Raw genomic sequence first — 110,968 nt, forward strand, 5'->3', positions numbered from 1 at the left:
CCGACTGCGCGCTTTGACGCCGAACTGCTGCTGGCCGCTGCCTTGGGCAAGCCCCGCAGCTTTCTGCACACCTGGCCCGAGCGTATCGTCAGCACCGAAGCGGCGTTGACGTTCTCGGGCTATCTGCAACGTCGCCGCGCAGGTGAGCCTGTTGCCTATATCCTGGGCCAGCAAGGGTTCTGGAAACTGGACCTTGAAGTCGCTTCGCATACGCTCATCCCGCGCCCTGAAACCGAAATGCTGGTCGAGGCCGCGCTGGAGTTGGTGCCGACGTTCGCGCCCGCCGAGGTGCTGGACCTCGGAACCGGCACCGGGGCGATCGGTCTGGCGCTGGCCAGTGACCGTCGACAGTGGAAAATCACCGCCGTGGATCGTGTGCTGGAGGCCGTGGCACTCGCCGAGCGCAATCGCAGCCGTCTGCAACTGGACAACGCCGCAGTCCTTGAAAGCCACTGGTTCAGCGCGCTGCAAGGTCGACAGTTCGACCTGGTCATCAGTAACCCGCCTTACATCGCTGAGTCAGACCCACACCTGGCTGCCGGGGACGTGCGCTTCGAGCCGAGCAGTGCGTTGACCGCAGGCCCTGACGGTCTGGACGATCTGCGCACGATCATCAGCGAGGCGCCTGCCCATTTGCGTCCGGGTGGCTGGCTGCTGCTGGAGCATGGTTACGATCAGGGGCCTGCTGTGCGGGAACTGCTGATTCGTCATGGTTTCGAGCGCATACAAACCCGACGTGATCTGGGTGAGCATGAGCGCATTACGTTCGGATGCCTGCCGTGCTGAGTGATCAGGAACTGCTGCGCTATAGCCGCCAGATTCTGCTGCAACATGTCGACATCGAAGGGCAATTGCGTCTGCGCCAGAGCCGCGCCCTGGTGGTCGGCCTCGGCGGGCTCGGATCGCCTGTGGCGCTGTATCTGGCGGCTGCCGGGGTTGGAGAGCTGCACCTGGCAGACTTCGACCGCGTCGATCTGACCAACCTGCAACGCCAGATCATTCATGACACCCAAAGCGTCGGTCTGACCAAAGTGGACTCGGCCATTGCCCGTCTGCGTGCAATCAACCCTGAAGTGAAGCTGGTCGCCCACCGTGAAGCGCTGGATGCCGACTCATTGAGCGCAGCGGTGCAGGCCGTCGATCTGGTGCTCGACTGTTCCGATAATTTCTCGACCCGTGAGGCCGTCAATGCTGCGTGCGTGGCGGCGGGCAAACCATTGGTCAGCGGCGCCGCCATCCGTCTGGAAGGCCAGCTGTCGGTGTTCGATCCGCGTCGCGTGGAGAGCCCGTGTTATCACTGCCTGTATGGTCACGGCAGCGAGGCTGAATTGACCTGCAGCGAAGCGGGTGTCATCGGGCCGCTGGTGGGCCTGGTCGGCAGTCTTCAGGCGCTCGAAGCCTTGAAACTGCTCGCAGGGTTTGGCGAACCGATGGTGGGGCGTCTTTTGTTGATCGATGCGTTGGGCACCCGCTTTCGTGAGCTGAAGGTCAAGCGAGATCCGGGTTGTAGCGTATGCGGACCGGGGAGCGGGCAGGGCGGGCATGTCTGATATTTTCATGAGCTATGGCGGCGACTCGCCGGTGGGCGTGTTCGATTCGGGTGTCGGCGGGCTGTCGGTACTGAGCGAAATCCGCCAGCTGCTCCCGAGTGAGTCGCTGATGTATCTGGCCGACTGCGGGCATATCCCGTATGGCGAGAAAAGTCCCGAGTACATCGTTGATCGCTGTCTGGTTATCGCAGATTTCTTTCGTGAGCAGGGGGTCAAGGCGTTGGTCGTCGCCTGCAACACGGCCACGGCTGCGGGCGTTGCGCATATCCGTCAGCGTTACCCGGACTGGCCGATTGTGGGGATGGAGCCTGCGGTCAAACCGGCGGCAGAGGCGACCCGCAGTGGCGTCGTTGGCGTGCTGGCAACCACCGGGACATTGCAGAGCGCTCGGTTCGCGGCCTTGCTTGATCGATTTGCAGGCGACGTACGGGTCGTCACCCAGCCTTGCCCAGGGCTGGTCGAACTGATCGAGAGTGGCGATCTGCACAGCCAGGAGATTCGCCAGCTACTCAGCAGCTATGTCGAACCCTTATTGGCGGAGCGTTGCGACACTATCATTCTGGGTTGCACCCACTATCCCTTCCTTAAGCCGCTGTTGCAGCAGATGCTTCCCGAATCGGTCGCCCTGATCGATACCGGCGCTGCAGTGGCGCGTCAATTACAGCGTCTGTTGTCATCGTGCGGGCTGCTGGCGAGTGGCCCTGCTCGTGAGACGTTGTACTGGTCCAGTGACGATCCTGACAAATTCAGAAAAGTCCTACGCGACTTGTGGAAAACCTCCAATAATGTGAGAAGCTTCCGTTTGTAAAAAAAACGTGAAAAAAAGCGTTATGGGCTGAACTATCGCTTCGTTTGCGATTTCTATAAGCGCAGCTGATCAATATCAATACGGGCAACACTTCATATAATTTAGGGCGTTTCTCATGAAGAGATTCTTTTGCATGGCTGTTCTTTCAGCCATCCTCGCGGGGCAAGTTTCAATGGCGCAGGCTGATGGCGTCGAGTTTTCGGTCGGGCAGACCGGGGAATCGACCATGACCTATCGTCTGGGCGTTCAATTCGATTGGGACAAGAGCTGGCTGCAAAGCGACATTGGTCGTCTGACCGGTTACTGGGATGGTGCCTACACCTACTGGGACGGCAAAGACTACAAAGACAACCACAGCCTGTCGTTCTCTCCGGTTCTGGTTTATGAGTTCGGCGCCGGTAGCGTGAAGCCTTACATCGAGGCAGGCATCGGGGTTTCGGTGTTCTCGAACACCCAGGTTGAAGACCGCAAATTCGGTTCGGCCTTCAACTTCGAAGACCGCGTCGGTTTCGGCTTGCGCTTCGCAGGTGGGCATGAAGTCGGTATCCGCGCCACTCATTACTCCAACGCCGGCATCAAACAGCCGAACGATGGTATCGAGAGCTACGCGCTGCACTACAAGATGCCGTTCTGATTTCAGGGCTGATCGTAATAAGGTAAACCTGTGGGAGGCGGCTTGACGCCGATGGCGTCAGTCCGCTCCCACAGAACGTTCTCAGTCTGACAGAGACACTCCGGTGCATCAGAGATAAGCCGTCGCAATCCCTTTGCGTTCGTTGAGACAATCCTCCGCTCCCGCCTCGAATTCCCGACAGATCAACGGTCGTTTCTCATAGATCGTACACATCATCGTGTTGCGATCCAGTGCTGCGCACCAGCCGTCGTCCAGCCGCAACATAACCTCGCCGCCCCACTCATCGATATCGATGTAGCGCTCAGGCACGCCCGTGTCGGTGATCAGCATCACTTCCAGCTGGCAGCAGCAGGCCGCGCAGGTGGAGCAGGTGACTTGCGTCTCGCCAGCGATGGCGACGACTGGAATGAGGGTGTTGTTCAGAGGGGGGCTCCCGTATGTCTGGCAGAAGGTGCGACGGTTCGCGCTGCCAGCCACTGAAGCAGGGGAAATACGACCGCCCAGATCAATCCAAGCACTGCCATGCTTGGCCAGAATCCGAGCGGCAGGTGGACCTGCGCCAGCTGCGAGCCGGCATAGTAAGACATCGGGCCGCCAATAGCGCCCAGAACCGCCGCTCGCCAGACAGGAACTGCCGTCCACGCCAAACAATGATTGAGCGTGGTGCCCAGAATCGCCCACAGCAGGATCAGCCACAGCGGAATCAGATAACCGCCGGTACCGAAATCGAACACGCCCAGGTTCATCAGCACACTATCCAGCACCGTGCCCGCCAGAGTGACCATCAGCACCAGTCGACCATCCGCTGCCCATGAGCTGACCCACAGAAAGTGAATGAGCAGTGCGCCGACGGCGATCAACAGCCAGTAACTGTCGCTGCCCAGCACACAGGCAAACCAACCGGCCTGGAACAACAGCGCATTGGCCAATAATTTAAGCATTGAAACGACCGAGCAACGGTTCACGCAGGGCTTCAGGCTTGGCCAGTAGCAATTGGGCCGTGCCGATGGTGCGTTCCAGAAAGCCCCCCTCGCAGTAACACAGGTAGAACTCCCAAAGCCGCAGGAAATACTCGTCGTAACCCAGTTCCCCCAGTGTGCCGTGCGCTTGCCTGAAATTGTCGTACCACATCCGCAGCGTACGGGCGTAATGCAGGCCGAAGTCTTCCATGTGCAGCAGGTTCATGTCGGTATCATTGCCAACGATGTCCAGCATTTTCGCCACCGACGGCAGGGCTCCGCCGGGGAAAATGTAGCGCTGGATAAAGTCCACGTTACGTTTTGCCTGGGCATAGCGCTGTTCGCGGATGGTGATGGCTTGCAGCAGCATCAGGCCGTCGCTTTTGAGCAGGTTGGCGCATTGCTTAAAGTACGTCGGCAGGAATCGATGGCCCACCGCTTCGATCATTTCAATGGACACCAGCTTGTCGTACTCGCCCTTCAGGTCTCGGTAATCGGTCAGCAAAAGCGTGACACGATCCTTGAGGCCCAGCTCATTCAAACGACGTTCGGTGTAGGCAAACTGCTCGGCGGACAGCGTGGTGGTGGTCACCCGGCAGCCGTAGTGCTGGGCCGCATAAATCGCCATGCTGCCCCAGCCGGTGCCGATTTCCAGCAAATGATCGGTCGGTTTGAGGGCGAGTTTCTGGCAGATACGCTCCAGCTTGTTCAACTGCGCCTGCTCCAGCGTGTCGTCTTCGCTCAGAAACTGCGCAGCGGAGTACATCATCGTGGGGTCGAGAAACTGTTCGAACAGCGTATTGCCCAGATCGTAATGGGCCGCAATATTTTTCTGCGAGCCTTTGCGCGTGTTGCGGTTCAGCCAGTGCAGGCCATGAATCAATGGACGCGTCAGGCGTGCAAAGCCACCTTCCATCGCGTCCAGCACCTCCAGATTGCTGACGAAGATCCTGACCACGGCCGTCAAGTCCGGCGTGGTCCAATAACCGTGAATGAAGGCTTCGGCGGCACCGATCGAGCCGGTGCTGGCGATCATGCCCCAGGCGGCCGAATCCAGAACATGCACTTCACCCTGGATCAACGCACCGGCTTTGCCGAAGATGTGGCGCTCGCCACGCTCGATGACGACCAGTTGCCCGTTGCGCAGGCCTGCCAGTTGTCGAAGTACACCTCGACGCAGGATGCTAGCGGTCAGGCTGTTGGTACCCAGATTGGCAGAAAAACTACTGCTACTGCTTTTCATGGCGTGAATCCTTGGGTTGCGCGGCGGCAGCACGGTACTCGCCGTCGGCAGCCTGATGGGAAAAGATCGGAATGCGTTTGACCAACAGGCGCATGGCCTGCCAATAAATGGCCAGACAGGTTTTTGCGGTCATCCAGGGAAACGTGATCAGGTAGCGGTGCAGCGTGTGGCGGTCAAGACTCTGGCGGGTGAGATTGAGCGTGGCATCGAACATCTTCAGTTCACCCTGCCAGTCTGCCATGTGTACGCCGATGCGTTCGGCAGGCTGGCTGAAGCTCATGCGGTATTCGAGATCGCGTGGCAGAAACGGCGACACATGAAACGCTTTAGCCACTGCAAAATGCTGATGGCCGTCACCGTTGGCGGGCAGCACATAGCTGTAGCGCTCGCCCCACGGGGTGTTGGTCACTTCACACAGAATCGCGGCCAACGTGCCGTCGCTCTCGTGGCAATAGAAAAAACTGACTGGGTTGAACGACAGGCCCCAGCTGCGTGCCTGGGTCAACAGGCAGACAGCGCCAGTCGGTGTGCGACCCAAGGCCGCGCTGACACGCTCACGGACCGCTTCGATCAACGACAGGCCACGACCCGTGAGTTCCGGCAGGTAATCGCGCTCTCGAAACGAAAACGGCGCAAACCGTTTGCGTCCTGCCAGGGGCGACAAGCCGAGCACGCTGGCCTGTTCGTCCAGGTCCAGGTACAGCAAGCCTATCCGGTAGGTGAACTCATGCGATCGGGGAGCAAACCGCCGATGTGAGATCCAGCCGCTGTAGAGCGCGCTGTTCACAGCGCTTCCCCAAAGGCCTGGGCCACACGCAACCCACTGACCACACCGTCTTCATGAAAGCCGTTGGCCCAGTACGCGCCGCAGTACCAGGTGTTGTCGACGCCATTGATCTCTTGCCAGCGCGCCTGTGCGGCAATGGCCTCAAGGCTGTATTGCGGGTGGGCGTAGCGATAGCGGCCAATGATCTTTTCAGGATCGATGGCGGCGGTCTGGTTCAGGCTGACGCAGAACGTGGTATCGCTTTCGATGCCTTGCAGAATGTTCATGTCGTAGGTGACGGCAGCCAACTGCTGCTCACCGCCGCCCAGCCGGTAGTTCCAGCTCGCCCAGGTCAGACGGCGGTCGGGCAGCAGGCGTGTATCGGTGTGCAGCACCACGTCGTTTTCGGCATAGCGCAGTGCCCCGAGTACCGACTGTTCAGCACTGGAGGGCTCGGCGAGCATTGCCAGCGCCTGATCGCTGTGACAGGCGAAGACCACCTTGTCGAAGCGCTCGGTGCCCATCGCGCTGTGCAGGGTCACGCCGTCGGCATCGCGTTCGACACGGCTGACAGGGCATGACAGGCGAATCTTTTCGCGGAACGAGGCCGTCAACGGCTCGATATAGCCTCTGGAGCCGCCTTCGATCACGCACCACTGCGGTCGGTTGGTCACCGACAGCAAGCCATGATTCTTGAAGAACCGCACGAAGAACTGCAGGGGAAAGGCCAGCATGTCGGCAAGTGACATCGACCAGATCGCAGCCCCCATCGGCACGATGTAATGGTCGATGAAGCGCTGTCCATAGCCCCCGTTTTTCAGGTAGTCGCCCAGCGTGGTGTCGGCCGCGATGCGCTGGTTCTCCAGATCGTCGATGGACTGACGATTGAAGCGCAAGATGTCACGCAGCATGCCCCAGAATGTCGGTGACAACAGATTGCTGCGTTGGGCGAACAGACTGTTGAGGTTGTTACCGTTGTATTCGACGCCGGTGCGCGGATCGTGCACCGAAAAGCTCATTTCGGTGGGCTTGAACGACACACCCAACTGGCCGAGCAGCTTGATGAAGTTCGGGTAAGTCCAGTCGTTGAACACAATGAAACCGGTGTCGATGGCGTGATGATGTCCATCGACCTGCACGTCCACCGTGTGCGTGTGTCCGCCGATCCAGTCGGACGACTCGAACACCGTCACATCGTGGGAGCGGTTGAGCAGGTAGGCACTGGTCAGCCCGGCAATACCGCTGCCGACAACGGCGATTTTCATTGAATGTCCTTGGTCGACGTCGCGCTCTGTGCCGAAGAACGGGCCATGCGCCTGCCAATGGCAAGTCTGGCGCGTACCGGGAGCATCGCCAGCAGGCGCATGCTGAGAATGAACACCGCAGGGAAGGCGATCTCAAGCGCACGCTTGTCGCGTGCCAGATTTTGCGCAATGTGCCTGGCCGCTTTGGCGACGGGCCAGCGCATGGGCATCGGGAAATCATTTTTCTCAGTCAGCGGGGTGTCGACGAAGCCGGGGCTGACGATGGTCACGTCGATGTTTTCGCTGGCCAGGTCCAGTCGCAGCGCTTCGAACAGATAGCGCAGCCCGGCTTTCGACGCGCCATAGGCTTCGGCGCGAGGCAGGGCCAGAAAGGTCACAGCGCTGGCAACGCCGACCAGATGCGGACGACGCCCCTTGCGCAGCAGCGGTAATGCTTCCTGGATGCAGAAGCTACTGGCCAGCAGATTGGTGCGGACCACGCGTTCAACCATTGCCGCTTCAAAGTGTTGCGTGTCGATGTATTCACAGGTGCCCGCATTGAGAATCGCGGTGTCCAGCGCACCCCATTCCTGGGCGATAAGGTCGGCAATGGCAGTGACTTGCACCCCGTCCGTAATATCCCCTGTCGCCAGCAGCACCTGGGTCGGGTACTGGTTCGCCAGGTTCTGCAGCGGTTCCAGCGTGCGGGCGGTCAACGCCACGCGATGGCCTGCCTTGAGCAGTTCGATGGCAAGCGCAAGACCGATGCCACTGCTTGCGCCGGTCAGCCAGATACGTCGTGCGACAGGAGTGTTCATGCCAACCTCTTCTTGAGCCAATTGATCACCCGACCCATGACGGGCAAGTGCTCGTAGAGCAATGCGCCAGCGTCGAAGTAGTCCCGGTGCCGATAAACCTTGTCATCGCGCCACTTCACGTGTGAGCAGCCTTCGACATGGATGGTGCGGCCATTGGCCAGACGCGGATGTGAGTAGTGCATGGTCCAGATCAGGTAGCCTTCACCGGCCCTGACTTCGTCGAACGCGTGGAAGTCGAAACGCAGGTCGCTGACGTTGGCATACAGTTGCTCGAAATAACGTCGCATGGCCGCGATGCCCTGAATGTCGTGCATCGGGTCGCTGAAGGACACGTCCTGGCTGTACAGCTCTCCAACGCTCTCAAGGTTGTCCTTATTCAGCGCTGCGAAGCCCTCGGCAAACCGAGGCAGGAAATCAGTCATCAGCGCTCTCCGTCGCAGACACACGGCCGGGCAGTGACTTGAAGGCGGCCAGTGCGCGTGCGCGGCTCTTGCCCAGGTCGACGATGGGCGCTGGATAGTCCGCAACGCCAAACAGGCCGCCCGCAGATGCCGGATTGTGGACCTGCTTTTTATTCAGGTCGGCCAGTTCGGGCAGCCAGCGTTTGATAAACACGCCTTCGGGGTCGAATCGCTCCGACTGTGACAGCGGGTTGAAAATGCGGAAGTAGGGCACCGAGTCGGTCCCGGTGGACGAACTCCATTGCCAGCCACCATTGTTGGCAGCCAGGTCGCCGTCAATCAGGTGGCGCATGAAAAAGCGCTCGCCTTCCCGCCAGTCGATCAGCAGATTCTTGGTGAGGAACATCGCAACGACCATCCTTAGTCGGTTATGCATCCAGCCGGTTTCCAGCAGTTGGCGCATGGCCGCATCAATGATGGGCAGGCCGGTGCGCGCCTCTTGCCAGGCCAGCAGTTCTTCAGGGGCGTCACGCCATTGCAAGGCTTCGGTTTCCGGGCGGAACGCACGGTGGCGTGACACCCGAGGATAGCCGACCAGCGTGTGCTTGTAGAACTCTCGCCACAGCAGCTCGTTGATCCAGGTCACGCTTCCTTCATTACCGGTTTCGAACTCGCCGTGATTGCTGCTCAGGGCCGCATGCAGGCATTGACGCGGCGAAACCACGCCAGCGGCGAGGTACGCCGAAATCTGGCTGGTGCCTGGCTTTGCAGGCAGGTCGCGTTCGCTCTTGTAGTAACTGATCTGCTCGTCGGCGAAGGCCGTCAGACGACGATGCGCCTCGTCCTCACCCGCAGGCCACAAATCGCGAAGGGCTTGGGACGGTGTGGCAAAGCCTTTAACGTTCTCCGGGATCGGGTCGCTCTTGATCGCCACCGTGTCCTGAGGCTTTGGCGTGCGAATGGTGTGGGGCATCGCTTCTTGCAGTCGCGAGTAGCAGACTTTTTTGAACTGGCTGTAGACCTGAAAGTAGTTGCCGGTCTTGGTCAGCACGCTGCCCGGTTTGAACAGCAACTGATCCAGATGACTGTGGAAATGAACGCCGGCGTCTTCCAGTGTCTTCTGCACGGCCTCATCACGACGGGTTTCGTTGATGCCGTATTCCTGATTGACATGGAGGGCTTCGATCCGGTGCTCCGCGCAGAGTTTTTCCAGAACGTGCGGTGCCTTTTCCCAGGTGTCTGCTTCGCCAATCAGCAGCGGCACGTTGAGCTTGCCCAGTGCCTTTTGCAGTTCCACCAGATTGCGCAGCCAGAAATCGACTTTGCAGTCTGCATCGTCATGGCTCTGCCATTGCGCCGGGCTGATCAGATAGACCGCCAGCGTCGGGCCCCGCTCCATAGCAGCGCTCAGGGCAGTATTGTCATGAACGCGCAGGTCGCTGCGCAGCCAAAGCAGTTGCATGTTAAGTCCTTAGATAATGCCGAGCTTGCCGAGCTCGATCTGAGCACTGAGCGGGTCATCGACGAGGGTCAGACCTGCAACCTCGTTTGCACTTACGAGCAACTCGGCGTTGTGGATCTTTACCGTTGGTCCACCCAGTACGACGGGGCAGGTGATGTTGGCCAGCAATCGCGGAAGTTGCGCCACGTTCAAGGCCTTGCTCGAATACAGCACGATGCCTCGCGGTTGCAGGTATTCCGCCGCCAGTGCGAGCTCACCCACCGGTAGCGGCCAATCGAAGACTTCCACAGGGCAGTCAGCGCTGCTGATCAGCCAGGCCGTTAGCCATAGATGCGGCTCGAGCGGCAGGTCGGAGTGGTTCACCAGCAGCACCGGCTTGCCACTGAGCTGGCGATTGTTGTGATAGATGCGTGCACCGAACTTGCTGCGCAGCCAGGAGTAAAAGAACGTGCGCTCCAGTTGAGCACCGAACTTGCCTTGCCAACGCTGTTCCAGTTCCGCCAGCAGCGGCATCAGGAGCTGTTCGCACAACGTGCGAGGCGGGTACAGGGACATGGCCTGGTTGAACACATCATCGACTCGACGCTCCGCCAGTTCGCCGATGGCGATCAGCAGCGTCTGGCGCAGGGCATCCCAGTCACTCGAGGGCGGCGGCGCATCCTGTCGGTCGTCGTCGAGCAAGGCTTTGACCTGGCTGACGGACACGCCACGGTTGAGCCAGGTGAGGATCATCATCACGCGCTGGACGTGTTCCTGCGAATACAGACGATGACCCTTTTCGGTACGGTGCGGGACGATCAGGCCATAACGCCTTTCCCAAGCGCGCAGCGTGACGGCATTGACGCCGGTCTGGCGTGCAACCTCGCGGATCGGCAGCCAGTCGTCCGGGGCATCCTTATCCAACTCATTCATGTTCAAATCGCATTGCGCAGGCTCAGGTTTTCCGGATGGGGCTGCATGTACACCTGCAGCGCTACATACGGATCCGGGTGTTGGCGGAAGTGGTGTTTGAGCAGGGTCAACGGCACGATCAATGGCACAATGCCTTGATGGTACTGGCCGATGAGCGTTTGAATTTCCTGCTTGTCCTCGGCACTGATGGTCTGCTTGAGGTAGCCGGTCAAGTGCTGAAGCACGTTGGTATGGGTACGACGGGTCGCGCATTTTTTCAGGGCGGTCATGAGCTCGCTGAAATACTGCGGAGCAATGTCTTTCGGATCGCTGCGCCCCATGCTGCCGAGCATCTTGCCCAGTGCCTTGTATTGCACCGGATCGTTGGCCATCAGCTGATATTTGTAACGCGAGTGGAACTCGGTCAGGGCACGGCGCGTCACGCCTTCCTTCAGCAGTTGCTGCCAGGCGGAGTAAGCGAACACGCGCGTCACGAAGTTTTCCCGCAGCACAGCGTCGTTCAAGCGGCCGTCTTCTTCGACGGGCAGGTTGGGGTGCAGGTCGCAGAACGCCTTGGCATAAATCCCGCTGCCGCCACCGTCGACAGGGGCGCCGTTCTCGCGGTAGACCTTGACCCGCTCCAGGCCGCACGAAGGCGATTTCTGCATGAAGATGTAGCCGCAGATATCGCCCAGCTCGCTGGCCATTTGAACGCCGTACTCGGCCAGCGCTTCGGTCACATCAAGGTCGCGGTTGACAGTGCCCAGGGCTCGCGGGTTTTCCGCATCGCCAACCAGGCGGATAGGCTCGCGCGGGATGCCCATACCGATCGCGACTTCAGGGCAGGCCTGGACGAAATCGAAGTATTGGCTCAGCGCGCGCGTGCATAGATGCGATTCCTTGTGGCCGCCATTGAAGCGAACCTCAGCGCCCATGAGGCAAGCGCTGATCCCCAATTTGGGCTTTTCGGTTACGGGCGTTGACATCACCAACCTCTACAGAAGACTTGTACAGACAACATGCTCTGTACAACTTGTCCTCATCATAGGTGCATAGCTGTACAAGTCAAATTGTTTGTAGAGGATTTGGACGGGTGTTTGAAGTCGTTGTCACTGGGTGATGGAAAGCGTCGCCCTGCCTTCGGTGTAATGCTGCCGTGCAGCAAACACCGGACGACTGTGGGAGCGGACTTGTCCGCGAATGCATGACTTCAGCCACCGCATTTTCGCCGGATGTACCGGCCGTTTCTCGAACATGTGGAGCGCAGCTCGATCTGCGCCTACAACAGGCCGTCTTACTTCCAGCCCATCCGCCAGACGTCGGCTGCCTGCAACACTTGCCACGGCAGACGTTCGCTGCGCTGGGTCAGCACCGCCTGCAGTTCGATCTCCAGCACCGTGCCTTCTTCGTCCTTGAACAGCTCGGTCACCAGAAAGTGTTTTTCACGATTGACCGGGGTGGCTGCTGTCCATTTCGACAGCAGCAGTTTACGTGGATTGATCTGATTCATTGGGCGTGTTCCAGTAGGCGACGTGCGGCTTCCTGACCGCTGAGCCATGCACCTTCGACCCGGCCCGACAGGCACCAGTCGCCGCACACGTAAATGCCCAGATCGGCATCGGACAGCGCGCCCCACTCGTGGGAACCAGCCGGTCTGGCGTACAACCAGCGATGGGCGAGGCTGAACACTGGGTCGGGCATGGTGCAGTCGATCATTTCTGCAAATGCGCCTTTCAATTGTTCGACGACTTCTTCCTTGGGCATGTCCAGGTGCTGCCTGCTCCACTGGCTGGTGGCATGCAGAATCCAGGTATCCAGCGTGTCGTCGCGTTCAGGTTTGCTGCGATTGCGTGCCAGCCAGTCAATCGGGCTGTCCTGCACGAAGCATCCCTGCATAGGCGTTTGCAGCGGTGTGCTGAACGCCAGGGCGACGGCCCAGGTCGGGTCCATCTTGACGCCGGCCACGACGCTGGCCAGTTTCGGTGCGGCAGCCAACAGTGGGGTGGCCTGAGGAGCTGGGGTGGCGATGATGACGTGGCTGAACGGACCGTGGCTCTCGCCCTCGGCGTCCAGCAGGTTCCAGTGCTGTTCACCGCGAAACACGTCGGTGATGCGGCATGAGAACGACACCGGCAAATCGCCGCGCATGGCCCGGGTAATGGCGCTCATGCCCGGCTTGCCCACCCAGCGCACCTGTTCGTCGGGCGACGGGCTGAGCCTGTTGCCGTGGAAGTTGTAGAGCGAAGGGGTCCACTCGGCGACATGGCCTTGGGCTTGCCATTGCTTGACGGCCGCTGCGAAGCGGCGATCACGCGCCGTGAAATATTGCGCGCCCATGTCCAGCGACCCGGCGTCGCTGCGTTTGCTCGACATCCGACCGCCGCTGCCGCGGCTTTTGTCGAACAGATGTACCTCGTGCCCGGCCGCAGTGAGCGCCTGGGCTGCTGAAAGTCCGGCGATACCGGTACCGATGATTGCGATAGGGACAGTCATAGGGGCCTCGTTACCTTGTCTGCACAGACTACGCCGTAGTTAAAACCTGTACAATCTTCTTGTTTGGTATAACTTGCAGGGGTTCTCAATATTGTTGTGAGCCACTCTGCAACCTTGAAGGTCGAAGACGTTCAGTCTGCTGCCAATCGACAATGGGCCAACCACCCGAGCGGGCAGTAAAGCTCCAGTCCGTTCAGGTGTGGCCTATTGTTCAGTCAATGGTTTCGTTGTCTGGATAAGCGTCACCTTTAAAAAATAGACTACTCAACAGCCACGAACGCCACGCGAGGTAACCTGCCATGCACATATTGCTGACCGGCGGTACTGGTTTGATAGGACGAGCGCTTTGCCGACACTGGTCCGCTCAGGGCCATCAGTTGACCGTCTGGAGCCGACAGCCCGCTGACGTTGCCCAGTTGTGCGGATCATCGGTGAAGGGCATTGCCCGTCTCGACGAACTGGGCGATCAGCCTGTCGATGCGGTCGTCAACCTGGCAGGCGCGCCGATTGCCGACCGACCCTGGACGCGCAAGCGCCGGTTGATGCTGTGGGACAGCCGTATCGGCCTGACCGAGCAATTGCTGGCGTGGATGGACAAGCGCAGTCAAAAGCCTGCATTGATGATTTCCGGATCCGCAGTCGGCTGGTACGGCGACAGTGGTGAGCGTGAACTGAACGAAACGTCCAACCCCGCCAAGCAGGATTTTGCCAGTCAGTTGTGCGGCGCCTGGGAAGAGACCGCGCAGCGTGGCGAAGCGCTGGGTGTGCGTGTGGTCGTGATCCGCACCGGTCTGGTGTTGTCCGACCGGGGCGGTTTTCTGCAAAAACTGTTACCTCCGTTCAAGTTCGGCATGGGCGGTCCTATCGGCAATGGCCGTCAGTGGATGCCCTGGATCCACGTCGATGACCAAATCGCGGCCATTGATTTTCTGTTGAATCTCGATGACGCACGAGGCCCTTATAATCTTTGCGCCCCGGCGGCGGTGCGCAATCGCGACTTCGCCAAGACCCTTGCCGGGATTCTCCATCGCCCGGCGTTCATGCCAATGCCGGCGCTGGCCCTGAAAGTGTTACTGGGAGAGTTATCGGTGCTGCTGCTCGGTGGTCAGCGTGCGCAGCCTGATCGTTTGCAGCAAGCCGGTTTCACGTTCCGCTTCACCGATTTGAAAACCGCCCTGCAGGATTTGCTGGGTCGACACTGAAAGCCATTGAATTAGGATGTTGCATGACCGATCACGCGTTGTTGCTAGTCAACCTGGGTTCGCCTGCTTCCACCCAAGTGGCAGATGTGCGTAGCTACCTCAACCAGTTCCTGATGGACCCTTACGTCATCGACCTGCCGTGGCCGGTGCGCAGACTGTTGGTGTCGCTGATCCTGATCAAGCGTCCCGAACAATCTGCCCACGCCTATGCGTCGATCTGGTGGGACGAGGGCTCGCCGTTGGTGGTGCTGAGCAAGCGTTTGCAACAGGCGATGAAAAAGGAGTGGGTTCACGGCCCGGTCGAGCTGGCGATGCGTTACGGCGAGCCGTCCATTGAAACGGTGCTGACACGGCTGGCGGAGCAGGGCTTCAAGAAAGTCACGCTGGCGCCTTTGTACCCGCAGTTCGCCGACAGCACGGTGACCACCGTCATCGAAGAGGCCAAGCGCGTGGTGCGGGCCAAGTCGCTGAGGATGCAGTTTTCGTTGTTGCAGCCGTTCTTCGATCAACCGGAATACCTCAATGCATTGGTCGAAAACGTGCGCCCGCATCTGGAGCAGCCACACGATCACTTGCTGTTGAGCTTCCACGGTCTGCCGGAACGGCATCTGCACAAGCTCGACCCGACCGGCAAGCATTGCTTCAAGGAAGACTGCTGCATGACGGCTCCCGCAGAAGTGCTTGCCACCTGCTACCGTGCCCAATGCTTGCAATCGGCTGCGGCGTTTGCCAAGCGCATGGGCATCCCGGACGGCAAGTGGTCGGTGTCGTTCCAGTCGCGCCTGGGGCGCGCCAAGTGGATCGAACCCTACACCGAAGCGCGTCTCGAAGAGCTCGCGGCCCAGGGCGTGAAAAAGCTGCTGGTCATGTGCCCGGCGTTCGTTGCCGACTGCATCGAGACGCTGGAAGAGATTGGCGACCGCGGTGCCGAGCAGTTTAAGGAAGCGGGAGGGGAGGAGTTGGTACTGGTGCCTTGCCTGAACGACGACCCGAACTGGGCGAAAGAGCTGAACAAACTTTGCGAGCGTGCGCCGTTGATGCTGTGAGGTGCTCACCCAACCGGGACGCAGAGCGTCCCGGGCTGAATAGAACTCACCGTGAATGCATTTATCCCTGTGGGAGAGAGCTTGCTCACGAGGGCTTTAGTTCAAATGCCCCTGTCTTCAGGGCTGTACCGGCCTATTCGCGAGCAAGCTCGCGCCCACGGGATATCAGCAAGACTTGTGTACAACCGGACGCTCCGCGCCTGAGGTGACGCAGAGTGTGACGATCAAGGCGCTTACGGCAACTGATCATCCAGCTGTTTGTTCTTCCAGCTGTCATTCCCCGGCAGGATCAGGTTCAGCACAATGGCGGTCACGGCGCAGAGGGCGATGCCTTTCATGCCGAAGTCATCCGGGCCGGTGCCCGTACCGATCAACACGCCACCGATACCAAACACCAGCGTCACCGAAACGATCACCAGATTGCGCGCTTCCGACAGGTCGATCTTGTGGCGGATCAGCGTGTTCATGCCCACCGCCGCAATCGAGCCGAACAGCAGGCACAGAATTCCACCCATCACGGGCACCGGAATGCTCTGCAGCAGCGCGCCGAACTTGCCGATGAACGCCAGGGTGATTGCAAAGACCGAGGCCCAGGTCATGATTTTCGGGTTGTAGTTCTTGGTCAGCATCACCGCGCCCGTCACTTCGGCGTACGTGGTGTTGGGTGGTCCGCCGAACAGGCCGGCTGCCGTGGTGGCGATGCCGTCACCGAACAGCGTGCGGTGCAGCCCCGGCGTCTTCAGGTAATCGCGACCGGTGACACTGCCCACTGCAATCACGCCACCGATGTGTTCGATGGCAGGCGCCAGCGCAACCGGCACGATGAACAGGATCGCCTGCCAGTTGAATTCCGGCGCGGTGAAGTGCGGGATGGCCAGCCACGGAGCAGCGGCAATCTTCGCGGTGTCGACCACGCCAAAATAGAACGACAAGGCAAATCCGACCAGCACGCCCGAGATGATCGGCACCAGGCGGAAGATGCCCTTGCCGAACACCGCCACGATCAGCGTGGTCAGCAGCGCAGGCATCGAGATCAGCATGGCGGTCTGGTAGTGAATCAGCTCGGCGCCATCACCGGTTTTGCCCATCGCCATGTTGGCGGCAATCGGTGCCATTGCCAGGCCGATGGAAATGATCACCGGACCAATCACCACAGGCGGCAGCAGGCGGTCGATGAAACCGGTGCCTTTGATCTTCACGGCAAGGCCCAGGAAGGTGTAGACGAAACCTGCCGCCATCACGCCGCCCATCGTCGCTGCCAGACCGAACTGGCCCTTGGCGAGAATGATCGGGGTAATGAAGGCAAAGCTCGACGCCAGAAACACAGGCACCTGGCGACCGGTCACGATCTGGAACAGCAGCGTGCCCAGACCTGCGGTGAACAAGGCAACGTTGGGATCGAGTCCGGTGATCAGCGGCATCAAGACCAGCGCGCCAAAAGCCACGAACAGCATTTGCGCACCGGAAAGGACCGTACGCCACAGTGGATCGTTGAACTCGTGCTGCGTCATCGGGTTATGCGTCCTTCTGTTTGGTGCCGAAAATCTTGTCACCGGCATCGCCAAGGCCCGGGATGATGTAGCCGTGCTCGTTGAGGCGTTCGTCGATGGACGCGGTGTAGATCATCACGTCCGGGTGCGCGTGCTCCACGGCCGCGATCCCTTCCGGGGCGGCAACCAGCACCATTGCGCGGATTTCCTTGCAACCGGCTTTCTTGAGCAGGTCGATGGTCGCGACCATCGAGCTGCCGGTAGCGAGCATCGGGTCGATGATCATCGCCAGGCGCTCGTCGATTTCGGGCACCAGCTTTTCAAGGTAGGTGTGGGCTTGCAGGGTTTCTTCGTTGCGGGCCACGCCCACGGCGCTGACCTTGGCGCCCGGAATCAGGCTGAGCACGCCGTCGAGCATGCCGATGCCAGCGCGCAGGATGGGCACAACGGTGATTTTCTTGCCGGCGATTTTCTCGACCGACACGGTTCCGGCCCAGCCCTGAATGTCGTAGTTTTCCAGGGTCAGGTCAGCGGTGGCTTCATAAGTAAGCAGAGCACCCACTTCCTGAGCCAGCTCACGGAAATTCTTGGTGCTGATGTCTGCGCGGCGCATCAGGCCGAGCTTGTGGCGGATCAGCGGATGACGGATCTCACGAATGGGCATAAGGAAAGGCTCCAGCGGGGGCAAAAAAACGGCCTAGGTTAATCTATTCAGCCGATACTGTCTTACGATGTGTGCAGTATTGTTCTGCTACTTGGACGTTCGCAGCTTTTAGAAGACACTCGCAACGTTAGTCCAGAATCGCTTGCCCTGAGCCGAACGGATGCGTACCTTTGCCCGCTTTTCTTACACTGCCCCCACCTGGAGAGCGCTTCATGTCTGCTGATCTCGAGCATATCCGTCAAATCATGCGCGAGGCTGACTGCCTGTACACAGAGGCCGAAGTCGATGCTGCCATCGCTCGCGTCGGCGCGCAGATCAATGCCGAACTGGCAGAACGCAACCCGGTTGTGTTTTGCGTGATGAATGGCGGCCTGATCTTTTCGGGCAAGCTGTTGACGCATCTTAATTTCCCGCTGGAAGCGTCTTATCTGCACGCGACCCGCTATCGCAACGAAACCACCGGTGGCGACCTGTTCTGGAAAGCCAAGCCGGAAGTGTCGTTCATCGACCGTGACGTGCTGATCATCGACGACATTCTCGATGAAGGCCACACGCTGGGCGCGATCATCGATTTCTGTAAACACGCGGGTGCCCGTGCTGTGCATACCGCCGTGCTGATCGACAAGGACCACGACCGCAAGGCTCGCCCGGACCTTAAAGCCAACTACGTCGGCCTGCCGTGCATCGACCGTTACATCTTCGGTTTTGGCATGGACTACAAAGGCTACTGGCGCAACGCTGCCGGTATCTACGCCGTCAAAGGCATGTAAAACTGCCTGATCGCTGCTCTGGCAACAGCCCGGGGCAGCGTTCATCCGCACTGCTCAAGGACAATTCTGCATGAAGCTACTGATGTCGGGCGCCTTTGCGCTGTCGCTGTTGTCGGGTCTGACAGTTGTCGCACCGGTGTCGGCCAGCCCCATGCATGAGCAATACCTGCCACCCGACGAGTCAAGTCTGCGTGCCGGCGAACACGAACAGCAGCAATTGATGCGGGTCACCGAATACACCATCGTTGCGGGGAATCAGAGAACGTCGAGCCAGCAGCCGATTCCGGTCACCTCGCCGTTGCTGTTGCGCCTCAAGGGCAAGTCCTTGAACAAGGGCGCATCCATCTCGCAGGTTCTGGTCCACTTCGATGCGGGCGACAGCAAGAGCTTGAAGAAGCCCGCTTACGACGAGCCCTCGCGCACCCTGACGCTTTACTACCCGCTGGCCCAATACCGGGTGCTGGTGGACCTGTTGCGCAACGAAAAGGTGTATTGCCAGTTCATCAGCTACGCCAACGGCCATATCTGGGCCGATCTGCACACCACGCCTGCACGCGCGCGTTGAGCCGTATGCTCGCAGGGGGGTAAACTGCCCGCCCGTGAACGTGTGCGATTAGCTGGAGCCTGCAATGCGTAAAGACAAGAAACAGTTGATTGGCGATGAGATCGGTGACGAGCAGATCAAACTGTTCCTTAACTTCGAACCCTACGACGCCACGTCGCCGTCGCTGCACAAACTGATCAAGGCCTATCGTGGCCTGCGTATCAACGATTTCGAGCGCTTTCTGGTGTTCTTCAAGGAAGCCGGTCATGACTTCGACGGCAAGGACGAGCACGGCAACGACTTCATCGCCCTGATCAAGGATCAGCGCAACGCCGAGGAATACATCGAGCTGATTGAACAGGCGCGCGGCTAAGCGTTTTTCGGTTCAATGATCGTGCCCATGCTCTGCGCTCATCGTTATACACATATCCTCATGGAGGAATACGATGCCTGAACGTGGGAGCGGACTTGTCCGCGAATGCTGCGCTTCAGACGCTGGATCTTCGTCGGATGTACCAGCTTTCGCGGACAAGCGGAGCGTCGCCCGGCCCGCTTCTATGGGCGAAAAAGTGCCCGCTCCAGATGCGCATTACAATGGGCGCTCTGCGTGGTAGCGCCGCCCAGGACGCTCTCGAATGTGACGCGGAGCGTGGGCACGATCTGAAGCGACTCTGAGTTACTTGCGGGCCTTGTAAGCCTTGCCGTAATGCCGCTCAAGCCTGGACTGCAACAGCTCCAGGCCGATCGACATAATCCAGTACAGCACCGCTGCGGTGGTCAGCATTTCGATGTAGCGATAGCTGGACCGGCCGTAGGATTGCGCCAGAAACATCACTTCCCAGACGCCCATCACCGAAATCAGTGACGAATCCTTGAGCATCGAAATGAACTGGTTAGTCGTCGGCGGGATGATGGTGCGCATGGCCTGAGGCAGGGTGACGCGCCAGAATATCTGGGTGGGACGCAGCCCCAGCGCCAGTGCCGCCTCGCTCTGTCCCGCCGCCACCCCAATGATCCCGGCACGAAAAATCTCGCTCAGGTAGGCCCCGTAGTTCAGCGACAGGGCGATCACACCGGCCATGATCGCGCCTGGCACAATCCCCACCTGTGGCAAGCCCAAGTAGATCAGCAGAATCTGGATCAGCAGCGGTGTGCCGCGAAAGAACGAGGCGTAGAAACTGGCGATGCCAAAAGCCACGGCGCTGCTGGACAGTCGCGCCAGGGCGGTGACGAAGCCCAGCACCACCGAGACGATGATCGAGCACAACGAAACGAACAGCGTCAGTGCCGCACCCTGCAGAAAGCCATTGGGCGCAAGATGCAGCCCGATCAGGTTGGGCAGCTTGTCGAGAATGATCGACAGCTTCAGGTCGAAGCTCAGGAAAAACCCTGCAAACAGCACGAACATGACGAGCCAGGTCAGGTAAAGCCGGGTGCGGAAACCGAAGATTCGTTTGAGCAGGCTTTCATCGGCCTGCTCGGGTGGGCGTGGGAAAGAAGTCATTTACTGATATCGGCGCCGATCCACTTTTGCGACAACTTGCTCAGGGTGCCGTCCTTTTTCAGCTCGGCGAATACTTCGCGAACCTTGGCATCCCACTCCGGATCATTCTTCTCGATGGCGACGAAGTTGGGCTCTTCGTACAGCGACTCGCCCGCCAGCTTGAAGCGCTTGTCCTGATCCAGCCGCGGTTTGGCGGTCACCAGATTGGTCAGCACCGCATCCAGACGCACGCCAGCGCCGAGGCCCAAGTCCTGGAACGCCACGTTGTCGTTGTCGTACGGCGCGATCTGCACGTTCTCGAACGGGTATTGCAGCGGCTTGTCTTCGGCGCCTTCGATGACCAGGTTCTTGTTCAGGTAACTTTCATAGCTCGATGCACTGGTCAGGCCGACCTTTTTGGCGCTCAAGTCCTTGGCCGAGTGAATGCGGTCATCCTTGGCGTTGACCACGATCACTGCAGGCGACGCGTAATACTCGACCGGGAAGTTGAACACTTCAGCGCGGGCCTTGCTCGGGGTCATCGAGCAAACGCAGATGTCGTAACGACCGCTCCAGCGCCCGGCTGCGATCACGTCCCAGGACGGTGTTTCAAGGCGCAACTTGACGCCCAGCTTCTGGGCGACCGCCTTGGCGACATCGACGTCAAAGCCGTCCAGTTCGTTCTTGTCGTTAAGGAAAGAGAAGGGCGGGTAACTTTCCATGAGGACGTTCACCAGCTCTTTGTTCTTCTGAACGCGGTCCAGTGTGGCGCCGGCCAGGGCTTGAGTGGAGGCGGCCAGAGTAACCAGGCCAATGCCCAGCAAAGCGCTAAGTTTCACGGATGTCCCCTGAGAAAGTGTTTGTAGTTTGTCGAAAGTGCCGTATTAAATACGTTATACAAGACTGACTCATAATGAGTTTTTTTCATATACATATAAGTAGATCAGCTATGACCCAAGGCTCAACTGTAATTCTCGATGGCGGCATGGGCCGCGAACTACAGCGTCGCGGCGCGCCATTTCGCCAACCTGAGTGGTCCGCGCTGGCGTTGAGCGAAGCACCCGAAGCGGTCAGCGACGTGCACGCGGCTTACATCGAAAGTGGCGCTCAGGTGATTACCAGTAACAGTTACGCGGTAGTGCCGTTTCACATTGGCGAAAAGCGTTTTGCGAAGGAAGGCCAGGCGTTGGCGGCACTGGCCGGCAAACTGGCACGGGCATCGGCCGATGCGTCCGGGGGACGTGCGCGTGTCGCAGGCTCCATTCCGCCACTGTTCGGTTCTTACCGTCCTGACTTGTACAAACCGGAGCGTGCTGCCGAAATCCTGGAGCCTCTGGTCGCCGGTCTGACGCCTTATGTAGATTTGTGGCTGGCCGAAACCCAGAGCTGCATTCTTGAAGCGCAAACCATTCGCACAGGGCTGCCAGCCGACGGCAAACCGTTCTGGCTGTCCTTCACGTTGCAGGACGAAGACACCGACGAAGTACCGCGTCTGCGTTCCGGCGAGCCGGTGGCGGAGGCTGCCAAGGCAGCGGCTGAAATGGGTGTCGCGACGCTGCTGTTCAATTGCAGCCAGCCGGAAGTAATTGGCGGTGCCATCGATGCGGCACGCGATGTGTTCAAAGCGTTGAACGTCGATATCGCCATCGGTGCTTATGCCAATGCCTTCCCGCCGCAACCCAAGGACGCCAAGGCCAACGATGGCCTGGATGAGTTGCGTGAGGATTTAGATCCGCAGGGCTATCAGCAATGGGCATCTGACTGGGTTAAGCGTGGTGCCACCCACATTGGTGGTTGCTGCGGCATTGGTCCAGAGCATATCGCGGTACTGTCTCGCAGCCTGTAATCGATGGCTTCGGATAGCGCAAAGAAAAACCCCGTGGCTCCGAGAGTCCACGGGGTTTTCAGTTCAACAGCAGTCGAATCAGGCGAAGGTCTGTTCCTGACTGGTCTTTTCGGTCAGTTCCAGATTCTCGTCGTTCTGGCTGCTGACGCGTTCATACAGCGCTGCGTCGGTTTCCAGCGCCTTCTCCCGAGCCGGGAAAATCTCGTTGAGCTTGGCAGCCCACTCGGTGCGGGTTTTTTCCGGGAAGCAGCGTTCGAGCAACTCCAGCATGATCGATACGGTAACCGATGCACCTGGTGAGGCACCCAGCAGTGCGGCGAGCGAACCATCTTTGGCCGAAACCAGCTCGGTGCCGAATTGCAGCACGCCGCCTTTCTTGGCGTCTTTCTTGATGATCTGCACGCGCTGACCGGCCACTTCCAGGCGCCAGTCTTCAGCTTTCGCCTCAGGGTAGAAACGACGCAGGGACTCCAGGCGCTGCTCCATCGACTGCATCACTTCGCTGACCAGGTATTTGGTCAGGTCCATGTTGTCGCGGGCCACGGCCAGCATCGGCTTGATGTTAGCCACACGCACCGACAGCGGCAGATCGAGGAACGAGCCGTGCTTCAGGAACTTGGTGGTGAACCCGGCATAAGGTCCGAACAGCAGGGACTTCTTGCCATCGACCACGCGGGTATCAAGGTGCGGCACCGACATGGGCGGCGAACCGACCGCTGCCTGGCTGTAGACCTTGGCCTGGTGATGCTTGACCACTTCAGGGTTGTCGCAACGCAGCCACTGGCCGCTGACCGGAAAACCGCCGAAACCTTTGCTTTCTTCGATGCCGGACATCTGCAGCAACGGTAACGCCGCACCGCCAGCGCCCAGGAACACGAACTTGGCGTCGATCTGACGGGTGCCGCCGCTGTTCACGTCTTTGATGGTCACGGTCCAGCCATCGCCCTTGCGGGTCAGGTCGGTCACGCGCTTGCAGTATTTGACCTGCGCGTCCGGCGCGCTGGACAAATGCTTGAGCAACTGATTGGTCAGTGCACCGAAGTTGACGTCGGTGCCATTCATCATGCGGGTTGCCGCGATCTTTTCGTCGGCTGGGCGGCCCGGCATCATCAGCGGCATCCACTCGGCCAGCTTGGCCTTGTCTTCGGTGTACTCCATCGACGAGAACGCGTGATGTTTGCGCATGGCCTCAAAACGGGTCTTGAGGAACGAGATGCCGTTTTCGCCCTGAACGAAGCTCAGGTGCGGCACCGGATTGATGAACGACCTGGCAGAGCCGAAGGTGCCCTTGCGGGCCAGGTAGGCCCAGAATTGCTTCGAGACTTCGAACTGGGTGTTGATATGCACCGCTTTCTTGATGTCGATGGAACCATCGGCAGCGGGCGGGGTGTAATTGAGTTCGCACAGGCCGGCATGGCCGGTGCCTGCGTTGTTCCAGGGGTTGGAACTCTCAGCAGCACCGGAATCCATGAGCTCAACGACTTCCAGCTTGAGGCCGGGGTCGAGCTCTTTGAGCAGTACGGCCAGGGTGGCACTCATGATGCCGGCTCCGACCAGTACTACATCGACTGCTTCGTTATGCGCCATTAACGCGTCTCCAAAATCTGCAGCACCAAATTGACGGCATACGATCCTGAGGCTGTGTGCCGGAATGTCGGGGCAAGGGTCTGGGTTGTGCCCATCGCTTCCCGGCCAGGATCATCTGTCCGATTCTTCGCAATTTTTTGCATCTCAAGCGCAGGTCCCGGTCAGGCTCGTGAAAGGTTCATCAGTACGGCATGAACGCATTTTCAAGCCCGCTCGGCCATTCGACCATCGTCAAGGCATCGGTCACCTGAGTGACCCGTCCCCGTCGACAGTCTTCAGGCTCCGGTGATGGAGGCGCAGTCGCGGTCAGTCCTGTTCAAAAGGGCCGGTTCAGACGCTGATGGTGCATTTACAAACGCGTACCTATTCATTTGCTCGCCACACTCTTGTGAAGTAGTGAAACCGTTTTTCACGTTCTTTTGGAAACGTGAACCAAACCTCAAAAATGGCTGCGGTAGCAGCTCTGGCAGATCGATGCATACAGAGTGAGGCGCTGACAGACCAGAAAGGTTCGATAGGATTCGAGCGATTCTGCACCATTCATCGAGCACACCGGCGTGCAATGACCTGTGTGGGCGGCTCTCTGTGGGCAGAACGGAGGCGCTAATACGGTGATTAGCAATGCTGCGAGGCCCGATCAGGAGACGTCCTTATAATCGGGGGGTGATTATAACGATGAAACGACAGAAATTGATCGGTCTAAGTGACTTTTATTCTTGATCGGGTCAGGCGGTGATGAGCTGGCGACGCGTTCTCGGCATGTCACGCTGCGCAATACGTGCGCTGGCGGGCAAGGGCTGATTCAGCCAGCCCAGCTTCTGTTCGCTGACTTCGACCCACTCATGCCCTGAAGGAGGCTCGGCGCAGTGTTTGAATGCACGGCAGACACCCGCATGATCCACGCGAGCGTAATGACGATGCTGTGGGCGTGCGGTGAACAGGGACCAGAACAGATTCATGGCGCAGCTCCTATCATGGGTGAGCGTCGAGGCAGTGAAGGCAAGTCTGCCGCCTTGATATGACGCCCTGATTACACCTCGCAGGCCTGAACCATCGCAGATGTGTGGCGGTCCTAGCCTTACCCATTGGCGGACACTGGTTCGCAGGTGTCGCACGCCGCTATACTGCGGCACATTTAGTGTCTGGCCCACGGAGAGATGAGCATGCTGCGTCGCATTTTGTTCGGTTTGCTTGCTGTAAGCAGTTTGACCCTGGTGGGCTGTGCCCACAGCCCGCAACAACTCAGCCCCCAACCCAAGCTGAACGCACAGCTTGCGCCCGTCGGACGCGGCCAGCCGGTCATCGTGCGGGTAGTGGACGGCCGTCCCGGCCCGACGCTGGGCACACGTGGCGGTATGTACCCGGAAACCAGCTCCATCAGCGTCAGCGGCAACGACATCGTGCCCAAGCTGCAAGCCCAGGCTGAAGCGGCCGTACGTCTGTTGGGCTTCACGCCGACTCAGGGTGGCGGCAACGCACCTCAGTTGACCGTGACCCTGGCTGACCTCAAGTACCAGTCGCCTAAAGAAGGCCTGTACGTAACCGAAGCCACGATCAGTTCGACCTTCCGCGCCGACGTGCGCAACAATGGTCGTAACTACAGCGGCCGCTACGCTGCATCGCTGGACCAGCGTTTTGGCATGGCGCCGAATCAGGAAACCAACACCAAACTGGTGAGCGATGTTCTGAGCGATGCGCTGACCCGCGTGTTCCAGGACCCGACCATCGGTTCGACCCTGTCGCAGTAAATCACTGCGCATAAAAAGCCCGGCCCTCAATGAGAGGGCCGGGCTTTTTTACGTCTGCAGGATCGGGGCGGGTCAGGCTGCCTGCTGATAAAAGTCCAGAAAGCTTAAGCCGGTGTCCTGATCCATGTCGGGGAGGTCGTGATGAACATGGCCACCCAAGGCACAGTAGACCAGCCAGTGGCGGTCTTGAACATTGAAAGACCAGGCGTCGACCAGCTCCTGCTGTTCATCGCTCTGGGCAATCAAATAAAGGCGGTCCTGGTTTTTTGCGTGCAGCATGACAAGCTCCAAAAGGAAGGAAGTCCGTTTCTTGAGGAGCCACACAATGCCGGTGGTGCGTTACGGTTAGGTGACAGCGGCAGGGAAAGTTCTTACAGGATGATGCGAGCAGACTAATGCCCTGTGGTCCGGACTGGTCGCTATAAGCGTCTGGCCGTGAATGACAGGCCGCGTGGGAGTGAGCTCGCTCACGAAGGCTATGGTTCGGACGCCCTGTTTTAGGGGTACGGTAATCACACCTGCTCACATTGCGCTCAGCGGACGTTACGAATCGCGCAGCAGGTGTTTGGTGAGCATCGATACTGCTTGCACCGGCGAAGTAAAGGCAGTGTCTATGCGAAATGGAACTTCGGTCCACGCTTCGTATTCGTGATCCAGCACAGATTCCCAAGTGGGTGGAGTGAGCCCGGGAATATCACCCAGCCTCGTTTCTACGCGGCGCTGATGTTCACTTTTATCCGAGCAAATCACTTCAATATTCATTAGCCGGACGTCCGCCTTCGAGGCAACTTCACTCCAGCTCATTCGGCTTTCGGTCACCGGATTTACACAATCAACGATGACTGTACGGCCTAGATAAAGATTACTCAGCGCAAGCTCATTAGCGACCATGTAACCGCTGTGCCCGACGTCTTGGGCAAGTGCGCCGGAGTTTCGAATCGCTTGCTCAATCGTATCGATACGCAGGTAGAGAGCGGCTACCGTAGCGACGAGCTCCTTGGCAATAGTAGTTTTTCCGGTGCCAGGCAGGCCGCTGAATACGATAAGCATTGTGTGTCCTTCACATTGGGTGGCTTACTGTAAGCCTTGGCCAGTCCTGCGGTAACCGTTGCCCAGTCTCGCTCGCTCCCTGCGTCGCCAAGCGAGTTGCTAATCAAACTTGCAAAACGAAGCGCTTCAATACGTAAGATCAGTCAGACGCCTCTCAACGTCCGCCGAAGTCACTCGCCAAGCCGGAGTAGGTAGTTATGCAGGCTTCTCTGCTTGCTTAGCCATTTGCTAAGCAAGCACGAACTGCCTCATTGCCGCCATCATTGCGATGACCAAAACGGCTAGCCCAATCGCAGACGTCCATTGGGCTGAAGGGGTTATTGAAAACCAGGAGCCTTTAGCAGGATACTTCCCCAAGGTAAGGGCCTTCATAAAAGGCCAGCCGATAGGGAAGCAAATCGCTTGGAAAACAATCTCAGCCAGTACACTCAATATTTCACTCAACGGTCATGTCCCGCCTAATTACCAGTCCCTGAAGTTTAATCAGACTGCTACAGCCTGGCGATGACAAGGGGAGCCGAGGGGCAAACGATACCGAGCAAGCCGCTCGCCTATCAGTTGATATCGGTTGAAATCACGCAAGATGACTTGGCTGAACGCTTACTTCCGGGGCTGTACGGGCTCCTTCGCGGACAAGTCCGCTCCACGGGATATCGGGTTTTGCCGGTCAATAACGGTGTTGATCATGCCAACGCGGAGCATTGGCACGATCGCCCGCGATTTAAAGCGCCAACCCTGCCTTGACCCGATACTGGTTACGCACCGGCATCGCGTACTGCTGCACCAGATAAGGCCGATGCTCGGCAGGTGCGCCGGCCAGTCGGCTTTCCCATTCATCCCTGGTGCGATTGAGTTCGTCGGCAGGGAACAGGTCGGCCGCCAGCGGCACATTCAGGCTCGGGTCGGCATCGGCCCATTGCGCATACGCCAGGTAATGCACCGGGAACAGGCGATAGCCGCCGAGAATCTGCCGGTCCATTTCGATAGCCAGTTGCTTGGTGTCTTCGAAATGCTCGGTGATCGGCGGGGCGAAGTTGACGTGTACGCGGCCTTTATAGCCGGTGATGCCCAGCGCGATACTGACGTCATCCTCGCCCGGGGTTTTGGTGTAAACGCCCGTGGTTGCGCGGATATACAGCTCGCGAGCCTTGGCCTGGTCGCACGGATCGTATTCGTAGCTGATCGACACCGGGGTCAGATTCAGCGAGCGGATCACGTCACCAAAAGGCTCGTCCTTGCGGCTCATGTGGAACATTTTCAGGATCGCCGATTCGGTACGGTCATCTCCGTCCTTGGCGCGACCTTCGGCCTGGGCGATCCAGATGGACTGGCAATCCTTGGTGATCGAGTGGTTGATGTAGGCCGACAGCAGTTGATAAGCCGCCATCTTTTCGCGTCGCCCGATGATCGAACGGTGCACGATAAAGCTCTTGTTCAGGCGCATCAGATCGCTGACAAAGGGCTTCTGCAGCAGGTTGTCACCAATGGCAATGCGCGGCGTAGGCAGGCCTGCGTGATACACGGCATAGTTGACGAACGCGGGGTCCATCACGATATCGCGATGATTGGCCAGAAACAGATAGGCGCTGCCGGATTTGAGTTGCTCCACGCCTGTGTACGTCACGCCATCGGTAGCGCGCTCGATGGTGTGATCGACGTAGTACTCGACTTTATCCTGCAGCGTTGCGACCGAATCGATACCGGCGAACTCACGGCGCAGTTTGCGGGCCAGGGTCGGTTGCAGAAACCAGCCCAACGCAGGCGCCAGACGAGGGAAACGAAATTTGGTCAGAATCGCGAGAAAGGCTTTATCACTCAGCAGACGTGCCAGAACGGCTGGGACTTCTGAATCGTTGTAAGGTCGGATGGCATCGAATTCGCCCATCATGCTCTCTTGTTGGAATCGGATAGGGTAAAAAGAAGGCAGGTTTTTCACGACAACCTTCAAAGAATGGCGCAATTATACGCACAACTGATCCCGGAGACCGCGATGCAGGAATTACAGAGTTACGACTGCCCTTACTGCGGCGAGCCCGTGGAGGCGTTACTGGATCTGTCCGGCGGTGATCAACAGTATATTGAAGACTGTCAGGTTTGCTGCCGTCCGATCGTATTCGACCTCCAGACCGACGGCGAGCAATGGACGCTGGATGTACGCACCGAGAACGAGTAATGCAGAGAATCTACGAGCCGGAAAACCTCATGGAAGGCGAGCTGCTGCAAGGAATGCTGGCCAGTGAGGGAATCGACGCGGGCCTTACAGGGCGTGATCTTCTGGGTGGCATGGGCGAGCTGCCGGTGTTCGGCCTGTTGTGGATCACTGTCGAGGATGACAAGGTCGAGCGCGCACGCGAACTGATCACTGCGTACAATGCAGCTTCGCCATTGTCCGGTGGCGATGAGCCGGACAGTTTTCCCGATGTACTGGTGTGCTGAGCGCCTTCCTTTAAAGAGTCCGATTACCCCTCATGTGTGGACGTTATGCCCTGTTTCGCTGGACGCCCGCGTTTGCGGCCTTGCCCGGTTTTCCGGCTGACCAGCAGGCGCAATGGAATATTTCCCCGGCCGACTGGGTACTGATCATGCGTGCTGCCGAGGTCGACGGCGATGTAGAGCTGGTGCGTGCCCGCTGGGGCCTGACGCCGGCCTGGCTGACGGACCTGTCGAAAACCCCTGCGCATGCCCGTGCTGAAACCGTGGCTGAGCAGCCAATGTTTCGCGAGGCGTTCAGCAAGCGACGCTGCCTGCTTCCCGCCAACGGCTTCTACGAGTGGCGCGGCACCTCGCGCAAGCGCCCGTTCTGGCTGACGCCGGGCGAGGGCTCGGCACTGTTTTTTGCGGCGATTTGGGAGGCGTACCCGGTTCAAGGTCACACCTATCTAAGTGTTGCGGTGGTCACCCAGGCGGCCGCCACTCAGCGCCGTCCCTTGATTCTGGATGCCGAAGGTCAGAAAGCCTGGCTGGCGGCCGATACGCCACTGCCCAAATTGCAGGCCTTGCTGGCTGCCCCGCAGGCCGCATTGCGTGAGCGACCGCTGGCCAGTTTTGTGAACGACCCGAAACTCAATGCACCTGAGTGTCTGACGCCGTTGAGTTAATAATGGCTTACAAGCGGTTACCTGTCTGATACACACCTGACATCCATAAGGAACCATTCGGTCTTGCCATGTACCAATATGGCAATTGGCTGGTATCTGGCGCTGGGTGTGTTCACACCCTAGGATGACCGCCTCATGAACAAGGAGATTCACCATGCGTCAGTCATTTGCCCTGTGTGCCTTGAGCGCTGCGTTACTGCTCGGCGGGTGTCAATCCGTTAATACCACGACGGGTGATTCGGTGGGTGTCGAGCGCAAGCAATACATGTTCAGCATGCTCTCCACCGATGAAGTGAACAAAATGTACGCGCAGTCCTACCAGCAGACGGTGGGCGAGGCGAGCAGCAAGGGTGTGCTGGACACGACCAGTTCCGATGCCAAGCGCGTCAATGCGATTGCCAAGCGATTGATTGCTCAAGCGCCCAAGCTGCGGCCCGATTCGGCTCAGTGGCAGTGGGAAGTGAACCTGATCAAAAGCGACGACCTGAACGCCAACTGCGGGCCTGGCGGCAAAATAATTTTCTACACCGGGCTGATCGACACGCTGAAGCTGACCGACGACGAGATCGCGGCGGTCATGGGCCATGAAATCGCCCACGCCTTGCGCGAGCATGGTCGTGAAGCGATGTCTAAAGCGTACGGCGTGGCAATGGCCAAGCAGGGCGCGGGTGCTTTGCTCGGTCTGGGCCAGGACAGCATGGCGCTGGCCGACACAGTGGTTAACTACAGCCTGACCCTGCCCAACAGCCGCAGCAACGAAAACGAAGCGGATCTGCTGGGGCTGGAGCTGGCCGCACGCGCCGGTTACAACCCCAACGCGGCGATCACCCTCTGGCAGAAAATGACTCAAAACGCGGGTGGTTCGCAGCCTGAGTTCATGAGTACTCACCCGGCTTCGCAGAACCGTATCGCGTCCCTGGAGGCGGCCATTCCCAAGGTGATGCCGCTGTACCAGAGCGCGCCCAAGTCCTGATTGGCGCGCATGGCCGCTGCGTTTCGTGAACATTCGCAACGCAGTCCGGCCTCGATCATACCCAGCCACTGACCTGCATGGCTTTGTACACGGCCACCAGCGCCAGTACGAAGAAGGCACAGGCGGCCAGTCGACGAATCATCGTCAGCGGTAGCTTGTCTGCGGCGAAGTTGCCCGCCAGCACCACGGGCACGTTGGCGATCAGCATGCCGACTGTGGTGCCGATGATCACCAGCCACAGATGCGAATATTGCGCCGCGAGCATGACCGTGGCGATCTGTGTCTTGTCGCCGATTTCTGCGATGAAGAACGTGATGAGGGTGGTCATGAACGGACCGAATTTGCGTGCCGTGCTGGCTTCGTCGTCGTCCATCTTGTCCGGGACCAGGGTCCAGAGCGCGGTGGCGGTGAAGCTTGCGGCGAGAATCCAGTGCAGAACTGCATCGGAAAGGAAGCTGCTGAACCAGGCACCTACTGCCCCGGCCGCCGCATGGTTGGCCAAGGTCGCGGCAACGATGCCGGCGATGATGGGCCAAGGCTTGCGAAAACGTGCGGCAAGGATGAGCGCGAGCAATTGCGTCTTGTCACCGATTTCGGCGAGCGCAACGACTGCGGTAGGGATTAAGAGTGATTCCAGCATCAGGTTTCCTAAGGGGCGGGTCGACACGGCTATGACACGTACAGCCTTCCCGCCCCGGGTAAGGTGTTCGTGTCATAGGTCTTGTCAAACCACCGATCCGTCTGAGCGGATTCTGGGTCGCACGCACCATGGTCTGAGGACCAAGTATGTTGATACGTGCCGGACGAGCGTGAGGCTCGTGGGAGACTACTCCCCTAGGACGGAGCGGATTCTGCCCTTGCAAAATCCTTTCGGCAAGCTCTTATTTTAAGAACGTTTGGCGCTATAGATCTTGAAGCCATTACCTTGCGCACGTACTTCGCAGGTGCCGACGTGTTCTTCGATCAGCGGCTGATAGCGCAGGAAGTTGTTGGCAACCAAGCGCAGTTCGCCGCCTGATTTCAGATGTTGACGTGCTTTTCGCAGCAGGTTTTCGGTCGCCATGTAGTCAGTATGAACACCGACATGAAAAGGCGGATTGCTCAAAATCGTGTTCAATCCCATCGGCGCGGCGTCGATTCCGTCGCCGGTCAAAACCTCTGCTTCAAGACCATTGGCTGCCAGAGTCAGGCGCGAACTGGCCGTCGCGAACGCGTCCACATCCAGCATCACCACCTCGTTATGCGGGTAACGACGCTTTACCGCAGCACCGAGAACGCCCGCGCCACAGCCGAAGTCCAGCAGATTGCCGCTCGGGAGCTTGTCGATATTTTCCAGAAGCAACGCCGAACCCCGGTCCAGGCGGCCGTGGCTGAACACGCCGGGAAGGCTGATGACCGTGAGCGGGCCGTCCTGCAGGTCGATCTGATAAGGCTTGGCGAGGCTTTCCAGGCTGACGGCCTGTGGAGCCGTTTCAACCGTCACTTGCCAGAGCTGGCAATGACGGGCGCTGTCGAGTTTGCGAGCTCGCCCGAACGGGCTCAGTTGCCGTGCGGCGGCTTCGATACCGCCACGCTTCTCGCCGACCAGAAACAGTTCGCGGCCCTGAAGGCGCGAGGCCAGTGCGTTGAGCAGGTAATCGGTCAGGTCGCGGGCCTTGGGCAGGAACAGCACCGCAGCGTCGAACGGTTGCTCCGGTGCTTCGACACCAAAGTGAGTACGCCCCTCGAAGCGTGCGTTCAGTGCCGCCTGATCACCCGCATGCCAGCACCAGCCACGGGCATCCGGCAGCTTTCCGAGCAGGTCATCGGCAGGCAGACCGGCCAACAACAGCGAGCCCTGAAACAGCTCGGCCTGACGGAGTAACACTTCACTGCGCGGGTCCATTGAATGGCTCCTGAAAAAGCGCGCAGTTTAACAGGATTGGCGAACGGGCATTCTGGAGAAAGGCGCAGGATTGGCAGTCTCTGACCCTCTGCGATCAAGTCTGCTTATACTGATCGTTCCTCACGCTCTGCGTGGGAATGCCGCTCAGGACGCTCCGTGTCCGGGCACGTTGGGCCGCCAAACGCTATCCACTCACCACCCTGACCGGCGAACCGGCGAAGAACGCCCGTGCGTTCTCGACCACCTGGCTGATGATGCGCTGGCGGGCTTCCTTGGCGCCCCAGGCGCTGTGCGGGGTGATGATCAGGCGCGGAATATCGCCTGCCAGCAGGGGATTGCCTGCGGCAGGTGGCTCGACGCTCAACACATCCGATGCAGCGCCGCCCAGATGACCATTGCGCAGGGCATCGGCCAGCGCCTGCTCGTTGATCAGCCCGCCGCGAGCGGTGTTGACGATGAACGCATGGGGCTTCATCAGGCTCAGTTCGGGCGCGCCGATCATATCGCGGGTGTTTTCGTTGAGCGGGCAGTGCAAGGTGAGGGCATCGATTTGGGGCAGCAGTTCCGCAAGCGGCAGACGATCCCCACGCGCTGGCCGTCCCGGAATCTGACCCAGCAGAACGCGCATGCCGAATGCCTCCGCCAGCCGTGCCACCGCGCCGCCCAGTTCGCCATGCCCCAGCAGGCCCAGCGTCTTGCCCTCCAGTTCGACTATGGGGAAATCCAGCAGGCAGAACTGCTTCGATTGTTGCCACAGTCCCTGATGCACGGCGTGCTGGTAATCCGGCAGGCGAGTGGCGAGCGCCAGCAGCAGAAGCAATGTGTGTTGAGCCACCGATGGCGTGCCGTAGCCCTGACAATTGCACACCGTTACGCCCTGTTCGTGGGCCGAAACCAGATCGACATTGTTGGTGCCTGTCGCCGTCACCAGCACCAGTTTCAGGTCGGGACAAGCCACGAACGTGTCGGCATCGATCACGATCTTATTGGTAATAGCGACCTGCGCACCTTTCAAGCGTTCTATCACTTGCGCCGGTTGCGTGCTGGCGTGCAGAACCAGTTCGCCGAAGCTTGCGTGCAGTGCCCCCAGATCCAGGTCGCCCAGGTCCAGCGAAGTGTGGTCGAGGAAAACTGCTCTGCCGGGATTGCTCATAGCTGTACCTTTTGCCAGGAAAATGAAAAGCGTAGTGTGAGCAGCCTATCAGAGCCAATGCTCGTCACTCTTTCCCAGGAGGCCCCATGTACTGGGCAGAATTTCTCACCGTCGCGTTGATCCATTTGCTGGCCGTTGCCAGCCCCGGACCTGACTTCGCGGTGGTGGTGCGCGAGAGTGTGACGCATGGCCGTAAGGCGGGCACATGGGCGGCGCTCGGCGTGGGTTCGGCCATTTTCGTGCACGTCGGCTATTCGTTGCTGGGTATCGGGATCATCGTTTCCCAATCCATCGTGCTGTTCAATGCGTTGAAATGGGCTGCGGCGGCCTACCTGCTCTACATCGGTTTCAAGGCGCTGCGCGCCAAGCCGGCCAGTGCCTCGGATGACCTCATCAAGCCTGCCGCGAGCGAGCGCACCGCTCGGGGTGCCTACGTGAGCGGTTTTGTCACCAATGGTCTCAATCCCAAGGCGACGCTGTTTTTTCTGTCGCTGTTCACCGTGGTGATCAACCCGCACACCCCGCTGCTGGTGCAGGGCGGCTACGGTATTTACCTGGCCGTCGCCACTGCGCTGTGGTTTTGTCTGGTCGCCCGCCTGTTCAGCCAGGCCCGGGTGCGTGCCGGTTTTGCCCGCATGGGCCACTGGTTCGACCGTGCAATGGGTGGGGTTTTGGTGGCGCTGGGCGTGAAGCTTGCGTTGACTGAGGTGCATTGAGTCTCGAGCCACTGCACAGGCCGGTCTGAGCCAAGGGAGAGCGGAATTGCGCTCGTGTGCCGCTTGCCAGACGCCTGCAAGCGCTCATGAACAAATCACCATTTCGGCTGATTTGCCTGGCGAGGCAAGTAGCTAGAGTCCATATTTCAGGCTTGGCCTGCGAACTTTGAAAAGGGACTCATATGTTACAGACTCGCGTTCTTCCGCCAGCCGATGGCGCTTATCAGTACCCTCTGTTGCTAAAACGGCTTCTGATGTCTGGAAGCCGCTACGAAAAAACGCGTGAGATCGTCTACCGGGACTCGGTTCGCTATACCTACCCTCAACTGAACGAGCGGATCTGTCGCCTTGCCAACGCGCTGACCGCTGCAGGCGTCAAGGCCGGTGATACCGTGGCGGTCATGGATTGGGACAGCCATCGTTATCTGGAGTGCATGTTTGCCATCCCCATGATTGGCGCAGTCATCCATACCGTTAACGTGCGCCTGTCACCCGAGCAGATCGCCTACACCATCAACCACGCCGATGACCGTGTCGTCCTGGTCAACAGCGAGTTCGTGGGGCTTTACCAGGCAATTGCGGGGCACCTGACCACCGTCGAAAAAACCCTGCTGCTGACCGATCTGCCGGAAAAGACCGCCGACCTGCCGAATCTGGTCGGCGAGTACGAACAATTGCTGGCCGCAGCGAGCCCCGAGTACGAATTCGAGGATTTCGACGAGAACTCGGTCGCCACGATGTTCTACACCACCGGCACCACGGGTAACCCCAAGGGCGTGTATTTCACCCACCGACAGCTGGTCCTGCACACGATGGGCGTGGCGACCATCATGGGCTGTATCGACAGTGTCCGGTTGCTGGGCACCGATGATGTCTACATGCCGATCACGCCGATGTTCCACGTACACGCGTGGGGTGTGCCGTACGCGGCGACGATGCTGGGGCTCAAGCAGGTCTACCCCGGTCGCTACGACCCCGAATTGCTCGTCGAACTGTGGCGCAAGGAAAAAGTGACGTTCTCCCACTGCGTCCCGACCATCATGCAGATGGTGCTCAACGCCAAGTCTGCTGCGGACATCGATTTCGGTGGCTGGAAAATCATCATTGGCGGCAGTTCGCTCACCCGCACACTCTACAAGGCCGCCAAGGCGAAAGGCATTCAGCTCACGGCGGCGTACGGCATGTCCGAAACCGGGCCGCTGATTTCCGTGGCGCACATCAACGAAGAGCTCAAGGCCGGCACTGACGACGAGCGTATTACTTACCGTATCAAGGCGGGTGTGCCCGGCATGCTGGTGGACGCAGCAATCGTCGATGAACACGGTAATTTCCTGCCTGCCGACGGCGAAACCCAAGGCGAACTGGTGCTGCGTGCGCCGTGGCTGAGCGAAAGCTATTACCGCGAACCTGGCAAAGGTGCCGAACTGTGGGCGGGTGGCTGGCTGCATACGGGGGATGTGGCCACGCTCGATGGCATGGGGTTCATCGACATTCGTGACCGGATCAAGGACGTTATCAAGACGGGGGGCGAATGGATTTCCTCGCTGGAACTGGAGGACTTGTGCAGCCGGCATCCTGCGGTGCGTGAGGTGGCCGTCGTCGGTATCGCGGATCCGCAGTGGGGCGAGCGACCGTTTGCGTTGCTGGTGGTACGCGAAGGTCACGAACTCGACGCTAAGATTTTGAAAGAACACCTCAGGCCGTTTGTCGAGCAAGGTCACATCAACAAGTGGGCCATTCCCAGCCAGATCGCGCTTGTTACTGAAATTCCCAAGACCAGCGTGGGCAAACTCGACAAAAAGCGCATGCGTCTGGATATCGTCGAATGGCAAAGCACCAACAGTGCGTTTCTTTCGACCCTTTAGCCTTTTTTCACCTCGTTCGCCTGCCGTACCGCTCAGGACGGCAGGCGCTTGAGTCGCCAGTGGTGACCCTCTGCTTGCCAAATCGCCAATTTCAGCCATTCTCCCCTCCAGGTCTGCTGTTCCGAACCTTCGGAACAGCCGGGCCAGAGGCGTTGATGCTGCAAATCACACTTTAGAGGGATCAAGCCTCAACGCCTGCTGGATATAGTCGGCATAGGGAATGCGCAAGAGCGGAGCCATACATTGTGTGTTAGCCATTCAGGCTGCCTGATGGATGTTGACAGTCGGTTATTGATTCGACGGTTGAGTCGTTTTTGGATGTTCCCCACTGCCATAACAATAAAAGCACAAGGAGTCGCGTCGATGACCACAACCAACCCCTTCTGGCGCCGGGCAAAATTGCCTTTGGCTGTCAGTCTCGCCTCTTCGCTCGCCGGCCCTGCTTTCGGCGTCACGTTCAATGTCGGTGAGATTGAAGGCAGCTTCGATTCATCGCTTTCGGTCGGTGCCAGCTGGTCGACCGAAAAGGCCAACAAGAACCTGATCGGCGCCAACAATGGTGGACGCGGTTTGTCGCAGACCTCTGACGATGGCCACTTGAATTTCAAGCGTGGGGAGACGTTTTCGAAGATCTTCAAGGGCATCCATGATCTGGAGCTGAAGTACGGCGACACCGGCGTGTTCGTGCGTGGCAAGTATTGGTATGACTTCGAACTCAAGGACGAAGGTCGCGAGTTCAAGGACATCAGCGACTCGGGCCGCAAAGAAGGCGCCAAGTCGTCCGGGTTCCAGTTGCTCGACGCCTTCGTGTACCACAACTATTCCATCGCTGATCAGCCGGGTGCCGTGCGTTTCGGTAAGCAGGTTATCAGTTGGGGTGAAAGCACCTTCATCGGGGGCGGTATCAACAGCGTCAACCCGATCGACGTGTCGGCGTTTCGCCGTCCTGGCTCGGAAATCAAGGAAGGCCTGATTCCGGTCAACATGTTCTACCTCTCGCAAAGCCTGACCGACAACCTGTCTGCCGAAGGTTTCTACCAACTGGAGTGGGACCAGACGGTTGTCGACAACTGCGGTACATTCTTCTCGCAGCCCGATGTGATCGCCGACGGTTGCGAAAACAACCTGGCCGTATTGCGCAGTCGCAGCGGCCTGAACACCTCGCTCGCCGCCGCCGGGCTTCCAGCCGCGGCACGTGGCGCGGTCTTCAACTCGCTCAGCCAACAGGGCGTGGTGTTCGGCAATCCTGACGAAGGCGCGGTCGTGCGCCGAGGCCCTGACCGTGATGCACGGGACAGCGGCCAGTTCGGTTTTGCCTTGCGCTACAACTACGAGCCGCTGGACACCGAGTTCGGCGCGTACATGATGAATTACCACAGCCGTGCGCCGATCTTCAGCGGTCGCGGTGGCTCGGCTGCCTCGTTCAGCCCGGCCGGTCTGGTGGGTTCGCTGGTGCGCAACGGTATTCCGCAAGCCACCGCCGCCCGTCTGGCACCTACCTTGCTGCCCGTCGTGGTGGCCGGTAACTCCAGCTACTACGTCGAATACCCCGAAGACATTCGTCTTTATGGCCTGAGTTTCTCCACCACGCTGCCCACCGGCACGGCATGGAGTGGCGAGATCAGCTACCGTCCGAACGCGCCGATCCAGGTCAACACCACCGACATCCTGTACTCGGGTATTTCGCCGCTCAACCCTAACGTGTCGCTGTTGAACGGACAGCCAAACACTGATCAACCCGGCTATCGCCGCAAGGAAATCACCCAGCTGCAGACCACCTTCACCCAGTTCTTCGATCAGGTCATGGGTGCCGAGCGCCTGACCCTGGTCGGCGAAGTGGGCTTCACGCACGTTGGCGGTCTGGAAAGCACGTCCGAGATTCGCTATGGCCGTGACCCGGTCTACGGCCCAGGCCCGCTGCCGGGTGGCCAGTGTGCGACGCTCAACGCAGGCACGTTGACCGGTGCCGATCAGAACAACCTGACCCGCTATTGCGAGAACGACGGATTCACTACTTCCAACTCCTGGGGCTACCGCGCTCGCGCCATCTGGGACTACAACAGCTTCTTTGCCGGTGTGAACCTGCGCCCCAGCGTGGCCTGGTCGCATGACGTCAAAGGCTACTCGCCAGGCCCTGGCGGCAACTTCGAGGAAGGACGCAAGGCGGTCAGTCTCGGTCTGGATGCCGAGTACCAGAATACGTATACCGCAGCCCTTTCCTACACCAACTTCTTCGACGGGAAGTACACCACGGTGGATGACCGCGACTTCGTTGCGCTCAGCTTCGGCATGAACTTCTAAGAACACGGTTTTTTCGGGATGACGATCAATATGAAAATAACAAAGGGTCTTTTGCAAGCCGGTCTGTTGGGCGTGTCGTTGTTGGCGACCAGCGTCATGGCGGCGGTGTCTGAATCCGAAGCGGCAAAACTGGGGACTTCCCTGACGCCGATGGGGGCCGAGAAGGCGGGGAACGCGGCGAACACCATTCCGGCCTGGACGCCCATGCCGAAGAATGCTGGAGCAGTGGACAGCAAAGGCTTCCTGGCGAACCCTTACGCCAGCGAAAAACCGCTGTTCACCATCACTGCAGCCAGCGTCGAACAGTACAAGGACAAGCTGGCTCCCGGCCAATACGCTATGTTCAAGCGTTACCCGGACAGCTACAGAATTCCTGTGTACCCGACGCACCGTGGTGCGAACGTGCCGGATGATGTGTACGCAGCGATCAAGCGGAACGCGACCACCACCAAGCTGGTCGGCGGCGGCAGCGGACTGGAGAACTTCGACACTGCCATCCCGTTCCCGATTCCTGCCAACGGCGTTGAGGTGATCTGGAACCACATCACCCGTTACCGTGGCGGCAGTGTGAAGCGTCTGGTCACCCAGGCGACTCCACAGCCTAACGGCTCCTACAGCCTGGTGTATTTCGCCGACCAGTTCGTGTTCCGCGACAAGATGCGCGATTTCGATCCGAAGAATCCGGGCAACATTCTGTTCTACTTCAAGCAGGAAGTGACCGCGCCAGCGCGTCTCGCCGGCGGTGTGCTGCTGGTCCACGAAACCCTCGATCAGGTGAAAGAACCGCGTTCGGCCTGGCTGTACAACGCCGGTCAGCGTCGCGTGCGTCGTGCGCCGCAGGTGTCGTATGACGGTCCGGGTACTGCATCCGACGGTCTGCGTACGTCCGACAACCTGGACATGTACAACGGCGCGCCGGATCGCTACGACTGGAAACTGGTCGGCAAGCAGGAAATGTACATCGCGTCCAACAGCCACAAGCTGGACGACCCGACGCTCAAGTACGCCGACATCATCAAGGCTGGCCACATCAACCAGGACCTGACCCGTTACGAACTGCGCCGCGTGTGGCACGTGACGGCCACCCTGAAAGAAGGCCAGCGCCACATCTACGCCAAGCGTGATTTCTTCATTGACGAAGACACCTGGCAGGCTGCGGTGATCGACCATTACGACGGTCGTGGCCAATTGTGGCGCGTCGCCGAGGCGCATGCCGAGAACTACTACGACAAGCAAGTGCCGTGGTACGCCATCGAAACGCTGTACGACTTGCAATCGGGCCGCTATGTGGCGCTGGGCATGAAAAACGAAGAGAAGCGTGCCTACGAGTTCGGCTTCACGGCTGGCACCAGCGACTTCACGCCCAACGCGCTGCGTCAGGAAGGCGTTCGTTAAGCAACGGTAGGTAGCGCCTCCGTATACAGGAGGCGCTACCTAAACGACGTTTGAACAGCAAAGCCCCGTCCGCGGGGCTTTTTCACGTTCGCCCACCCGCCTTATAAGCTGTAGGAATTTTGTTACAGTCTTTTCGGTGATGAACTTTCAAAACCCTTCTCGAACCCGCTAGTCTCCGAAACCGTTACGCCGAAAAAACTGATCCCTACAAGAGCCGGCCATGACTGATCTGTCCCGTATGCAAGGGTTTGCAGACAGCGCGATTCCTGCGTTGGAAGGACGATTTTTCCGACCCCCACTGCCTGATGGTCACGTTCCCAGACCTCGACTTTGCCAGCGTCTCCATGAGGGATTGTCCGGGCGACTTCTCCTGGTGTGCGCCCCGGCGGGCTTCGGCAAAAGTTCGTTGGCGGTCGAGTGCTGTCAGGCGTTACCCGATAAATGGCAGAGTGCATGGCTTGGGCTGAGTGCCAGAGACAGCGATCCCGGACGTTTTCTGGAGCGGCTGTTGAGCGGCCTGCAGCAGTTCTTTCCGCAACTGGGTGCCCAGGCGATGGGCCTGCTGAAAATGCGTCAGCGTCATCAGCCTTTTGCGTTCGAGCAATGGCTGGACGAGCTGCTTGAGGAGTTGGCCGTTCACTTGATGCTCAGTCAGCCGCTGTTGCTGGTTCTCGACGATTACCATCTGGCTCAAGGCCCCGTGCTTGACCGCTGTCTGCAGTTTTTGCTCAATCATCTGCCGGCTGGCCTGGTGGTCATGGTCACTAGCCGACAGCGGCCCGACTGGCATCTGGCCCGCTTGCGGCTCTCTCGACAGGTGCTCGAAATCAACGAGCATGATTTGCGACTCACGCAGGCCGAATCGATGGCATTGCTCGACGCACACCGTCGTTCGCTCGATAACGAAGCATTGCAACGGCTGATTCAACGCAGTGAAGGCTGGGTGGCGGGTTTGCGTTTCTGGCTGCTCGCTGCGGCCCAGGCGGGTGACGACATCGCGTTACCGCAGGCCTTGCACGGGGGCGAGGCGCTGATTCGGGAGTACTTGCTGGAAGAGGTCATCGATTGCCTGCCCGCCGAAGCACAGGCTTTTCTGTATGACACGGCCTGCCTCGACCGTTTTTGCGCGCCCTTATGCAATGCGGCTCGCGATGCCCACGACAGTGCAGACGTGCTGCGCTACTTGCAAGCGCACCAGGTATTTCTGGTACCACTGGACGAGCAGGGTCACTGGTTTCGCTATCACCACTTGTTTTCAGATTTGCTGCGCGACCGCCAGGCCAGCGGTCCGCAACAAACGCGTCTGCACCTGAACGCCTGCCGCTGGTTCAGTGATCAGGGGCTGATCGATGAAGCGGTTGAACAGGCCCTGCGTGCCGGGCACCTGGACGTTGCCGCCAATCTGGTGCAGAGCATGTCCGAAGAACAGCTGCTGGCCGAACAGAATGTCGGCATGCTGCTGCGCTGGAAGATGGACCTGCCCGATAGCCTGCTGACCAGTACGCCGCGTTTGATCGTGCTGTACGCCTGGGCGCTGGGGCTGGCCTGCCAACTGGACGCCGCCGAGGAACTGGCCAATCAGTTGAGTCGGTTTCTGCCAGCGCCGTCAGCCACGGCGCAGAAATCCATGCTCGCGCAATGGCTGGCGTTGAGTGGTGTCATTGCACGCGGTCGAGGTGACAGCGAAACAACCCTGCGTTATTGCAGCGAAGCGCTGCACAGCCTGCCGGAAAAGCGTTATGGACAGCGACTGGTGTGCCTGTCGACGCTGGCCAATCTGGCCATTGCCCAAGGTGATCTATGGCACGCCAGAGCATTGAATCGCGACGCTCTGGAGCTGGCGCAACGGGTCGCCAACCCCTTGTTCGAGGCGCTGGCCCACTATGACCGCGCCCGTACCTTGCAGGCGCGGGGCGAAATCCTCCGGGCGCTGGAGCAAGTGCGTCAGGGGCTGCAACGTCTCAAAGGCCTGTCCTCTTCAAGGCTGTATGCGGTGCGGGCGCGTTTGACCCTGTACGAAGGGTATCTGCTGGCGCTGCGCATGCAGGTCGATGCCGGTCGGGCCAGGTTGCTTGCCGGTCTTGCCGAAGCGCATGCCTGCCGCGATATCAGTGCATTGATCGGGCATTGCGTCATTGCCACGATGGAAGGGTGCCAGGGGCATTTTGCCGAAGCGTTCGCCGAGCTTGCCGAGGCCGAGCGCCTGATGCACATCTGGGACGTCCCGCCGATCTATTACCTGGCCATGATCACACTGGTCAAATGCGAACTCTGGCTGGCGCAGGGGCGTGTCGATCTGGCCGAAGCCTGGCTGTTGCGCCTGACCCAGACCTACACCGGCGAGCTGGCGGCGGGCGCACCTGAATGCCATCCTCAATTGCCTCAGCACATCGAATTGCAGCGCGCGTTACTGGACGGCATTCGCGGCGATCACGAGGCCTGTGAGCAACGCCTGGTGGCGCTACAGCAACACGCTCAACGCACGGGCGCGCAGCTGGTGAAACTGATCGCCATGACCCAGCACATCGGGCTGCTGCTCAACGCTGCACGTTACGACGAAGCGCGAGAGCGATTGATCCAGAGTCTGCACATCGCCGCTGGCGGTGCCCTGATGCCTTTTCGGACGCTGCTCACCAGGCATCCGCACTGGGTTCGCGAGCAACTGCTTCAGGCCCCCCCTTGTCCGGTACGTGAGGGATTGCTTGAACAGCTTCCGCCTTGCCCGTCAGCGCCCGTCGCAGAGTGGGTGCATGGCAGTGATTGCCTGAGCGTACGTGAAATGGAAGTGCTGCGTTTGATCGCGCAAGGCTGCTCGAATCAGCAAATCAGTGAGCAATTGTTCATTTCGCTGCACACCGTCAAGACCCACGCCAGCCACATCAACAGCAAGCTGGGCGTCGAACGTCGTACCCAAGCGGTGGCCAGGGCCAAGACGCTGGGATTGTTGAGCCAGTGACAGGCTGATCAGTCGGGCCTGGCGCCCGACCAGAAGTGATCGACGCTGTCCAGGCCCCAGTCGGTTGGCAATTCGATCTTGATAATGGCGTCGCGGTCTTCGGTACTGGCCAGATCAAGGACCTGTGGTGCAAACGTCTTGCGGGTTCGCGCCGACATGAACACTTTCACCTTGGGCAGCAGCAGGGATTTTTCGCTTTGCTCGATGACCACGCCCAGCCTCCCGCTTTCCAGGCGCACAAACGCGCCTACCGGGTAAATGCCCACGGTTTTGACGAAGCTGCGAAAGACTCGCTCATCGAAGTGCCCCTTCCACGACGCCATTTCACGAATCGAATGGGCAACGCCCCAGCCTTTTTTGTAGGGCCGATCGGACGTGATTGCGTCATACACATCGCACACCGCGCCCATTCTGGCGAGCAGGCTGATCTCAGAGCCTTGTAGCCCATGCGGATAGCCCGAGCCGTCGACCTTCTCGTGATGATGCAGGCACACGTCCATGACCATCTGCGCAACGGGCAGGTTCTCTTCGAGAATTCTCAAGCCCAGCTCAGGGTGGGCCTTCATGTGATCGAACTCTTCAGGGGTCAGTCTGCTCTGTTTGTTCAGGACTTCCGGCGCGATCTTCATTTTGCCCACGTCGTGCATCAGGCCCGCGACGCCTGCCTCACGAGCCAGGTCATTCGACATGCCCATCCGCCTGGCCAGCGCGACCATCAGCGCGCAGACCGCGACCGAATGCATGTAGGTGTATTCGTCTGAGGTTTTCAGACGGGACAAGCTGATGAGTGCATGCGGGTGGCGCAGAATCGAATTGGAGATTTCATCGACCAGCAACTCTACGTCATCCATCTGCATAGCCTGTCCCATGCGGGCTTCGGTGAACATGGTCATGACCACGTCCCTGGCTCGGCCACAGATCGCCTTGGCGCGTGCGACTTCCTGTTCCAGGCTGACTTCGGCCGTTTCGTCCTGGGCGGGCGCCGGGGCAGACGCGGGGATATGGTCTCGACCCTGACGGGTGTCGATCCAGACTTCCAGTGTGTCGGATGCCTGAATACGTTCCAGCACCGCAGTTTCCCGAAGAACGGTTTCTACGTGGGTGATCCAGAAGGGGTCGCTGTCCCAGGGGCGGCAAAATTTGTGGATGTGCATGCCAAGCGTCAGTTCGCCAACTGGGATCTTTTTCAGCATGCCCAATTCCCCGGGCCCTGTTCAACAGAGCCGCCGCCGAGGGGCGTGGGCGCAACGGACCCGTTTGATGGTCTGGCCAGGTTATGGATCGACATGACATCACCTCATTGACCGCAAGGATCATCCTGATCTCGTAACGCCAGTATAAGCAGCAGTTCAGGAAAAAATCTTGCGTATTTGGCTGACGCCAATAAGTTGGTTTATCTGCCTTTTTCTTATTAATCAGCAAGTTGAATCATGCGTGGTGTTCACGTCAATGACCCGATAAAAACATTCAATGAGCCTCTCGACTTGATCGGTGAAAGGCGATCTCCAACCGCTTTTTCATGGCACCGGGAGCAGACCCGGCAGAGGATGATAGCGACGGCCGAAATACACCAGCGCATCCGACTCGCTCTCGTGGCGGATACCCTGCACTTGGCAGAAGAGAATGTCGTGAGTGCCCACACTTACGGATTGGCTGATCCTGCAGTCCAGCGCCAGCTTGGCACCGTCCAGCACGGGGGCGCCAGTCAGGCCTTCCAGCCACTGTCCGCCTGCGAATCGCTCGGCCTGAGAGGTTTTGCCGCCGAACAGGTTGGAGAGCGCCTGCTGATCATGGCCCAAGGTGTTGACGCATAACGTGCCATTGCCGACGAACGCGTCGTACACCGATGCGCTGCGGTTGATGCAGACCAGCAGGGTGGGGGGTTGATCGGTCACGCTGCAGACTGCCGTCGCCGTGAAGCCGGCGCGGCCATGCGGGCCGTCGGTGGTGATAACGTTGACCGCAGCCGCGAGGCTGGACATTGCGTCGCGAAATTCAAGCTGGGTGACGACAGTGGCTTCGGTCGGGCTGATCTCGAATTGGGTAGGCATGGCAACGGTCCTTCAGGCTTGGGCGCTGAGAAAGTCGAGCAGGGCTCGGTGAAAGGGCTGTGGATCAGTGATGTTGGAGGCGTGACCGCCATATTCCAGAAGCACCAGCCTGGCGTCGGGCAAGGTATCGGCCAGATGCTGTGAACGCTGCCAGGGCACCAGCATGTCGTCGCGGTTGGCGATCAACAGGGTCGGGGTGCGTATGCCTGCAAGGCTCGCTTCGATGTCGAAGCTTTCCAGTGCGTGGATCCGCCGCAGCAGGTTGTCTGTGTCGGGGAAATGCGCCAGCGCATGCGCCTCGTCACTGGACAGCCGCGTGGTGTTCACCGCGATCCAGTCGGCCGGATAAAGAAACAGGGCCTGGGCTTGCACATAGGCTTCAGGCCCGCTGTTCAGCAGCAGCTTTTTGCGGACCGAAAAACAGCGGGCGCTGTGCGGGTTCGGACTGCTCCAGGCGTTGATCAGAACCTGACTCTGCATCAGGTGCGGACGCAACAGCGACAATTCCAGACCCACCAGCCCCCCCAACGCATGGCCCATGAAATGGCAGCGCTGAATGTCGAGCGAGTCGAGCACATCCATCAATTCGAGCGCCATGTGCCGGATTGAATAATCAGCAGGCAGTACAGCAGGGCTGCGTCCGGTCCCCGCATGATCGTAGACGAGCACCTGGTAATCCCGGGTCAGGATCGGCAGATCCTGTTCCCAGTACCGACTTGAGCCGCCCAGTCCCGAGCTGAGCAGCAGCGTCGGGGCATCGGTTTTTTGCGAAACATGCATTTCATGGAACATGCGGGTGCTCCAGGTGGGCGCCGAGCGCCCACGGTCGAGGTTCAGCCGATGTGGGCGATGCTGGCAATTTCGATCAGCGCGTCAGGTTTTACCAGGCCACACTGGATGCAGTAGCGCGCCGGTTTTTCGCCCGCGAAGTATTCGGCATAGACTTCGTTGACCTTCGCGTAATCGGCCCAGTCGCGAATCATGATCATGTTGAAGGTCACGTCATCCATCGTGCCGCCTGCGGTTTCAACCACGCTTTTGATGGTTTCAAGCACGTGGCGGGTCTGGGCAGTGGCGTCGCCGACATGCACCACGTTGTTGTCTTTGTCGAAGGGCAGGGTGCCGGACACATACAGCACACCGTCGGCCATCGAACCTGGTACGAACGGCGCGATAGGCTTGGTGGTGCCAGCAGGAATGATCGCTTTCTTGGTCATGCGCAAATCCTCACGAAGGTTGCCCAACCGGGCTGAAGGTGGTGCAGAAGTCATCGACGCTGGAAACCCAGCCGAAGAAGGTTTCGATGTTGAACAGGGCCGCCTGCTGAGCGAATTCGGGGCCTGCCTGATGGGTCGCGTCGGCCAGTACCACGCCGAAATATTCCAGGTGAAAGCCGTCACGCAAGGTCGATTCGACGCAGACGTTGGTGGCGATTCCGGTAAACACCAGGTTACGAATGCCTCGGCTGCGCAGCACGCTGTCGAAGCTTGAGTTGAAGAAACCGCTGTAGCGGATTTTCGGTACCACGATGTCGCCGGGTTCCGGTTTCAGTTCGTCGACCAACTGATAGTCCCAACCGCCCTTGGCCAACAGCTGGCCTTCAAGTTCGGGGCGCTTGCGCATGGTTTTCAGCGCGTTGGATTTGTGCCAGTTCGGCGAGCCCGGACCGCCCGCCTCGACGTAGGCCGGGTCCCAGCCGTTCTGGAAAAAAATCACGGGGATGCCGGCAGCACGTGCGGCGGCGCAGGCCCTTTTGATGTTGGCGATGACAGGCCCCGTACTGCTGACATCGAACCCGGCCAGGTCCAGATAGCCACCGAGCGAGGCGTAAGCGTTCTGCATGTCGACCACCACCAACGCCGTCTCGCCTGCTTTCATGCGCAGGGCTTCCGGACGGGCGGGCAGGTCGCGGGCGGGTTGCAGATCGGCTGGCAAATCCACGCCAGCAAACGTCGCAGGAGCGTTCATCAGATCACCTCCTTGAGCGGCAGGATGTGACGGCGACTGCTCATCAGCGGTTGAATCTTCTGGCCGAAATCTTCGACACCCTTCACGAAGTCGTCGAAGGTCAACATCACGCCCTGGGTGCCGGGAACACTGGCCACCTCGTCGAGCATCTTCGCCACGTTGGCCCATGAGCCGACCAGCGTGCCCATGTTGATATTGACCGCCGAGGTCGGGTCGGCCATCTGCCGCAGGTTCGAGCCCGCGCTCTTGTCGGCCGAGCCTTTATCGCTCAGCCAGGCGATGGCTTCCTCGTCGGCACCGTCCTTGATGTGCTCCCAACGAGCCCGTGCGGCTTCGTCAGTGTCGTCGGCGATGATCATGAACAGCACGCAGGACGTGACGTTGCGCCCCGTCTGTTGGTTGGCTTCGATCAGTTTTTGTGCGGTGGGCGCGAATGCAGTCGGGGTGTTCACGCCTTTGCCGAAGCAGAAGTTGTAGTCGGCGTATTGGGCAGAAAATGCCATGCCCGCTTCGCTTTGTCCGGCGCAGATCAGCTTCATGTCCGCTTGCGGACGGGGGCTGACGCGGCAGTCCTGCATGCTGAAATGCTCGCCCTGAAAATCGCTGCTGCCGTTGGCCCACAGGTCACGCAGCACCTGTGCGTATTCGGCCAGGTACTCGTAGCGGGTATGGAAGAACTCATCGCCCGGCCACAGGCCCATTTGTTCGTACTCGGGCTTTTGCCAGCCGGTGACCAGATTGATGCCGAAGCGGCCGTTGGAAATCGAGTCGATGGTCGAAGCCATTCGTGCCGCGATGGCGGGCGGAATGGTCAGGGTAGCCACCGTGGCGAACAGCTGGATCTTGCTGGTCACCGCAGCGAGCCCCGCCATGAGTGTGAAGGACTCCAGGTTGTGTTCCCAAAACTGCGTCTTGCCACCGAAACCGCGCAGTTTGATCATCGACAACGCGAAGTCGAACCCGTAGTCCTCAGCCTTTTGCACGATCTGTTTATTGAGTTCGAAGGTCGGCATGTACTGCGGTGCATTGCTGGAAATCAGCCAGCCGTTGTTGCCGATGGGAATGAAGATACCGATGTCCATATGAGGCCTCTCTGCGATAGTCGATGCGTGCCCCAGGGACAACGGGCGGCACTTGAATCGAACCTGCATGGAGCGGGCCAGTTTCTATTTATTGTTTTTATTCAAAAGCTTAGTTAATTTTTTTGATTATTTCGGACCATTTGGTCTGGATTAGAGCACTTGGTTTGTGCGTCGCGCACGCTGATGGGGCGTATGGCCGGTCAATAGATGGCAGGTTTCGCATTCATATCGACAAAGTATGTCCGCCCGTTAAGATGCCAGCTCATTTCTGCATCACTGGTTGGATGTGCGTGAACAAGAAACCTCCCGCGACAGAGCCCGCGAGCAAGCGCGTGCGAAAGGTCAAGCCCGAGAAGGCAGTCAAGGCGAGCCGCGAGCCCAGTGCATCCGCCCTCAAGCGGCGCATGCGGCTCATGGAAGGCAAGCGCAGCGTGATTCTCGATGCCGCGCTGGAAATCTTTTCCCGCTATGGCGTGCATGGCAGCAGCCTGGATCAAGTGGCGAGTCTGGCGGATGTGTCCAAGACCAACCTGCTGTATTACTTCAGCAGCAAGGACGATCTGTACCTGAACGTGTTGCGCCAGTTGCTTGAGGTGTGGCTCAGCCCGTTGTTGCACTTCACGCCAGACAAGGACCCACAGCAGGCCATCGGTGACTACATAAAAGCCAAGCTGGAGATGTCCCGCGATCACCCGGCCGAGTCGCGGCTGTTCTGCATGGAAGTGATGCAAGGCGCGCCGCTGATTCAGGGTGAACTGCAGCATCCGCTGCGTGACACGGTGCAGGCCAAAGTGGCGGTGATACAGCACTGGATCGACAGCGGTCAGTTGGCAGCCATCAATCCGCATCACCTGATTTTTTCGCTGTGGGCGACCACTCAGCATTACGCGGATTTCCGGACGCAGGTCGAAGCCGTGACCGGCCGAACGCTGGATGATCCCGAATTCTTCGACGAGGTTCTGCAAAGCCTGCGCAGCATGATTCTGGACGGCATCCTGCCGCGTGGTGCCTGAACATATCTCCACATGATCGACTGAAGTCACGCCATCGCCAAGCGCCACGTATCCGGCGTGGCGCCGTCGTGCAGCAAGCACCAGACTGTGGGAGCGGACTTGTCCGCGAGTACTGCATTCCTGTCGCTGAATCGTCGTCGGATGTACTACTTCTTTCGCGGACAAACGGAACGCCGCCCGGTCCGCTCCTACAAACCGCGTTTCTTCAATGAGTTACAGGTTGTTTGATAAGAGGCGGCTTGTCGGCGATCCGCCGGGAACCGGCAGCAAACCTGCACATGGCGTGTCAGATGCAACCTGGGGCCGCTGCGCAGCCCATCGGTGCCGTCGTAACCTCTGAGAGCTCCCACGCCCTTCGGGCAAAGGCTGCCTCCCACAGTTTGTGTGCCTTACGCACCCCGGCCGAGCAGCAACCGATCATTCTGCACAAACCAAGTGCTCTGAATCGGACCATGTGATCCGGTTTTTCCGTACTGTTTCCTGCAGTCCTTTGTTTCGTAACGTCTTTTCCGCAGTGGCATGGATGCTGCTATGGCCTGCTGGGTCGGCCCCGCGCTGTTCTTGCAGGCCATTACCCTCAGGAAGACGTCTATGTACAAGAAATTGTTGCCCGGGACACTGTGTGCGGCTGTCGCGCTGGGGATGGGCAGCCTTGCCCAGGCGGAAGGGCTGACCCTTAAAGGTCCGGCAAAGATCGCGATGGTGTACATCAGCCCGCGCAACGACGGTGGCTGGACCCAGGCATTCGACGAGGCCCGGCAAAAACTGGAAAAAGACCTGGACACCAAAATCCAGTATGTCGAAAGCGTTCCTGAAAATGCTGCTGCGATTACGCCTGTGGTCGATCGCCTGATCGCTCGTGGCGCGAACATCATTGTCGGCACCGCGTTCGGCTACTCGGACACCTTCCTGGCGCTGGCCAAAAAATACCCTGATGTGGCGTTTCTGAACGGGTCGGGCACCACCAACGCGCCCAACCTTGAATCGTTCTACGGCCGTACCTATGAAAGCCAGTACCTGTGCGGCATGGCGGCAGGCGCGACGTCGAAAACCGGCAAGCTGGGTTTCGTCGCTGCCAACCCATTCGGCCAGGTCAACTGGACCATCAATGCCTACGAACTGGGCGCCAGGCAGATCAACCCGAAGGCCACGGTTACAGTGGTTTACACGGGCGCCTGGAACGACCCGGTCAAGGAGCGCGCCGCGACAATGGCGCTGATCGACAATGGCGTCGACGTGGTCGGCCAGCACGTCGACAGCCCGACGCCACAGATCGTCGCGCAGGAGCGCGGTATTCACGGCACCGGTCACCACCGCGACCTCAGTGAATTTGCCCCCAAAGCCACGGTGTGTTCGTCCGTCTGGGTCTGGGATCGTTTTCTGGGGCCTGAACTCAAGAAAGTCATGGCAGGCAACTGGACCCCTGCGGCCAATGGTGCGCTGCTGTCGATGGAGCAGGGCGGCACTGACATCAGCCTGACCCAGGACCCGATCATTTCTGCGGACAACCGACAGAAAATCGAAGCCGAGCGGGCCGAACTGCTCGCTGGCCGGAAAATCATTTACAGCGGCCCGATGGCGGATCGCGATGGCAAGGAGCGCATCGCCGCCGGTCAGTCCATGCCTGACCCTGACTTGTGGAAAATGGACTGGTTCATCGAAGGCGTGAAGACTCAGCAATGAGTCAGGTCAACGCGCTCCAACTCACCGGGATCAGCAAATCGTTCGACGGTTTCAAAGCCTTGACCGACGCCGACTTCACCGCTCACTGGGGCGAGGTCCACGCACTGCTGGGCGAGAACGGTGCCGGCAAATCATCGCTGATGAACATTGCCGCCGGGCTGTACGCCCCGGAAACCGGCTCGTTGCTGATCGACGACAACCTCGTCCAGCTGCAAGGCCCCAAGGATGCGAGTCGTTACCGGATCGGCATGGTGCATCAGCATTTCAAGTTGGTGAAGCCGTTCACCGTGGCGCAGAACATTCTGTTGGGCCTGCGCGAACAGCCGGGCGAGGGCAGTTATCGCAGACGTTTGCGTGCGCTTGAGCAGGAGATTGCCACCAAAGCTGAAGAGCTGGGTTTTGTGCTTGACCCGACCCGCAGCGTCGACAGCCTGTCGGTGGCCGAGCAGCAACGCGTCGAGATTCTCAAAGTGTTGCTGGCCGGTGCGCGGATTCTGATTCTCGATGAGCCCACGGCCGTGCTCACCGACCAAGAGGCCGAGCGTCTGTTGATGACCGTGCAGACTTTTGCCCGGCAAGGCGCAGCGGTGATTCTGGTGACCCACAAAATGGCCGACGTGAAGCGCTATGCCGATCGCGTGACGGTAATGCGTGGCGGCAAAACGATCCAGACCCTCGACCCGCAGAGCGTGAGCGTTCAGCAACTGGTGCAACTGACCGTGGGCGACTCTGCGCCGGTCAGCGCGCGCAGTCCGGTCACGCCGGGAGAGGTTCGATTGCAGGTGCGTGACCTGCGCAGTGCCGCAGGCGACACGGCCCTGAACGGCGTCAACATGACCCTGCGTGCCGGGCAGATCTATGGCATTGCAGGCGTCGGCGGCAACGGTCAGGCAGAACTGGCCAACGCGCTGATGGGCCTGCCGCAACCCACCGATGGCGAGATTCATCTGGCCCAGTTCGGTGATCTGCGTAGCGCATCGACTGAGCAGCGGCGGCAGTTGCGCATCGCCTCGATTCCGGCGGATCGCTACGGCGCGGCGCTGGCCGGTTCGCTGTCGGTGGCAGAGAACTTCGGCATCGGCACTATTCATGACGGGCAATACGGCTCGTTCTGGCGCATGCGTTATGCGCGTTTGAAGCAGGACGCACAGCAGGCGGTGGCGGAATTCGATGTACAGGGCGTGCGTTCGCTCGATCAGAAAGCCGCACTGTTGTCGGGTGGTAACGCCCAGAAACTGGTGATTGCTCGCGAATTCAGTCGCGACCCTCAATTGGTGCTGGTCCACAGTCCCAGCCGGGGCCTGGACGTTCGCGCCACCCAAGCGGTGCATGACCGGCTGCGGGCGGCGCGAGATGCTGGGGCGGCAGTGCTTGTGATCAGTGAAGACCTGGACGAGGTCCTGACCCTGTCTGACCGGATCGGCGTGATGAATGGCGGGCGTATCGTGGCTGAGTTCGAGCACCCGGCTGACCGTCAGGCCATTGGCAAAGCGATGGTGAGTCATGACTGAATCGACTGTTTTGCACGCGGGCAGCGCGCCGCGAAGCCCCTTGCTGTCCCGACGCTACACCCTGGAAATCCGTCAGCAGACCGGCTGGCCGCTGCAGGCGCTGATCATTGTGCTGGCCTTGCTGGTCGGCCTGGCCATCTGCACCGCGATATTGATCATGGCAGGCGTTCCAGCAGGCGAATTGCTCAACGAATTCGTCATGCAGACGGTCTTCGATGCACAGAACTTCAAGGCTGTTTTGTTTCAGGCCTCGCCCATGATCATGGTCGGTCTGGCGGGCTGCATGGCGTTCCGGGCGCGGTTCTGGAACCTGGGGCTGGAAGGTCAGATGATTTGGGGCGCTATCGGCGCTACGGCGATTTCGCTGTTCGATGTGGGCCCGGACATTGTGCGCCTGCCACTGATGATGGCGGCTGCGATTGCTTGCGCGATGCTCTGGAGTTTGGGGCCGATCCTGTTGAAGCTGAAGTGGCAGGTCAACGAGATCATCTCCACCCTGATGCTCAATTACATCGCCGCCAACTTCCTGCTGCATCTGGTGTATGGCAGTTGGAAAGACCCTCGGGACAACTTTCCGTATTCGCCTGCGCTGCGCAGTATCGAACGCCTGCCGGATCTGTTCGCCGGGTACAACTCGGCCATTGTTCTGGCGCTGCTGGTCATGCTGCTGACGTTGTGGTTCATCGGCATTTCGAGGGCGGGTCTGTACCTGCGCTTCGTCGATGCCAATCCGAAAGTGGCCGGTGCCGTCGGTGTGCCGGTGCGCAAGATGATCATGGGGACCGTGCTGCTCTCGGGCGCGCTGGCGGGTCTGGCCGGGTTCGTCGTGACTTCCGGTCAGGAAGGCCGCCTGACCCAGTCGTTTTATCAGGGCTACGGATTTTCCGGGATTCTCATCGCCTTCCTGGCCCGCAACAACCCGGTGGCGGCGACGATTGTGGCACTGCTGATCGCCATGCTGTTCGTGGCCGGACGCAACCTGCAGGTGTTCTACCAGATCCCTTTTTCAATGGTGCAACTGATCCAGGCGATTCTGGTGATCTGCGTGGCTTCGTCCGACTTCTTCATTCGCCATCGCCTGCGACGTATTCAGGCAGGAGCACGCTGATGGACCTTCTGTCTCACTGGTTGGGCAGTGCCCCGGATTTTGCCGTGCCCTTCGCGCTGGCTGCGCTTGGCCTGATCCTGATCGAACGCAGCGGTGTGCTGGCGCTGGGCGTCGAAGGCATGATGCTGGTGGGCGCACTCGCGGGCATCGGCATGCAGTTGAGTGTCGGCTCGCCCGGTATTGCTCTTTTAGCGTCGATGGCGGCGGCAGGCGTGGTGTCATTGCTGTTCGCCCTGATGGTGCTGGTACTGCGCATCAATCAGGTCATTGCGGGGCTGGCACTGGTGTTTTTCTGCCAGGGCCTGACCGGGTTACTGGGCACGCTGCTGGGCTGGACCAATCGCCCGGTCAGCGGTTTGCAGGCTGTGGAACTGTGGCCACTTTCGGAGCTGCCAGTGGTGGGCAAGGTGTTTGTCCAGAACCCCTTGGTGTACCTGACCGTTGTGATCTTCATAGCGGTGGTCTGGCTGCTGGAGCGCACGCGCACCGGCTTGCGGTTGCGTGCGGTGGGTGAGAATCCGCAGGCTGCCGATGCGGCGGGGATTTCAGTGCTGGGCTATCGGCTGGTCGCCATCGTTGCAGGCTCGGCGCTGATGGGACTGGCGGGCGGTTTCATCGCGGTGTTGAGTACCAAGATGTGGATTGCCGACATGACCGGCGGCCGCGGCTGGATCGCGGTGTCTCTGGTGATCTTCGCGCGCTGGTCGCCGTGGCGTGCCCTGGCAGGCGCGCTGCTGTTCGGGGGAATCGAAGCCTTGATCCCGCAACTGGCCGCGACGGGGGTCAAGCTGCCCCAGTACTTCGTGCTGATGACACCCTACGCCGTGACCTTGCTGGTCATGGTCTGGGTGGCCGCTGGCAAGCGGCAATCCTCAAGCCAGCCTGGTGCGTTGGGTGAGCCTTATATTCGGGAAGAAAGACGCTGAGCAGGCCGTGACACGTACGGTTCAGGCCGTGTTAAGGAATTTTTGACAGACGCCATGCTCTAATCGGTCATTAGCGTTCTTCCAACCCAGGAGCTTCTGAATGTTCATTTCGCGTCGTTTGATTATTGCAGCCACCGCTGCGGCCATGCTCTCCGGCTGTGCGACGTCCAACCCCTATGACAATCAGGGTCAGGCGCAAAGCTCCGGCGGCATGAACAAGACCGCAAAATATGGCGGCATCGGCGCGTTGGCCGGTGCGCTGGCGGGTGCCGCAATCGACCATAACAGTCGCGGCAAAGGCGCGTTGATCGGCGCTGCGGTCGTCGGTGCTGCATCGGCAGGTTACGGTTACTACGCGGACAAACAGGAAGCGGCGCTGCGTGCCAGCATGGCCAACACCGGCGTTGAGGTTCAGCGCCAGGGCGATCAGATCAAATTGATCATGCCGGGCAACATCACTTTCGCGACTGACTCTTCGGCCATCGCCAGCAGCTTTTATTCTCCGCTCAACAACCTGGCCAATTCGCTCAAGCAGTTCAATCAGAGCAACATCGAGATCATTGGCTACACCGACAGCACCGGCAGCCGTCAACACAACATGGATCTGTCGCAGCAGCGCGCCCAGAGTGTCGCGACCTACCTGACTTCACAAGGGGTCGATCAGGCCCACTTGTCGGTTCGTGGCGCAGGTCCTGACCAACCGATTGCGAGCAACGCCGATGCCAATGGCCGCGCTCAGAACCGTCGTGTAGAGGTCAACCTCAAGCCGATTCCGGGCCAGCAATATCAGCAATACCAACAGTAAGTTCCTTGATCGATAATCGTGCCCATGCCATGTGTGGGCATGTAGACCGGGACGCTCCGTGTCCCAATGGGCCTGATCACCAAAGGCGTCGGCTGAGTGCGAGCACGCGGAATGTGGTAGCGATCAAACGCCTAAACACAAGCCCCGTAGGGGCGATCTTGCTCGCGAAGGTCTGATGTCCAACGCTGAGTTTATTGCGGATGTACAACCCATTTGCGAGCAAGCTCGCTCCCACGGGTATTGCGTAGGTCAACCGCGATACCGCTCGTGCATCTCTTCCAGCAACTGGTCTTTCTCTTCCCACAACGCGTTGATCCACTGCTGGAATTCCAGGCGGTACTCGCCGTCCTGATCATAATTTTTGCCCACGAACTGCTGCGGGACTTTGATCTCTTCGAAGTGGGCGACCACGTCCTTCACCCTGCCGCACAGCAGGTCCCAATAACCCGGCCGGCCAGCAGGGTAGTGAAGGGTGACGTTGATGATCGATTCCAATTGCTCACCCATCGCATCCAGTACGAAGGCAATGCCGCCAGCCTTGGGTTTCAACAGGTGGCGAAATGGTGAGTTCTGCTCTGCATGCTTGCCCGGCGTGAAGCGCGTGCCTTCTGCGAAGTTGAAGATTCCCACGGGGTTGTGACGAAACTTCGCGCAGGTACGGCGAGTGGTTTCCAGGTCCTTGCCTTTCTTTTCCGGGTGCTTGGCCAGGTACGCCTTGGAATAGCGCTTCATGAACGGAAAACCCAATGCCCACCACGCCAGACCAATCACCGGGACCCAGATCAGCTCCTGCTTGAGAAAGAACTTCAACGGACGGATGCGACGGTTCAGCACGTATTGCAGCACCATGATGTCGACCCAGCTCTGGTGGTTGCTGGTCACCAGGTACGAGTGCTGATAGTCCAGCCCCTCAAGGCCGGACAGGTGCCAGCGCGTGTTGCAGAGCAGTCGGATCCACGCATTGTTGTTGCCGATCCAGGTTTCCTGAATGTGGCTCATCATCCAGTCGGTGGCGCGTTGGGCGGCAGAGAAGGGCAGGCAGATCTTGAAGATCGTGACCACGAACAGCACCGTGCAGCAGACGATGGTGTTCAGCGCCAACAGCAGCGAGGCAATGACGCCGCGCAAGGGGGCAGGCAGGAAATCCATGACGGATAAGGCTCCGGGGCAGTGATCGGACGCCGCAGGTTCGCCTGCGGCATCATGGCTGTGTATCAGGCTCGTGTGTATCAGGGCAATGTGTCGGCCTGAATGGCTGTCAACGCAATGGTGTAAACGATGTCGTCGACCTGTGCGCCGCGTGGCAAATCGTTCACCGGCTTGCGCAGACCTTGCAGCATTGGCCCCAGACTCACGCAATCGGCACTGCGCTGCACCGCTTTGTAGGTGGTGTTGCCCGTGTTCAGGTCAGGGAACACGAACACGTTGGCACGTCCTGCAACCGGGCTGTCGGGTGCCAATTGCCGAGCGACGTGCTCGTTGGCGGCGGCATCATACTGCAGCGGCCCGTCGATCAACAGATCGCGCTTGGTCTCGCGGGCCAGTTGCGTGGCTTCGCGCACCTTCTCGACTTCTTCTCCACTGGCCGAATTGCCGCTGGAATAGCTGATCATCGCGACGCGCGGTTCAATGCCGAACGCGATGGCGGAGTCGGCGCTTTGCAGGGCGATCTCTGCCAGCTCGCTGGCGCTTGGGTGCGGGTTCATGATGCAGTCGCCATAGACCAGCACTTGCTCGGGGAACAGCATGAAGAACACCGAAGACACCAGAGTGCAGCCCGGTGCAGTCTTGATCAGTTGCAGGGCTGGACGGATGGTGTTGGCGGTGGAGTGAACGACGCCCGACACCAGGCCATCGACTTCATCCAGTGCCAGCATGACTGTGCCGATCACCACGGTATCTTCAAGCTGCTGCTCAGCCATCGGCGCGTTGAGACTTTTGCTTTTGCGCAACGCCACCATCGGCGCGATGTAGCGCTCGCGAATCAGGTCCGGGTCGAGGATTTCAAGCCCCGGTGGCAGCTCGATTCCGTGAGCCTTTGCAATGGCATGCACCTCTTCGGGCTTGGCCAGCAGTACGCAACGGGCAATGCCGCGAGCCTGGCAAATAGCCGCCGCCTGGATGGTCAGCGGCTCGTTGCCTTCCGGCAGCACAATCCGTTTGTTGGCCGACTGCGCACGCTGGATTAACTGATAGCGGAACACCGCGGGCGACAGGCGCAGCTCGCGGGGGGTGCCGCAGCGTTGATGCAGCCATTTTGCATCCAGATGGCTGGCGACGAAATCGGTGATGAGCTCCGCGCGCTCACGGTCATCGATGGGGATTTCCTTGTTCAACTGATTGAGGCGGTTGGCGGTGTCGTAAGAGCCGCTGCTGACCGACAGAACCGGCAGACCGGCCTGGAGCGCGCCTCGGCACAGCTCCATGATGCGAGGGTCCGGCACGGTGTCGCTGGTCAGCAGCAAGCCTGCCAGCGGCACACCATTCATCGCTGCCAGGCTCACGGCCAGAATGATGTCGTCGCGATCGCCCGGGGTCACCACCAGCACGCCAGGCTTGAGCAGGGGGACGGTATTGAGCACGGTTCGCGCACAAATGATGATTCGGGTCATGCGGCGCTGATCATAGTCGCCCGCATTGAGCACCTGAGCGCCCAGCAGTTCAGCAACGTCGCGGGTGCGTGGTGCGTTCAGTTCGGTCTGATAGGGAATGCAGCCCAGCAGGCGGAAATCGCCATTGCGCAGCAGGGGCGAATGCTCTTTGAGTCGGGCAGCGAACACTTCCATGCTTTCGTCGGTGCGCACCTTGTTAAGGATGACGCCCAATACCTTCGGATCCTTTGGGCCGCCGAACAATTGCGCCTGCAGTTCGACCCGTCCTGAGAGTTCGGTCAGCACTTCATTTTCCGGTGCGGACACCAGAATCACCTCGGCATCCAGGCTCTTGGCCAAATGCAGGTTGACCCGTGCGGCGTAGCTGGCGCTGCGCGTGGGCACCATCCCTTCGACCACCAGCACGTCTTTGCCGACAGCGGCCTGCTGGTAAAGAGTGATGATTTCTTCGAGCAGTTCGTCCAGTTGCCCATCGCCCAACATGCGCTCGACGTGCGCCAGCCCCAGAGGCTTGGGCGGTTTCAGGCCGTGGGTACGAGCCATCAGTTCGGTGGAGCGTTCCGGGCCAAGGTCGCCAGGGTGCGGCTGGGCAATCGGTTTGAAAAAGCCCACCTTCAGGCCGGCACGCTCCAGGGTGCGCACCAGTCCGAGGCTAATAGAGGTCAGCCCCACACCAAAATCGGTAGGGGCGATGAAAAACGTTTGCATTCTGGCTTCTCGATTGAGCAGTGCAAGGGTTGTGGCGAACGTAAACAGCCGACAACCGTAAAAAAGACCGGGAACCGTCTAATGCGGATCCTCCTTGCCAAGACTATCGCTATCCGGGGCTTTCGCACACCAGCCGCAGTAAAAGCCCTTGCCTATTTTTTGTTGGCGCTGAACCGGGTCCAGCACCCAGGCCCGGGACTGCCAGGGCGGCTGGTGGCGCACATGCTGCGTGTGCCCGCAGGACAGGACCGCGATCCAGTGTCCGTCTTCATCCTGCCTGAAATCGATGAGCGTTGAATTTTCCAATCGGGGCCGTCTGTCAGAGTTGCGTTCGCTTTCGGGCGATGGCTTGGTTAAACTTGCTCGTTCTTCAATCTTAAGCAAAGGTCTTGTCCCCATGCCGATCGCCGCCAATAAGGCTGTCTCCATTGACTATACCCTGACCAACGACGCTGGTGAGGTCATCGACAGCTCCGCCGGTGGCGCGCCGCTGGTTTACCTGCAAGGTGCCGGTAACATCATTCCGGGCCTGGAAAAGGCACTGGACGGCAAGAACGTCGGTGACGAGCTGAAAGTCGCCATCGAGCCGGAAGATGCCTACGGTGAGTACTCCGCAGAACTGGTCAGCACCCTGAGCCGCAGCATGTTCGAAGGTGTCGACGAACTCGAAGTGGGCATGCAGTTCCACGCGTCGGGTCCTGATGGCAGCATGCAGATCGTGACCATTCGCGATCTGGATGGCGACGACGTCACCGTCGATGGTAATCACCCGCTCGCCGGTCAGCGCCTGAACTTCGACGTGAAGGTCGTGGACATTCGCGATGCCAGCGAAGAAGAAGTGGCTCATGGCCACGTTCATGGCGAAGGCGGCCATCATCACTGATTTGTGCTGCTAAGCTCAGGTCACTGACAAGGCGCTCTGGCTGTTCTGCGATGACGACTTTCGTTACGCGTACAGTCATTGCGCCTTTTCAAGGTCTGGCTCAAGGTTCGGGCTTCAAGGGGGTTCTTCATGAGTGCTTTCCACGACATCAAGCTGAAAGCGCTGGATGGCCAGGAGCTGTCGCTGGCTCCGTTCAGTGAAAAAGTGGTGCTGGTTGTCAATGTCGCTTCGAAATGTGGGCTCACGCCGCAATACGCAGCGCTTGAAAATCTTTACCAGCAATACAAGGACAAGGGCCTGACCATCCTGGGTTTGCCCTGTAACCAGTTTGCCGGTCAAGAACCTGGGACTGAAAAAGAGATCGCCGATTTCTGCGAGCTCAACTACGGTGTGACGTTTCCTCTGGGCGAGAAGCTTGAGGTGAACGGGCCGCATCGTCATCCACTCTATCGTCTGCTGGCGGGTGAGGGAGCCGAGTTTCCCGGCGACATCACCTGGAATTTTGAAAAATTTCTCGTTCGCAAAAGTGGCGAAGTCATTGCGCGTTTCTCCCCGCGCACGGCACCTGACGATCCTGCCGTCATCCAGGCGATCGAAAAGGCGCTCGGTCTGCACTGATCGCCTGTTCGGGTGGCCTGCGACGCCTCGGCCACCCCGTCTGCCTACTGCTTCTGAACTCAAATCAGTCAAATCAATAGTACTGGGCCTGTGCTCGCAGTACGCCCTATGCTGCGCGCTTGATTCGGCATGCCGTGCCGGGTCGCGAACTGTCAATGCTCATTGGAGACCCCGCGCATGCCGGTAAAAGCCTTGTTCACACCCTTTCATCTGGGCAGCCTGGAATTATCGTCACGTGTGGTCATGGCGCCGATGACGCGCTCTTTTTCGCCAGGGCATGTGCCGAACTCAAAGGTCGTCGAATACTACCGGCGTCGCGCTGCCGCTGGCGTCGGGCTGATTATCACCGAGGGCACGACGGTGGATCACAAGGCTTCCAATGGCTACCCCAATGTGCCGCAATTCTTTGGCGAAGCGCCGTTGGCAGGCTGGAAAAAGGTCGTCGATGCCGTACACGCAGAGGGCGGCAAGATCGCGCCGCAGCTCTGGCATGTCGGCTCTGTCCGCCGTCTCGGCACTGAACCTGACGGCAGCGTGCCTGCCTATGGGCCGATGGAGAAGGTCAAGGACGGGCAGGTGCTGGTTCATGGCATGAGCACGCAGGATATCGACGAGGTTGTCGCTGCCTTCGCTCAGGCAGCCGCCGATGCCAAAGCCATCGGCATGGATGGCGTTGAAATCCACGGCGCTCACGGCTACCTCATCGACCAGTTTTTCTGGGAGGGCAGCAACCAGCGCACGGACGAGTACGGTGGCAGCCTTGCCAATCGTTCGCGATTCGCCATCGAACTGATCCAGGCGGTACGTGCCGCGGTCGGACAGGATTACCCGATCATCTTCCGTTTCTCACAGTGGAAGCAGCAGGATTACACCGCACGTCTGGTTCAAACACCGGAGGCGTTGGGCGAATTCCTTCAGCCACTGTCGGACGCAGGTGTGGACATCTTTCATTGTTCGACACGGCGTTTCTGGGAAGCTGAATTCGAAGGTTCCGATCTGAACCTGGCCGGCTGGACGCGCAAGCTGACTGGCAAACCGACCATTACGGTCGGCAGCGTCGGGCTAGATGGCGAGTTTCTGCAGTTTATGGTCAACACTGACAAGGTTGCTCAACCGGCCAGCCTTGAGAACCTGCTGGAGCGTTTGGGCAACGACGAGTTCGATCTGGTGGCGGTTGGACGAGCGCTGCTGGTTGACCCGGAATGGGCCGTTAAAGTGCGCGAGGGCCGCGAGCAGGACATCCTGCCATTCAGTCGAGAGGCACTGACGACGCTCGCCTGACCGTGGTGCGAGTGACCTGCTCTGCCTCTGGCGTGTTCAGGGGCGGGCAGACCTCCAGCAACTGGCGTTCGAACTGATCGATAATCGCTGGCCATCCCTGACGGCCCGCATGCTGCCTCGCGTTCAGGCGGACGCGACGCAGCGTCTCATCGTCTTCCAGCATCCAGAGCGCTGAGTCAATGAACGCCGCTTCGTCGGCAGGCATGGCCAGTGCGCCGTTGTGGCCGTGACGAATATGCTGTCCGGCTGCCGCCTCATCGTAAGCCACCACACCCAGGCCCGAAGCCAGCGCTTCCAGCACCACATTGCCAAAGGTTTCAGTCAGGCTGGGGAACAGAAACATGTCGCCTGATGCATAGTGTGTCGCCAGCGCTTCACCCCGTTGAGCGCCGCAGAACAGGGCATCGGGAATCTGCTGCTGCAGCCACGCACGCTGCGGCCCGTCGCCGACGATGATCAGCTTGATGTTGCGCTGCGGGTAACGGGTTTTCAGGGCTTCGAAGCTGTGTTTGAGCAGACCCAGATTCTTTTCGGGGGCAAGCCTGCCAACGTGAATGACAGCCGTGTCATGGGTGCCCAGCCCCCAGCTATCGCGTAGCGCCTGCGAACGGCGGGCAGGGTGGAACAGTTGGCTGTCGACCCCTCGGGATAGCAACGCGATGCGCTCGAAACCTCGCCGTTCCAGCTCCACTTTCTGGCTGACACTCGGCACCAGTGTCACGCGTGACCGGTTATGGAACCAGCGTAGATAGTGGGTCAATAGACGCGTGACAAAGCCCATGCCGTACTGTTGCGTGTACTGAGGGAAGTTGGTGTGAAAACCGCTGACCACCGCGATCCCCAGGCGCCTGGCTGCCCGCAACGCAGAAAGCCCCAGCGGCCCCTCAGTCGCGATGTACAACACATCAGGTCGCTTGCGCTGCCAGCGGCGCAACAGCTTGTGCATGGAAGACTGACCCCATTGCAGCCCTGGATACCCAGGGATAGGCCAGCCACGGCACAGCATCAGATCGTCGGCCGCGCTTGCAACAGTGTCGTCGCTCTGCCGGGGCCGGATCAGCTCAACCCGATGCCCGCGTAACCGCAGACCCTCACACAATCGCCCCAAGGTATTGGCAACGCCATTGATCTCGGGGGTGAACGTTTCAGTGATGAGGGTGACGTGCAGGGATTGGCTCATGAGAAGAGTCTCGTCCGAAGACATGTCGGTAATGTGGCGGGTTTGTGATGGATTTGTGATGGGGGGGACACGTCGCATTGAGGGAGGGAATGCAGGATGGGGCCAGTCACGTTTGAGCCGGGTTTGGAAGGGGCTATATACGAGGCTATATACGGACTACAGCGTCTTGTTAGGCGTTGATGATTCCACATGCTTCAGTATCTGAGAAAACTGTACGGCACGAGACCGCGCTGTTTTTTCTAGCGCCGCTGACTCGGCGTTTCCGGCCAGGCGGGATGTGGAGGAGGGCTGTTCAATGTGCATGGTTGTATGCTCCTGTTAGTTAAAACAGGTAGAGCAAATGAAGTGCCAGTTTTTTCAAAATTTTAGGTCCTACAGGATTGCGCTCAATAAAGTCATCAATAAACTTTTAAGTCCTACATACATGTCCTACACATGACGCCGTTTAAGCCGTGGCAATAATCTGCCGATTGGGGTGAGGTGTTGCCGTTGCATGATGGTTTTCCGGCAGGTGAGGGCGTTGTGTACACCCTCTATCCCTTACCGCTATAAGTGCTGCAGCGAGAACATCAGAGTGCCGTAACCCAGTTGGTCATAACCGCCGCTGTTAGGGCTGTAATTACCACCGCCGCCCTCGACCCTGACCTGTTTGGCGAACGCTTCCACATGGGGTGCTTTAAGGCGTTTCAATACCACATAATGGTTGTAGAGCAACTCCCAGACAGGGCGTTCGTCGCGGCGGTATTTGTCGGAAATGACCACCTGCGTACCGATACTTTTGGTATAAGGCGTAAAAGGTACGTCATAACCGAGGTTATAACGGGCTGCATACTCGGCACCTGCCAGGACGCGGTTGTTGTCGTAGCCGAACAGGTCATCACCCTGATTCCATGCCATTTGGCAGAATGAACCGAGCAATGCGATATCCAGCATCGTGTGCGCCTGATCCCGGCCACTTTCCTGCACCTGACCGAGGGAGGGGTTGTACAGGTGCCAGACAACATGTTTGATGGCGCCGTTGCCTGCGCCATTTTTGAAGTAGTTGACCGCCTCATTGTAAATATCGCGTCGATCACTCAGAACGCCGATGGCCAGCATGGCATTCATGTTCGCCAGATCCCAGTTCGCCCAGTGATGGTCAACCAGCGCGTTGTCATGATGAATCAGGAAGTCGTGGTTCATGGGGTAAAACTTCGTCAGCATCATGTTCTGAAAGCGTTGGAAGTCTGCGGGTGCCCAGCGAGGATAGTTACGCAGGATCTCGGCGGCGTTTGCGAACTCATAGCCATACAGTCCGGAAGCCAAATACCGGTCACCCGAGCCCTCAATCGATGTGAGGGTCGATGACCATTGATTCAGCACGTCGATGGCCTTTTCTGCATAAGCATTGTCATGCGAAATCTTCCAGCGCAGGGCCAGTGCGTACGCGGTCGCTGCGTCATTGAATAGCGCGCTGTAGTTTTCCTTGTGCTTCTGATGGTCCAGTCCGCGATAAACGATGGCTTGTGGATTGGGTTTCCAGTCGAGTGAGGCGTGACGGTTGGCGGTCAGTGTCTGCCAGCCTGCGCTCCACGGTTGTTCATGGTGAGCCACCTTGTTTTCCACGCGTTCAAAGTCTTGCTGCGAGTGCAGCAGGCCTGGATGTGTGAATGGCGATGCCGCCTGCGCTGCATGGCAGTGGACACTCATGAACAACAGGCCAATTAGCAGGCTGCCGCTGAAGACCGTCGATATCTTTCGTCCTGGACTGCATGATGATTTCAATGTCGTTCCCGTCTGCATGTCGATTGAATAAGGGTCAGCCCCGTTTCGCCGATGTTCACGTATCGGACGAATGACGATAGGCGCTCAGCTTTTCCATGATCGCCCCGGCGGCTTCCAGCTGCCGGCGCTCATCGTCTGTCAGGCACGCCTGCACGGCATCGCTCAACCATTGATCACGCTGGTCTCGACTCGCCTGCAAAATCGCGTTGCCTTTTTCCGACAGAGCAATCCAGGTACGGCGTTTGTCTTGCGTGTCTGGCGTTCGGGTAATCAGCTCGCGCGCGTCCAGTTCTCTCAATAAAGAGGCCAGGTTTGACGATTGCATGTTTTCGGTTTCGGCAATTTTTGACGGCGTTGCCGTTCCGCCCATCCGGTCAATGGCGCTCAGGACCAACATTTGCGACCAGCTTTCCGGGTGGTTCTGTGCTTCCTGACGAAGGCGTTTGCCCAGTCGGGTTACTTGTTCGCGTAACAGTGAAATGTTCATCGGCAAGTTCCGGACTTCGAAGTGTGATCGTTCATGCAGTGTGTTTTTTCATCCTCGCAAGCCCATCACAATGGGTGCGCTCAAACATCAACGGCGTTGCCGTGATATGCCCGGCAAGCAGTTCGGCCGATTCAGTCCCTGCCTGATCGGCCAGGTGGCCTCTTTCAAGGCTTAGCCAGTGATACTCGACACCACGCGGATCATGCTGTGAGCTGACGGTCACCCCGTCCAGGCGACCTTTGCCCTGACGTGTCAGCTTCAAGGGGCGGACGTCATTGAGCGCGTGGTCAGGGAAATTGACGTTCAGGCAAACATCGTCAGGCCATTGCATGTTCATGAGTTGAGCAATCACAGCGGGCCCGTGATGGAGCGCAACGTCCCAAGGTATCGCGCGATTGGGGGTTGTCGCCTGACTCAGCGCGATGGAAGGAATGCCGAACAAGAGGCCCGTCATGGCGGCACCCACCGTTCCTGAAAAGACGGTCTCGACGCCCAGGTTGGTGCCTCTGTTGACGCCCGAAAGAATAAGGTCAGGTCTGTCGTGATTGAGCAGATGCCCCAGCGCCATTGCCACACAGTCACCGGGAGTGCCGTTGACTGCAAAGCGCCGGTTACCGTGAGAGCTGAGCCGCAGAGGTGTGTGAAGGCTCAAAGAATGGGAGGCGCCGCTCTGATCAAGTAACGGAGCTACCACCCACACCTCATTGGCGAGCTGACAGGCGATACGCTCCAGAATTTTTAACCCTGGCGCATTAATGCCGTCGTCATTGGTGAGCAGGATCCGTTCGAACCCGGATGTTCGGCTGTTCATGAGTCGTCTCCCATCGCACGACCTTGACAGGTCGTAGGCTTACCCTAATTTTGCTATATTTACATAGCTAAATTTGTATAGGTATTCCTTAACGGGAATTTCATTTAGAAGCCGCGATGATGGTCCGGTCGTCGCGAAGGGCGAGCGACGACCGGCCAGTGTCGATCAGGTCCGCGTGACTCGGGTCGGCAACGCCTCCGCCCCACGCTCACGCACCCAGAACAAGGTCGCCCCTGCCACCGCAGCGGGCATCATCAGCAGGTTGACGACCGGAATCAGCAGCGCGACGTAAACGATGCCGCCGAAACTCAGGCTCTGCCAGCGTTTGGTTTTCAGCCAGCCGAGCATTTCGTTCCAGCCCAGCTTGTGGTTATCGGCGGGGTAGTCGATGTACTGGATGGCCATCATCCAGACGCCGAACAACAGCCATAGCGGCGCGGCGATGATGTTGACCACGGGTATGAATGACAGGATGAACAGCCCCAGCATGCGCGGCAGCATGTAGCCCAGTTTGCGCGCCTCACGCGCCAGGGTACGCGGCACCATCGCAACCAGTTCGGCCCAACTGAAGGCGGGTGATTCGTCCACGCCGCGCACCACCGCTTCGACTTTCTCCGACAGAAAACCGTTGAATGGCGCAGCGATGACGTTGGCAACCATCGTGAAGGTGAAGAACACCATCAGCAGCACCAGCGCGACGAAGAGCGGCCAGAGGATGTAGCTGAGAAAGCTCAGCCAGTGGGGCAGCGTGGGCATGAACGCATCGACCCACAGCTCGAACTGATGGATCGCCAGATAGATGACCCCACAGAACAGCACCAGGTTGATGCTCAAGGGCAGCAGCACGAACAGGCGCAGCTGCGGGCTCATGACCAGTTTCAGGCCTTCTCTGAGGTATTGCGGGCCGGTGAGGGCAGGTGCAGGCATGGCAGCCTCCGAACGCTTGAAAGGCGTGACCTTACCGGCTTTGTGTTGGCCGTGAAAGAGGCGGCTTGCAGCTGTTTTTTCAGGTTGGATTCGACGTGCGGTCGATCCGTCACCTCTGGAAGGAATAATCTGAACATCGCCCAAGGGGCAGAATCAGAATGACCTCTGGGTTGTATAGAGGCGGCCTATAAGGTGGATTGTGAAACGATATTTCCTTACTCTCTGCCACCCCGATAGGCTTGTCAGCAATTTCAGGACCTGTCCTTTCAATTTTTCATGGAGTTATCAATGAGCGTACTGGTAAACAAGCTAGCCCCGGATTTCGACGCAGCAGCGGTATTGGGTGACGGTTCCATCGTCGACAGCTTCAAGCTGTCGTCCCTGCGCGGCAAATACGTGGTCTTGTTCTTCTGGCCTCTGGATTTCACCTTTGTCTGCCCGTCGGAAATCATCGCCCACAACAACCGCATCGCCAAATTCCGCGAGCTGGGTGTTGAAGTGGTTGGCGTTTCCATCGATTCGCAATTCACCCACTTTGCGTGGCGCAGCACCCCGGTAGAAAAAGGCGGCATTGGCGAAGTCGAGTTCACGATGGTGGCCGACGTCAAGCACGAGATCACCCGCGCCTATGGCATTGAGCATGACGACGGCGTTGCTCTGCGTGCATCGTTCCTGATCGACAAGGCAGGCGTGGTTCAGCACCAAGTGGTCAACAACCTGCCACTGGGCCGCGACGTGGACGACATGGTGCGTCTGGTCGAAGCGCTGCAGTTCACTGAAGAGCACGGCGAAGTCTGCCCGGCAGGCTGGCGTCCAGGCCAGAAAGGCATGAAAGCCGATGCACAAGGTGTGGCTGATTACCTGGCTTCCAACGCCAAGAGCCTGTAACTGATGTCGGCGGCCTGACGTTCGTCGGGTCGCCGCCGCAGAATTTTCAGGACGGTTGAGCGATCTCAGGTTTCTCAGCCATCCTTTCTTATCCAGCCGTTCCGACCGCGGCGTAAAAGGCCGGTCGATAGGAGTGTGTCATGTCAGACGTACGTCATTCCCGAGTGATCATTCTCGGTTCCGGCCCTGCCGGTTACAGCGCTGCGGTGTATGCCGCACGCGCCAACCTCAAGCCACTGCTGATCACCGGCATGCAGGCTGGCGGTCAACTGACCACGACCACTGAAGTCGACAACTGGCCGGGCGACCCACATGGCCTGACCGGTCCGGTATTGATGGAGCGCATGCGCGAGCACGCCGAGCGTTTCGAGACCGAAATCGTATTCGACCACATCAACTCGGTCGATCTGGCAGGCAAGCCGTTCAGCCTGCAGGGCGACAGCGCCACCTACACCTGCGACGCGTTGATCATCGCGACCGGGGCCAGCGCTCGTTACCTGGGCCTGCCGTCGGAAGAAGCGTTCATGGGCAAAGGCGTTTCCGCCTGTGCCACCTGCGATGGCTTCTTCTATCGCAATCGTGAAGTGGCGGTTGTCGGTGGCGGTAACACTGCGGTTGAAGAGGCGCTGTACCTGGCCAACATCGCGAGCAAGGTGACGCTGGTTCACCGTCGCGAGACGTTCCGCGCCGAGAAGATCCTGATCGACAAGCTGCATGCGCGGGTTGCCGAAGGCAAGATCGAGCTCAAGCTCAACGCCACGCTCGACGAGGTGCTGGGCGATAACATGGGCGTGACCGGCGCTCGCCTGAAAAACAATGACGGCACCAGCGACGAGTTGAAAGTCGACGGCGTCTTCATTGCCATCGGCCACACGCCGAACACGTCGCTGTTCGATGGCCAACTGGCGTTGAAAGACGGCTACATGGTTGTGCAAGGCGGCCGCGAAGGCAATGCCACCGCCACCAGCGTCGAAGGTGTGTTTGCAGCGGGCGACGTGGCTGACCACGTTTACCGTCAGGCAATCACCTCAGCCGGCGCTGGCTGCATGGCCGCGCTGGATGTTGAGCGCTATCTGGACGGCTTGGCGAACGCGTCGTTCTGATTGCGTTTTGCAGGTATGAAAAAACCGGCCTTGTGCCGGTTTTTTTGTGGACTTTATCTCTGACACTGCACTGTCGCTCAGCAAACACAATGCATCGTGGGAGCGCACTTGTCCGCGATCTGGCGGGCACCGGCAGCATGCCTTGTACCAGATGCAATCTGGGGCCGCTGCGCAGCCCATCGCTGCCGTCGTAACCTCCGAAAGCTCCCACGCCCTGCGGGCAGAAGCCATTTCAGCGTTTATTCAGCCGGTTTTACGTTGCCTTTCAACCCTTGCGCTTGAGCGGCTCGCCTTCGAACGTCACGCCTGCCAGACCATGCTTGATCAATGCACGAATATTGCCGTGGTCGCTGCCTTCCGGTGTGGCTTGCACGGAGCGGTAGTGCTCGCCAAACGCCAACAGCGCTTCTTCGTCGCTCAAGCCCTCCAGCAGGGCCATGCCCAGGGTTTTGCAGGAGCCTTCGTTCTGACCTGCAGCGTTGTCCACGTTGCCGTTACGGAACGCCTGTGGCTGGTAGTCGTAGTGCTCGGCGATAAAGGCCAGGGTGTCGGAAAATACATGTTCGCCGCTGCGCAGGCGGGTGCGCAGGGAGTTCAGGTCAGTCATGCTTGGGTTCCTTGGCGAATGCGGCCTGTTGCTCGGCGCTCGCTTCTTTCTGGTATTGGGCTTTCCACTCGCTGTACGGCATGCCGTAGACCACTTCGCGGGCGTCATCGAGGCTGATGTCGATGTGCTTTTCGTCGGCCGCAGCCTTGTACCATTTGGACAGGCAGTTGCGGCAGAAGCCGGACAGGTTCATCAGGTCGATGTTCTGGACATCCTTGCGGCTGTCCAGATGCGCGACCAGTCGGCGAAAGGCGGCGGCTTCGAGTTCGAGGCGTTCTTGCTCGGTCATGACGGGCTCTTTTCAGTCAGTTGGGCTCGTCATGATAAGAGGTTCAGCGCTGACCGGCGAGTGTGATCGATACCGATTCGGCAAAGCGCAGGGCGTGGGGCTTGTCGACTTCCACTTCGGCGTAGGTCACGGCCTGATGGCTCATGACCAGATCCAGCACTTCTTGGGTCAGACGTTCAAGCAGCGCAAAGCGATTGCCTTCGACGTGCTGAATGATCGCCTTGGTGATGGTGCGGTAGTTGAGCGCATGCTCGATGTCGTTGTCACGCACGGCTTCCTGAGCGACGTACAGAATCGTCAGGTTGATCAATACGTCTTGCTTGTTGAGGATTTCGTCTTCATTGATGCCGATGAATGTGCGCAGGCGCAGATCCTTGACGCGAATACGAGCAGTGCCCGGTTCCAGTCGAGCCATTGCTATTTGCTCCTTCCGATCAGTTGCAGAAACTCCATGCGCGTGGTGCTTGATTCGCGAAAGGCGCCCAGCATCACTGACGTGTTCATGGTCGAATTCTGCTTCTCGACGCCGCGCATCATCATGCACATGTGCTTGGCCTCGATCACGACAGCTACGCCCGAAGCGCCCGTTACGTCCTGGATCGCCTCGGCGATCTGGCGGGTCAGGTTTTCCTGAATCTGCAAGCGTCGTGCAAACATGTCCACGATGCGCGCAATCTTCGACAGACCCACTACCTTGCCGGTAGGAATATACGCCACATGGGCTTTGCCGATGAAGGGCAGCAAATGATGCTCGCACAACGAGTACAGCTCGATGTTCTGCACGATCACCATTTCATCGTTGTCGGAGGCGAACAGAGCGCCGTTGACGATCTCTTCAACACTCTGGGTGTAGCCGTGACACAGATACTGCATCGCCTTGGCGGCGCGCTTGGGAGTATCCAGAAGACCTTCGCGGTCTGGATCTTCACCGAGGCCGACCAGAATTTCTCGATAATGCTGTGGCAGGGTTAAGCTCATCAGATTGATCCTCGGGGCGGCTTACTTGACGTGCCGTCCGCCGTTTACGGTCAGTGTTGTGCCGGTCACATAAGTGCTGTCCAGAAGATAACGCAGACTCTGGTAGATCACTTCTGCACCTGGCTCTATGCCCAGCGCCGATTTGGCGAGGGCGTTGGCGCGGTATTCTGCGTCGTCCGTGGCTTGAAACATCAACAATGCCGGGGCAATGCCGTTGACCTTGATCCGCGGTGCGAACCGTGCGGCAAACGACAGCGTCAGGCTTTCCAGGCCTGCCTTGCTGGCGCAATACGCGATGTGCTTGCTGCTGCCTTTGCGTGTGACGTCATCGCTGATATGAACGATGTCGGCCACTTCACTGGCGTGCAGCAACGAGGCGCAGTGCAGGTTGATCAGGTAGGGTGCAAGCATGTGCACGCTGAACATGCGGGTGAACTGTTCTGCTTCATCGCCTGGCGTTTCAGCCAGCCATTCGGACGCGTTGTGCACAATGGCGCGCAGGCTGTCGGTATGGTTCTTCAGCTCGGCGATGAACGCCATTACGCCTGCTTCGGTGGAGAAATCACCCTGAAGGGTGACCGCTCCCGCCTTGCGCAACTCATCGATGCCCGAGCGTTCGCTGCGATAGCTGACGATCACAGGCTGCCCTTGCTCCAGCAGGCGCAATGCGCAATGCAGGCCCACACGCTGGCTGGCGCCGGTGATCAGGATCGGTGCAGAAGAGAAGTCCATCGGCCATTCACGCATCTGTTCGTTAGGAAGGTTGTCGCTCGTGCGCCCGTTGGCAGGACGGTCATCATGTCCTTCGGGCTAAAAGCAAAGTTATACCAGAGAATTTTTTTGTACAACCCTGAACATCGTGAAACCCAATTCAATTGGCATGAAAAAACGCTTGGAGCACGCTAATTCCAAGGCTGAATGGTTTTATTCGAATCACCAAGACCTGTACCGGCTTGTTAATTTTGTACAGGTCTTGTCGGGATCAGCGGGATGACGCGGAGTGCGTGCGACGTGTGTTCGTCTCGGGAGAAGTCTGTAGCCAGGGAGCGAGCAGCCGGGTGGACAACGGTATGAACAGGTAAACCATCAATGGGGTCAGTATGGCGGTGCTGATCATGATGCGTGGCAGCAGCTCCAGATGATTGAGTAGCGGCCCTAGCAGGAAATTGAAAATCAGTGAAACCGGAAAGAAGGCCAGCCAGATCGCAACGGCCTGCTTCCAGCGCGGAGGGCGTTGATCGGCGGCGCCGAACCAGCCGTCTATGCCACTGACGCGATGCTCTGAAGGCTGGGCGAACAGGCCGCTGCCACGCACCAGCCAGGAGCGTCGAGAGGCGGAGTGCTCCCAAGTGTGCATGGTCTGCTCGTCGGCAAAGCGGAAGATGATCTGGAACTCATCGTCTCCGGGCGGCGGAGCGAGTACGCCCGAGCCCAGATAGCCAGGGAAGTCAGTGGCCAGTTGCTCGCCTTCATGCAGCCAGGCCATCATTTCCTGGTAGCGGCCGTGGGCAACACGACGTGCGACCATCAAGGTGACGGGTGAGGTAGACATTGTGTATCTCCGTTAGAGGCGTGAGTGTCCCGGGTAGGGAGGTCACATGGCGCAGCGCCGGGGTAGTGGGCTGCGTCAGCTTCGATCAGAAGCAAGCAAGGATTATTCCTGAATCCACCTGAAACAAGTAGAACTTTGTGGACAGTCACAGGACTCAACTTCTAAGGCATGACGCTATAGACCGTTCGACGGCGACGTTTACAATGCGCCGCACAACAATAAGTGAATTTGTATGAGTCAACCCATCGACGACCGCCCTGTCCGGAGTGAGCCTGACAAGGATTTCAAGCTACAAGAGCTTTATCCGATTCGAGAGGTCGCCCGCCTGACCGGCGTAAATCCGGTGACGTTGCGTGCGTGGGAGCGTCGGTACGGTTTGATTCAGCCCACCCGGACCGAAAGCGGACATCGTTTGTATTCGCAGGCTGATATCGAAAGTGTGCGCAGCATTCTGAGCTGGAACGAGCGAGGTGTGGCGGTCAGCAAGGTCGGCAAGATCCTGGCCCGCAGCGAAAGCGCACGCACTCAAGCTCTTGTGCCGGAAAACGCATTGTCACGAGCCGACTGGACGCAATGGCAGGGCCAGCTTCGGGAGGCCATCGGCGCGTTCGACGAACGCCGTCTGGAGCAGTTGTATGGCCAGATTTTCTCGACCTATTCACTCACGGTCGTGTTCGAAGACATTCTGATGCCGCTGTGGCGAGAGGCGATGCAGAATCAGGCGGGATTCGGGCATACCAGCGAGGCGTTGTTTTTCGATGCATTCCTGCGTGGACGTGTTTTGCAGCGGCTGCAACTCGCGAACGATATGCGCAAGGCTGATATCTTGCTGGCCGCCTTTCCTGATCAGGAACGAGAGCTTGAGCTGCTGGTGGCAGGCTTGCTGATGGGCACGACGGATTTCGCGACGAGGGTGCTGCCGATCGGTCAGCCTTTTGAGGAGCTGAGCCTGGTCTGTGACCGGATTCAGCCGTCGGCGCTGGTACTGTTTTCCAACGGTTCTGCCCCGGCCGAGCTGCCAAAGCGACTGAAAAAACTGGCGCTGACACTGGAGTGTCCGCTGCTGCTGGCGGGCGAGGTGTCGCATTTTGCGCAGGAAGGTCTTGCCGGTTCACCCATCGCCTGCCTTGGCAGTGATGGACGTTCCATGCAGCGGTTACTCAAACAGTTTATGGCTGGACAGATGGACACCTGATCGAGCTGCCAGAAGCTGACAGCATTTGTGGCGGGTGTCGCCGCTTACTGGTGCAGCGAGGGGTGTACGCGCTGGTGTTGTTGCAGGATGTACTGGCGCAGGCGCTCTGAGTTGTCTTTGCTGTGCTGGCTGAGGCGATAGGCACCCCGATTGTCGTCCTTGAGACGCTCCAGCTTGCCGCGCATGGCAATCGGGGCCTGACCGACGGGATTGAACCAGGCGGCGAAATGTTTGGGCAACTTGGCGCCTGGCTTGCGGCACTCCAGCAAAACACCTTTGAACGACAGCTCATGAACCCAAAGAGGCGTGAGCGAGCCTTTTTCAGTCTCCAGCGGGACCGGCTCATCCAGGATTAGCCGCCACGGACGAATCTGCGGACCTTCCTCGAAAATGCTGGGTGCTCCCAGTTCAAGGTGCAACGCGTGAAATTCATCTTCAACGAGGTGCAGCGGGAAATTCATCTGCTGATTCTTGAACTGAGCGTGAATCGTGACCTGTTCGTGAGCGGCCAGCCGGGTCAACAAATCCTGGATCTGCACGCCACCATTGACCAGTAGGCTGCGCGTGCTATCACGCACGTTCAGCTTGGGGTTGCGCTGCATGCCCTGGATGAAATCCAGTTCAGCCTGCGTGAGGAGAGATTCAGGTTGCATGAAGGGACTCGAACAAACCGGTAATAGATGAAAAAGACCTTTTGATCCGCACAGCGTTCCTGCCGTTCGTCGTATTCTCAGCTATTTCTCGATTTCAGTGCTTCAATTTCTGCCCGTGCCTCTGCCAACTGGTCCACAAGTTCTTTGATTCGTTGCTCATTCTGCACCTGTAAGGTGACGTCTTTCTGAATGCCGATGAAATACATGAGCTGATTGGCTTCGTTGCGCACCGGCGTGATGGATAGCTCGTTCCAGAACGTACTGCCGTCCTTGCGGTAATTGCGCAATACCTGTCGGCAGGCCTGGCCACTGCGCATGGCCTTCTGAATCGCTTCAAGCGCTTGCGGCTGGCGATCGGTGGCCTGTAGGAACCGGCAGTCCTGATACAGGACTTCGTCCGCAGTGTAGCCGGTCAAGTCAGTAAAGCCCTTGTTGGCATAAATGAGGATGTTGTCGTCGCCTTCCTGTTCCGCCACGACAATCCCGTCAGTCGATGCTTCTATTACCAGTTGCAGCAATTTTGCGCTGATCATTACATGGCAATCCCGAGCAGAGTTCAGGGCGGTATTCTAGAGGTTGTTGCCATCCCAGCGCGAGCCACTATCGGTCGGGGCTGAAATGGGCAGGGTCACTGGGGCATACTGTCGCCTTTTTCAACGCTGCCAGAGGATGAGTCATGAGAGTCGCGATTGTGTGCGGTTCGGTCTACGGATCGGCCGAAGAAGTGGCCCGCCATGCAGGCGGTCTGCTGCGAGCAGCCGGTCACGAAACCTTGCTCAACCCCCGCATCACGCTGCCAGAGTTGCTGGCCTTCGAACCACAGGCTTTGCTCGCGGTGACCTCGACCACCGGGATGGGTGAACTGCCCGACAACATCGTGCCGATCTACGCCCAGTTGCGTGATCAACTGCCTGCGGCGCTTCGCGGTCTGCCCGGCGGCGTCATCGGCCTGGGCGACGCCAGTTACGGCGACACGTTCTGCGCAGGCGGCGAGCAACTGCGTGAGCTGTTTGCCGAGCTAGGTGTCCAGGAAGTGCAAGCCATGCTGCCACTGGACGCCAGCGAGAGCGTCACGCCTGAGAGCGACGCCGAGCCTTGGCTTGCAGATTTCATCCTGCACCTGGGCTGAAATCATCCCGCCTGGTTATCGAGCACCATTCAGCAGCGGCCGGTTGATTGTGACCGGCCTGCGCGTGGTCGACACTTGGGGTATTACGTCACCCTGACAGTGGAGCCAGCAATGAGCGAATCCGTGCGTTTTGAAGATAAAGTCGTCATCGTGACGGGAGCGGGCGGGGGCCTTGGGCGTGCTCATGCGTTGCTGTTCGCGAAACACGGGGCTCGCGTTGTTGTAAACGATCTGGGCGGCTCGGCCCACGGTGAAGGTGCCAATGCCTCGGCGGCCGACAGGGTTGTGCAGGAGATACGTGACGCGGGCGGGACTGCAGTGGCAAACCATGACTCGGTCACGGACGGCGGCCACATTGTCCAGAATGCCCTCGACGCTTTTGGGCGCATCGATGTGGTGGTCAATAACGCCGGTATTCTGCGTGACAAGAGCTTCGCAAAGATGGAGGACGCCGACTGGGATCTGGTTTACCGGGTGCATGTGGAAGGCGCCTACAAAGTGACGCATGCGGCCTGGCCCCATCTGCGTGAGCAGAATTTCGGTCGGGTGATCTTTACCTCGTCGACGTCGGGTATCTACGGCAACTTCGGACAGTCCAACTATGCAATGGCCAAGCTGGGTTTGTACGGCCTGACCCGTACGCTGGCGCTGGAAGGTCGCAAGAACGGCATCTTCGTCAACGCCATCGCGCCGACTGGCGGCACACGCATGACTGAAGGGCTCATACCGGCCAATGTCTTCGAGTTGCTCAAGCCCGAACTGGTCAGCCCGTTGGTGGTGTACCTGGGCAGTGATCAATGTCAGGACAGCGGCAGCCTGTTCGAGGTGGGGGGCGGCTGGATCGGCAAGGTCCGCTGGGAGCGTAGCCTGGGCGCCAGCTTCGATCCCCACGCAGGTTTCAGCCCGGAGGATGTTGCCGCGCACTGGCAATCCATCAGTGATTTCGACGGCGCGGCTCATCCGGCAGATAACATCGAGGCGCTGAAAGAAATGATGGCCAACGTGCAAAAGTATGTGAAGTAACGCGCGCTGTTTAGCGTGATCGAACCGAACAGGTTTTCCTGTTCGGCGCACTGTTTGTCAGTGTGTTTACTCTCTTAGGTAAGACCTGTCTGGCGCACTTGTAGTACCGGTATTGATTTTTTCAAAGCGCTTAACTAACCGGTTTTGACTCCGATACGACGCTTGAACCCGTCCATTACCGGAGTAACCGATGGCCAGATCTATCTGGGGTGATTTTCCACCCGTCACTATCAAACAGCCTGCTGCGCGAATCGATCCCAAGAGGCCCACAGCTCAGATCAGCCAGGTGCTGGCGGAAGTCGGGGAAAATGCGATTGCGTTGAATTCCTTCGAAATGGAAAAGCGCCGGATGAAACCCCTGTTCAAGGGGTTCAACCCGGAACAGATCACGCCCAAGGAGCTGGGCAGGGCGGGAATGATCCTGTTCAAAGCGGGCTTTATCGATAATCACACGGCTGAAATCATGAGCCGTGCCGGCAATGAGTTCGACAGTAAAGGCAAAGTGCTTAACCCGGACCAGGAGATCAATGCCCTGGAGTTCTTTGCCAGCCGAATCGTCGACATGAAAGAGAAGTCAGACTCTGGGGATCCCTACGCGAAGATATTGGTGCCCGATTACATAAGGGCCATTCATATCATTCAGAACCTGCAAGCGTTCGCCGAATCGGGTGACAGCTACGACATGCTTAAAATCAAAGCGCTTGAAAAGCAGGGGCTTAAAACAAAAGAGCCCACTTTTAAAGGCTGAACGTGTTGGTTGATCCACTACCGTTCGAAAAAAACCGCCGCACGGAGAACCGTGCAGCGGTTAAACAGACGGGACCAGGGAGCTGAAAAATCCACGTCTTTAGAGGGCGCGAAGATTAACGCCCATGACGCGGTTGAAACATCCCGGGGCGGGATATGCAGCGTTACCAGGTTGGTAACAATACCAACCCTCGCTGCCGATCACTCAATGCACGCTGCGATGGGAGGGCAGTTCGCTCAGGCGTTGAGTGAGCTTGAGTCGCTGTATCGGGTCTTCACTGAGCATCAATGCGTGTTGCAGGTCGAAGCGTTCGGCCTGAGGGCATTCCAGTGACTGATAAAGGCTGGCGCGCGCCATGTGATCGCTGCTGGTCGCCTGACCGAGTTCCACAATTCGGTCGGCATCTTTCAATGCGGCCATTACGTCGTCATTGAGCGTGTGCAGGTGCCTCAGGTTGCGTGACAGGCGTTGCAACATGTTGACAGGCGTTGCTCGCGTCATGTGCGCGGCGTGCAATTGCATGGTCGGTCCGAACTGACGCACCAGCAGTTCCCGACAATCCTTGGGGTACAGCCTGCGTCCGCCACAGGGATCAAGCAAATGGTCGGCGCCAGGCACGCGCAGCAGAAAGTGACCCGGAAAATTGATCCCTTCCAGCGCGATGCCCAGCCGTCCGGCGACTTCCATCGCAATCATCGCCAGGCCCAGTGGCTGTCCCCGACGGCGCTGCATGACTGCATGCAGCAACGCCGAGTCCGGCTTTGGCGGATTCCAGTCATCCTGCTGAAAGCCCAGCGCGTTGAGCTGTCGCAACAGCAGTTGTGCAAGTTCCGGGGCGGGCACCACCGGTAACGCGGCATCGACCTGATGCTGCAACCGATCAAGGTCCGCCATGATTTCGTTGCGCGGAAAATGGGCGTCATGTTCTGCCGACACCCACAGCGCAGCGTCGAAAACTGAGGGCCGCGTGCGTTGTACGCAGTCCAGGCAATGCTGACGTGGAGTCATTGACCCCTCCGTTCGAACAGATAAAAAAGCAGGTACTTCTGATTCCTTGTAGCCCTGCCGACGTATTTCGTCCAGCCCTGCTTGTATCTGCCTGAGCGGTCGATTGTTTTTGCGGGGCAGCGCCTATACTCGCCAGACATAAGAAGAGGGAGCACTGTCCATGTTCGCTCTCATGCAGCAGTCGCATGCCGAAGCGCTGCATCTGGTCTGCGATCCAGATACAGGATTGAAAGCCGTTATCGCTATCCACAACAGCCGGTTGGGGCCAGCGCTGGGAGGGTGTCGCTACCTGACCTATCCGGACGAAGAGAGTGCGGTTGAAGATGCCATTCAATTGGCAAGAAGCATGAGTTACAAATCTGCACTTGCCGGTTTGCCGTTCGGTGGTGGCAAGGCGGTCATTATGCGATCTGCACAACAAATGAGCCGTGCGGCACTGTTCGAGTCGTTCGGGCGTTTTGTCGACAGTCTTCAAGGGCGCTACATCACCGCCGTCGACAGCGGCACCTCCAGCCTCGACATGGATTGCGTCGCGTGCAGTACCCGGCACGTCACCAGCACCAGTGAAGGAGGTGACCCTTCCATCAGCACTGCCAAGGGCATGTTCACCGGCATTCGTGCCACGGCGATGGCGCGATTGGGCAGTGACAACCTCGAAGGCCTGCGTATTGCGATTCAGGGGCTGGGCCATGTGGGGTATCCCCTGGCTGAGCTGCTGCACGGTGCAGGCGCCGAGCTGCTGGTCAGCGATCTGGACAGCGACAAGGTGCAGTCAGCAATGGCGCAGTTCGACGCACACCCCATTGCGTGCGAAGCGCTGTTGAGTACGCCGTGCGACATTCTTGCGCCCTGTGGCCTGGGCCAAGTGCTGAACTGCAAGAGCGTGGCGCAGTTACGGTGTGCAGCTGTCGCGGGGGCGGCAAACAATCAGTTGACCAGTCTTCAAGTGGCCGACCAATTGGAGGCCCGGGGCATTCTTTATGCACCGGATTACGTCATCAACTCGGGCGGGCTCATCTATGTTGCGCTCAAACATCAAGGCGAGGCTCCAGACACCCTTGAACGCCACCTCTCCCGAATCGGGATGCGATTGACCGAAGTGTTTGCCCACTCGCAGGCGGAAAAACGTTCACCGGCGCGCGTCGCCGATGCGTTGGCGGAGCGGTTGTTGAAGACATGATGGTCAATGAATGAGCCGCCTTGCTGGGTCAGTTTCGCAGCAACTCCCAACTTCTGAAGAAACGCTGAAATCCACTTCTGCCCGCAGGGCGTGGGAGCTTTCGGAGGTTACGACGGCAGCGATGAGCTGCGCAGCGGCCCGCCATTGCACCTGATACACGGCATGCTGCCGGTGCCCGGCAGATCGCGGACAAGTCCGCTCCCACGGTTCTGTGTCTGCAGGTGCTACGAGGCTGGGCAGTTATTTCTGCAGCGCCTTGACCAGTGCGGGTGTCACGTAGTGCGGGCCATCGAACAGGTAGAGCGGGTAGCCGTCATACGCTGCCAACTGCGGCTTCAATTCCGCAGCCGTTGCTGAGCGAAAACCACCGCCGACCTGCGGGCGAAACGCTTCGACGATGATTCGCACGCGGTTCTTGCCCAGCCGTGTGCGCAGGGCATCGGCATAGGTACGGGCGACCGGCGCGGTGCGGGCGTACACCCCCACGCCGTCCTGAAAGAACACGCCGATGTCATCCGGCAGCCAGGTTTTCAGCCAGTCGGCAGTGGCGGCAGGGCCGATGTTGGCGCCGTCGTAGACGCTGATCCACAGCGGTCTTGGCAGTTTTGCCAGCAGCGCGGGCAGCTCTTTGGCGCGGCTCCAGCTGGGGTCGACCTCGGCGGGAAAGTACCAGCCAGTCACGTTCAGCGGGGTCTTGACCTTGGCCAGTTGCGCCGAGAGCGCTGCCAGTTGCTCGATGTTGTCGCGCGACTGATTTTCGCTGAAGTGCCCGGCCAGCCCGAGAATCACATCCTGTGCCCAAGGCTCTTTGCCGATGCGTGCCCAGTCCGGAAGCACGGGCACCGAGGGCAGATCTGTGCCGGGAATGAACGCCTGGTTATCCACCGCCGTCCATTGCACCAGCAGCTCCCGTGCGCCGAGCCTGTCCCAGTCACCGTCGATGTCCACCGTTGCGTTGTCCGGCTGCCAGACGATGCCCACAATGTTCGAGGCCTTGGATGGAAACAGTTGGCCGAGTTCGCCCGTCACGATGCCCAGCGCACCGATCAGCAGCGCCACCAACGAGGTCTTGATCAAGGGCCGTCCTTGTAGCAGCGACTTCAGACCCTTCAAGCATTGTCCCCCCATCCACTTTCCGCCAGTGCGCTCACCATGAGAATGTCATGCGCGCAAAAACACCTTCCGCCCGGTCATCGCCGAACACTTTTTCCCGGTACTGCACCGAGAAATCGACATACGACTGCGGCGCCTTATACGTGTCCTCACGGAACCAGTAGCGCACGCCTGTACCGACCCCCAGGCCGCCCGCGTTATCGGACGAGGTGCGATTGCGACCCAGTGCATCGACTTCGCTGCGCATCTTCGAGTCGTAGTCCACGGCGGCGACCACATGCGGGAACACCACCAGCCTGGGGCTGATGCTGTCTATGCGAAAACTGCGGCCGACCTGCCATTCACTGTTGAAGTAATTGCGCTTGTCCTGCAAATAACGGCCGCCTTCCATGTACAACTGCGACGTCCACCAGCTCGGTACATCCACCCGCAGGTCGGTGCCGATGCTGGAGCCGTAGCCCAGCCGCACCAGCCAGTCGCCGTCGATATTGGAACTGCCCAGCGGAAAGGTACGCTCCAGCGCGCCGATCACGTTGACGCTACTGAACGGTTTGACCCGCACCCCGAGCGCGCCTTGCAAGGCATCTGCGCCGGTGTCTGCGCTGCTTTCCTTGCTCCACAAGGTGTCGGTCACCCTGCCGTAGAGTTCGACAAAGCGCGCATTGCGATAGCCGAACGGACGCCAGAACACCTCCGTGCTGTTCTGCACGCTGTCACTGTTGCTGCTCGGCGCGCCATTCAGGCCACTTGACGTGCTGGCACCGCGATAAGTGGTGGTGTTGGTCACACCCCATTCGCGGGACAGGTCGGATACGGCTCGACGGGTGTCGAACACCTGTTGATCAGGCATGCGCAGGTCGCCGGTCTGCTGGTAATCCAGCACGCGTCGGAAATAGGCAATGGCCTGCACGTCATCCGAAGTGCGCATGGCGCTGTAGGCGGCATCCTGAACTTCTTTGGGTGTAAGCCCGACCTGTCGGTCCACACGCTTGAATTCATTCAGCGCACCGCGATCATCGCCAGCCTGGCTGAGCAGGTAGGCAAGCTGTACTTCGTCACCCGGTTGCAACTGCCCCGAATCGCGGGCCTGTTGCATGCGCTGCATGGCCTCGTTGGGTTGTCCCATCGCGGCATAGAGCGAAGCCTGTTCGCGCAGAGGCAGATTTCCAACCGCCATCGCCTGGGCAAAATCCTGACGCGCTCCGGAGCTGTCGCCCAGGCGCTGGCGCATCTGTCCACGCTGAACGAGCAGGGTTGCGTCATTGCCATTGAGCGCCAGCGCTTCGGTTGCCGCAGAACGGGCTTCGCCATATTGCCGTTGGGCAATCAATGCGCTGACCAGCAGTTTTCGATAAGCCATTTGCTGTGGAAAGCGGCGCACGGCATCGCGAGCTTCGCTGACGGCTGTTTCGTTGTCGCCTCGGGCCAAAGCGGCATAGCCTCGAGCAGCCATATTAGCCGCAAGCTGCTCCTCAATCGTCTGCCGACGTCGGGTCAGTGCAGCCTGTGGTCCGACAGCCTGAACAGCGTCATCAATGGCTGCTTGAGCTTCTTGGAGACGCTGCTGACGTTGCAACGCTTCGATCAACATCATGCGGTAATCAAGGTTCTGGGGCGCTTGGCTGATGGCCTTGCGGGCATACTGCGCCGAACCCGCATAGTCGCGGTTGGCGTAGGCGCGCAGGGCGAGATTGCCTTCCAGGTAGCCGGGCTTTGGCCGGGCGGCAGAGTAGCGTTGCGGGTGATCGCGTCGCGCCTTGTCGCGCTCGGCCAAGGCGATCAGCTTGCGCAACTGATCGGCATCCTCACGTTGACGCAAGGCCTCTCGCGCCTTGGCGATGGCCAGGTCGTATTCTTTGCGGTTGTAGGCGGCATACGCTTCATTGGCGACGGCATAAGCAGGACCGGTCAGCGGCAGCGGCAGGATTTCGGCCTGACTGAACGTCGAACACAGGCTCAGGCCGGTCGTGATCAGCGACAGCATCAACGGGCGCTTCATAGCGGCTGCTCCGGGAGTGCGTCAGTTCGGTAAAGGTCGTGCTGACGTGATACGGCCTGTTCGATGGTTTCGCGAGGCAGCACGCCGATGTCGACCAGGTAATCGCCGATCCGGCCGTGGATGTGCGGTTTGTAGCCAAGCATGGCCTTGCTGAACACGTCGCGGTCCAGCAATCCTTGCTCGATCAGCAGGTCGCCCAGTAATGGCGTGGCGGCAGGCAACGGTTGGCCGCCGACGGCTTGCAGCAGGCGCAGTTGCGCGACGATCTCGCTTTCACGGGCGATCAGCTGCACCGGCTCCGTGCCCAGCTGTTCGGTGATCTGCCTCAGTCCGTCTTCTGGGAGCGGGCTGGCAACGGCGATTTCGGGTCGCCCCTGAATGGTGGCCATCAGCGGCACGGCACGCCAGCGCAGACAGAACTCATCGGCGAGTGCCGAGTCGTGAGCGCGTTTGCTGGCGATGTCGAATACCCGTGGCAAGTCGCTTTGAAACGCGATGGCTTCGGCCAGGGTTTCATCGTCGAGCCAGCCGTGGCTCAACAGAATTCTGCCCAGCGGCAGTTTGCGGGTCTGCTGTTCGGCCAGCGCGGTTTGCAGTTTCTCGTCATTGATCGCCTGCCACGACAGCAACACGCTGCCCAGTCGGCGCGGCGCGATGGCGACCAGGTCGGTGGACGGGAAGTCATGCATGGTCTTGTCCCAGGCCAGTTTGCGATTGAGCAGCTTGCCGACCAGAAACATCCGCCAGGCCCGTGCCGCAGCCATGAAGTTGACGAAATTGCCGACCACCATGCGTGGCAGCGACAACAGACCGTGCTGCCAGCCGTACAGAACCGTCGTGAAATAGAAGCGGTGGACCATGCGCCAGAGCAACGCGATGCCGTTGGCCACCAGCAGGTATTTGATGGCGCCATTGGTTTCGAACGGCGTGGGGAAACTGGTGTTCCACAACCCGCTGGCACGCAACATGATTAGCGCGACCAATTGCAACAGGATGATGTAGGCAATGATGCTGACGAACGAGGTCACCACGCCCTTACGGTCGCGAAACAGCAGGTAACGGTTAGCCAGCGAGCCGCTCCAGCCCATCTGTTCCCAGCCTTGCAGGCCGATGCCCAGCGTCCAGCGTGCTTTCTGGCGAAACGCCGTGCGGAACGTGTCAGGAAAAAATTCGCGGACACACAACGGCATTTCCAGCGTCGATTCATATGGCTTGCGAAACCAGGATTTGCGCAACACACGAAACTGCACCGGAAAGCGCACGAAAATCGCCTGCATGCCATATTTCGCCAACCGCGCGCCGACGTCGTAGTCCTCGGTCAGGCTCTCGGTGTTGAACGGCTGGTTCTGGTTTTCATCGGCCAGCACCATCAAGGCGCGGCGTGAGAAACAGGTGCCCACGCCTGCGGACGGGACGGTGTCAGTCATGCTTTCGCGCACCACCAGATCCTTGCCGTGCCACTCGGCGAACTCGTCCATGTAGGTGCCTGCCACCCATTCGTACCAGTTGCGCTCCAATGAAACGACCGGTAACTGAATCATGTCCTTGCGCGGCAGCAGGTAGTTGAACAGGCGCAATTCCAGCGGGTGCAGCACGTCTTCGCTGTCATGCAGGATGGTCCCGGCAAACTGCACGGCATGGGTCTTCTCGTAGAGAAAGATCGCCTGGATCACCCAGTTCAGGCAGTCGGCCTTGCAGGTAGGGCCGTCATGCGGCACCTCCACGCGGTGCAACTGCTTGTAGCGACGCCGCATGCGCTCCACCTCGTCGATGGTGCGCTGGTCGTTGATGTACGTGCCGACGAATACCACGTAGTTCTGGTAGTCGAGTGTCGACACCATGTTCTCGATCATCGGCGCAATGACATCGTATTCCAGCCACGCCGGAACCATGATCGCCAGCGGTTGCTCGTCGCGTGCCATCAACTGCTCGGCAGTCAGTGGCCGGTAGCGGCGTTCGGCGGTGAACTTGCGGTACAGCCGTCTGGCCCAGTACCAGACGTCGATGATCAGGTCATCGATGCTCGACACCAGAATGATCAGGCCGACGACAATGGTCGCGACTTCCAGCATTGTGTAGTAATGGGCCAGCCAGTAGGGCCAATAAAGCGACGTCATTGGAGCGTCCCGTTACGAGCGATTGCGACGGGCGCGACGGCCAGCCAGCAACAGCAGTAGAAACACCACGACAGTGCCAGGGATCAGCCACAGCAGCGACGGCTTGCGCCAGGCGTCCAGCCCGGTCGGCTCGTTGTCCTCGATCATCTGGCTGCCGGTCGGATCCTGAGTATCGAAGGTCACCAGCGAACCAATGTCAGCCAGCACCGTGGCGTTACCGCGCTCCAGCAGAAGCGGGTGCGCGAAGCTTGGCGCCTGGCCACCCAACGTGCGGTAAACCAGGCCGTGCTGACCGCCTGCTTCGACCACTTGCAAAGACGCCAGGTGATTGAGCGTCTTGAGGTCCAGCAGCGTCTGCTCTTTATGGTTGATCAGCAGATGGCCGTCACTGCCGACCTTGACCGCTTCATTACCGTCTTTGATCGGCAGCTCGAAGGCCAGGAATGCTTTGTCTGGTGCCACTGCAACGCTGACGTCGTCGCTGACGCTGAGCTGCGCACGCAGCGGCGAGACGCCCGAAGCGCTGGCGACGCGGATGACTTGCGGCAGGCTGACGGCCGGATGATCGAGCCAGGTTTTCGGCACCATGACCTCGGTGCTGGCTGCGAAACGCGCCGCCATGCCGGAGAAATCGTCGCCAGGCGTCACCTTGTCGATCACCACATGGCTGGTCGGCAGAATCGATATCGGGAAGGCCTGCGGTGTTTCCAGGCAATTATTGCTGACCGGCTGGCGCTGGAAGGACACCCGCAGTGTGTTCTGTGCAGCCAACGCATAGTGCGGAATGCGCGCTTCGATACGTTCCTTGCGACCGTCGGCGTTCAGTTGCATGGCGCCGATCAGGTAGTCGTTGAGAAACAACGTCGCGACCGGCGGCGTACCCGAGGCGCCAGGTGCTGCGGCCATATCGATCAGTGCGCTGACCGGGACACGACCGTCGTACGCCACGCTGCCCAGCGGAAACGATGCGCTCCAGTCGGTCTTGGCCAGTACGTCTACCGTACCGGGTTTGCCACCGAGACGCGTCAACGCTACGCGCCCGTCTTCACTGAGCGGCATGGCGGCTTCTTCGCCGATGGACAACTGGCGAGTGCGCGCCAGCTTGTTCCAGGCTGAGCTGAACAGACCGATGGCTTTTTCGGTGGAGGCAGGCTTGATCAGCAGCAGGGCACGATTGCCCAGCAACGCCAGGCTGACGTCATCAGCGGTATTGGCTGCGAAGGTTTTACTGCCACGCTCGCGCCATTGGCTCAGCGCGGTGGCTGCGGAAGCGTCGAGCCCCTGAATCTGCTCCTGCAAGGCATTCAACGCGTCGTCGATGGCTTTGAGCAATTGCGGATCGCTGACAGCCAGGTCGGCCTGCAATGCGGGCGTCTGACCCAGCATCAGCAACGCGCCGATTTCAGCCTGATTCTTCAGGGTGTATTGGCTTTGACCGTCCAGGCTGGCAAAGGCCGGGATCTGCTTCAGCTCGGCAGGCACGCGCAGACCACTCAGATCGATGCTGTCCTGTAGGGCCGGGAAGGGCAGGATCCGTGCGTGTTTGCCGATACGTTCAAGCGCGACACCCAGACGCCAGGCCGCGTCGTAACTGCCGCTGGACAGTGTACCGGGTGCGACCAACAGACCGGGTTTGCCGGGCAATGCATTCCATGCCGAGCCAACATCCTGCAACTGGCTGGCGTCGTAGCTGTAAGTCAGACGGGTATGCGGATCAATGCGCAGCACGTTGCCGATGGCACGCTGGTCTTCGCAGAGGGTCTTGGAAATCACCGACGACCACGCAATCCCCAACCGCACCGAGCCGGTTTCCCGCGCCCCTTTGTCCACGCCCAGCGTGGCATTGGCATTGCCTTGTTCTTCATTGAGGCCCAGCGCCCGAACCGGATAGCCATCCAGCGACAACAGCAAGGTATTGCGGCCCGCCTCGCCGTTCAGGTAACTGGCGTCGAAGTTCAGCGTCGCGTCAGTGAGGGCGACGTTGGCTGGTACCGGCAGGTACAACTCTCGACGTGCGTCAGTGGCGTTGAGAATGATTGGCCGGTCGATGCCCAGTTCTCGCAGTTCAACCACGCGCTCCTGACGAGCATCGGTGGTGATGCGATTGATGGCCTGAGTCAGCGGGCTTTCAGCAGCCAGCGCAAAGGTGGGCATCAGAGCCAGCAGGCTCATCCCGCAGGCAAGGGCGTTCAACGCGCCCGTGTTCACGGTAACGGAAGATTTCATCAGGCAGATCTCTTAAAGGCTCGTGGCCATTGGGGCTTGGTGCAGGGCGGCGCTGCGGCAACGGTTTTTCCGGGCACCCGGTCTGCACCGGATGCCCTGACGTGTTTGCAGGGTGTTCACTGCGAGTGAAGGTGTACGTCTGGTAGCGAGTGCGCCTGAATCAGCGCGCCATCGCACGCATAGGCTCAGGTTCAAAGCGGGCCTCTGGCGGCCTTTCGATGTGCTCTGGACGCCGACGCGGCAGTTCCACGACAAACTCGGTGATCGGACGGCCCATCAGCACATCAACGATTCGCGCACTTGCTTTGCCATCGCCGTAAGGGTTTGCGGCGCGTGATGCGCCCTGCCAGAGCAGGTCATCGTCGAACAGTGCGCTCACCCCCTGGATAATGGCGTGCGGTTCGGTTCCCACGAGGCGCACTGTGCCGGCCGCGACCGCTTCCGGGCGCTCGGTGACGTCGCGCATCACCAGCACAGGCTTGCCGAGCGACGGCGCTTCTTCCTGCACCCCGCCCGAATCGGTGAGGATCACATGAGCGCGTTGCATCAGGCGCACGAACGACAGATAGTCCAGCGGCTTGATCAGGTGAACATTGGACAGACCGCCAAGGTGTTCGGTGACCGGCCCTAATACGTTGGGATTCAGATGCACGGGATAGACGATCTGAATATCGTCACGCAGCGCCAAGGCTCCCAGGGCTTTGCAGATATTCAGGAAACCGTCGCCGAAGTTTTCGCGACGATGACCGGTGACCAGCAAGACCTTGCGTTCAGGGACCAGAAACGAAAATTGTCGATCAAGCGCATGGCGCAACTGGCGATTGGAGTCGATTCGTTGTGCGGTCAGTTGCAGGGCGTCGATCACGGTGTTGCCAGTCACGAAGGACACGCCTTGAAGACGCTCGCCCAGCACGTTGCGGCGAGACTCGGCGGTCGGCGTGAACAGATGATCGGAAATCAGATCAATGCACCGGCGGTTCATCTCCTCAGGCCAAGGCTGACGGATATCGCCGGTGCGTAAACCCGCTTCCACGTGACCGATCGGGATCTGGCGGTGGAACGCCGACATGGCCGCGACCATCGCCGACGTGGTGTCGCCGTGGACCAGCACTTTGTCGGGCTTCATCTCGTCCAGAATCGGATCGATGGCGGCGTACAGCGCGGCTGTCAGAGAGTTGAGCGTCTGTTGAGGGCGCATCACATCGAGGCTGTAGTCGGCCTTCAATTCGAACATGTCGAGTACTTGTTGCAGCATGCTCTGGTGCTGCCCGGTGATGCAGATTCTGGAATCGATGCCCGGTTCCGCAGCAAGGGCTCTGACCAGAGGGGCCATTTTGATGGCCTCCGGACGGGTGCCAAAAATAGACAGAATTTTCATTCTGGCGTGCTGAGTTGCCATTGATTTTCTCCCGCCCGTTATAGGCGTCGCACAGCAGTTGACCTGGGCTGCGAGCAGCTCAAGTAACCAGCGAGTTATATGATTTTTCGGGCGGACTGGATCGGAGTGGTTGGCTCGATGTTCACTTCAATGTGATGTAGCAGTATGCCTTGATACCCGGATTCGCCGACGATTATTAGCAGATGATATTAGCAAAGCCAAATTTTTTTATAACTATTTTCCAAGATGAGTATCGGTTGGAACTTTGTTTTTTAACGGCGGTCATTGAAGAGTTATTCGAGGTGGGGTGTGCGTTTCGGTCAATGAACACGGGGGTGGGCGGCGCCTCTGATAAACGCGATTGAACTTTCTAGAGTAGGCCGTCATTCAGCATTTCAACAGTTTCAAAAAAGCGTTACATATGAAAATCGAGAGGTATCAAATTCCTGACGCCTGATTAATGACAGTGCGAAATTAAGCTCACTATAAAAATGACGTTATTAATATGGCGGTGTTATTAACGGCGGGAAGTGGATAAATATCGCTGTTGTGCAAAGGCGTATAATGGGCTGGTTGTTCAGTGAGTCGTCGCCAAACAGTGCGCGCTACAGGGAAAGCATGAACAGGGAGTTGTGCCTCATACAGTGTCGAATCGATGGAAGTCAGCTGCGGCCTCTTCAGGTGAGGAAGCCGCGCGGCTGTGATGTCAAAGGCCCTGCACAGAAACCCTGGCTGAATCAGCTATCCGCTTCAGCAGCCGGCTCGGACAACTCGTTGAGCGCGGTCGCGTTGTTCTTGAACGCTGCTGCAAACACGGCACGATTTTTCGCCATGTAGATGCTCGCGTCTTCTGCATGCTTCTCGGAAAGACCCGGTACGTTCTTGACCAGAACGTCCGTGAGCAGCTCTGCCAGCTCAAGCATTTGATCGTGCGCATCGGCGAGTTTACGGTCCACGAAAGTAGTCTCCAGATCGCGGGTACTGCGGTAAAGGGTTTCAACAGCCATTTTGGCCTCGTCGTCATATCCAGTGTGGAAGGGCTAACCCGGGTGCTTCACGCTTTGACCAGGGGTGCAACAGACAGTGATCCTGCATGGCTGGCGTACCAGTCGCCTCTTCACCTGCCTTGGGTGTGAAATCAATTATTACTGTATCTTTATACAGTGTTCTGCGTGAGCCAATCAACCCCCACCTGATTAGTGGCGTTTAAGCATCTCTTTTGCATCACGCATGTGCCTTGCGACAACCGGTCGCGCTCTCAACCATAGCCTATGGCCCTGTTCCTGCTTTAAAAGGCATGTCGCACACCGCGTCACACGCACACAGCATCATTCGATCCAGTCCGGATCGTGATCAATGAAGGTTCAGAGGTAAAGCGTCATGGGAAACAAATGGGCAGCAAAAATGCGCCACCGCGTGCATACACAGGCCGAATCACTGGGCAATCTGTGCGTGGAGAGCTTTCACTTCCTGGCGCTGTTCGCCATCGGTGCCATCACGGCATGGGCGTCGGTGGTTGCATTTCTGGGGATGGTTGAGAAGGGCAATGTCACGGTCGATGACATTCTGCTGCTGTTCATCTATCTCGAACTGGGGGCGATGACGGGGATTTATTTCAAGACCAACCACATGCCGGTGCGCTTTTTGATCTACGTGGCGATCACGGCCTTGACCCGACTGCTCATCTCGGACGTGTCCCACCACAATCCGCCGGATATCGGCATCATCTACCTGTGCGGCGGCATTCTGCTGCTGGCGTTTGCGATTCTGGTCGTACGCTATGCGTCGTACAAATACCCGTCAGCCAAGATTCCCGACTCATCCAGTTCTGTGAAAGGCGCGGTGACGGAGGAGAAGGGCGAAATCTGAAATTCGAAAATGATCGTCCCCACGCTTCTGCGTGATAACGCCGTCCAGGACGCTCCGCTTCCGCTCTCAAGTGTGACGCGGAGCCTTCCGGGCGGCATGCCAACGCATAGCGTTGGCACGACCCTGTTCCGATAGGTGTGGCGTTCAGAGTCAGATCTGCCAGTGATCAGTTGACCCACATCCCGGCATGCCAGTGCCAGCCATCACCCGCGCTTTCCCAATGCGGATGCACGTAGCGATAGCCAGGCCGTTCCGCTACCCAATGGCCGTGAACCGGCACATAACGCCCGTCGCTCCAGTGCCAGTAGCCACGCGACCAGACATAGCCTGAACGAGGCGCAGGCTCCACCTCGATCACCCGTTCGGGCGGTGGTTGAGGTGCGATGACTTCAACATATTCATGGGGCGGCGGTCGTCTTTCATGAACGATTCGCTCTTCAACGCAGCCCGATGCCACTACCAGTGTCGCAATCAATATCCCGTAACGTAAGAACATATTGCCTCCTCGGAATGCTCCGCAGGTGAGGTGCAGCCGTGGCCAGTGCCAGAGCTGCTTGAATGTCAGTGCGCAGGATATTTGTAACAGTCTGAGTCTGTACTTTGGCTGAACCTGCTGTAGGACGCCCAAGGCGAAAAGAAACCAAGCGTGTGGCCTATGTCCCACGACCTTTGCTCCAGATGCCGATGAAACGTTGATCGGCGATGCCTGTTTCTGGTGTTTTTTGCTGTAGTCCGGTCATCCTCTGGCCGTGTTTAGTGCCGTGAGGCGTTCTCTCCCCCTCCTGATTATTCTGCCGCAGTCGCACCCTAAAACCGTGAGGCAGGCCGCGAACACCCTCTGTTCACCGTGAGGATGTGTCCAGTAGGCTTCGGCCCTCAATTATCCAAAAGGCAGGGAGCCGATATGTCATTTGATGCATTCATGAAGGTGGACGGGGTCGAGGGTGAATCGTTGGACGCTGACCACAAAGGATGGGTTGAGTTGTTGTCCTACCATTACGACGCCATTCAGTCGATCAGCCAGACCGCGAGTTCAAGCGGTGGCGCATCGGCTGGCGGCGTCAGCCTGGGTGACTTCCAGATCAGCAAATATGTTGATCGAGCCACGCCCAAACTTTTCGAACTCTGCTGTCGCGGGTCGCATTTGAAAACGGTCACTGTGCGCATTCATCGGGCAGGTGCCGAGAAATTCAAATACATGGACATCGTGCTCGAAGAAGTGCTGATCGCGACCGTGAGCGGACAGGGCGCCGAGCAGGGCGGTTTTCCAGTGGAAGTCATCACGCTGAACTATGGCCGGATCAAGTTCGAATATTCCCAGCAGCGGCGAGCAGACGGTGGCAGCTCGGGAATAGTCTCCGGAGGCTGGGACCGAATCGCCAATAAGCCATTCGCATAAGGGCGCTCTCATGCAAGACGACGGAGAGTTCCGTGTAGCGTTGAGCTTCGCGCAAATGGCAGCCATTCTGACCCAGGAGTCGTTATCGCCAGCCGAGATAATGTCCAATCGAATATTCGGCAGCTTTCGACTGGTCGGCGGCATTGTCGAATTGGCAGGTTCCGGTGTGCTGTGCGCTGTCCCCGAACCTACGATGATCAGCAAGCTGGGTTGCGTGGCGATGGGCGTGCATGCGTCTGATCAGCTCTCGGCAGGCATGACACAGCTGGTGACGGGCAGGGAAACGGATTCGTTTTCGTTCAAGGCTGGCGCATCGGTTGCGCAATCGCTTGGCGCGTCACACGCAACCGGGCAGGTCATTGGTCTGGCGACCGAGTTTGCGGTGCCGTTGTCGACGGCTTCGATGTATAACGCGTTTAGAGTGTCTTCGGTGCATGCAGGCCGAATGACGGTGGTGACGAGTGAGAAGCCGTTGCATGCGCCTAAAAAATCAGGCGGTGGCCATACGATTTTTAAACATGTGGGTAAAACGATTGAGTACTTGGTATCACGATTCGCCTCAAAGAAGGTCAATGTGTCGTCTACGTTTTACGATCTTGAAACGGCTGAGTGGGCAGTGAGTCAAGCGCTTAGAAGAAATCGCCTCAAGATTTTACTGCAATCAAAGGCTAGGCTTCTGCTTAAGGATAAGCGATATGAGTTTTCTACGGTTTTAGAAAAGCCGGTGGGCTGGGGTATAACAGGGGCTAATCCTGATAAGCCTATCCGTATGGCTAAAATCACGATTGTCATAAAATTTGCTGAGTATAATCATATGCCTTATTTTATAGTAAGCGCTTTTCCGTCAATTTAAGGTGTCGAAAATGGCTTATGGATTAATGCTGGATTTTCTATTCGATGTCGGTGATGGGGTTGGCGAGTTTTTACATGATGAAGAAAAGTTGGTATTCAGACCCCTTGGGTTGGACGCGATTGTTAAGGAGTATGTTGCTGAGCGTAATATGCTGAACGCCTTTTTCCTCAAAAGGCAGATAAAAAGTTACATAAGTAATCATATGACCCCACAAGGGCTTGAGTATGTAGATCCTCCCTTTAATCAGGATACGTCTTTCGTTGAAGATTATTTTGAAGAGGATCTACATGAGTTTCTGAAGAAAGTTATGTGTTTGCTAGATAGGGAAATGGAGGACTGGAGACGTAAAGTCTTGTCGAGGCTGACTGGACGATAATGTCAGCTTGCGTCGATACGGCTCCCGTGTAACTTTCAGTGGTCTAGCCGTCGTGTGGAGGTGAGGTATCCGTACATTTCCAGCTTTATGTTTTTTGGGGTGACAGGGTGGGTGAGCTTCTTCGTGACGAAGAACATGAAGTTTTCCGACCGATGTTGCTGTCTGAAGTATTGAGGGAATATGCGGGTGAGGGGTTTCAAGCACAATGCATTGCACTTATTTTAAGCGGGAAATCGAATGCTGTATTCGTAGCCATATGGCATTCGTAGGCTTGGAGTATGCAGATCCACCCTTTGGTCAAGACACGTCTTTTGTCGAGGATTATTTCGACGGTAACAACAGTGTCTGCTCTTCTTGACGAGAGCGTCAGAACGCATAGGCGCAGAATCTTCTCACTGCTGCTCGGCAAAAACTGGCGGTCATAAATTATTATTTTGAACGTTTTGTCTGAGCTGTTCAGAAGAGAGCGTTGAGCCATAAGAGTATATAGGTCATGGAAGAGAATCTCGAAGACAGTATCGTTCGCATGGTGAGTACTTTTCACGATTTGGAAGCAGCGGAGTGGGCGGTCAGACAACTGCTTGACCGCAATCATACCAAGATAGTGTTGTATTCAAAGTTCAGGGAATGGTTTAAGGGGGTGAAAAACAGGCAATTCGAAGCGTCGCTCGATCGCTCCATTGGATGGGGCATCTATCATGACGCACAAGACGATGTTGTGCAGATGTCTACCGTCAGGGTAGTGATTCAGTTTGTTGAGTATAATCATATGCCGTACTATATTTTAACGTCGTTCCCTTCTTACGGGGTGGGTGCGATGAAGTACAGTGCATTGACGGATTTTCTTTATGATGCCGGTTCGGGGGTGGGAGCATTTCTAAGCGATGAGGGAAAAGAAGATTACACGCCAATGAGGCTGGATGAAATAGTCAGTGCATACCTGGATGAGCGAAATTTCCTTGCTTCTTATTTCCTTGGTAAAGATATCAAGAAATACATTAGCACTTATATGACACCCCAAGGATTGGACTATGCAGATCCACCGTTCGATCAGGATACCTCTTTTCCTGAAGAGTACTTTGAAGGCGACCTGTATAGCTTCCTGACCAACGTGCTTGAGCTGCTCGACAAAGAAAAGAGTCGCCGGTGGCGCAGGTTTTTCAGGCGGTCATGATGGTCGTATACCTGATGCGTTCCCGGTTAGTCAGCTGGCACGCCTCAAATCAGAAGGGCATCACAAGGATGCCATCCCATCAGATCCCCGCCGCAAGATTCGGCCGCTTTCGCTGCCACTCGTCATTGGAAGGCGCGCTTGGCTGTCGAAGGGCAGCGCCATCTGTCATGGCGGCAAGGACCTTGATTGCGCTGTCGCCACGCTCGATGGCGATGCCGAACTGCACGCTTTCTATTAGGCGCCGCAGGCGTTCCGGGTCGTTACGTTGAGCGGCGCTGATCAGGCGCTTGGCGACGACGCCACGTTCGTTGGAGAGCGTCAGCATGATGCTGCCGTCCAGTCCTTGAATGCTCAGATTCACCCGATAGTCCGGATGGAAAGTGTCCGTGATCATCTGAAAAGGATTGTCCATATCATTTACCTGCTCAATGGTTCTGCATAAGTTGACCGGGTGTAAGTCCTTTTGGTTCTCAGCGGCCGATCAGTGGCTTGGCCGTGGTTTGGGTGTCGCCATCAGTGCATTGCACGGTTCGGGCCATTTTCGGGAGTCGACGGATCGGGCAGGCAGGATCTGTAACCGCCAGCAGCGTATTTCGCGGGAGATTGGCGCACTATCAGGTTGCCCAAAGGCGATGATTAATAGCGCGTGATTGAAGGCTTCAGGGCTGTCTCACGTGCTGATCGGCGCTGTCAGAAGGACGATTTTTAAAAGCCGGTTCGATGGATTGTCAGACATTCGGACGCTTTTCTTTTTCGGACAAGCATTCGCGTTTACGGGATGGAAACCTCGTTTGGAGGTGTTCCGAAAAGTACGGCAGTGGCCGCTCTGGACTGCGGCTGGAAGAGGGTAGAGCGCCCGCCGTGCGAGTCATCGTCCACTGCTCGGAGGCAGGCATCAGCGGCGACCGTGTTCGCTCGCGTAAGAGGCTGGAATGGCCCTCGGTATCGGTTTGTCACTGGATGTTAAATTCGATGGACGGCACCGAGACGTCGCGCTGGCGCAAGGCGAGCTGTGTTGCGGGTGATACAAAGCTGTGCGTCGAGCGTTTGTGGTGCGCACCGATCAGTCGCAGGGTGCAGCCTTTTTCAGCGCCTTTGACTGAGTCGAGCCGGGTATCACGAAAAAGGGCGAACCCTTGCGGGTTCGCCCTTCTTGTCTATTCGTGAAACCTGTTCATGCAGCGAGTGGGAATCAACCCAAACGAGCGGCTTCTTTCTCCTGCTCTTTTTCCAGGAATTCCTCTTCGAGCAATGCGTCCGGGCTCACCGAATCTTCATCCTGCTCGGTCAGGATCGGCGCCGCGCCGCGTTTGCCGCGCAGCTTGCCAAACAAATGCTCAAGGGCGTGATCGAGTTTTACCGCCGCGCCATCCACCGCCTGATCTACCGTATCGGCCTTGTGGGAAACAGAAATAGGTTGGTGTCCTTTTGGCCGGGCTTCCATCTGGCATTTGATGTCATGCGGGCCTGGCTTGTCGCCGTTTTCATCGCGGATATGGACTTCAACGCGAGTCAGGTATTCGTCGTAATGTTCGAGCGTGCTTTCAACGGTGGTACGAACCCACTCCTCCAGTCGGATACTGCTTTCGATGTGATTATCGCTATTGACCTGGATTTGCATAGTTAATCCTTATTAGGGCTTGCTCGTGTGAGCCTGGACTGCGCGATGACTCGCGGTTTCGTTTGCGCTCATTCACAGTGTTGGCGGCAATGACCCGACAATTCAAGCCCAATGTGGAAGAAATATTTCGCAGTAGAAAAAAACAGGAAGTGTTTGAACGAAAATTTCCTGTCTTGGCGGGCATTCTTTCCTACGGGTATGTCTGTGAAACGACGAAGCCCCGTCGCACAACAACTCCGCTCCCACGAGGTGAGGCATGCAGAATTGGACGCGGAGCGTCTGAAGAGGCGTTCCCACGGAAGCATGGGAACGATCAGTCAGCGATCAATCAGGTCAGGAAAATTGCATCAAAACGCAACCGAGGTTTGAACGTACAGCGTACGGGGCTCGCCCACGTATTTGCCGCGGTTGTTGTCGTCGAACGAGCGGGTGTAGTACTGGCGGTTGAAGAGGTTCTTCACGCCGACCGCCACGTTCAGGTCGGACAGCTGCGGGCCGAAGTCATAACCGGCGCGGGTGCTGAACAGCATGTAGCCGGGGATGCGCCCGGTGCTGCCGTCGGCGCTTTCGGCCGAGGTGTTGGCGTTGTCGGCGAACTGGTCGCTCTGGAAAGAACTGTCCAGGTTCAGCTTCCACGGCCCTTCGGTGTAGCTCACGCCCATCGTGCCTTTGTGTTTCGAGGAGAACGGTACGCGGTTGCCCTTGTTCGGACCGTCTTCACGAATGGTGGCATCGACGAAGGCGTAGGTCGCGTATACGTCATAACCTGCCAGCGCCGGGTTCAGGCCTTCCAGCGCGTAATTGATGCTGGTTTCGATACCTTGATGGCGCGTTTCACCCCGAGCGATCACGGTGTCGTTGGTCTGGTTGCTGTCGTACTGGTTGTCGAAGTTAATCAGGAACGCCCCGATCTCGGCACGCAGGTTGCCGTTGTCGTAGCGCGTGCCCAGCTCCCAGGTCCGTGCCTTCTCCGGCTTCACTTCGCCGCCGGTTACGCGGTTGGGCATCTGGCTGTATTGCACGCTGCCGAACGAACCTTCGGTGTTGGCGTACAGGTTCCAGGTGTCGGTCAGGTGGTAAAGCACATTCAGTGCGGGCAGCGCGGTGTTGTAGTCGCCCTGGTATTTGACGTTGGTCAGGTTGTTGTTCTGTGCGGTGTCGATCATTTCGTAGCGAATGCCGGGTGTGATGGTCCACTTGCCGATGTCGATACGGTCGTCGATATAGAACGCATGGGCTTCGGTGGAGCCCCTAGTGTCACGGTCGTTGCGGCTGGCGGTGGTCGGCAGTTGGCTGGTCACGGGTTCACGGTAGCGAAGTTCATGGCCCGCCTCGTTCACGTAGCGATAGCCGACGCCCACTTCGTGCCAGGTTTCGCCCAGCGCAAAGCCTTGAGAGAAGCGAGTTTCCAGACCGCGCACCCAGTATTCGCGGGGCGACAGGGACACAAAGCTGCCCTGGTCCAGATAACCGCTGCGCAAGGTCTTGGTGAAGAACGTATTGGCGGTGAAGACGCGGGCGTCCTGTTCGTAGCGATAGCCGAAGTTGACCAGGGTGCGGCGGCCCCAGAACTTGTCCTTGAGGCGCGTTGACTGGTACGGATCGGCATCGTAGTCAGCGACGCTCAAGCCACCCGGCATCTCGGCTTCGCCGTCGTAATACTGGGCCATCGCGTTGAGGCTGTTGGCCTCGTCGATCTGGTACTTACCTTTTAGGATCAGGTCGTCAATCTGCGTGTCGCTGTGTTCACGCCAGTCGCCGCCGCGCACGCCTGAATACAGAAGCGCGCCGCCCAAGCCGTTATCGTTGGTGCCGCCCGCCAGCAGGTTGCCGGTGGTCTTGAAGCCGTCATGGCTGGAAGACGGGCTGGTTTCGGTCTGGATGCCACCTTTGAGCGTTGGCTCGTCGGGGATGGCGCGGGTCACGAAGTTGACGATGCCGCCGACGTTCTGCGGGCCGTAGCGCACTGCGCCACCGCCGCGTACCACGTCCACGGCGTCCATGTTGCCCATGCTGATGGGCGCGAACGACAGCTGTGGTTGGCCATAAGGTGCGAAGGGCACCGGGATGCCGTCCATCAACACGGTGGAGCGCGAGGCCAGACGCGGGTTCAGGCCGCGAATGCCGAAGTTCAGCGCCATGTCATGGCTGCCGGTGCCGTTGTTGTCCGGTGCGTTAACGCCGGGGATGCGGTTAAGCACGTCGCGAGCAGAGGTCGCGCCGACACGCTCGAATTCTTCGCGACGAATGACGTCACGGGCGCCGGGATGTTCAAAGACATTGGTCTGTTGCGCCTCACCCAGCCAGTCGCCGACCACCGTTGAAACACCCAGCTCGATGGGCGCGCCCGCGACACTGGCCGATTGCACGGTGAAACCGTTGTTGCCATCGGCCACGGCTTGCAAGCCGGTGCCTTCGAGCAACGCGTTCAGGCCTTGCTCGGGCGTGTACTGGCCTTCAAGACCGCGGCTTTTCAGGCCGCTGGTGATCTGGGAGCCGTAGGAGATCAGCACGCCGGCTTCCCGACCAAACTGGTTCAACGCGGTTTCCAGTTCGCTCGGCGCGATGTGGTAAACCTTGGGCACCACGTCAGCGGCCTGCGCCATAGACAGGCTACCCACTGAAAGGCTGGCGCCGAAAATGACATGGCGCAGCGTGCGCACCAGCGGAGAAAGTTGGGTAGGGCGGGCTGACATGCAGGAGTCCTTTGACCGGAAGATTGAAGTGCTTTCCCTGTCTGTCACGCGAGTGGCTGGAAACGGCTCAAGTAATATGAAACATTTTTTTGTGGCGTTATTACACCGATACACAGGTGCGAGCATCGGGACGCGGAGCGTCCTGAAAGGCGTTACCACGCGGAGCGTGAGGAGGGATCAGTGCGTGCATGCAATCCGGGATTCAAACCCGTGCCTGCACGTTCACCCAATACCGGGTAAAGCGCTGCACATGCACGGGAAGGGCGATTTCCAGCATGTCGAGGATGCGTTCGCTGTCGGCCAACGGGTAACTGCCGGAGATGAGCAGGTTGGCGACTTTCGCATCACAGTTGAGGCGGCCGCGGCGATAACGCCCCAGCTCACCGAGAAAATCAGCCAGCTTCATGCGTGACGTCACCAGCATACCGTCGGCCCAGGCGCCGCTGCTGGCGTCCACAGCTCGGACGCTGTCCCAGGCGCTGCGGCTGAAGGTCACCTGCTGCTGTGCCTGCAAGGTCAGCCCCGAACCTGCGCGATCACCGGGTGCCAGTTCGACTTCTCCAGCGAAGACGGCCAGTTGCGTGCGCCCATTGAGCTGGCGCAGGTTGAAACGACTCGTACCGGTCGCCGCCCGCACTCTGCCTTCGGCCGTCAGCAGGTTCAGCGGGCGGCTATCCGCCGAGGCGGTCATCATAATTTCCCCGGACAACAGCTGAATCAGCCGCTGCTGCGCATCGAACTTCACGTCCACCGCACTCGCGGTATTCAACTGAACCTGGCTGCCGTCACTCAAGGCCACTTTGCGCTGTTCGCCCACACCGCTGTTGTAGTCGGCCAGCAAGGGCTGCAATGCAATCTGCTCACGCAGGCTCCAGCCAACGGCCGAGCCTGCCCCCAACAGCAGCAACAATTTAAGGGCATGGCGTCTCCCGCCGGATTTGGGCGCCCCCAGCGCGGCGTGTGCCAGCGGCGAGGAAAGGCCGCTCAAGCGCTGATTGACCCGCTGAATGTGCGCCCACGCCCGTTGATGCTCGGCGTTGCCGTTGAGCCAGAGCTGCCAGGCCTTTTGACGGGCGGCACTCAGCGAGCCTTCCTGCATTTCCAGCAGCCAGCCGACGGCCTGTTGCGCGACCGCAGGCGAAATGTCGGATTTGTTCAGGGATTCGGTGTTCAGGCTCATAGAGCGAAGTAGCAGCGTAGCGCGGCCTTGTTGAGGTGACGCTTGACCGTTGCGATGGAGATCCCCAAGGCCTCAGCAATTTCACCATGACGCATGCCGTCAACCTGCGACATCAGAAAGGCGCGCTTCACGGGGTCGGGCAGACCGTCGAGCAGTTGATCAAGCTCCACCAGCGTTTCAAGGATGATTGCGCGCTGTTCTTCCGAGGGCGCCACGTTCTCCGGCAGTTCGGCGAGCGCCTGAGCGTAAGCGCTTTCGAGGTCTTGACGCCGGTAGTGATTGCACAGCACGCGTCGGGCGATGGTGGTCAGAAATGCACGTGGCTCAACGATTTGCTGAGTGTCGCGCGCGCCCAGCACTTTGATGAAGGTGTCCTGCGCCAGATCGGCAGCACTGTGAGGACAGCCGAGCCTGCGCCGCAGCCAGCCGGTCAGCCAGGCGTTATGCGCCCGGAACAGGCCATCGACAGTGTGAATGAGAGCAGGGTGGGCGCTGTGCATCACGAAAGCAATCCAGAGGATTCATGGGTGGCGTGGATTCTGTCAGACTCTTTTGCGTATGAGAATATTTATCATTAATATTGCGCTTCATTCGTCGGTTTGAGGACGAATCAAGACGTTGCTGGCGTCATGACCAGCTTCCCGCCGTTTAATGCACCGAACGAAGACGCTCCAATGGATGGCTCCTCTGCCGCACCCACTCTCATGGTCAAGAAGCGAACATCCAGGACCAGGGGCGTGACAATCACCTATCGACTGGCCGTGGCCTCACGCGCACTTGCAGCCATCTTTGCCGGGTATCTGCTGGCTTCGATCACCAGCATGTGTATCACTCAATGGCTGCCGATGCCCCGCGCCGAAGCGGTGGTGACCGGCATGATGCTGTCGTTCCTCGTCTATATGGTGGCTGTGCTCTGGTGTTTTGCGTGCCGAACGGCGTTGCAGGCCTGGGTCGGAGTGCTGGTGCCCTGTGCTGTGCTCGGCGCCGCTTACGCGTGCGGCAGGTGGCTGCTATGAAAGAGGGTTTCCGCCAGGCGATGGCCTGGCTCCATACCTGGATCGGGCTGCTATTCGGCTGGCTGTTGTTCGCGATTTTCCTGACCGGGACGCTTTCCTATTTCAAAGATGAGATCACCCAGTGGATGCAGCCGGAGATTCCGGTACGCACGCTCGATGCAAGCGCCAGCGTGAAGATGGCCCAGACCTACCTGCAGGCTCACGCCGCCGGTGCTACGCGCTGGTTCATCAGTCTGCCTGACGAACGCACGCCCGGTCTGTCGGTAGGTTGGCTGCCGGACGGCAAGGCGGGCCAGCGCAACAATTTCGTGCGCAAGCTGCTCGATCCGCAGACCGGCACTGAGGTGCAGGCGCGCGATACCCGAGGCGGCGACTTCTTCTACCGTTTCCACTATCAATTGCAAATGCCGTATCCGTGGGGCCGCTGGCTGGCGACCATTGCGGCGATGGTGATGTTCATTGCGCTGGTCACCGGGATCATCATCCACAAGAAAATCTTCAAGGAGTTCTTCACCTTTCGGCCGCGCAAGGGCCAGCGCTCCTGGCTCGACGGCCACAACGCGCTGGGCGTGCTGGTGCTGCCGTTCCACTTGATGATCACCTACAGCAGTCTGGTGATCTTCATGTCGATGGTCATGCCTGCGAGCATCCTGACGGCCTATGACACCGTACAGGCGTTCTACAGCGAGGTGTTTCCGGCCTCTCGCCCCATCAAGGCCGAAGGCACGCCCGCGCCGTTGGTTGCGTTGGCGCCGTTGGTCAAGACCGCCACCGAGCGCTGGGACAGCGGGCATGTGGGGCGCGTGGTCGTCAACAACCCCGGTGACGCGGCGGCTTCGGTGCTGCTGACTCGCGACGACAAGGGCAGTATCGTCATGGAACGTGGTGGAGCGCTGACGTTCAACGGCGTCAGCGGCGAGTTGCAGAACGAAGTGCCAGAGCGGCCGATGGCGTTGCAGGTGTCTGGCGCGATATATGGGCTGCACGTCGGGCATTTCGCTCAGCCACTGTTGCGCTGGCTGTACTTTAGTTTCGGCGTTGCGGGTACGGCCATGATTGGCACGGGGCTGGTGATGTGGCTGGCCAAGCGTCAGCTCAAGCACGCGAAAAGTGGCGTGCTGCCACTGGAACTGAGGTTGGTGGAAGTGCTGAATATCGCCAGCATGTCCGGCCTGCTGATCGCTGTGGCCGCATTCTTCTGGGCCAACCGCTTGATCCCTGCCGAACTCACCGGGCGGGCCGATTGGGAAGTCAGTGTGTTCTTCAGCGCTTGGGGCGTGTCCGTACTGCATGCGCTGGTGCGTCGCGGTCGCAGTGCCTGGCGAGAGCAGCTTTGGCTGGGGGCGATTCTGTTTACGACCTTACCCCTGCTGGACTTTCTGACCAGTGGCCGCTACCTGCTGGACTCGCTGGCAGCGGGCAGTTGGGTGCTGGCAGCCGTTGACCTGACAGCGCTCGCCACTGGTCTGTTTCTCGGTTGGACGGCGACGAAGTTCAGGTCATCAATCGCCAGCAAGGCACTGCGTCCCGACAGCCTGCCGCTGCAAGCCAGCCCACAGGAGGCCAACTGATGCTGCTTGCGGCGTTGTTGTGCTACCTGGCGTTAGCCGCGTTGTGCTTGTCCATGCCACGCCATTACGGCGAGCTGTGCAAAGGATCGCTCACTGCGCATCGCCGCTTGGTTCTCAAGGTTGTCGGCTGGAGCGCACTGCTCATTTCGCCTTGGCCGGCAGTGGACGCCGATGGGTGGGCCATCGGTCTGGTGCAGTGGTTTGCGGTGTTGATGGCAAGCGCTGTGGTGCTGGTGTCGTTGATACCGTTTCGGCCGCGCTGGGTGTTGGTGCTGGCCGGTTGCGCGGTGCTGTTCAGCCCGCTGGCCGCGCTCAGTCAGTGGGTGTAAACGCGGCAAGGGCCAGACGATATTCGCTGGGGGTCGCGCCCATCGCTTGGCGAAACCGATTACTGAAATGACTGGCGCTGGCAAACCCGCAGGCCAGCGCAACGTCGCCCAGCGGTTTGTCGGTGGAGCGCAGCAAATGACGAGCCCGCTCCAGGCGACGTGCCAGCAGGTATTGGTGAGGCGGCAGTCCGAAGCTTTCGCGAAACATGCGAGCGAAGTGATATTCGGACAGCGCGCACAGGCCTGCCAGTTGTCCCAGGCTCAGTGGGTCTGCCAGGTGCGTCTCAATAAAGTCCACCAGTTGCCGCCTCAAATGTGGCGCCAGGCCGCCCTTCAAGCGCAGGCCTTCGCGCTGCCCGGTCTGGCTCAACAGCGCATGGCCGATCATTTCGTGAGCCAGACTGCTGGTGAGCAGCCGCTCACCCGGCTCTGTCCAGTTCAGGCGGATCAGTTGCTGGAAACGCTGCGTCTGTGCGGGATCGTCGAGAAAGGTGTTTTCCCGCAACTGCATCTCGCGCGGCTCGCGGTCCAGCAGCGTGACGCAACTCAATGCGAACTGCTCCGCACTGAAATACAGATGCGCCAGACGAATCTCCCCGTTCACGATCCATGCCGACTCGTGCCCCGCAGGCAGTATGCAGAGCTTGCCGGGGGAGCCTTTCTGGTCCGGCCGATCGCGCCGGAACGTGCCGGTGCCGTCTTCGATGTAGCACGACAGCGTGTGGTGAGTGGGCGCGTGGTACTCCTGTGAATCATGCCGGTTGTTCCAAAGGGCCGCCATCAACCCGTCGCCCAGCGCGGCGCTCTGCTCAAGGCAGGAATGCGGCGAGCTGTTCAACGCCTGGAAGACTTGAATGGTTTCGATGGATGGCATGGCGGTTCCTCTCTGCCGCTCATCCTACCCGCGAGCGATACGGTTGCCATCAGCGCGACGATCAAATGCGCAAGATTGTGCAAGCGCGAGCGGCGAGGCGCGCAGCAGACTGAAGGCTCATCAAGGAGCCTGTGTCATGAACATTTCGCTTTATCTTCTGACCGTGCTGATCTGGGGCACGACCTGGATTGCGCTCAAGCTCCAGCTGGGCGAGGTCGCCATTGCGGTGTCGATCGTCTATCGCTTCGCACTGGCGGCGCTGGTGCTGTTCGCGATTCTGTTGATTACCCGGCGGCTGCAACCGGTCAATCGTCGTGGGCAGTTGATTTGTCTGGCGCAGGGTGTCTGTCTGTTCTGCGTCAACTTCATGTGTTTTTTGACGGCGAGCCAGTGGATCCCCAGTGGCTTGATCGCCGTCGTGTTCTCGACCGCAACCTTGTGGAATGCCTTGAATGCACGGATCTTTTTCCGGCAAAAAATTGCCAGCAATGTACTGAACGGTGGTGCATTGGGATTGCTGGGGCTGGGCTGCCTGTTCTGGCCTGAACTGTCCGGGCACGGTGCCAGTCACCAGACCCTGATCGGGCTGGGCCTGGCGCTGCTCGGCACGCTCTGTTTTTCGGCGGGCAACATGCTGTCGAGCATGCAGCAGAAAGCCGGTCTGCGCCCGCTGACCACCAATGCCTGGGGCATGTTGTATGGCTCGACGATTCTGGGGGGGTACTGCCTGCTCAGCGGCACGCCGTTCACGTTCGAATGGAATACCCGGTATGTCGGCTCGTTGCTGTATTTGGTCATCCCCGGCTCGGTGATCGGCTTCAACGCCTACCTGACGCTGGTCGGCCGCATGGGGCCGGAGCGAGCGGCGTATTGCACGGTGCTGTTTCCGGTGGTGGCGTTGAACGTGTCGGCGTGGGTCGAAGGTTATCAGTGGACCTCGGCCGCACTGGTCGGGCTGGTGCTGGTGATGGTGGGCAATGTGCTGGTGTTCAGAAAGGTTAAGCCGGTGGTCGTGCCGGTGGGCAGCCCCACCACATCTTCGACGTAGTGGGGCCGCGCTGAAATCTGCTTCTGCCCGCAGGGCGTGGGGGCTTTCGGAGGTTACGACGGCAGCGATGGGCTGCGCAGCAGGCCTGGGTTTTGTCTGATGCACCGCGTTTGCAGGGTTTACTGCCGGTTCCCGGCAGACCGCGGGCAAGCCGCCTCCCACATTTGAACACAGCGTCTCTTTGAGCCGCAGGCCTGACCGTTATATGTCAACCCTTCCACACCTGCGAATTGACCAGATCCTGCGGGCGTTCACCCAGCAGGGCGCTGCGCAGGTTGTGGTAGGCACGATCGGCCATCGCCTGGCGGGTCTCGGTGGTGGCCGAGCCGATGTGAGGCAGTGTAACGGCGTTCTTGAGCTGGAACAGGGGCGACGCTTGCAGCGGCTCCTGTTCGTAGACGTCCAGACCCGCACCGCGAAGGGTGCCGTTCTGCAGGGCCTCGATCAGCGCAGGCTCGTCGACAATCGGCCCACGTGCAATGTTGACCAAGATCGCGCTCGGCTTCATCAGGCTCAATTCGCGGTGCGAGATCAGGTGGCGCGTCTTGTCGCTCAATGGCACGACCAGACAGACGAAATCGGACTCAGCCAGCAATTGATCCAGGCTACGGAATTGCGCGCCCAGTTCTTGCTCAAGCTCGGTCTTGCGGCTGTTGCCGCTGTACAGGATCGGCATGTTGAAGCCCAGGCGGCCGCGACGCGCAATGGCGGCACCGATGTTGCCCATGCCCACGATCCCCAGTGTCTTGCCATGCACGTCGGTGCCGAAATGCGGCGCTTCGATGCTGCGTGTCCACTGGCCTGCCTTGGTCCAGGCATCCAGTTCAGCCACGCGGCGCGCACTGCTCATGATCAACGAGAAACCCAGATCGGCGGTGCTTTCGGTCAACACATCCGGCGTGTTGGTCAGCATGATGCCGCGCTCGCTCAGGTAGCCGACGTCGTAGTTGTCATAACCCACTGAAATGCTCGATACCACTTCCAGACGGCTGGCGTTCGCCAATTGCTCACGGCCCAGTTTGCGGCCGGCACCGATCATGCCGTGGGATTCGGGCAAGGCGTCTTCAAACTGGGCATTGAGGTCGCCCCGCTTGGGGTCGGGCACGATCACGTTGAAGTCGTGCGACAGGCGCTCGGCCATTTCAGGGGACACACGGCTGAAGGCGAGTACGGTTTTTTTCATTGGGCAGTCACTCTTGAGCGGGTTGAGTGAGTAGCACGCTAACATTCCTGCCCGCCCTTTGGCAGCCGCTTTTTGCAGTTGTACGACGTCAGGATATGTTCTTGAGCGCCTGCACGTGCAGATCCGCTTCATCGGCCGCCAGAATCTCCGGCAGCGAGCCGCGCAGGTATTCGACCCACGTCTTGATCTTGGCATCCAGGTACTGGCGTGACGGGTAGATGGCGTACAGGTTCAGCTCTTGGGAGCGATAGTCGGACATGATCCGCACCAGCGTACCGTTGCGCAGGCCTTCGATGGCCGAGTAGATCGGCAGGATGCCCACGCCCATGCCGCTGGAGATCGCAGTTTTCATGGCGTCGGCCGAGTTGACCAGCAGCGGTGACGTGGTGATCGTGACCATTTCCTGGCCTTGCGGACCGTCGAACAGCCACTTCTCCAGCGGAAACACCGGGCTCACCAAACGCAGGCACGCATGGTTCAGCAGGTCCGCAGGTTTGTGCGCCGTACCGAAGGTCTTGATGTACTCCGGCGATGCACACACGATGCTGTAAGTGATCCCCAAACGCTGAGACACGAAGCCCGAGTCCGGCAGTTCACTGGCCAGCACGATCGACACGTCGTAGCCATCTTCCAACAGGTCAGGCACGCGACTGGTGAGGGTCAGGTCGAACGACACATCGGGGTGGCTGCGTCGGTAGCGGGCAATGGCATCCACGACGTAATGCTGACCGACGCCTGGCATCGAGTGCATTTTGAGCTGACCGGCCGGGCGCGCATGGGCGTCGCTGGCCTCGGCTTCGGCTTCTTCGACCGACATCAGGATCTGCTCGCAGCGCAGCAGGTAGCGCTTTCCGGCTTCGGTCAGCGCGATGCGGCGCGTGGTGCGGTTGAGCAGACGCGTCTGCAAGTGCGCCTCAAGGTTGGAGACGGCACGCGACACGTTGGCGGTGGTGGTGTCGAGCAGGGCAGCTGCCGCAGTAAAACTGCCCGCTTGCGCCACGCAACTGAAGGCGCGCATGTTTTGCAGGGTGTCCATGAATGTATCTCTGAGTAGATGGCAAATTGTGACATGAAGTAACGTTGGCATGTCAGCCATACCAAAGGATTATCGCCGTTTCGGTAACAAAGATTCACATATCTCCCTGCTTATCGCCATCTCGGGCGCCCCCTAGAATCGCCGCCACTCAAGGCGTTTCATCACCGGTCGGGAACTCGCAGCTGTGCCGCGTCGCATTATCAGAGGGCTCAAGCCCCTCGGTCTTCTGGCTTTATCGTTTGTCATCAGCGGCTGTATCGGCACTGGCGGAATCGGACCTCAAAGCAGCGTTTTGCCTGCCGACAGCCTGGCCACCGACACGGCAATCCATCGTGCTGCGCTCAGCGCACACTGGCCCACCGGGCAGTGGTGGCAAGTCTACAACGACCCGCAACTGGATCATTGGATCGAGCTGGCAGTTCTCGGCAGCCCCAGTCTGGCCATCGCGGCCGCGCGCGTGCGGGAGGCCAGAGCGATGGCCGGTCTGGCCGAGTCGGCCGAATCGCCGCATGTTCAGGGCACCGCCAGTCTGGCGCGTCACGATTGGCCCAGTGATCAGTTTTACGGCCCCGGCGCGCTTGCCGATCGTCGCACCTGGGACAACAATGCGACGCTGGGCCTGAGTTACCCGCTGGACCTTTGGGGACGTGAGCGTAATGCCAGCGAACAGGCGCTTGATCTGGCGCACATGAGCGCCGCCGAACAGCGCCAGGCGCAGCTTGAGTTGCAGGAAAACATCGTTCGCGCCTACATCCAGCTGTCCCTGAACTTCGCCCGTCTGGACATCGCCGAGGCCACCCTGGCGCAGCAACAACAAATGCTGGACCTTGCGCAGCGTCGTCTCAAGGGTGGTCTCGGCACGCACTTCGAAGTGAGCCAGGCCCAGGCAACGTTGCCGGAAAGTCATCGGCAGGTCGATGAGCTTGAAGAAGCCATTGCGCTGGGGCGCAACCAGTTGGCGGCGCTGGCAGGCAAAGGGCCGGGCGAGGGCGCGACCTTGCAGCGTCCCCGCCTGGCATTGAATGCCGAACTGAAGTTGCCGTCGGCATTGCCTGCGCAACTGCTGGGACAGCGCCCCGACGTAGTCGCCAGTCAGTGGCGCGTGGCCGCGCAGGCCCGGGGCCTCGATATGGCCCATGCCGACTTTTACCCCAACGTCGATCTGGTCGCCAGCCTGGGTTACATGGCCACGGGCGGCGGCATGCTGGCGTTTCTTACCGGCAGCAAACTCAGCTACAAGGCCGGTCCGGCATTCACACTCCCCATCTTCGATGGCGGACGTTTGCGTGCTGAATTGGGACGTGCGTCGGCCGGTTACGACCTGGCAGTCGCGCACTACAACCAGACGCTGGTGATGGCGCTACAGCGTGTGTCCGATCAGTTGATTCGTCGTGCTTCGCTGGACAAGCAGCAGGTGTACGCGGCCGAGTCGGTGACGTCGGCGCGCAAAACACTCGACATCGCCCTGGTCGCTTATCAGCGCGGGCTGACCGATTACCTCAATGTGCTCAACGCCCAGACATTGCTGTTCCGTCAGCAGCAGGTTCAGCAGCAGGTCGAGGCTGCCCGTCTGTCCGCGTATGCCGGGCTCGTGGTGGCGCTGGGTGGAGGGCTGTCGGCAGGTGACGATGTGCCTGCCACACTTGGTGGCGCACGCAGCCAGGTTGGTCGCTGACATGATGACCATCGCTCAGCGTTTCATCGCGCTGCCCTGGCGTCGTGAGTTCAACCGCTGGGCGCGCAGCGACGGGGTGACGTGGGTCTACATCGGCAAAGTGCTGATTGCCGCCTTCCTGACTTACTGGCTGGCGCTGCGCCTGGAACTGCCGCAGCCGCGCACGGCGATGATTACCGTGTTCATTGTCATGCAGCCTCAAAGCGGCCAGGTGTTCGCCAAGAGTTTCTATCGATTGCTGGGCACGCTGGCGGGTTCGGCCATGATGGTGCTGCTGATGGCGCTGTTCGCTCAGAACCCGGTGCCTTTCCTGATGTGCCTGGCGGTGTGGGTTGGACTGTGTTCGGCGGGTGCCGCGCGCTACCGTAATTTTCGTGCGTACGGTTTCGTGCTGGCCGGTTACACCGCTGCGATGGTGGGTCTGCCTGCGCTGGCGCATCCCGAAAGTGCATTCATGGCCGCGGTGTGGCGAGTAATGGAAATCTCGCTGGGAATTCTGTGTGCCACGGCCATCAGCGCTGTAGTGCTGCCACAGAGCGCCAGTGCGGCGATGCGCAACGCGCTCTATCAGAGGTTTGGCGTGTTTGCCCGCTTCGTCGTTGAAGGCCTGCGCGGTAATCAAGCGCGAGCCGCGTTCGAAACCGCTAACGTGCGTTTCGTGGCCGAAGCCATTGGTCTTGAGGGCCTGCGCAGTGTCACGGTGTTCGAGGACCCGCACATGCGCCGCCGCAACGGACGGCTCAATCGCCTGAACAGCGAGTTCATGGCCGTCACGACCCGTTTCAATGCGCTGCATCAACTGCTTGAGCGGCTCCGTACCGAGCAGTCAACGGTGGTGCTGAGTGCTATTGAGCCGGGCCTCGATCAACTGACCGCGCTGCTTGATGCGTTCGCCGACAAGGCGTTGACGACCGGCGATGCCACGCGGTTGGTGACGCGCCTGGACACCCTCAAGGCGCAGTGGCCGGAGACGGTCAGGCGTCTGCGTACCGATTTTGAACAAACGGGTCCTGGTGACGCCCATCGGCTGGATTTTCATACGGCATTCGAGTTGCAGTACCGTCTTCTTGACGAGTTGCTCGGGCATGCCCAGACCCACGCCTCGTTGGCCGATCATCAACATGTGCGTGAGCAGTGGAACGAGGCGTTTGTCCCCCGCACACACTGGATGACGGCGGCTGCAGCGGGCGTTCGAGCCACGTGCGTGGTTGCGCTTCTGAGCGCCTATTGGGTGTTGACCGCATGGCCCAGCGGGGCGGTCATGACGCTGGCTTCAGCTGCAACGGTTGCGCTGTCGTCAACCACGCACAACCCCAGACGAATGTCGTTTCAGATGACCTGCGGCACGCTGCTCGGCGCGCTGTTCGGGTTTGTCGAAACCTTTTTTCTGTTCCCGCAGATCGATGGCTTTCCCTTGTTGTGCTGCTTGTTGGCACCGGTGTTCATGGTGGGAGCATTTCTGGGATCGCGTCCGCAATGGACGGGCTACGGGCTGGGCTTGCTGATTTTTTTCAGCATCGGTTCGGTGCCGGATAACCTCACGGCCTACGACCCTTACACCTTCATCAACGATTACATCGCGATGGTGATCGGCATGCTGTTCTGCGCGGCGGCGGGTGCAATCATCCTGCCGCCCAACAGTCGCTGGATGTGGCAGCGGCTGGAGCAGGCGCTGCGTGATCAGGTGGTGTTTGCGATCAGTGCGCCTTTGCAGCGATTGGGGTCCAGCTTCGAAAGCCAGACCCGCGACCTGATGCACCAGGCGTACGGTCTGGCCAGCGGCAGGCCTGTCGTGCAGCGCGAACTGTTGCGCTGGATGTTTTTAGTGCTTGAGATCGGTCATGCAATCATCGAGCTGCGTCGCGAGCAGGCCGCGTTGCCGGTTCACCCTAGCTACGCCGAGTACCAACCCTGGCGCATTGCTCTGCGAGTGATGGGGCGTGCGTTAATCCGTCTGTTCATCCAGCCTGACCAGAGCAACCTGCTGCGTTGCCTGCTGGCGGTCGATCAGGCACTCAATCGAGTCCAAGAAGCGGACGAGCCTTTTGCCTCGCATTTCGATACCTCGGTGCTGCGCCGGGTGAAAAGCTATCTGCACTTCATCCGTTCTTCGTTGCTGGATCCTCAATCGCCAATGGCTGCCCACGGCCGCTCGCCGCATCTCTGTGGAGTGGCCCATGCCGCGTGAAATCGCTTTTCACGGTGTGTACCTGCCGACGCTGACCCTGATGTTTCTGCTTGCGATGGCCCTGGCCTGGGGGCTGGATCGCCTGCTGGCAAGGCTGGACCTGTATCGCCACTTCTGGCATCCGGCGTTACTGCGCCTGAGCCTGTTCGTTTGTTTGCTCGGCGCGCTCGCGCTGCCTCTTTATCGTTGATGCCTGGCTCGGAAAATCTCTGGATGAAAAAGCTTTTCAGCGTGATCGCCACGTTGCTGTTTCTGGCGCTGGCCCTGTGGATCGGTCGTGCCCTGTGGGTTGACTACATGGACACGCCCTGGACACGTGACGGTCGGGTGCGGGCCGACATCATCAACGTCGCGGCCGAGGTGTCCGGTACGGTGATCGACGTCCCTGTGCACGACAACCAGCAGGTCAAGCGTGGCGATGTGTTGATGCAGATCGACCCGCAGCCATACCAAATCGCCGTCAAGCAGGCCCAGGCGCTGCTCGCCTCGCGCAAGGCGACCTGGGAGATGCGCAAGCTCAACGCCAAGCGCAGGGCGGATATGGACGAGCTGGTGATCTCCGCAGAAAACCGTGACGATGCCAGCACCGTTGCGGCCTCGGCGCTGGCTGATTATCAACTGGCGCAGGCGCAGCTGGAGGCGGCAGAACTTAACCTGACGCGCACCCGTGTGCTGGCATCCGTGGATGGCTACGTCACCAACCTGAACGTGCATCGGGGTGACTACGCACGCATCGGTGAAGCGAAGATGGCGGTGGTCGATATGAATTCGTTCTGGGTCTACGGGTTCTTTGAGGAAACCAAACTGCCGCACCTGAAGGTGGGTGACCCGGCCGACATGCAACTGATGAGCGGCGAGGTCATTCAGGGGCATGTCGATAGCATCGCGCGCGGCATCTATGACCGCGATAACCCGCAGAGTCGCGAACTGGTCGCCGACGTCAACCCGACCTTCAACTGGGTCCGTCTGGCCCAGCGCGTGCCGGTGCGTATCCATCTGGATCGGGTGCCGGAAGGTGTGTTGCTGTCAGCGGGCATGACCTGCACGGTGATTGTGAGGCCGGGCTGATCTTGCCCCACAGATCATTCCTCATGCTCTGCGTGGGGATGCCTCCCGTGACGCGGAGCGGTCCTGGACTATATGCCCATGCGAAGCGCTCATCGTTATGCACACGTCCAAAAGAAGGGCAAAACGAGGCATAAAACACATGTGCCTGACTGAATGCATGCCCTGTG

General features: G+C 59.1%; 111 protein-coding genes (1 of these 111 running past the window's edge). 49 read left to right on the forward strand and 62 right to left on the reverse strand.

Going from position 1 to position 110,968, the window contains the following annotated elements; translation table 11 throughout:
- From prmC to ALP40_RS06540, 4 genes are all read left to right on the forward strand, one after another.
- Positions 1-786, forward strand: partial view of a peptide chain release factor N(5)-glutamine methyltransferase gene (prmC, locus tag ALP40_RS06525; protein WP_122207490.1) — the 3' portion only. Its footprint begins 48 nt before the window's first position; 786 of the gene's 834 nt are visible here — the last part of the coding sequence; its start codon lies off the left edge, out of view; its stop codon occupies positions 784-786.
- Entirely contained in the window at positions 780-1,550 is a 771-nt protein-coding gene (locus ALP40_RS06530; RefSeq protein WP_183136006.1) for a molybdopterin-synthase adenylyltransferase MoeB, read from the forward strand. Before prmC ends, ALP40_RS06530 begins: the two co-directional genes overlap by 7 nt.
- The gene (gene murI, locus ALP40_RS06535; protein WP_122207492.1) at positions 1,543-2,358 is read left to right on the forward strand and encodes a glutamate racemase; all 816 of its coding nucleotides are present in this window, start codon (positions 1,543-1,545) and stop codon (positions 2,356-2,358) included. Before ALP40_RS06530 ends, murI begins: the two co-directional genes overlap by 8 nt.
- 115 nt (positions 2,359-2,473) lie before the next feature.
- Positions 2,474-2,992, forward strand: coding sequence for an acyloxyacyl hydrolase (locus ALP40_RS06540; protein ID WP_122207493.1), 519 nt, complete (start codon positions 2,474-2,476; stop codon positions 2,990-2,992).
- 108 nt (positions 2,993-3,100) lie between these two features.
- Here ALP40_RS06540 and ALP40_RS06545 read toward each other — a convergent pair whose 3' ends face one another.
- The 12 genes from ALP40_RS06545 to ALP40_RS06600 all read right to left on the reverse strand — a co-directional run bounded on the left by ALP40_RS06545 (position 3,101) and on the right by ALP40_RS06600 (position 13,269).
- Positions 3,101-3,415, reverse strand: coding sequence for a YkgJ family cysteine cluster protein (locus tag ALP40_RS06545; RefSeq protein ID WP_219853726.1), 315 nt, complete (start codon positions 3,413-3,415; stop codon positions 3,101-3,103).
- Positions 3,412-3,933: a DUF2878 domain-containing protein gene (locus tag ALP40_RS06550; RefSeq protein WP_122207494.1), complete on the reverse strand. Its 522-nt coding sequence runs from the start codon at positions 3,931-3,933 to the stop codon at positions 3,412-3,414. The genes ALP40_RS06545 and ALP40_RS06550 overlap by 4 nt, the downstream gene beginning before the upstream one ends.
- A complete protein-coding gene (locus ALP40_RS06555) occupies positions 3,926-5,194 on the reverse strand; it encodes a cyclopropane-fatty-acyl-phospholipid synthase family protein (protein ID WP_122207495.1) in 1,269 nt (422 codons plus the stop codon). The genes ALP40_RS06550 and ALP40_RS06555 overlap by 8 nt, the downstream gene beginning before the upstream one ends.
- The gene (locus tag ALP40_RS06560) at positions 5,181-5,981 is read right to left on the reverse strand and encodes a DUF1365 domain-containing protein (RefSeq protein ID WP_122207496.1); all 801 of its coding nucleotides are present in this window, start codon (positions 5,979-5,981) and stop codon (positions 5,181-5,183) included. Before ALP40_RS06560 ends, ALP40_RS06555 begins: the two co-directional genes overlap by 14 nt.
- A complete protein-coding gene (locus tag ALP40_RS06565; RefSeq protein WP_122207497.1) occupies positions 5,978-7,225 on the reverse strand; it encodes an NAD(P)/FAD-dependent oxidoreductase in 1,248 nt (415 codons plus the stop codon). Before ALP40_RS06565 ends, ALP40_RS06560 begins: the two co-directional genes overlap by 4 nt.
- Entirely contained in the window at positions 7,222-8,022 is an 801-nt protein-coding gene (locus ALP40_RS06570) for an SDR family oxidoreductase (protein WP_122207498.1), read from the reverse strand. The genes ALP40_RS06565 and ALP40_RS06570 overlap by 4 nt, the downstream gene beginning before the upstream one ends.
- Positions 8,019-8,444: a nuclear transport factor 2 family protein gene (locus ALP40_RS06575; RefSeq protein ID WP_122207499.1), complete on the reverse strand. Its 426-nt coding sequence runs from the start codon at positions 8,442-8,444 to the stop codon at positions 8,019-8,021. The genes ALP40_RS06570 and ALP40_RS06575 overlap by 4 nt, the downstream gene beginning before the upstream one ends.
- The gene (gene phrB / locus ALP40_RS06580; protein WP_122207500.1) at positions 8,437-9,885 is read right to left on the reverse strand and encodes a deoxyribodipyrimidine photo-lyase; all 1,449 of its coding nucleotides are present in this window, start codon (positions 9,883-9,885) and stop codon (positions 8,437-8,439) included. Before phrB ends, ALP40_RS06575 begins: the two co-directional genes overlap by 8 nt.
- A gap of 9 nt (positions 9,886-9,894) precedes the next feature.
- Positions 9,895-10,797: a MerR family transcriptional regulator gene (locus tag ALP40_RS06585; protein ID WP_122207501.1), complete on the reverse strand. Its 903-nt coding sequence runs from the start codon at positions 10,795-10,797 to the stop codon at positions 9,895-9,897.
- Between the two features lie 2 nt (positions 10,798-10,799).
- The gene (locus ALP40_RS06590; RefSeq protein WP_122207502.1) at positions 10,800-11,762 is read right to left on the reverse strand and encodes a DUF523 and DUF1722 domain-containing protein; all 963 of its coding nucleotides are present in this window, start codon (positions 11,760-11,762) and stop codon (positions 10,800-10,802) included.
- A gap of 308 nt (positions 11,763-12,070) precedes the next feature.
- Positions 12,071-12,286: a TIGR02450 family Trp-rich protein gene (locus tag ALP40_RS06595; protein ID WP_122207503.1), complete on the reverse strand. Its 216-nt coding sequence runs from the start codon at positions 12,284-12,286 to the stop codon at positions 12,071-12,073.
- Positions 12,283-13,269: an NAD(P)/FAD-dependent oxidoreductase gene (locus tag ALP40_RS06600; RefSeq protein WP_122207504.1), complete on the reverse strand. Its 987-nt coding sequence runs from the start codon at positions 13,267-13,269 to the stop codon at positions 12,283-12,285. Before ALP40_RS06600 ends, ALP40_RS06595 begins: the two co-directional genes overlap by 4 nt.
- A 299-nt stretch (positions 13,270-13,568) precedes the next feature.
- On the opposite strand from ALP40_RS06600, the gene ALP40_RS06605 reads away from it, so the two are divergent.
- Positions 13,569-14,471, forward strand: coding sequence for a TIGR01777 family oxidoreductase (locus ALP40_RS06605; protein ID WP_122207505.1), 903 nt, complete (start codon positions 13,569-13,571; stop codon positions 14,469-14,471).
- A gap of 23 nt (positions 14,472-14,494) precedes the next feature.
- Entirely contained in the window at positions 14,495-15,517 is a 1,023-nt protein-coding gene (hemH, locus tag ALP40_RS06610; protein WP_122207506.1) for a ferrochelatase, read from the forward strand.
- Between the two features lie 233 nt (positions 15,518-15,750).
- Here the strand turns inward: hemH and ALP40_RS06615 are convergent, their stop codons facing one another.
- Both ALP40_RS06615 and upp read right to left on the reverse strand, forming a co-directional pair.
- Positions 15,751-17,028 carry a uracil-xanthine permease family protein gene (locus ALP40_RS06615; RefSeq protein ID WP_122207507.1) on the reverse strand — a complete coding sequence of 426 codons (1,278 nt, stop codon included), beginning with the start codon at positions 17,026-17,028 and terminating at the stop codon, positions 15,751-15,753.
- A gap of 4 nt (positions 17,029-17,032) precedes the next feature.
- Positions 17,033-17,671, reverse strand: coding sequence for a uracil phosphoribosyltransferase (gene upp, locus ALP40_RS06620; protein WP_122207508.1), 639 nt, complete (start codon positions 17,669-17,671; stop codon positions 17,033-17,035).
- A 212-nt stretch (positions 17,672-17,883) separates the two neighbouring features.
- Here upp and ALP40_RS06625 point away from each other — a divergent pair, with 212 nt between their 5' ends.
- The 3 genes from ALP40_RS06625 to ALP40_RS06635 all read left to right on the forward strand — a co-directional run bounded on the left by ALP40_RS06625 (position 17,884) and on the right by ALP40_RS06635 (position 19,358).
- Complete coding sequence (locus ALP40_RS06625) at positions 17,884-18,441, forward strand: hypoxanthine-guanine phosphoribosyltransferase (protein WP_004879756.1); 558 nt, start codon at positions 17,884-17,886, stop codon at positions 18,439-18,441.
- Between the two features lie 70 nt (positions 18,442-18,511).
- Positions 18,512-19,006 carry a hypothetical protein gene (locus ALP40_RS06630; protein WP_122207509.1) on the forward strand — a complete coding sequence of 165 codons (495 nt, stop codon included), beginning with the start codon at positions 18,512-18,514 and terminating at the stop codon, positions 19,004-19,006.
- 64 nt (positions 19,007-19,070) lie between these two features.
- Positions 19,071-19,358: a PA4642 family protein gene (locus ALP40_RS06635; protein WP_004879753.1), complete on the forward strand. Its 288-nt coding sequence runs from the start codon at positions 19,071-19,073 to the stop codon at positions 19,356-19,358.
- A 303-nt stretch (positions 19,359-19,661) separates the two neighbouring features.
- Here ALP40_RS06635 and ALP40_RS06640 read toward each other — a convergent pair whose 3' ends face one another.
- Together ALP40_RS06640 and ALP40_RS06645 are read right to left on the reverse strand one after the other, a co-directional pair.
- Positions 19,662-20,489 carry an amino acid ABC transporter permease gene (locus ALP40_RS06640; RefSeq protein ID WP_122207510.1) on the reverse strand — a complete coding sequence of 276 codons (828 nt, stop codon included), beginning with the start codon at positions 20,487-20,489 and terminating at the stop codon, positions 19,662-19,664.
- The gene (locus tag ALP40_RS06645; protein WP_122207511.1) at positions 20,486-21,307 is read right to left on the reverse strand and encodes an ABC transporter substrate-binding protein; all 822 of its coding nucleotides are present in this window, start codon (positions 21,305-21,307) and stop codon (positions 20,486-20,488) included. The genes ALP40_RS06640 and ALP40_RS06645 overlap by 4 nt, the downstream gene beginning before the upstream one ends.
- A 110-nt stretch (positions 21,308-21,417) precedes the next feature.
- Between ALP40_RS06645 and ALP40_RS06650 the strand changes: the two genes are divergently transcribed.
- Positions 21,418-22,314, forward strand: coding sequence for a homocysteine S-methyltransferase family protein (locus tag ALP40_RS06650; protein ID WP_122207512.1), 897 nt, complete (start codon positions 21,418-21,420; stop codon positions 22,312-22,314).
- 78 nt (positions 22,315-22,392) lie between these two features.
- Here the strand turns inward: ALP40_RS06650 and mqo are convergent, their stop codons facing one another.
- Both mqo and ALP40_RS06660 read right to left on the reverse strand, forming a co-directional pair.
- Positions 22,393-23,901, reverse strand: a complete 1,509-nt coding sequence (gene mqo / locus ALP40_RS06655) for a malate dehydrogenase (quinone) (protein ID WP_122207513.1) — start codon at positions 23,899-23,901, stop codon at positions 22,393-22,395.
- A gap of 725 nt (positions 23,902-24,626) precedes the next feature.
- Entirely contained in the window at positions 24,627-24,860 is a 234-nt protein-coding gene (locus ALP40_RS06660) for a hypothetical protein (RefSeq protein WP_122207514.1), read from the reverse strand.
- A gap of 204 nt (positions 24,861-25,064) precedes the next feature.
- On the opposite strand from ALP40_RS06660, the gene ALP40_RS06665 reads away from it, so the two are divergent.
- Complete coding sequence (locus tag ALP40_RS06665) at positions 25,065-25,649, forward strand: YajG family lipoprotein (RefSeq protein WP_122207515.1); 585 nt, start codon at positions 25,065-25,067, stop codon at positions 25,647-25,649.
- Positions 25,650-25,721: 72 nt separating this feature from the next.
- Here the strand turns inward: ALP40_RS06665 and ALP40_RS06670 are convergent, their stop codons facing one another.
- The 3 genes from ALP40_RS06670 to ALP40_RS06685 all read right to left on the reverse strand — a co-directional run bounded on the left by ALP40_RS06670 (position 25,722) and on the right by ALP40_RS06685 (position 28,584).
- On the reverse strand, positions 25,722-25,928 hold the full coding sequence (locus tag ALP40_RS06670) for a hypothetical protein (RefSeq protein ID WP_122207516.1): 207 nt from the start codon (positions 25,926-25,928) through the stop codon (positions 25,722-25,724).
- Between the two features lie 264 nt (positions 25,929-26,192).
- The gene (locus ALP40_RS06675; RefSeq protein WP_122207517.1) at positions 26,193-26,699 is read right to left on the reverse strand and encodes an AAA family ATPase; all 507 of its coding nucleotides are present in this window, start codon (positions 26,697-26,699) and stop codon (positions 26,193-26,195) included.
- A gap of 721 nt (positions 26,700-27,420) precedes the next feature.
- Complete coding sequence (locus ALP40_RS06685; protein ID WP_183136007.1) at positions 27,421-28,584, reverse strand: 1-acyl-sn-glycerol-3-phosphate acyltransferase; 1,164 nt, start codon at positions 28,582-28,584, stop codon at positions 27,421-27,423.
- A gap of 105 nt (positions 28,585-28,689) precedes the next feature.
- Between ALP40_RS06685 and ALP40_RS06690 the strand changes: the two genes are divergently transcribed.
- The 4 genes from ALP40_RS06690 to ALP40_RS06705 all read left to right on the forward strand — a co-directional run bounded on the left by ALP40_RS06690 (position 28,690) and on the right by ALP40_RS06705 (position 30,770).
- Positions 28,690-28,872 (forward strand): CPXCG motif-containing cysteine-rich protein, encoded by a 183-nt coding sequence (locus tag ALP40_RS06690; RefSeq protein WP_025996322.1) that lies wholly within the window; start codon positions 28,690-28,692, stop codon positions 28,870-28,872.
- Positions 28,872-29,135: a putative signal transducing protein gene (locus ALP40_RS06695; protein WP_122207519.1), complete on the forward strand. Its 264-nt coding sequence runs from the start codon at positions 28,872-28,874 to the stop codon at positions 29,133-29,135. The genes ALP40_RS06690 and ALP40_RS06695 overlap by 1 nt, the downstream gene beginning before the upstream one ends.
- Before the next feature lie 32 nt (positions 29,136-29,167).
- Complete coding sequence (locus ALP40_RS06700; protein WP_122207520.1) at positions 29,168-29,797, forward strand: SOS response-associated peptidase; 630 nt, start codon at positions 29,168-29,170, stop codon at positions 29,795-29,797.
- 154 nt (positions 29,798-29,951) lie between these two features.
- Positions 29,952-30,770: a M48 family metallopeptidase gene (locus tag ALP40_RS06705; RefSeq protein WP_122207521.1), complete on the forward strand. Its 819-nt coding sequence runs from the start codon at positions 29,952-29,954 to the stop codon at positions 30,768-30,770.
- Between the two features lie 55 nt (positions 30,771-30,825).
- On the opposite strand, the gene ALP40_RS06710 is transcribed toward ALP40_RS06705, so the two are convergent.
- The 3 genes from ALP40_RS06710 to ALP40_RS06720 form a co-directional block, all read right to left on the reverse strand.
- Entirely contained in the window at positions 30,826-31,410 is a 585-nt protein-coding gene (locus ALP40_RS06710; protein WP_004885157.1) for a TMEM165/GDT1 family protein, read from the reverse strand.
- 246 nt (positions 31,411-31,656) lie between these two features.
- On the reverse strand, positions 31,657-32,655 hold the full coding sequence (locus tag ALP40_RS06715) for a class I SAM-dependent methyltransferase (protein WP_122207522.1): 999 nt from the start codon (positions 32,653-32,655) through the stop codon (positions 31,657-31,659).
- A 184-nt stretch (positions 32,656-32,839) separates the two neighbouring features.
- Positions 32,840-33,808, reverse strand: coding sequence for a 2-hydroxyacid dehydrogenase (locus tag ALP40_RS06720; RefSeq protein WP_122207523.1), 969 nt, complete (start codon positions 33,806-33,808; stop codon positions 32,840-32,842).
- Between the two features lie 86 nt (positions 33,809-33,894).
- On the opposite strand from ALP40_RS06720, the gene ALP40_RS06725 reads away from it, so the two are divergent.
- The 5 genes from ALP40_RS06725 (at position 33,895) to ALP40_RS06745 (ending at position 43,041) form a co-directional block, all read left to right on the forward strand.
- Positions 33,895-34,524, forward strand: coding sequence for a LysE family translocator (locus ALP40_RS06725; protein WP_122207524.1), 630 nt, complete (start codon positions 33,895-33,897; stop codon positions 34,522-34,524).
- A gap of 182 nt (positions 34,525-34,706) precedes the next feature.
- Positions 34,707-36,389, forward strand: coding sequence for a fatty acid--CoA ligase (locus ALP40_RS06730; RefSeq protein ID WP_122207525.1), 1,683 nt, complete (start codon positions 34,707-34,709; stop codon positions 36,387-36,389).
- Between the two features lie 363 nt (positions 36,390-36,752).
- Complete coding sequence (locus ALP40_RS06735) at positions 36,753-38,690, forward strand: DUF1302 domain-containing protein (RefSeq protein ID WP_122207526.1); 1,938 nt, start codon at positions 36,753-36,755, stop codon at positions 38,688-38,690.
- A gap of 30 nt (positions 38,691-38,720) precedes the next feature.
- A complete protein-coding gene (locus ALP40_RS06740; RefSeq protein ID WP_122207601.1) occupies positions 38,721-40,085 on the forward strand; it encodes a DUF1329 domain-containing protein in 1,365 nt (454 codons plus the stop codon).
- A 220-nt stretch (positions 40,086-40,305) separates the two neighbouring features.
- Positions 40,306-43,041: a LuxR C-terminal-related transcriptional regulator gene (locus tag ALP40_RS06745; protein WP_122207527.1), complete on the forward strand. Its 2,736-nt coding sequence runs from the start codon at positions 40,306-40,308 to the stop codon at positions 43,039-43,041.
- A gap of 8 nt (positions 43,042-43,049) precedes the next feature.
- On the opposite strand, the gene ALP40_RS06750 is transcribed toward ALP40_RS06745, so the two are convergent.
- The 6 genes from ALP40_RS06750 to rutA all read right to left on the reverse strand — a co-directional run bounded on the left by ALP40_RS06750 (position 43,050) and on the right by rutA (position 48,142).
- Positions 43,050-44,234: an HD-GYP domain-containing protein gene (locus ALP40_RS06750; RefSeq protein ID WP_122207528.1), complete on the reverse strand. Its 1,185-nt coding sequence runs from the start codon at positions 44,232-44,234 to the stop codon at positions 43,050-43,052.
- Positions 44,235-44,558: 324 nt separating this feature from the next.
- Positions 44,559-45,092: an NADH-dependent FMN reductase RutF gene (gene rutF / locus ALP40_RS06755; RefSeq protein ID WP_122207529.1), complete on the reverse strand. Its 534-nt coding sequence runs from the start codon at positions 45,090-45,092 to the stop codon at positions 44,559-44,561.
- A gap of 12 nt (positions 45,093-45,104) precedes the next feature.
- On the reverse strand, positions 45,105-45,884 hold the full coding sequence (gene rutD / locus ALP40_RS06760; protein WP_122207530.1) for a pyrimidine utilization protein D: 780 nt from the start codon (positions 45,882-45,884) through the stop codon (positions 45,105-45,107).
- 41 nt (positions 45,885-45,925) lie between these two features.
- Positions 45,926-46,309, reverse strand: a complete 384-nt coding sequence (gene rutC / locus ALP40_RS06765) for a pyrimidine utilization protein C (protein ID WP_122207531.1) — start codon at positions 46,307-46,309, stop codon at positions 45,926-45,928.
- A 10-nt stretch (positions 46,310-46,319) separates the two neighbouring features.
- Positions 46,320-47,060, reverse strand: coding sequence for a pyrimidine utilization protein B (rutB, locus tag ALP40_RS06770; RefSeq protein WP_122207532.1), 741 nt, complete (start codon positions 47,058-47,060; stop codon positions 46,320-46,322).
- Positions 47,060-48,142: a pyrimidine utilization protein A gene (rutA, locus tag ALP40_RS06775; protein WP_122207533.1), complete on the reverse strand. Its 1,083-nt coding sequence runs from the start codon at positions 48,140-48,142 to the stop codon at positions 47,060-47,062. The genes rutB and rutA overlap by 1 nt, the downstream gene beginning before the upstream one ends.
- Positions 48,143-48,426: 284 nt before the next feature.
- Between rutA and rutR the strand changes: the two genes are divergently transcribed.
- The 6 genes from rutR to ALP40_RS06805 all read left to right on the forward strand — a co-directional run bounded on the left by rutR (position 48,427) and on the right by ALP40_RS06805 (position 55,188).
- Positions 48,427-49,155: a pyrimidine utilization regulatory protein R gene (gene rutR, locus ALP40_RS06780; RefSeq protein WP_122207534.1), complete on the forward strand. Its 729-nt coding sequence runs from the start codon at positions 48,427-48,429 to the stop codon at positions 49,153-49,155.
- Between the two features lie 591 nt (positions 49,156-49,746).
- Positions 49,747-50,838: a BMP family ABC transporter substrate-binding protein gene (locus ALP40_RS06785; protein WP_122207535.1), complete on the forward strand. Its 1,092-nt coding sequence runs from the start codon at positions 49,747-49,749 to the stop codon at positions 50,836-50,838.
- Positions 50,835-52,349 (forward strand): ABC transporter ATP-binding protein, encoded by a 1,515-nt coding sequence (locus ALP40_RS06790; RefSeq protein ID WP_122207536.1) that lies wholly within the window; start codon positions 50,835-50,837, stop codon positions 52,347-52,349. Before ALP40_RS06785 ends, ALP40_RS06790 begins: the two co-directional genes overlap by 4 nt.
- Positions 52,342-53,457 carry an ABC transporter permease gene (locus ALP40_RS06795; RefSeq protein WP_122207537.1) on the forward strand — a complete coding sequence of 372 codons (1,116 nt, stop codon included), beginning with the start codon at positions 52,342-52,344 and terminating at the stop codon, positions 53,455-53,457. Before ALP40_RS06790 ends, ALP40_RS06795 begins: the two co-directional genes overlap by 8 nt.
- Positions 53,457-54,383 (forward strand): ABC transporter permease, encoded by a 927-nt coding sequence (locus ALP40_RS06800; RefSeq protein ID WP_122207538.1) that lies wholly within the window; start codon positions 53,457-53,459, stop codon positions 54,381-54,383. Before ALP40_RS06795 ends, ALP40_RS06800 begins: the two co-directional genes overlap by 1 nt.
- 100 nt (positions 54,384-54,483) lie before the next feature.
- Complete coding sequence (locus ALP40_RS06805; RefSeq protein ID WP_122207539.1) at positions 54,484-55,188, forward strand: OmpA family protein; 705 nt, start codon at positions 54,484-54,486, stop codon at positions 55,186-55,188.
- Positions 55,189-55,437: 249 nt separating this feature from the next.
- Here the strand turns inward: ALP40_RS06805 and ALP40_RS06810 are convergent, their stop codons facing one another.
- The 3 genes from ALP40_RS06810 to ALP40_RS06820 all read right to left on the reverse strand — a co-directional run bounded on the left by ALP40_RS06810 (position 55,438) and on the right by ALP40_RS06820 (position 58,892).
- Positions 55,438-56,337, reverse strand: a complete 900-nt coding sequence (locus ALP40_RS06810) for an acyltransferase (protein WP_122207540.1) — start codon at positions 56,335-56,337, stop codon at positions 55,438-55,440.
- A gap of 80 nt (positions 56,338-56,417) precedes the next feature.
- Entirely contained in the window at positions 56,418-58,508 is a 2,091-nt protein-coding gene (gene pta / locus ALP40_RS06815) for a phosphate acetyltransferase (RefSeq protein WP_122207541.1), read from the reverse strand.
- Between the two features lie 78 nt (positions 58,509-58,586).
- The gene (locus ALP40_RS06820) at positions 58,587-58,892 is read right to left on the reverse strand and encodes a DUF3565 domain-containing protein (RefSeq protein ID WP_122207602.1); all 306 of its coding nucleotides are present in this window, start codon (positions 58,890-58,892) and stop codon (positions 58,587-58,589) included.
- 13 nt (positions 58,893-58,905) lie between these two features.
- On the opposite strand from ALP40_RS06820, the gene ALP40_RS06825 reads away from it, so the two are divergent.
- The 3 genes from ALP40_RS06825 to ALP40_RS06835 all read left to right on the forward strand — a co-directional run bounded on the left by ALP40_RS06825 (position 58,906) and on the right by ALP40_RS06835 (position 61,290).
- Positions 58,906-59,391, forward strand: coding sequence for a peptidylprolyl isomerase (locus ALP40_RS06825; RefSeq protein ID WP_122207542.1), 486 nt, complete (start codon positions 58,906-58,908; stop codon positions 59,389-59,391).
- A gap of 129 nt (positions 59,392-59,520) precedes the next feature.
- Positions 59,521-60,009, forward strand: coding sequence for a glutathione peroxidase (locus ALP40_RS06830; RefSeq protein WP_122207543.1), 489 nt, complete (start codon positions 59,521-59,523; stop codon positions 60,007-60,009).
- Positions 60,010-60,186: 177 nt separating this feature from the next.
- Positions 60,187-61,290 (forward strand): NADH:flavin oxidoreductase, encoded by a 1,104-nt coding sequence (locus tag ALP40_RS06835; protein ID WP_122207544.1) that lies wholly within the window; start codon positions 60,187-60,189, stop codon positions 61,288-61,290.
- Here the strand turns inward: ALP40_RS06835 and ALP40_RS06840 are convergent.
- From ALP40_RS06840 to cysZ, 5 genes are all read right to left on the reverse strand, one after another.
- Entirely contained in the window at positions 61,259-62,470 is a 1,212-nt protein-coding gene (locus ALP40_RS06840) for a glycosyltransferase family 1 protein (RefSeq protein ID WP_122207545.1), read from the reverse strand. The two genes, ALP40_RS06835 and ALP40_RS06840, sit on opposite strands and share 32 nt — an antisense overlap.
- 546 nt (positions 62,471-63,016) lie before the next feature.
- Complete coding sequence (locus tag ALP40_RS06845) at positions 63,017-64,159, reverse strand: alginate lyase family protein (RefSeq protein WP_122207546.1); 1,143 nt, start codon at positions 64,157-64,159, stop codon at positions 63,017-63,019.
- A 130-nt stretch (positions 64,160-64,289) separates the two neighbouring features.
- Complete coding sequence (locus ALP40_RS06850) at positions 64,290-64,721, reverse strand: MarR family winged helix-turn-helix transcriptional regulator (protein WP_122207547.1); 432 nt, start codon at positions 64,719-64,721, stop codon at positions 64,290-64,292.
- A gap of 31 nt (positions 64,722-64,752) precedes the next feature.
- Positions 64,753-65,532 carry a 5'/3'-nucleotidase SurE gene (surE, locus tag ALP40_RS06855; protein ID WP_122207548.1) on the reverse strand — a complete coding sequence of 260 codons (780 nt, stop codon included), beginning with the start codon at positions 65,530-65,532 and terminating at the stop codon, positions 64,753-64,755.
- Between the two features lie 165 nt (positions 65,533-65,697).
- A complete protein-coding gene (cysZ, locus tag ALP40_RS06860; RefSeq protein ID WP_122207549.1) occupies positions 65,698-66,459 on the reverse strand; it encodes a sulfate transporter CysZ in 762 nt (253 codons plus the stop codon).
- A gap of 288 nt (positions 66,460-66,747) precedes the next feature.
- On the opposite strand from cysZ, the gene ALP40_RS06865 reads away from it, so the two are divergent.
- Positions 66,748-67,347: a peroxiredoxin gene (locus ALP40_RS06865; RefSeq protein ID WP_122207550.1), complete on the forward strand. Its 600-nt coding sequence runs from the start codon at positions 66,748-66,750 to the stop codon at positions 67,345-67,347.
- A 140-nt stretch (positions 67,348-67,487) separates the two neighbouring features.
- A complete protein-coding gene (gene trxB / locus ALP40_RS06870; RefSeq protein ID WP_099226910.1) occupies positions 67,488-68,450 on the forward strand; it encodes a thioredoxin-disulfide reductase in 963 nt (320 codons plus the stop codon).
- A 265-nt stretch (positions 68,451-68,715) separates the two neighbouring features.
- Here the strand turns inward: trxB and ALP40_RS06880 are convergent, their stop codons facing one another.
- The 6 genes from ALP40_RS06880 to ALP40_RS06905 all read right to left on the reverse strand — a co-directional run bounded on the left by ALP40_RS06880 (position 68,716) and on the right by ALP40_RS06905 (position 71,876).
- The gene (locus tag ALP40_RS06880) at positions 68,716-69,057 is read right to left on the reverse strand and encodes a HopJ type III effector protein (RefSeq protein WP_122207552.1); all 342 of its coding nucleotides are present in this window, start codon (positions 69,055-69,057) and stop codon (positions 68,716-68,718) included.
- A complete protein-coding gene (locus ALP40_RS06885; protein ID WP_007252642.1) occupies positions 69,050-69,346 on the reverse strand; it encodes a DUF1244 domain-containing protein in 297 nt (98 codons plus the stop codon). Before ALP40_RS06885 ends, ALP40_RS06880 begins: the two co-directional genes overlap by 8 nt.
- Before the next feature lie 43 nt (positions 69,347-69,389).
- Complete coding sequence (gene folX / locus ALP40_RS06890) at positions 69,390-69,761, reverse strand: dihydroneopterin triphosphate 2'-epimerase (RefSeq protein ID WP_004885123.1); 372 nt, start codon at positions 69,759-69,761, stop codon at positions 69,390-69,392.
- Between the two features lie 2 nt (positions 69,762-69,763).
- On the reverse strand, positions 69,764-70,324 hold the full coding sequence (gene folE / locus ALP40_RS06895) for a GTP cyclohydrolase I FolE (RefSeq protein WP_122207553.1): 561 nt from the start codon (positions 70,322-70,324) through the stop codon (positions 69,764-69,766).
- A 21-nt stretch (positions 70,325-70,345) separates the two neighbouring features.
- Complete coding sequence (gene folM / locus ALP40_RS06900; RefSeq protein WP_122207554.1) at positions 70,346-71,056, reverse strand: dihydromonapterin reductase; 711 nt, start codon at positions 71,054-71,056, stop codon at positions 70,346-70,348.
- A 250-nt stretch (positions 71,057-71,306) separates the two neighbouring features.
- The gene (locus ALP40_RS06905; protein ID WP_122207555.1) at positions 71,307-71,876 is read right to left on the reverse strand and encodes an antibiotic biosynthesis monooxygenase; all 570 of its coding nucleotides are present in this window, start codon (positions 71,874-71,876) and stop codon (positions 71,307-71,309) included.
- Between the two features lie 232 nt (positions 71,877-72,108).
- Here ALP40_RS06905 and ALP40_RS06910 point away from each other — a divergent pair, with 232 nt between their 5' ends.
- Positions 72,109-73,071 carry a MerR family transcriptional regulator gene (locus tag ALP40_RS06910; RefSeq protein WP_122207556.1) on the forward strand — a complete coding sequence of 321 codons (963 nt, stop codon included), beginning with the start codon at positions 72,109-72,111 and terminating at the stop codon, positions 73,069-73,071.
- Between the two features lie 44 nt (positions 73,072-73,115).
- On the opposite strand, the gene ALP40_RS06915 is transcribed toward ALP40_RS06910, so the two are convergent.
- Positions 73,116-73,724: a hypothetical protein gene (locus ALP40_RS06915; protein WP_122207557.1), complete on the reverse strand. Its 609-nt coding sequence runs from the start codon at positions 73,722-73,724 to the stop codon at positions 73,116-73,118.
- A gap of 77 nt (positions 73,725-73,801) precedes the next feature.
- Positions 73,802-74,257, reverse strand: a complete 456-nt coding sequence (locus ALP40_RS06920; protein ID WP_122207558.1) for a PAS domain-containing protein — start codon at positions 74,255-74,257, stop codon at positions 73,802-73,804.
- A gap of 143 nt (positions 74,258-74,400) precedes the next feature.
- On the opposite strand from ALP40_RS06920, the gene ALP40_RS06925 reads away from it, so the two are divergent.
- From ALP40_RS06925 to ALP40_RS06935, 3 genes are all read left to right on the forward strand, one after another.
- Positions 74,401-74,853, forward strand: coding sequence for a flavodoxin (locus tag ALP40_RS06925; protein ID WP_122207559.1), 453 nt, complete (start codon positions 74,401-74,403; stop codon positions 74,851-74,853).
- A 111-nt stretch (positions 74,854-74,964) separates the two neighbouring features.
- Positions 74,965-75,876 (forward strand): SDR family oxidoreductase, encoded by a 912-nt coding sequence (locus ALP40_RS06930; RefSeq protein ID WP_122207560.1) that lies wholly within the window; start codon positions 74,965-74,967, stop codon positions 75,874-75,876.
- A 190-nt stretch (positions 75,877-76,066) separates the two neighbouring features.
- A complete protein-coding gene (locus tag ALP40_RS06935) occupies positions 76,067-76,624 on the forward strand; it encodes a hypothetical protein (protein WP_122207561.1) in 558 nt (185 codons plus the stop codon).
- A 204-nt stretch (positions 76,625-76,828) separates the two neighbouring features.
- Here the strand turns inward: ALP40_RS06935 and ALP40_RS06940 are convergent, their stop codons facing one another.
- Positions 76,829-77,632 carry a SirB1 family protein gene (locus tag ALP40_RS06940; RefSeq protein WP_122207562.1) on the reverse strand — a complete coding sequence of 268 codons (804 nt, stop codon included), beginning with the start codon at positions 77,630-77,632 and terminating at the stop codon, positions 76,829-76,831.
- Between the two features lie 160 nt (positions 77,633-77,792).
- Between ALP40_RS06940 and ALP40_RS06945 the strand changes: the two genes are divergently transcribed.
- Positions 77,793-78,812, forward strand: a complete 1,020-nt coding sequence (locus ALP40_RS06945; RefSeq protein WP_122207563.1) for a Glu/Leu/Phe/Val dehydrogenase dimerization domain-containing protein — start codon at positions 77,793-77,795, stop codon at positions 78,810-78,812.
- A 240-nt stretch (positions 78,813-79,052) separates the two neighbouring features.
- Here ALP40_RS06945 and ALP40_RS06950 read toward each other — a convergent pair whose 3' ends face one another.
- The 6 genes from ALP40_RS06950 to ALP40_RS06975 form a co-directional block, all read right to left on the reverse strand.
- Positions 79,053-79,925 carry a hypothetical protein gene (locus tag ALP40_RS06950; protein ID WP_122207603.1) on the reverse strand — a complete coding sequence of 291 codons (873 nt, stop codon included), beginning with the start codon at positions 79,923-79,925 and terminating at the stop codon, positions 79,053-79,055.
- A 34-nt stretch (positions 79,926-79,959) separates the two neighbouring features.
- Positions 79,960-81,924, reverse strand: coding sequence for an NfrA family protein (locus tag ALP40_RS06955; protein WP_122207564.1), 1,965 nt, complete (start codon positions 81,922-81,924; stop codon positions 79,960-79,962).
- On the reverse strand, positions 81,921-84,041 hold the full coding sequence (locus ALP40_RS06960) for a glycosyl transferase family protein (protein ID WP_122207565.1): 2,121 nt from the start codon (positions 84,039-84,041) through the stop codon (positions 81,921-81,923). Before ALP40_RS06960 ends, ALP40_RS06955 begins: the two co-directional genes overlap by 4 nt.
- Positions 84,042-84,053: 12 nt before the next feature.
- Complete coding sequence (locus ALP40_RS06965; protein ID WP_122207566.1) at positions 84,054-86,267, reverse strand: cellulose biosynthesis cyclic di-GMP-binding regulatory protein BcsB; 2,214 nt, start codon at positions 86,265-86,267, stop codon at positions 84,054-84,056.
- A 160-nt stretch (positions 86,268-86,427) separates the two neighbouring features.
- Entirely contained in the window at positions 86,428-87,666 is a 1,239-nt protein-coding gene (gene wecB / locus ALP40_RS06970; RefSeq protein WP_122207567.1) for a non-hydrolyzing UDP-N-acetylglucosamine 2-epimerase, read from the reverse strand.
- Between the two features lie 716 nt (positions 87,667-88,382).
- Positions 88,383-88,652: a YebG family protein gene (locus tag ALP40_RS06975; RefSeq protein WP_122207568.1), complete on the reverse strand. Its 270-nt coding sequence runs from the start codon at positions 88,650-88,652 to the stop codon at positions 88,383-88,385.
- A 373-nt stretch (positions 88,653-89,025) separates the two neighbouring features.
- Between ALP40_RS06975 and ALP40_RS06980 the strand changes: the two genes are divergently transcribed.
- Complete coding sequence (locus ALP40_RS06980; RefSeq protein WP_122207569.1) at positions 89,026-89,514, forward strand: phosphate-starvation-inducible protein PsiE; 489 nt, start codon at positions 89,026-89,028, stop codon at positions 89,512-89,514.
- 166 nt (positions 89,515-89,680) lie between these two features.
- On the opposite strand, the gene ALP40_RS06985 is transcribed toward ALP40_RS06980, so the two are convergent.
- Positions 89,681-90,010: a YXWGXW repeat-containing protein gene (locus tag ALP40_RS06985; protein WP_122207570.1), complete on the reverse strand. Its 330-nt coding sequence runs from the start codon at positions 90,008-90,010 to the stop codon at positions 89,681-89,683.
- 408 nt (positions 90,011-90,418) lie between these two features.
- Between ALP40_RS06985 and ALP40_RS06990 the strand changes: the two genes are divergently transcribed.
- From ALP40_RS06990 to ALP40_RS25515, 4 genes are all read left to right on the forward strand, one after another.
- The gene (locus ALP40_RS06990) at positions 90,419-90,913 is read left to right on the forward strand and encodes a type VI secretion system tube protein Hcp (RefSeq protein WP_122207571.1); all 495 of its coding nucleotides are present in this window, start codon (positions 90,419-90,421) and stop codon (positions 90,911-90,913) included.
- A 10-nt stretch (positions 90,914-90,923) separates the two neighbouring features.
- Entirely contained in the window at positions 90,924-91,766 is an 843-nt protein-coding gene (locus ALP40_RS06995) for an RNase A-like domain-containing protein (RefSeq protein WP_122207572.1), read from the forward strand.
- A 10-nt stretch (positions 91,767-91,776) separates the two neighbouring features.
- Positions 91,777-92,142 carry a hypothetical protein gene (locus ALP40_RS07000; protein WP_122207573.1) on the forward strand — a complete coding sequence of 122 codons (366 nt, stop codon included), beginning with the start codon at positions 91,777-91,779 and terminating at the stop codon, positions 92,140-92,142.
- 493 nt (positions 92,143-92,635) lie between these two features.
- Positions 92,636-93,316 carry an RNase A-like domain-containing protein gene (locus ALP40_RS25515; RefSeq protein WP_183136009.1) on the forward strand — a complete coding sequence of 227 codons (681 nt, stop codon included), beginning with the start codon at positions 92,636-92,638 and terminating at the stop codon, positions 93,314-93,316.
- A gap of 79 nt (positions 93,317-93,395) precedes the next feature.
- Here the strand turns inward: ALP40_RS25515 and ALP40_RS07010 are convergent, their stop codons facing one another.
- The 5 genes from ALP40_RS07010 to ALP40_RS07030 all read right to left on the reverse strand — a co-directional run bounded on the left by ALP40_RS07010 (position 93,396) and on the right by ALP40_RS07030 (position 99,313).
- Positions 93,396-93,728: a DUF3509 domain-containing protein gene (locus tag ALP40_RS07010; RefSeq protein WP_122207574.1), complete on the reverse strand. Its 333-nt coding sequence runs from the start codon at positions 93,726-93,728 to the stop codon at positions 93,396-93,398.
- A 780-nt stretch (positions 93,729-94,508) separates the two neighbouring features.
- Complete coding sequence (locus tag ALP40_RS07015; RefSeq protein WP_122207575.1) at positions 94,509-94,937, reverse strand: HPF/RaiA family ribosome-associated protein; 429 nt, start codon at positions 94,935-94,937, stop codon at positions 94,509-94,511.
- A 347-nt stretch (positions 94,938-95,284) separates the two neighbouring features.
- Positions 95,285-97,633: a TonB-dependent Fe(3+) dicitrate receptor FecA gene (fecA, locus tag ALP40_RS07020; protein ID WP_122207576.1), complete on the reverse strand. Its 2,349-nt coding sequence runs from the start codon at positions 97,631-97,633 to the stop codon at positions 95,285-95,287.
- A gap of 202 nt (positions 97,634-97,835) precedes the next feature.
- The gene (locus tag ALP40_RS07025; protein WP_122207577.1) at positions 97,836-98,813 is read right to left on the reverse strand and encodes a FecR domain-containing protein; all 978 of its coding nucleotides are present in this window, start codon (positions 98,811-98,813) and stop codon (positions 97,836-97,838) included.
- On the reverse strand, positions 98,810-99,313 hold the full coding sequence (locus ALP40_RS07030) for a sigma-70 family RNA polymerase sigma factor (RefSeq protein WP_122207578.1): 504 nt from the start codon (positions 99,311-99,313) through the stop codon (positions 98,810-98,812). Before ALP40_RS07030 ends, ALP40_RS07025 begins: the two co-directional genes overlap by 4 nt.
- A gap of 174 nt (positions 99,314-99,487) precedes the next feature.
- On the opposite strand from ALP40_RS07030, the gene ALP40_RS07035 reads away from it, so the two are divergent.
- The 3 genes from ALP40_RS07035 to ALP40_RS07045 are packed head-to-tail and all read left to right on the forward strand — an operon-like array spanning position 99,488 to position 101,729.
- Positions 99,488-99,829: a DUF3649 domain-containing protein gene (locus ALP40_RS07035; protein WP_122207579.1), complete on the forward strand. Its 342-nt coding sequence runs from the start codon at positions 99,488-99,490 to the stop codon at positions 99,827-99,829.
- A 20-nt stretch (positions 99,830-99,849) separates the two neighbouring features.
- A complete protein-coding gene (locus tag ALP40_RS07040) occupies positions 99,850-101,400 on the forward strand; it encodes a PepSY domain-containing protein (protein ID WP_183136011.1) in 1,551 nt (516 codons plus the stop codon).
- A complete protein-coding gene (locus tag ALP40_RS07045) occupies positions 101,400-101,729 on the forward strand; it encodes a DUF3325 domain-containing protein (RefSeq protein WP_122207581.1) in 330 nt (109 codons plus the stop codon). Before ALP40_RS07040 ends, ALP40_RS07045 begins: the two co-directional genes overlap by 1 nt.
- On the opposite strand, the gene ALP40_RS07050 is transcribed toward ALP40_RS07045, so the two are convergent.
- The gene (locus ALP40_RS07050; RefSeq protein ID WP_122207582.1) at positions 101,713-102,603 is read right to left on the reverse strand and encodes an AraC family transcriptional regulator; all 891 of its coding nucleotides are present in this window, start codon (positions 102,601-102,603) and stop codon (positions 101,713-101,715) included. The genes ALP40_RS07045 and ALP40_RS07050 overlap by 17 nt on opposite strands.
- Positions 102,604-102,739: 136 nt before the next feature.
- Between ALP40_RS07050 and ALP40_RS07055 the strand changes: the two genes are divergently transcribed.
- The gene (locus tag ALP40_RS07055; protein WP_122207583.1) at positions 102,740-103,651 is read left to right on the forward strand and encodes a DMT family transporter; all 912 of its coding nucleotides are present in this window, start codon (positions 102,740-102,742) and stop codon (positions 103,649-103,651) included.
- Between the two features lie 208 nt (positions 103,652-103,859).
- On the opposite strand, the gene ALP40_RS07060 is transcribed toward ALP40_RS07055, so the two are convergent.
- Both ALP40_RS07060 and ALP40_RS07065 read right to left on the reverse strand, forming a co-directional pair.
- Positions 103,860-104,834: a D-glycerate dehydrogenase gene (locus ALP40_RS07060; RefSeq protein WP_122207584.1), complete on the reverse strand. Its 975-nt coding sequence runs from the start codon at positions 104,832-104,834 to the stop codon at positions 103,860-103,862.
- An 88-nt stretch (positions 104,835-104,922) separates the two neighbouring features.
- Complete coding sequence (locus tag ALP40_RS07065) at positions 104,923-105,870, reverse strand: LysR family transcriptional regulator (RefSeq protein WP_122207585.1); 948 nt, start codon at positions 105,868-105,870, stop codon at positions 104,923-104,925.
- 184 nt (positions 105,871-106,054) lie between these two features.
- On the opposite strand from ALP40_RS07065, the gene ALP40_RS07070 reads away from it, so the two are divergent.
- The 4 genes from ALP40_RS07070 to ALP40_RS07085 are packed head-to-tail and all read left to right on the forward strand — an operon-like array spanning position 106,055 to position 110,801.
- Positions 106,055-107,545 (forward strand): efflux transporter outer membrane subunit, encoded by a 1,491-nt coding sequence (locus ALP40_RS07070; protein ID WP_122207586.1) that lies wholly within the window; start codon positions 106,055-106,057, stop codon positions 107,543-107,545.
- Position 107,546: 1 nt separating this feature from the next.
- Positions 107,547-109,733 carry an FUSC family protein gene (locus ALP40_RS07075; RefSeq protein ID WP_122207587.1) on the forward strand — a complete coding sequence of 729 codons (2,187 nt, stop codon included), beginning with the start codon at positions 107,547-107,549 and terminating at the stop codon, positions 109,731-109,733.
- Positions 109,723-109,923 carry a DUF1656 domain-containing protein gene (locus tag ALP40_RS07080; RefSeq protein WP_122207588.1) on the forward strand — a complete coding sequence of 67 codons (201 nt, stop codon included), beginning with the start codon at positions 109,723-109,725 and terminating at the stop codon, positions 109,921-109,923. The genes ALP40_RS07075 and ALP40_RS07080 overlap by 11 nt, the downstream gene beginning before the upstream one ends.
- A 23-nt stretch (positions 109,924-109,946) precedes the next feature.
- On the forward strand, positions 109,947-110,801 hold the full coding sequence (locus ALP40_RS07085; protein ID WP_122207589.1) for an HlyD family secretion protein: 855 nt from the start codon (positions 109,947-109,949) through the stop codon (positions 110,799-110,801).
- Positions 110,802-110,968 lie beyond the last annotated feature (167 nt).

Source organism: Pseudomonas viridiflava (assembly GCF_003702045.1).
Taxonomy (GTDB): Bacteria; Pseudomonadota; Gammaproteobacteria; order Pseudomonadales; family Pseudomonadaceae; genus Aquipseudomonas; species Aquipseudomonas viridiflava_C.

Excerpts from the sequence above, each read along its gene's own strand:
- murI (WP_122207492.1), top strand. The coding sequence starts at position 1,543 with ATGTCTGATATTTTCATGAGCTATGGCGGCGACTCGCCGGTGGGCGTG.
- ALP40_RS06540 (WP_122207493.1), top strand. The coding sequence starts at position 2,474 with ATGAAGAGATTCTTTTGCATGGCTGTTCTTTCAGCCATCCTCGCGGGG.
- ALP40_RS06550 (WP_122207494.1), bottom strand. The coding sequence starts at position 3,933 with ATGCTTAAATTATTGGCCAATGCGCTGTTGTTCCAGGCCGGTTGGTTT.
- ALP40_RS06555 (WP_122207495.1), bottom strand. The coding sequence starts at position 5,194 with ATGAAAAGCAGTAGCAGTAGTTTTTCTGCCAATCTGGGTACCAACAGC.
- ALP40_RS06565 (WP_122207497.1), bottom strand. The coding sequence starts at position 7,225 with ATGAAAATCGCCGTTGTCGGCAGCGGTATTGCCGGGCTGACCAGTGCC.
- ALP40_RS06570 (WP_122207498.1), bottom strand. The coding sequence starts at position 8,022 with ATGAACACTCCTGTCGCACGACGTATCTGGCTGACCGGCGCAAGCAGT.
- ALP40_RS06575 (WP_122207499.1), bottom strand. The coding sequence starts at position 8,444 with ATGACTGATTTCCTGCCTCGGTTTGCCGAGGGCTTCGCAGCGCTGAAT.
- phrB (WP_122207500.1), bottom strand. The coding sequence starts at position 9,885 with ATGCAACTGCTTTGGCTGCGCAGCGACCTGCGCGTTCATGACAATACT.
- ALP40_RS06585 (WP_122207501.1), bottom strand. The coding sequence starts at position 10,797 with ATGAATGAGTTGGATAAGGATGCCCCGGACGACTGGCTGCCGATCCGC.
- ALP40_RS06590 (WP_122207502.1), bottom strand. The coding sequence starts at position 11,762 with ATGTCAACGCCCGTAACCGAAAAGCCCAAATTGGGGATCAGCGCTTGC.
- ALP40_RS06595 (WP_122207503.1), bottom strand. The coding sequence starts at position 12,286 with ATGAATCAGATCAATCCACGTAAACTGCTGCTGTCGAAATGGACAGCA.
- ALP40_RS06600 (WP_122207504.1), bottom strand. The coding sequence starts at position 13,269 with ATGACTGTCCCTATCGCAATCATCGGTACCGGTATCGCCGGACTTTCA.
- ALP40_RS06605 (WP_122207505.1), top strand. The coding sequence starts at position 13,569 with ATGCACATATTGCTGACCGGCGGTACTGGTTTGATAGGACGAGCGCTT.
- hemH (WP_122207506.1), top strand. The coding sequence starts at position 14,495 with ATGACCGATCACGCGTTGTTGCTAGTCAACCTGGGTTCGCCTGCTTCC.
- ALP40_RS06615 (WP_122207507.1), bottom strand. The coding sequence starts at position 17,028 with ATGACGCAGCACGAGTTCAACGATCCACTGTGGCGTACGGTCCTTTCC.
- upp (WP_122207508.1), bottom strand. The coding sequence starts at position 17,671 with ATGCCCATTCGTGAGATCCGTCATCCGCTGATCCGCCACAAGCTCGGC.
- ALP40_RS06625 (WP_004879756.1), top strand. The coding sequence starts at position 17,884 with ATGTCTGCTGATCTCGAGCATATCCGTCAAATCATGCGCGAGGCTGAC.
- ALP40_RS06630 (WP_122207509.1), top strand. The coding sequence starts at position 18,512 with ATGAAGCTACTGATGTCGGGCGCCTTTGCGCTGTCGCTGTTGTCGGGT.
- ALP40_RS06635 (WP_004879753.1), top strand. The coding sequence starts at position 19,071 with ATGCGTAAAGACAAGAAACAGTTGATTGGCGATGAGATCGGTGACGAG.
- ALP40_RS06640 (WP_122207510.1), bottom strand. The coding sequence starts at position 20,489 with ATGACTTCTTTCCCACGCCCACCCGAGCAGGCCGATGAAAGCCTGCTC.
- ALP40_RS06650 (WP_122207512.1), top strand. The coding sequence starts at position 21,418 with ATGACCCAAGGCTCAACTGTAATTCTCGATGGCGGCATGGGCCGCGAA.
- mqo (WP_122207513.1), bottom strand. The coding sequence starts at position 23,901 with ATGGCGCATAACGAAGCAGTCGATGTAGTACTGGTCGGAGCCGGCATC.
- ALP40_RS06660 (WP_122207514.1), bottom strand. The coding sequence starts at position 24,860 with ATGAATCTGTTCTGGTCCCTGTTCACCGCACGCCCACAGCATCGTCAT.
- ALP40_RS06665 (WP_122207515.1), top strand. The coding sequence starts at position 25,065 with ATGCTGCGTCGCATTTTGTTCGGTTTGCTTGCTGTAAGCAGTTTGACC.
- ALP40_RS06670 (WP_122207516.1), bottom strand. The coding sequence starts at position 25,928 with ATGCTGCACGCAAAAAACCAGGACCGCCTTTATTTGATTGCCCAGAGC.
- ALP40_RS06675 (WP_122207517.1), bottom strand. The coding sequence starts at position 26,699 with ATGCTTATCGTATTCAGCGGCCTGCCTGGCACCGGAAAAACTACTATT.
- ALP40_RS06685 (WP_183136007.1), bottom strand. The coding sequence starts at position 28,584 with ATGGGCGAATTCGATGCCATCCGACCTTACAACGATTCAGAAGTCCCA.
- ALP40_RS06690 (WP_025996322.1), top strand. The coding sequence starts at position 28,690 with ATGCAGGAATTACAGAGTTACGACTGCCCTTACTGCGGCGAGCCCGTG.
- ALP40_RS06695 (WP_122207519.1), top strand. The coding sequence starts at position 28,872 with ATGCAGAGAATCTACGAGCCGGAAAACCTCATGGAAGGCGAGCTGCTG.
- ALP40_RS06700 (WP_122207520.1), top strand. The coding sequence starts at position 29,168 with ATGTGTGGACGTTATGCCCTGTTTCGCTGGACGCCCGCGTTTGCGGCC.
- ALP40_RS06705 (WP_122207521.1), top strand. The coding sequence starts at position 29,952 with ATGCGTCAGTCATTTGCCCTGTGTGCCTTGAGCGCTGCGTTACTGCTC.
- ALP40_RS06710 (WP_004885157.1), bottom strand. The coding sequence starts at position 31,410 with ATGCTGGAATCACTCTTAATCCCTACCGCAGTCGTTGCGCTCGCCGAA.
- ALP40_RS06715 (WP_122207522.1), bottom strand. The coding sequence starts at position 32,655 with ATGGACCCGCGCAGTGAAGTGTTACTCCGTCAGGCCGAGCTGTTTCAG.
- ALP40_RS06720 (WP_122207523.1), bottom strand. The coding sequence starts at position 33,808 with ATGAGCAATCCCGGCAGAGCAGTTTTCCTCGACCACACTTCGCTGGAC.
- ALP40_RS06725 (WP_122207524.1), top strand. The coding sequence starts at position 33,895 with ATGTACTGGGCAGAATTTCTCACCGTCGCGTTGATCCATTTGCTGGCC.
- ALP40_RS06730 (WP_122207525.1), top strand. The coding sequence starts at position 34,707 with ATGTTACAGACTCGCGTTCTTCCGCCAGCCGATGGCGCTTATCAGTAC.
- ALP40_RS06735 (WP_122207526.1), top strand. The coding sequence starts at position 36,753 with ATGACCACAACCAACCCCTTCTGGCGCCGGGCAAAATTGCCTTTGGCT.
- ALP40_RS06740 (WP_122207601.1), top strand. The coding sequence starts at position 38,721 with ATGAAAATAACAAAGGGTCTTTTGCAAGCCGGTCTGTTGGGCGTGTCG.
- ALP40_RS06745 (WP_122207527.1), top strand. The coding sequence starts at position 40,306 with ATGACTGATCTGTCCCGTATGCAAGGGTTTGCAGACAGCGCGATTCCT.
- ALP40_RS06750 (WP_122207528.1), bottom strand. The coding sequence starts at position 44,234 with ATGCTGAAAAAGATCCCAGTTGGCGAACTGACGCTTGGCATGCACATC.
- rutF (WP_122207529.1), bottom strand. The coding sequence starts at position 45,092 with ATGCCTACCCAATTCGAGATCAGCCCGACCGAAGCCACTGTCGTCACC.
- rutD (WP_122207530.1), bottom strand. The coding sequence starts at position 45,884 with ATGTTCCATGAAATGCATGTTTCGCAAAAAACCGATGCCCCGACGCTG.
- rutC (WP_122207531.1), bottom strand. The coding sequence starts at position 46,309 with ATGACCAAGAAAGCGATCATTCCTGCTGGCACCACCAAGCCTATCGCG.
- rutB (WP_122207532.1), bottom strand. The coding sequence starts at position 47,060 with ATGAACGCTCCTGCGACGTTTGCTGGCGTGGATTTGCCAGCCGATCTG.
- rutA (WP_122207533.1), bottom strand. The coding sequence starts at position 48,142 with ATGGACATCGGTATCTTCATTCCCATCGGCAACAACGGCTGGCTGATT.
- rutR (WP_122207534.1), top strand. The coding sequence starts at position 48,427 with ATGTGCGTGAACAAGAAACCTCCCGCGACAGAGCCCGCGAGCAAGCGC.
- ALP40_RS06785 (WP_122207535.1), top strand. The coding sequence starts at position 49,747 with ATGTACAAGAAATTGTTGCCCGGGACACTGTGTGCGGCTGTCGCGCTG.
- ALP40_RS06790 (WP_122207536.1), top strand. The coding sequence starts at position 50,835 with ATGAGTCAGGTCAACGCGCTCCAACTCACCGGGATCAGCAAATCGTTC.
- ALP40_RS06795 (WP_122207537.1), top strand. The coding sequence starts at position 52,342 with ATGACTGAATCGACTGTTTTGCACGCGGGCAGCGCGCCGCGAAGCCCC.
- ALP40_RS06800 (WP_122207538.1), top strand. The coding sequence starts at position 53,457 with ATGGACCTTCTGTCTCACTGGTTGGGCAGTGCCCCGGATTTTGCCGTG.
- ALP40_RS06805 (WP_122207539.1), top strand. The coding sequence starts at position 54,484 with ATGTTCATTTCGCGTCGTTTGATTATTGCAGCCACCGCTGCGGCCATG.
- ALP40_RS06810 (WP_122207540.1), bottom strand. The coding sequence starts at position 56,337 with ATGGATTTCCTGCCTGCCCCCTTGCGCGGCGTCATTGCCTCGCTGCTG.
- pta (WP_122207541.1), bottom strand. The coding sequence starts at position 58,508 with ATGCAAACGTTTTTCATCGCCCCTACCGATTTTGGTGTGGGGCTGACC.
- ALP40_RS06825 (WP_122207542.1), top strand. The coding sequence starts at position 58,906 with ATGCCGATCGCCGCCAATAAGGCTGTCTCCATTGACTATACCCTGACC.
- ALP40_RS06830 (WP_122207543.1), top strand. The coding sequence starts at position 59,521 with ATGAGTGCTTTCCACGACATCAAGCTGAAAGCGCTGGATGGCCAGGAG.
- ALP40_RS06835 (WP_122207544.1), top strand. The coding sequence starts at position 60,187 with ATGCCGGTAAAAGCCTTGTTCACACCCTTTCATCTGGGCAGCCTGGAA.
- ALP40_RS06840 (WP_122207545.1), bottom strand. The coding sequence starts at position 62,470 with ATGAGCCAATCCCTGCACGTCACCCTCATCACTGAAACGTTCACCCCC.
- ALP40_RS06845 (WP_122207546.1), bottom strand. The coding sequence starts at position 64,159 with ATGAGTGTCCACTGCCATGCAGCGCAGGCGGCATCGCCATTCACACAT.
- ALP40_RS06850 (WP_122207547.1), bottom strand. The coding sequence starts at position 64,721 with ATGAACATTTCACTGTTACGCGAACAAGTAACCCGACTGGGCAAACGC.
- surE (WP_122207548.1), bottom strand. The coding sequence starts at position 65,532 with ATGAACAGCCGAACATCCGGGTTCGAACGGATCCTGCTCACCAATGAC.
- cysZ (WP_122207549.1), bottom strand. The coding sequence starts at position 66,459 with ATGCCTGCACCTGCCCTCACCGGCCCGCAATACCTCAGAGAAGGCCTG.
- ALP40_RS06865 (WP_122207550.1), top strand. The coding sequence starts at position 66,748 with ATGAGCGTACTGGTAAACAAGCTAGCCCCGGATTTCGACGCAGCAGCG.
- trxB (WP_099226910.1), top strand. The coding sequence starts at position 67,488 with ATGTCAGACGTACGTCATTCCCGAGTGATCATTCTCGGTTCCGGCCCT.
- ALP40_RS06880 (WP_122207552.1), bottom strand. The coding sequence starts at position 69,057 with ATGACTGACCTGAACTCCCTGCGCACCCGCCTGCGCAGCGGCGAACAT.
- ALP40_RS06885 (WP_007252642.1), bottom strand. The coding sequence starts at position 69,346 with ATGACCGAGCAAGAACGCCTCGAACTCGAAGCCGCCGCCTTTCGCCGA.
- folX (WP_004885123.1), bottom strand. The coding sequence starts at position 69,761 with ATGGCTCGACTGGAACCGGGCACTGCTCGTATTCGCGTCAAGGATCTG.
- folE (WP_122207553.1), bottom strand. The coding sequence starts at position 70,324 with ATGAGCTTAACCCTGCCACAGCATTATCGAGAAATTCTGGTCGGCCTC.
- folM (WP_122207554.1), bottom strand. The coding sequence starts at position 71,056 with ATGGACTTCTCTTCTGCACCGATCCTGATCACCGGCGCCAGCCAGCGT.
- ALP40_RS06905 (WP_122207555.1), bottom strand. The coding sequence starts at position 71,876 with ATGTCTACCTCACCCGTCACCTTGATGGTCGCACGTCGTGTTGCCCAC.
- ALP40_RS06910 (WP_122207556.1), top strand. The coding sequence starts at position 72,109 with ATGAGTCAACCCATCGACGACCGCCCTGTCCGGAGTGAGCCTGACAAG.
- ALP40_RS06915 (WP_122207557.1), bottom strand. The coding sequence starts at position 73,724 with ATGCAACCTGAATCTCTCCTCACGCAGGCTGAACTGGATTTCATCCAG.
- ALP40_RS06920 (WP_122207558.1), bottom strand. The coding sequence starts at position 74,257 with ATGATCAGCGCAAAATTGCTGCAACTGGTAATAGAAGCATCGACTGAC.
- ALP40_RS06925 (WP_122207559.1), top strand. The coding sequence starts at position 74,401 with ATGAGAGTCGCGATTGTGTGCGGTTCGGTCTACGGATCGGCCGAAGAA.
- ALP40_RS06930 (WP_122207560.1), top strand. The coding sequence starts at position 74,965 with ATGAGCGAATCCGTGCGTTTTGAAGATAAAGTCGTCATCGTGACGGGA.
- ALP40_RS06935 (WP_122207561.1), top strand. The coding sequence starts at position 76,067 with ATGGCCAGATCTATCTGGGGTGATTTTCCACCCGTCACTATCAAACAG.
- ALP40_RS06940 (WP_122207562.1), bottom strand. The coding sequence starts at position 77,632 with ATGACTCCACGTCAGCATTGCCTGGACTGCGTACAACGCACGCGGCCC.
- ALP40_RS06945 (WP_122207563.1), top strand. The coding sequence starts at position 77,793 with ATGTTCGCTCTCATGCAGCAGTCGCATGCCGAAGCGCTGCATCTGGTC.
- ALP40_RS06955 (WP_122207564.1), bottom strand. The coding sequence starts at position 81,924 with ATGAAGCGCCCGTTGATGCTGTCGCTGATCACGACCGGCCTGAGCCTG.
- ALP40_RS06960 (WP_122207565.1), bottom strand. The coding sequence starts at position 84,041 with ATGACGTCGCTTTATTGGCCCTACTGGCTGGCCCATTACTACACAATG.
- ALP40_RS06965 (WP_122207566.1), bottom strand. The coding sequence starts at position 86,267 with ATGAAATCTTCCGTTACCGTGAACACGGGCGCGTTGAACGCCCTTGCC.
- wecB (WP_122207567.1), bottom strand. The coding sequence starts at position 87,666 with ATGGCAACTCAGCACGCCAGAATGAAAATTCTGTCTATTTTTGGCACC.
- ALP40_RS06975 (WP_122207568.1), bottom strand. The coding sequence starts at position 88,652 with ATGGCTGTTGAAACCCTTTACCGCAGTACCCGCGATCTGGAGACTACT.
- ALP40_RS06980 (WP_122207569.1), top strand. The coding sequence starts at position 89,026 with ATGGGAAACAAATGGGCAGCAAAAATGCGCCACCGCGTGCATACACAG.
- ALP40_RS06985 (WP_122207570.1), bottom strand. The coding sequence starts at position 90,010 with ATGTTCTTACGTTACGGGATATTGATTGCGACACTGGTAGTGGCATCG.
- ALP40_RS06990 (WP_122207571.1), top strand. The coding sequence starts at position 90,419 with ATGTCATTTGATGCATTCATGAAGGTGGACGGGGTCGAGGGTGAATCG.
- ALP40_RS06995 (WP_122207572.1), top strand. The coding sequence starts at position 90,924 with ATGCAAGACGACGGAGAGTTCCGTGTAGCGTTGAGCTTCGCGCAAATG.
- ALP40_RS07000 (WP_122207573.1), top strand. The coding sequence starts at position 91,777 with ATGGCTTATGGATTAATGCTGGATTTTCTATTCGATGTCGGTGATGGG.
- ALP40_RS25515 (WP_183136009.1), top strand. The coding sequence starts at position 92,636 with ATGGAAGAGAATCTCGAAGACAGTATCGTTCGCATGGTGAGTACTTTT.
- ALP40_RS07010 (WP_122207574.1), bottom strand. The coding sequence starts at position 93,728 with ATGGACAATCCTTTTCAGATGATCACGGACACTTTCCATCCGGACTAT.
- ALP40_RS07015 (WP_122207575.1), bottom strand. The coding sequence starts at position 94,937 with ATGCAAATCCAGGTCAATAGCGATAATCACATCGAAAGCAGTATCCGA.
- fecA (WP_122207576.1), bottom strand. The coding sequence starts at position 97,633 with ATGTCAGCCCGCCCTACCCAACTTTCTCCGCTGGTGCGCACGCTGCGC.
- ALP40_RS07025 (WP_122207577.1), bottom strand. The coding sequence starts at position 98,813 with ATGAGCCTGAACACCGAATCCCTGAACAAATCCGACATTTCGCCTGCG.
- ALP40_RS07030 (WP_122207578.1), bottom strand. The coding sequence starts at position 99,313 with ATGCACAGCGCCCACCCTGCTCTCATTCACACTGTCGATGGCCTGTTC.
- ALP40_RS07035 (WP_122207579.1), top strand. The coding sequence starts at position 99,488 with ATGGATGGCTCCTCTGCCGCACCCACTCTCATGGTCAAGAAGCGAACA.
- ALP40_RS07040 (WP_183136011.1), top strand. The coding sequence starts at position 99,850 with ATGGCCTGGCTCCATACCTGGATCGGGCTGCTATTCGGCTGGCTGTTG.
- ALP40_RS07045 (WP_122207581.1), top strand. The coding sequence starts at position 101,400 with ATGCTGCTTGCGGCGTTGTTGTGCTACCTGGCGTTAGCCGCGTTGTGC.
- ALP40_RS07050 (WP_122207582.1), bottom strand. The coding sequence starts at position 102,603 with ATGCCATCCATCGAAACCATTCAAGTCTTCCAGGCGTTGAACAGCTCG.
- ALP40_RS07055 (WP_122207583.1), top strand. The coding sequence starts at position 102,740 with ATGAACATTTCGCTTTATCTTCTGACCGTGCTGATCTGGGGCACGACC.
- ALP40_RS07060 (WP_122207584.1), bottom strand. The coding sequence starts at position 104,834 with ATGAAAAAAACCGTACTCGCCTTCAGCCGTGTGTCCCCTGAAATGGCC.
- ALP40_RS07065 (WP_122207585.1), bottom strand. The coding sequence starts at position 105,870 with ATGGACACCCTGCAAAACATGCGCGCCTTCAGTTGCGTGGCGCAAGCG.
- ALP40_RS07075 (WP_122207587.1), top strand. The coding sequence starts at position 107,547 with ATGATGACCATCGCTCAGCGTTTCATCGCGCTGCCCTGGCGTCGTGAG.
- ALP40_RS07080 (WP_122207588.1), top strand. The coding sequence starts at position 109,723 with ATGCCGCGTGAAATCGCTTTTCACGGTGTGTACCTGCCGACGCTGACC.
- ALP40_RS07085 (WP_122207589.1), top strand. The coding sequence starts at position 109,947 with ATGAAAAAGCTTTTCAGCGTGATCGCCACGTTGCTGTTTCTGGCGCTG.